Here is a 115,343-nt window from a genome sequence, read left to right as displayed (position 1 = left end):
TTCATACGTGCTAAGTTGTAAGTAGTACGGTTAAGCTCTTGCCCGTAGAAATTACCTACTTCTTGAACTTGCTTTTTAATGCGTAGTAGTAAAGAACCCGAACCGCAAGTAGGATCGTAGGCAGATTTTATTTTTTGCTTGCCAATAGTAACTAACCGGGCTAAAACAGTAGAAACTTCTTGCGGTGTATAAAACTCACCTGCTTTTTTACCTGCACCACTTGCAAACTTACCAATGAGGTATTCGTAAGCATCGCCTAAAACATCTAACTCGGTATTGGCTAATTGAAAATCTATATTATCTAAATGTGCCAATACTTTGGCAATAAGCGTGTTTTTTTCGGTTTCGGTACGCCCTAGTTTGGTACTGGTTAAATCTAAATCCTCAAACAGGTTATCAAAATCATCTTCGCTATCAGTACCCATTGTACTTTGCTCAATGTTTTTTAAAATATTGCCTAAGTCTGCTAAAATGAAATTGCTTTTTTGGGTATTGTCTTCTTTGGTTTCTGTGGCTTCGGCAGCAACGGTATTGCCACGTTTTGCTACTTGGCTAAATAATTCGCTAGGTTTAAGGAAATAGCCTAAAGTGGTTAAGGCTTCTTCTTTAATAGCGGTTAAATATTCTTTGCCTTCGTCGGTTGATTCATTAATTTTTTCGTAAGTAATTGTATCTTCTTGTAAAATAGTATTGGCATAAATGTGCATTTTTTCACTCAAATACTTATAGAAGATAAAGCCTAGTATGTAATCTCTAAACTCGTCTGCATCCATTTTGCCACGAAGTGTGTTGGCAATATTCCAAAGCTGTTGTTCTAGTTGTTTCTTTTGGTCTTCTGACATACAGTTATAAAATCGTTGTAACTTGAATAAAGAATTATTTTCAAATATAATGCTCGCAAATTTTAAAGCGTAACTGATTTTGGTTACACAAAAAAATCATGGTCGCAGGAATGCTTATGAAGGTACTTACTTAAATAAAAATTAGCCCCCCAATTTTTTATATAAGGCATAATGAGTGTACGGTTGTAGAATTTGGTAGACTTGCCGCCAACAACTGTAGCCCAATTGTTTTTTAAGGTTGTTTCTGTTTTTTTATTGATGGGTAGGTTAAGTGATAGTAAGGCATGTGTGTGATAACCATATTTTGTATCAAAAGGCTCTGCCACCCAAAACATTTGTACAGGTGAGTATTGCTTGTTTAAAGCATTGTGTAGGCTTACCATAGACGAACGTGCAAGTATTAAAGACATGGGCTTTACTGCGGTGAAAGTGCAGTAATACTGCCAATTGAAGGTATCTAAATAAACACCCCAAGTATTAATTAATGTTTCCTTTGGTGTAATACTTTGCTTGGGTAAAGGCAATAGTAAGGTACTAGTATGTAAAGGCATACTTATTTGTTATTTAAAAGGCAATAAAAAGCCCTTACGCCAAATGTGAGATTGACGAAAAGCATGACACAATAAATAAATTGGTAGTTAGCTAATAGGCGGCCGCACTATTAACCAAAGGGCAAGTGGTGGCTTTTAGTTTTTAAAAGCTTTGTGGTAGTGCTTGTTTAAAAGGGCTTCAACATCTGCCAGGCGATAATAAATTTTAGCACCTACTTGTGAGAAAGAAATAACGCCTTGGTCACGGTAGCTTTGGGCTGTACGCTTTGAGATTTTAAGCATTTCCATTAACTCGGTATTATCGAGCCAAATTTCTTTTGGTGTTTTTTCTTTTGCATCGAGCCTTTTGTGTACAGATTCGATTTTGTCAACTATCAAGTTGAATGCTTCTGATTGGATGGTTACAACTTCCATTTGTTTTTAAGTTTTGCTTGTTACTAAATAATTCACTAGCGCAAAAATGGGATAGGCGGTGCAAATAAAAAGGTTGTAAGGGGTTGTACAACCCCTGCTGTAATGCAATAATAGCAAGGGTTGTGGCTATGTTATTTTTTATATTTTTCTAGTATCTTCTAGCATTTTTTTTAGCTTTTCTACCCAAAAACTAGCGGTTGCTTTATCTACATTGCTATATAAGTTATTTAATTTGGCAACTGTAGGGCCACTATCTTCTTTTCCTTTCGTGGTAAAATTGGCTTCAATGAATTGGTATATTTCTTTGTTCGAACTTGTATTGAAAATTGCTGGCTTAACATTCATAAGCATCTTAAACAAATAAGCTAACTGAGGTACAGAAAGGTTTGTTTTGAGTTTAGGCTTAGTATCTGATACTTGCTGAAGCTCATGATTTTCTCGAATGTTTGATTCGAAATTATTTGATAGTAAACCTTTTTGATAATCCGCAAATACGTTTATTATGAATTGTTTGTACAAACCGAACGTATTAACATAAGCCGTATAGTAACCTTTGAAGAAATTTACATGAAATTTATCAATAACTTTAAACTCTGAAATACGAGAGTTACGAAAACGCCAAAAACTTTCTTCTAGTTCTTGATACCTATTTATAGGATTATGTGTTTCAATTTGAGAAAATGAAATTCTCATGTATTTGCCAAGTTTTGCATTTGAAAGGTTCTCTATGTTGTCATAAAACATCCTCTGGCAAAGGTGAAATAACTTACCTGAAAAATATAACTCTATTTCTGTAGGCATGTCACTAGCATCAAAATTTTCGTAAGCTTTTGCATTAAAATATCGCAGTTCAGTTACTGCATCTTCAATAAAAAAACTTTCGAGTTCACTGAAAAAGAAACCACCACCGCTCATTGCTTTATTTTTTAAGGCTTAGTTAAATAAATCCATTGCTTTATCAAGTTCTTCATTAACAATTTTAGCGTATATCTGCGTTTCACGTAATTGAGAATGCCCCATCAATTTAGAAACTTTATCAATAGAAATGCCCTTACGTAATGCTCTGGTTGCCCATGTGTGGCGGCTGATATGAAAACTAAGTTGTTTGTTTAATTCAAGTTTATTGGCAATATAAGTAAGATTTTTATTAAGATAAGCTGTTGCATTGCTTATTGCATTATCTAATTCCCTGGCATCATCAATATTTAAAGTAGGGTGTAATATTGGAAAGATGTAATCAGATGGTTTACTATCGGCATTGCGATACTTGTTTAATATTTCTAATGCGAAATTGGGAACTTTAATAGAAACTTGACCACCTGTTTTTCGCATAGTGATATTGAGGTTTGAGCCATCAAAGTTTTGAAATTTTAACTGTAACATATCTGATACACGAATGCCGCCAGCGTAAGAGGCAAACACAAACATATCCTTATGCACATCCATTCTTGAACCTGCTACAGTTTTATAATCAATAATCTTTTGCAGTTCTTCTTCTGTTAAATAAATACGTTGTGTTTTTTCTTCCTTTATTTTAAACTTGTTAAAGGGGTTTAAACTATGTTCTATTAAGTCAAGACTATATGCTTTTTTAAACATTTGACTTATAAACTTGAAGCTATTATTTGCCGTGTTAGTTTTATTTTTCAGCTCTACTTTTAAGTAAGTTTGGTATTTATCAAGAAAATCGGGGGTGAAATCTTGGAAGGTAAGACTGTTTGAACCGATATAATTTTTAAGTTTTTCAATGATAGCTTTATTTTTATCATAAGTACCTACACGGCCTTCTGCCTCATAAATAGCTATTTGCTGCGTTGCAAATGGTATGAAATCAACAGGCTTTTTACCAAACACCTTAGACTTTAGCTGCTTGGCGGTATTGGATTTAGTAAGCGTTTCATGTTCAAATACTTGGTCTTGTAACTCTGTGTACTTATGAGATAGATATGAGTTAAAGCGTTGACTATTAGGATGTTTAGACTTTACTTTGTTCTTATCAAAATCCCAATCTTCGAACTTGACCATAAAGCCAGCCGTTATATAACTAATTTTGCGGTCTTTAATGATACGAAAATGGATTGGGGCTTCATTCTTCTTATTTAACTTATCTTTACGATAAACAATTGATACACTAGGCATTTGTAAATTGCATTGGTTTACACTAAGATACGTAAAAGAATGCAAACTGGGGTAAACATTGGGGTAAACAATATGCACATTTGCTTACTTTTTTGAACATTGCATTGCACTATAGATATGCTGAAAGTATTGATTTTATTGAGTTGTAGCGTATTTTGGCGCAAATAGGGTAGTAATAAGTAGTTCAATCCGGGTCACTTTTTTCAGGGATTGCAAAATTTGCAATCCTTTTTTTGTGCTTCTACGTATAATAATCATCAGTTTATAGGTGTGTTTTATTAAACAAGGAATTTAACGATTCTATTCGCACAAAAATCTATCGAATACCACTTTCAACCTTTAATTTTACACAAATTTATTACTATGAAGCTATTTGTAGCAGGCTTAACTGGCGATTTTGATGAAGCAGATTTAAAAGAAATGTTTGAATTATACGGCGAAGTAAAATCATCTCAAATTATAATAGATAGAGCAACGGGTAAAAGTAAAGGTTTCGGTTTTGTAGATATGCTAAATGAGGCAGAAGCAAAAGAAGCTATGCAATTATTAGATGGTGTAGCCATGATGGGTAAAAAGATTGCTGTAAAACAAGCAGAAGACCAACCGAGAAAAGCACCAAGTTCTTACGGTAACAATGACCGTGGTGGCTATGGTAGTGGTAATCGTAGCGGTGGTGGTTATGGTAATAATGATAGAAGAAATGGTCCTCCACCAAGAAGAAATAATTACTAGTAAATAAAAAAGCCCTATCGTAAAATGATTGGGCTTTTTAGTGTGTTTTTTTTACAAGAAATGTGATAATCTTTTTGGCATTAAAAGTAGGCACGTACAAGATGCGTTTAGCAGCATCGTAACCAATATCTGCTGTGTTTAATTTATCTAAATGTGTGTCTAGCAGCGTTTCATATTTACCATCAGCATACACATAAAATATATAGCCGCTCCACGATGTAGCAATAAAATCACCATTACCTACAGGTTCTAAGCCATCACCTGCTTGTGGTAGTTCTACAATAGTGGTTAGTTGTTTGTTGGCATCTGCTTTTACAAAGTTTTTACCCGACAAAATATACAGCTCATCTTTCACTGCTTTCAAGCCATTTACACCTTTCATATTTTCAAGGTAAAGGCTTGCTTTACCATTTACAATTTTCCAAATCTTCGCAGTTTTTGAGTCAGATACAAATACCTCGCCTTTATCGTTTACGGTAATGTCATTCAAACCTGTAGCACTATCAATAGCTATCTTCTTTTCTATGGCCCCTTTTTTAATGTCTATTACAACCACTTCGCTTATATCTGCTACGTACAAGCTATTGCCTACACGGCCTAAACCTTTTGGTGCATTTAAACCAGTAATCCAGCTACTATTTAGCACTTTGCCAGTTACATCTAAAATGCCTACACCACCTTTACCATCGGCTGCCCACGGTGCACCATCTATTAGCGATACGTACAACAAACCTTTCTTGGTATCAGGCAATACCGATTCTGGTATGGCTATCACCGTATCTGTTTCCCAAATCTTTTCTAGTTTATGCGTTTGTGCTTTACTGCTTGTAATAGTTGCAGTTAGTAAAATACCTAGTAAATAATGCTTCATGTAGTATTGTTTTTAGCATTACAAATGTGCATGAACATTGGTTGTTGTGCGCAAATTATTTTATTAAAAGCCCACCACTCATCCAATACTTTAGCCACAGTAAATACACAATTTCTTTTCCCCTTATCTTCATTGCTCAAACCTAGTTTACGTATGAGTACATCTAAATGGCTGTTGTTATTATCAGCTTCAATTGTTGCAAATGCTTCATTGGCACAGCAAAAGCAGTTTACCACTGCCGATTTATTGGCCAATAAAACCCCGAAAAACTTTTACAATACCTTACCAGTAGTGGTGAAATGGGTAGATGATGAGCATGTGATTTTAAATCAAAAAATCCATCCAGATTCTGCCGCAAAAAATTATGTGTTAGATATTAAAACTGGTGCTTTAACACCATCTGCTGCTACTGCGATGCCTGCTGGTCGTGGCTTTGGTAGAGATGCTGCACCTACAAACGGCAAGTCTGTTTACGTTAAAGACAACGATTTGTATTGGCGCAGCAATGGCGAAGAAAAACGCTTAACCAACGATAAAGCCGAAGAGAAAAATCCAACTTTTTCGCCAGATAGTAACTACATTGGCTATACTAAAAACAACAATTTATACACTTACAATTTAGTAACTAATAGAGAAACCCAGTTGACTACTAATGGTAGCTTTACCTCACTAAACGGCTATGCAAGTTGGGTGTATTATGAAGAAATTTTTGGCCGCCCTACACGCTATCGTGCTTTTTGGTGGAGCCCTGATAGCAAAAAACTAGCCTACATGCACTTTGATGAAAGCATGGTACCGATGTTTCCTATTTACAATAGCGATGGGCAACATGGTAGCTTAGAAGAAACTCGCTACCCTAAAGTGGGCGATAAAAACCCCGAAACAAAAGTGGGTTTTGTAAATCCTGATGGTGGTGCTACGGTGTGGGCAGATTTTAACGACAAAGACGACCAATATTTTGGCTGGCCTATTTGGAAACCCGATAGCAAAAGCCTAATTGTGCAGTGGATTAATCGTGGGCAAGACAACTTAAAACTGTACGATGTAAACCCTGCAACCGGCGCTAAGAAAGAGTTCTATACTGAAACTCAAAAAACTTGGGTTGACTTAGAAGATGGTGCTGGTGGTAGAATTACTTTCTTAGACAATAAAACTGGCTTTATTTTAAACAGCGATAAAACAGGCTGGAACCATTTGTACCTACACAATATGGATGGCACGTTAAAAAATCCTATCACACAAGGCAAGTTTACAGTGCTAGATGTAAAAATGATAGACGAAAAAGCTGGCATCATCTACTTTACTGCACGTAGTAAAGAGAATACAGCTCGTATAGATTTTTACAGTGTAAAAATGAATGGTACCGATTTAAAACGCCTCACTTTTGGCGATTATAACCATGCACAAATCAGCTTATCACCAAATGGTAAATACTTTATTACCACTTACAGCAATGTAACTACACCTACTAAAATGACTTTGGTAGATGCAAAAGGTAAAATAGTAAAAGAACTTGGCGATGCAAAAGGTAGTGAAATGGCTAATTATCCATTGGCTAAAACTGAATTGATTCGCATAAAAAGTGATGATGGTTTGTACGAATTACCAGCCGTAGTTACTTGGCCTACCAATTACGACCCAAGCAAAAAATACCCAATGCTCATTAGCATTTATGGTGGGCCAAATGCAGGTACTGTAATGGATACTTGGAATTGGAGCAACAATCGCCAGTTTTATGCAAGCGAAGGTTTAATTCAAGTGGCTTTTGACCATAGAGCTAGCGGCCATTTTGGTAAAGAGGGCGTAAACTATATGCATCGCAACCTTGGCTATTGGGAAATGACAGACTATAAAACTATGGCTACATGGTTTATAGCCAATGGTGGTGGCGACCCTAAAAAAATATGCATTACAGGCTTTAGCTACGGTGGTTACATGAGCTGCATGGCAGTAACCTATGGTGCCGATGTATTTACACATGCTATGGCAGGTGGTAGCGTTACAGACTGGCGCTTGTACGATAGCCACTACACCGAGAAATTTATGGACACACCAGACGAAAACCCAGATGGCTACAAAAGCAGCAGCGTATTTAGCTACATAGATAAATACAAAGGTGTACTACAAATTGTACATGGCACCATAGACGATAACGTACACCTACAAAACAGCCTTCAGTTAGTAGCGGCTTTAGAAGACAAAGGCAAAGATTTTGAAATGACCTTTTACCCAGGAGGCAGACATGGTTGGGGCAATTTACCAGCCCGCAACGCACACTTTGCCAACCTTAAAACCAAGTTTATTTACAAATACTTGCTAGAAAAACCAGTACCAGCAGGTTTGTTAAGATAATTAATAGCGTTTTATACAAAACAGCCGATACAGTTAACCGCTTCGGCTGTTTTGTTTGGGTAACTAGCTTTTGTACTGCTATGAAACATTGTTGCGTCCACACTTGTACGTTCAGATCGTTGTGGGGCTTTTTACAAGGACTTTCATCACTGAATTATCTCTCAGTTACTTCACCACATTATCGTAATATTGCTACATAACTTTCCCCGCATGACCACCGCTGATTCTTTTTTAATAGCTTTTAGAACTGTGCGAAGCAATAGATTGCGTACAGGTATTACCGTTACCATTATTGCTTTTGGTATTATGGCTTTAATAGGTATTATCACGGCTATCGGCGCTATGAATCAATACCTGAAAGAAAGCTTCTCTTTTATGGGGGCTAATGGGTATAGCTTGCGCTTTAAAGACTCTAAAGTGCGCTTTGGTGGGCCAAGTTCAGCAACACTAGGCAAGGTAGGGCAGAAAGAAAAAAAATCGAATTTAGATAAGCCTATTCGCAAAGAAGAAGCAGAATTGTTTAAGTCACAGTTTACTTATCCTGCTACGATAGCTATTTCTATTCGTGCCACCAATAATAGTTTAGAATGTACTTACGGCGATAAAAAAACAAATCCTACTTGTTCATTACTCGGTGGCGATGAAAACTACCTTAACGTAAGTGGCTACAAGCTAGCATTGGGTAGAAATTTTAGTAGTTTAGATGTGAGTTCTGGCCGTAACGTGTGCTTGATAGGTAGCAATGTAGCTACTAAGTTATTTGGCGATAATCCTGAACGTTGTATAGACAAAGTGATACGTGTGGGTAGCTTACAATACCGTATTATTGGCTTGCTAAAACCAAAAGGTACAAGTTCATTTTTGCGTCAAGATGATGCGATATTAACCACCTATTTGAATGTAAAACGCTTGCCTATTGCATCGCCATCATTTAGCATAGGTGTAATGGTAAATAATATTGCCGAAATGGATGCAGCCATTGGTGAAACCACATCGCTGTTTCGTTCTATCCGCAGGCTAGAACCAATAGAACAAGACAATTTTGTAATAGAAAAAAGCGACAAGTTTGCCGAGATATTTATTGGGTTACTTGGAGGTATTACAGGCAGTGCAGCCGTAATTGGTTTAATTACATTGGCAGGTGCAGCTATTGGCTTAATGAATATTATGCTAGTGGCAGTAAGCGAACGTACTAAAGAAGTGGGCTTAATAAAAGCCATTGGTGGCAAACGTGTAGATGTTCGTAGGCAGTTTTTATTTGAAAGCATTATCATCAGCTTATTAGGAGCTTTCTTTGGCATTATCCTAGGTATTTTGGTAGGCAATTTGTTTAGCTTGGTATTAGGCACAGGTTTTATACTGCCTTGGGGCTGGGTTATTACAGGTATCATTATTTGTACGTTAGTAGGCTTAGGTGCAGGTATTTATCCTGCTATGAAAGCTTCTAAGCTAAATCCTATTGTGGCATTGAGATATGAGTAGTTGTTAGTGAGAAGTGAGTGGTGAATAGTCAATAGTCAATAGTTAATTTTCCGCTACTTACGCTTGCCAATGACCTGCAATTAGTAACTATAAATCTGCCAATCTCAAATCAAAAATCATAAATCCCCAATCTGCCCTACCTTCGTGTTACCTGTTGAAAAACAGCAAACGAAAAGATTATGGCAAAACATGCATTTGACAAGTTCATGAATAATGAACCAAAGGGGGCTAAGAAAAAAGAAATGGTAAGGGTTGAGAAGCGCAAAGCGAAAGCTGAAGCCAAAGCGGTAGGCGAACAAAAGCGCAGAGAAAAATACGAAAAACTACATGGCATTGTAAGCACAGAAAAGCCCGCTGCAAAAGCACCTTTTAAAAAGGCCGCCACAAAGCCGAGAGAAGACAAACCTCAGGCAGACAAAAAATTCTCCAAAAATTACGTTCGCAGTAATAGCGACAAATATTTTAAACCAGAAATAGGCACTAAGCCAAGGGCAAAAACTGGTGAAGCCGCAGACACTGCAACTGAGGATATGCCATTGAATAAGTTTATAGCACACGCAGGTGTTTGTGGTAGGCGTGAAGCTGCTGAATTGGTTAAGCAACGCTTAGTAACCGTAAACGGTGATATTGTATACGAACCAGGTTACAAAGTTTCTGCGAAAGACGAAGTGAAAGTAAAGGGTAAACAGATTTTTGCAAAGAAGAATTTAGTGTACATTTTATTGAATAAACCCAAAGATTATTTAACCACTTCTTCTGATCCAGACGGTAGAAAAACCGTGTTAGATTTACTAAAAGGAGCTACACCAGAACGCATTTACCCTGTGGGTAGATTGGATAGAAACACAACAGGTGTTTTGCTATTAACCAACGATGGTGAATTGGCGCAAAAGCTTACGCATCCTAGCTTTCAAGTGAAAAAAGTATATTCTGTTAAATTAGATAAGCCATTAACCAAACGTGACTTTGAAAGTATTTTAAGCGGTATTAATTTAGAAGATGGTGAAGCACATGCAGATAGCTTGGCTTATTCTGATACTGGCGATAAAAGCAATGTTGGTATTGAAATTCATAACGGTCGTAACCGAATTGTACGCAGAATATTCGAGCATCTTGGCTACGAAGTAAAAGCCTTGGATAGAGTAATGTTTGCCAACCTAACCAAGAAAAATGTTGAGCGTGGTAAATGGCGTTTTTTAAACGAAAATGAAATACGTTCTTTAAAGTTTATGAACCAATCTTTTACTAAAAAAGCACCTAAAGCCGAGCCGCAAAATCTTGCTGATTAGCAGTTTAATGTCTCAATTAATTCCATAATAAACATTGGTGGCAGATAAATTATCAAGCATGAGATAATCAAAGCTATATGCCTATTTGCCTATGTGGTGAAAACTATAACTATGAAGTTGGATGTTTTATTTGAAAATGACTTATTCATTGCGTTGAACAAGCCCTCAGGCATGTTATCTATACCAGATAGAATGCAGAGTGAGCCATCGATGAAAGATTTTTTGATAGCTAAATACGGCCAAATATTTACCGTACATCGTTTAGATAAAGATACAAGTGGCATTATTGTGTTTGCCAAAGATGAAGTGACCCACAAAGCACTATCACAATTGTTTGAAGGCAGAGAAGTTGAGAAGTATTATTTGGGTTTGGTAAATGGTACGCTGATGAATGAAAAAGACACCATCAACATCGGCATTATGGAACATCCTGCTAAAAATGGTACGATGGTTACCAATGCCAAAGGCAAGCCTTCGGTTACAGATTATGAAGTGCTTGAAAATTTTAGAATTTACTCTTGGTTACAATTTCAAATTCATACAGGGCGCACACACCAAATACGTGTGCACATGAAATACATGGGCCATAGTATAGCCTGTGATGCTATTTATGGTGATGGAAAACCTGTACTTATTTCATCTTTGAAAAAGAACTTTAATCTTGCTAAAAAAGAGGAGGAAGAAAGACCAATTTTAGGTAGGCTTGGCTTACACTCTTACAAGCTAAAGTTTGAGTTAAATGGAGAAACCTACCATCTAGAAGCAGAGCCACCAAAGGATTTGAGAGCTTTGCTACAACAATTACGTAAGTGGAAAAAAGGGTAGGATTGGAACGCTGATGACGCTGATTGGGGCGAATTAAAACGAATTTTCAATGATAAAATAGGCTGCCTCGCATTTTCGAGACAGTCTATTTCATTAGTTACAGCTTCCTATTTACTTTTCAGTTTCATAATTTCCTATCTTACCCACTTAAACCTTGCATTATGAGATACCTCTTGCTTAGCTTTTTAATGGCTTTTTCTATCATCGCTTTTGCGCAAAAAACATACATCTATTGTGGTCAATTGGTAGATACAAAAACCGCTACCATGTTGAAAGAAATGACTATTATTGTAGAGAAAAATAAAATTGTTGATGTTCAAAAAGGATATGCTACAGCTACTGCAACCGATAAAATCATAGACCTGAAAGCTTATACTGTAATGCCTGGTTTAATAGACTGTCACGTGCATCTTGAAGAAGAAACTAGCCCTACCAAATATGCAGACGGCTTTACACAAAACCCTGCTGATATTGCTTACAAAAGCACTGTATTTGCTGAGAAAACGTTAATGACTGGCTTTACTACTGTGAGAGATTTAGGTGGTAGTGGTGTAAATATTTCGCTGCGCAATGCTATTAATAAAGGTTTGGTAAAAGGCCCTCGTGTATATACTGCTGGCAAAAGCATTGCAACCACAGGTGGCCATGCTGACCCAACCAATGGTTACCGTAAAGATTTAATGGGTGATCCTGGACCAAAAGAAGGTGTAGTAAACGGTGCAGACGACTGTATGAAAGCGGTAAGGCAGCGCTATAAAGAAGGTAGCGATTTAATAAAAATTACCGCTAGTGGTGGTGTATTAAGCGTAGCAAAAAGTGGCGAAAATCCACAATTTACCGAGGCTGAAATTACCGCTATCATTAGCACAGCAAAAGATTATGGTTTTAAGGTAGCAGCGCATTGTCATGGGGCAGAAGCCATGAAACGTGCGGTATTGGCTGGCGTTAGTTCTATAGAACATGGCACTTACATGACACCAGAAATTATGCAACTCATGAAACAGAAAGGCACTTATTTCGTGCCTACAATTACTGCTGGTAAATCTGTAGCCGACAGCGCCAAAAAGCCCGGTTATTATCCTGATTTAGTTACGCCTAAAGCCTTAGCCATTGGCCCTAAAATTCAAAACACATTTGCCAATGCTTATAAAGCTGGTGTGCCTATTGCGTTTGGTACCGATGCAGGTGTATATGCACACGGCAAAAACTGGATGGAATTTTTCTACATGAACGAGGCTGGTATGCCTGCTTTAGAAACCATACAAACCGCCACTGTAAAAGCCGCTGATTTAATTGGTATTAGCGATTTAGTTGGCACTATTGAAGCCAATAAACTAGCCGATATTGTTGCCATAGATGGCGACCCAACCAAAGACATTAAAGCCATGGGCAAGATGGTATTTGTAATGAAAGATGGTGTGGTGTATAAATCTGTAAAATAGTTTTTTGTAACCAGCTTTTGTGCTGCCTGTGCTGAGTTTACGAAGCATCTAATTGCACACGTAAATACTTTATGCAGCAATTGCTACCATGCACTTTGGTTAATTGTTATTAAATACTAGTTTCTTTACTGTAAATACTGGTATTTGTTTGTTTAATGCTAGTATGATGGCATTAAACCATGGTAGCTTGGTTTTCAACAAAGGTTTCTTAATGTAAAACAATGGTATCTAGGTATTCAATATCGGTATCTCAGCATTAAACATTGGTATCTGCCTATTAAACATCAGTATCTCCATTCTTAACACAGGTATCTTGCCTTTAACGTAATAAGTAAAGCCCTATTACATTGGTATCTGCTGTATCAATGCTAGTATTAGCTTACTAGCAAGGTAGAATAGCTTAGTTTATACAGGTTTATGTAAAATAAATAAGTCGAAACCTTTTTTGAATTGCGTATAAATAGATGTCAATACGGCTTTATATTACCAAAACCTTAAAATGCCCTTAAAATTAAAAAAATAATAATCACGCATAAGATATTTTTTGTACATTCATATTCAGAATAAGCAATCATCTACAGACGACTATATATTTCGCAAGACTAGCAATCATCTTTTTTTTCTCGCTGTTATTACAGAAAAATAACCAATTAACTAATACTAAACTACGCTTAAAAATGACTAGCCGAAACGAAGCCCGATGGGATGCGGGTAAGCGAATTAAAACCTTTAACACCGAAGAAGCCACCAAACTAGCTACCATACCTGGCTATGCTGACGAACAAGCAGAATTTGATGCGTTAATGGCAGATTTAGCAAAAGCTGCAGCCTTGCAACAGCAAGATACCACAGGGCTTACAGCTACTAAAGATGCCTTGCGAGAAACCATGGCTAAAACTATTGTAAAATTTGCCAAGCGAGGCGTAGTAAAAGCCACTAGGGCAGGCAATACAGCCCTCTCACAAGGTATTGACCATCCTGAAAAATACTATACCATTGGCAGTGCCGATATTGCTATTAGCCGTGCCACTGCGGTTAAAGATTTAATAAAAGACAACTTAGCGACGCTTACTAATATTACCCTAGCCGATGTTACCGAGATGACTACTGCTATTACTGCTTTTGCCAATGCAAAAGATACACCTACCACTACCAACCAAACCAAGAAAATACTAGGCACTAACCAAATAATAAAACTGCTTGATAAGCTAGATGTAACCATAGACCATATGAACTACCTAATAGATAGTTATTTTGAGGGTACGACACTAGCTGAAAAATTTGATGCTGCAAGTAAGCTGATACTACTTGGTGTGCGGAGCAATAGTGTATTGCTACATATTGATGATGCCGAAACAGGCAACCCGATAGATAACGCCATAGTGACTACTGGTAAAAAAACTATAGAAACAGACGAAGAAGGCATTGCCACATTTGACAGTGTACGCACTGGCAAGCAAACCTTTACCATTACCGCCACAGGCTATACCACCCAAACCATTTCACTAAAAGTAATTAGAAGTACCACTACTGAAGGTGTGGTGAAGTTGAAGAAGGGGTAGGGGATTGATGAAATGTTTGTTTGTAAAAGCAACACCCACAAAGTCGAAAAAGATCAGGAAAAGTACACTTCTGACCTTAAAAGGTATTTAGGGAAGACAATAAGTAATATGATAGAAAAGAAGTTCTTGTGTTACATTGACTATACTCTGGAATATTTATTGATTAAACATACCCCACTTTATATTTTGAGTTGCGTATAATTATAAAACCAACAGTTATGTTATTGGAAATTCTTAAAATACTGACAGTTGTAATTACTGCTGGTCTAGCTGTTTTTGCTGTAACTACAGATTTTGCTGATAAAGATACTAAGAGGCTAAAACCTTCAGGAAGATGGTATATAGGCATATTTCTATTTTCGGTTGGTTTAACTTATCTTTTTGATAAGTTATCAGATAAGCAAAAAGAACGGGAAACAAACGTAAACTTTACAAATACAATAAAAAGTATTCGTGATAGTACTGAATTGTTACTAAAAAAAACAAAAGATAGTCTTGACAATCAATTTGACAGAATAAATCAATTAAACACACAAATTGGAGAAAATTTAACTCGGACATCTTACTATATTCAAAATCAATTTGAGCAAACTATAAATAATCAAAAAGAGGTTAACGATTTAACACACAGAGTAAAGTCAATTGCTGAAAATACAAAAACACTACAAGAAAAAACAGTAACGAATTTGGGGGGGGCAATAAAATCTATTTCAGGACTACAAGAGAAGCAACAAACAAGTATAACGCAATTGGATAACATATCACAACTATCCTCCAAGAACCTTTCAGCAATTGATACTGTATTTAGACAAGTTAATAGTTTAACAGAGCCTCTTGCACCAATCCAATTCGTTTTTAGAATTAAGTATAAGCTTGATCAACCGATATTCCCAGTAAAAAAAAGGAATTATCAAGAAATTAAAAGTGGTTCCGATTTAGATGACTTACCTCCTGAATGGATTTATGAATATAATTCAAAACCTGTACAATCGTTTTTTCCGTATATGTATGAAATCAAAAACTTTAAAGAGTTCGTGAAACAGTTTTACTATAATTTCAGATTAACTATTTTATTTTTTAAAGATACTACTTACAAAGAGCGTGCTATTAGCCTTTGTGAAAACGGATTTGTTTTAAATCAACCTTGTAAAGGAAGTAAAATTGAAAGTACCATTTATTATGATGAGAGTGATACGTCCTTAATAAGAGTTCATACGTTAACTTTTCCAACTATATATGAAAACAATGGTCAAATTAAAAGCATAACAGATTTGGTTAATAACACGGTAATAAGAGCAAACGCATTTCAGGGAGGAGAAACACAATATCATATTCAATTAAGAGATTTAACATCTAAGTATGACAAAAATTTTCAAATAAGAAGTGTTGAGTTCTTACCTTATCTTACAATCAAATATGGACAAAACTTCAAGTTGAAAAAGGACTTAAGAAACTATCATATTAAAACAACAAAAGAAAAATTCGGAGGCGATTTTAGTTTCAATGACACCTTTTTGACAGTATTCCCGAAATAACTACATTATTGGCGCAGGTCCCAGTAGGTTAGGTCTGTAGCGGTGCAACGTAGCATAGCCGACCTGTAGCTAGCTTGTTACTTGTTTTGTTAAGCTATAGCTTTAAACTAAGTAACGTTGAATCACAAGTCAGGAGACTTGCGCTAGTTGTGGGCATGTTGCTTAAACAGATAAAAGGGATTTCCAAATCTCACAATATCACGGCTCTGTAAAGAGACAATTGTCGCCAAACATCCGAGGTTTTAAAAAACCTCGGATGTTTTATAGGCACAAATAAAAATGGTACGTGATGACACGTACCAAGGCTGAGAAAATAAACACCAATCAATTAAAAAAAATATAATTTATTAAACTATTACACCAATAATGAGATTTTTTTACACCTTAGCAATTATTACAATTTTTTATGTTAGCTCCTCGTTTGCTCAAAGCAAAGAAAAAGTGAGTGACGGCATTAAAAACTTTGATCCTAAAAGATTTTGTTGGGCTATTGGACACCGGCAGCGTGTAAAGCCGCCAAACCCGAATTATGCTTTCGAATATACCAAATTGCTATACGAAGCTACAGGCGTGGATACAGTAAAAGACAGCGAAGAAGAAATAGGCAGAAAAATACGGGTTTTATGGAATTATTTTGATCATAGAATTGCCTGCGTCGATGGTTTTGATGTTCTACATGGAAATGTATTGTCACTTGCAGTAGCAAAAAACTTTACAGATTTTTTAGTGGATGCCATAAGCTGGAAGCTCGATTTAAATGATTACGATAAAACATACAACCAGGGAACAGTTCTTGACTATGTTGTAGAAGAGATAAAAGTTTATGAGGGACAGACTTTAGTAGAAGATTACAAATACTATTTTAAGATTTTAAGAGCGGCTGGTGCGAAATTTCGGTCCGAATTAGAAGCGCCTAAATGACATTAGCTGAATTTGCCCATATTCTCAAACAATTTATAAACGCTTACCCCTTTATGGGATAAGCGTTTATAAATTAACTCTAATAATTCTGCTGGGCGACATGTTCCGAAAGGCATGTTGCCTAAACAGATAAAAGGGATTTCCTAATCCCTCAATATCACGACTCTGAAGCGGCGCAATGTAGAATAGCTCATCCCCCACTGGCGCAGGTTTGTAGCGGTGCAACGCAGTATAGCCGACCTGTACTAGCTCGTTACTTGTTTTTAAGGTTATAGTTTTAAAAATTAAGTAACGTTGAACCTGCTAGGCAACACGTTCTGAAGGGCATTTACCCTAAACAGATAAGAGGCATTTCCAAATCCCTTAATACTTCACTGCCATTCTAATTTGCCGCTAGGCTAAAAACTATGCTGTACTATTGCAAAGTATAAAGGCATACCAACGGTAATATTAAATGGAAAAGTAAGCCCTAAAGCCATAGGTATATACAAGCCCGGGTCTGCCTTTGGGGCAGCTAAACGCATAGCTGCTGGCACAGCAATATAAGAAGCACTTGCAGCTAGTATGGCAAAAATGAAACGGTTGCCAATATCATGTGTAATAAAGCCGCTTAAAAATGCCACTGCGCTACCATTAATAGCAGGAATGATGACAGCAAACATGGTTAAGAACCAGCCGTATTTTTTAAAAGCTGCAAATCTTTTGGCAGTAACCATGCCCATTTCTAACAAGAAAAGCGCTAAAAAACCTTTAAAAATATCGGTGGTAAAAGGTTTAATGCCTTCTGCTTGTTTAGAATCTGCAATAAGACCAATAATTAAACTACCTAAAATAAGCAATACGCTGCCATTAGTAAATGAATGTTGAATAGCGCCTTTTGCATTGCCTTTATTACCACGTTCTTTATCGTATTGGCGCATTAAAATTACGCCTACAATAATGGCTGGTGATTCCATAAAAGCCATTACTGCAACCATGTGCCCGCCAAAGTTTAAGTGTTCTGCTTCTAAAAAAGACACTGCTGACACAAACGTAACTGCACTTACAGAGCCATAAGTTGCAGCCACAGCACCAGCATCGCTAATGCTCATTTTGCGTTTTAAAATAAAGAAAGTGTAAAGCGGAATAAATGAAGCAATGAATAAACCAAACAAAATTGAGTAAATGATTTCTGAAGTAAAATGGCTGTGGGCTAATTCTTGCCCCCCTTTAAAGCCAATGGCGAATAATAAGTACAGCGAAATAAATTTACTAGAAGCTTGTGGTATTTCTAAGTCACTTTTTACAACTGTGGCAATAATGCCAAGTATAAAAAACAGTAGGGTAGGATTGGTTAGGTTGATAATTAATACTTCAAAATCCATGATAAAAGCTGCTTTAGTTGGTTGCTAGATGTTAAATCTGGCGGCTAAAGTAGTATCCTTTTGTTCAACGGTTTTATTGCAATATCTTATCAACAACCTCAGTTTTTTTTATGATAGGCTTAATAACTCTCGCCCTCATTAGGAAAATCTTGGCTTTTTACATCGGTAATATAACCTGTAACAGCATTGGTTATCTGTTCATGTAAGTTGGCATATTGGCGTAAAAAGCGTGGTTTAAATTCAGTGTTTATGCCTAGCATATCATGCATTACCAATACTTGACCATCGCAGTATTTACCCGCACCAATACCGATAGTTGGTATTACTAAGGCTTCAGACACTTCTTTAGCTAAAAGTGCTGGAATTTTTTCTAGCACAATGGCAAAGCAGCCAGCATCTTGTAATAATTGACAATCTTTTTTCAATTTTTCAGCCTCGGCTTCTTCTTTTGCTCTTACAGCATACGTACCAAATTTATAAATACTTTGTGGTGTTAAACCTAAATGGCCCATTACAGGAATACCAGCACTTACAATGCGTTTAATACTATCTATAACTTCTTCACCACCTTCTAATTTTATAGCATGCGCACCAGTTTCTTTCATAATTTTTATGGCAGAGGCAAGCGCCACTTTTGAGTCTGATTGGTAAGTACCAAAAGGCATATCTACCACCACAAAACTTCTATTTACACCACGTGTTACACATTGTGCGTGGTAAATCATTTGCTCAAGTGTAATAGGCAATGTGGTTTCATGACCAGCCATTACATTGCTAGCACTATCGCCTACCAACATCACATCAATACCTGCGGCGTCAAATATTTTAGCAAAAGAAAAATCATAAGCCGTAAGCATAGAAATTTTCTCGCCATTGGCTTTCATCTTTTGTAAAGTATGGGTGGTTATTTTTTTAACTTCTTTATGGATAGACATGCAAGGAATTATTTGTGATTGCTGATTTTTAATTTCAGAGGTAGCTATTTTAATGAAAACATAGGGCCATCAGGGTGCTTAGGATTGTATTCTACGCTTTGCGCAGATGGAATAATTACCAAATCCATTAGTTCCATTGGCACAGCACCTAGTAGTGGTTCTTCGTTATCAGGCAGCACAAAAGCGTCTGTTATACAATCTCTGCTTTTGAATTTAAGTCTTATTAGTCCTGCTACCTGTAAATTTTTCTTTGTACCATCAGCTAGCGTTACATCCATAGAGCTACGAATGCGTAAGCCTAATTGGTGTCTAATATTCTCATTAATAGCTAATCGAATAGCACCTGTATCTGCTAAAGCTTTTATGTTAGTTGAACGTACTTTTTCCCTTGGCAAATAGCCATCTTCACACAACGTCTCATCTGCAAAGTTGATGAGTTCTATTTCTGCATAACTTAAGCCCATTTTCTTTGATTTTTATTAACTGAAATTACACGTTTTTTAGTTAATCTCTACTTCAATTCTTCGTATAAACTTTGCACCAAGCCATCAGCCAAACCAATTTTTGGCACATATATTTCTTCAATATCAGCCCATTTCATCACATTGATATAAATGAGCAAAGCTGGTACAATTACATCTGCACGGTCTTCTCGTAGCTTGTAGATGCGTATTAATTCTTCAACACTGTAGTTACTAAATTCTTTGTGGTAATCTTTTAATAATTGCAGGCTTAGTGGCTTACCTTCTTTCTTTTTGCTCAGCGAAAAAACCTTGTTGATATTGCCACCGCTACCTATGGCACAAATGGGCAAACTAGATTTGGTATTTTGCTTTAGGTGGTCACGCATTTCGTCCCAAACCGTCTCGTGTATTTGTTGTTTTAGTAAGCGTATGGTACCAATATTAAAACTTTCACGGTACTTCATTTTGCCCTCACTAAAAAAAGTGAGTTCAGTGCTACCACCACCAACATCTATGTACAAGTAATTATGATTTTTATCTAGCCCTTCTGCTATATGGCTTTGATTAATCATCGTAGCTTCTTTATCGCCACTGATAATTTCTATTTCTATACCTGTTTCTAGCTTTACTTTTCTAATAATGTCGGCGCTGTTTTTGGCATCACGCATAGCACTAGTAGCACAGGCTCTAAAATGTTCTACTTCATAGGCTTTCATTAGGTGTGCATAGGCTTTCATTGTTTCCATAATCATTTGCCTACGACCCTTACTTATTTCGCCCAATTCAAACACATCAAAACCCAAGCGCAGCGGTACACGTACTAAATTTAGTTTATTGAATTGTGGCTTACCCGTACTATTAACAACTACTTCTGTAATTAATAATCTTGCTGCGTTACTACCAATATCAATTGCTGCTAGCCTCAATTTTTTTCTGTGTTTTTTGGTATAGATAATGGTAGGTTTCTATTTGCGAACGTACCTTTTTTCCGGCGAAAGATACATAGTTATTACTCAGTTCATTATTTAGAGTTCTTGCCTTTACATTGTCTTTCAGTTGAATGTTGATAATGTCTTTAATTTCTTGTTTGATGGCTGTATCTAAAATTGGCAAAGCCGCTTCTACACGATGGTCTAAATTTCTTACCATCCAATCGGCAGAAGAAATAAATACCTTTTCTTTTCCGCCATTATGAAAAATAAGCACCCTAGCATGTTCTAAATATTCATCAACAATACTGATGGCTTTTACAGGATGTTTAAACTTTTTATTTTCCATTACGGCACAAAAAATACTGCGTATTATGAGGTTGATTTTTACCCCTGCTGTAGCCGCTTCGTATAGTTTATTAATCAAAGTCGCATCACTTAAAGAGTTAACTTTTAAAGTTATTTCAGCTTGTTTCTTGGCTTTTGCATTTTTAATTTCTACGTTGATAAAAGCTTCTAGTTGCTTGCGCATATTAGTAGGGCATACCAACAAGGTTTTACAAAGTTTTAGATGGTTAATACCTGTTTGCCAGTTTTCTAAGTAATTGAAAATGCGGTTAATATCTGCCATCACATTTCTGTTGGCCGTAAGTAAGCAATGGTCACCATAAACCCTTGCTGTTTTTTCGTTTAAGTTGCCGGTACTTACGAAGCCATACTGAATAGTTCTTGTACCAAGGCGCTTCTTGATAATACATAACTTGGCATGAATTTTTTGTTTGGGTACACCAAGCAATACTTTTACGCCTTCATCTTCCAGTACATTTTTCCATTCAAGGTTGGCCTCTTCATCAAACCTAGCTTTAAGCTCAAGCATTACTACCACTTGCTTGCCATTACGAGCCGCGTTTACTAATGCATTGATCACTTTAGAGTTAGACGCTAAACGATAAGCTGTAATTTTTATGCTGGTTACATGCGGATCCATTGCTGCTTCTCGTAGTAAATCAATCACACTGTTGTACGATTGGTAAGGAAAATGTAGCATCACATCCTTCTTTAAAATAACATCCGTAACACGCATGGTATTTTGTAAATCAGGATGTGTAAATGGCGTTCTGCGTTCGCTTTGATTGGTAAACACATCAGGGAAATCCATAAAATGCCTGTAGTTGTGAATGCGTCCACCAGGAATAATATTGCTTTTACGAGATAAATTTAAACGGCGAATTAAATACTCTAACAAACCAGCATTCATCTCTTTATCGTACACAAAACGCACTGGCTTGCCCTTACGACGGTTTTTTAAACCCTTTTCTATTTTTTCTACAAAAGTGGTGCTTAAATCTTGGTCAAGATCTATTTCTGCATCTTTAGTAACCTTAAAAACATGCGCTTCAAAATGGTCATATTCAAAATATGAGAAAATGTTTGGCAGGTTAAAACGAATGACATCTTCTAACAAAATAATGTGTTTTTCATCGGCTTTTGAAGGTAAAATTACAAAGCGCCCAACAGCTTTTGCAGGTACTTCTATCAGCGAATATTTTTGTTGATAAGCATCATCTTTTTTTCGCATTACTACACCTAAATAAATGCTTTTGTCTCTGATGTAAGGCATTTGCGCTAAGCCTTCAATCATTAACGGTATTACATTGCTGCGTACTTGTTCGTCAAAATACTTTTTTACAAATACTTGTTGTGGTTTGGTTAAATGCTTTTCATCTACCAGAAAAATCTTTTCTTTTTTCAACTCTTTGGTAATGCCATCCCAAATGCGGTTAAACTCATTTTGCTGGCTTAATACTGTGGTTTGAATTTGATCTAGAATATACTGAGGATCATTTTCCATGTGCATATTAAGTCGCTTCCTTTTCTCGGCAAATTCTACCATGCGTTTTAAAGTACCCACACGCACACGAAAAAACTCATCGCTATTATTTGAGAAAATACCTAAAAATCTAATGCGCTCTTTAAGTGGTACAGTAGGGTCGTTGGCTTCTTGTAGTACCCTTGCGTTAAAACTTAACCAACTAATATCTCTTTGTATAAATGCCTGTTTGTTCATAAATCAATCGCCTTATTGGTTCAAATATAATAAGTGGCTTTTTTACTAAATGTTATGTTTTTTAATCGCTGATGTAATGATTGAAATGATTAAAATGATGTGGGTAAAATAGTTATCAGTCGCATCTATCTAATCTGCGTTATCAGCGTTCCTATCAGTTTTCGGTTTCCATTTTTCCAATAGTTGATGCGCATCTGGTGTTAGTTTAAATGCAAAAACCCCACCAATCATCAACCCAGAAAAAATAATACCACGTACAAAAATTGCTATCCAACCATTTAAATACATGCCAATAAAATAGGCAATGGCAAATGCGGCTATTGATAAGAGAATACTGTACAATGTTTTACTGTTAAAAGGCTGCATTTTAAATACCCTTCTGATAAATTCGAAACGAATAGCATTGTAAATGATAAAGGAAATTAACTGTGCATACGCAGAACCAATGATACCGTATTCTTTAATTAAAAAATAGTTGAGCGGCATAATAAGTGCTAGTAAAACAAGACCACTATAAAAATCAAATTTCCAGCGATTAGATGTTTGTATAACAATATTATTTACTCCTGTACCGGCATCTACAACTCGCATAAGCCCTAATACAATCATGGCTTCTACACCAGCAAGGTAAGTTTTATTAAGGCCAAATAAATGAATGGCACTTTCTGTATTTAAAACAACATTGCCATATACAAAAGCACTCATAATAAACATGTTAATGCAACTTCTTGTGTACACCCGGTTTATTTCTGCTAAATCTTTTTCTTTCCAAGCTTGAGAAATAACGCCAACACTTACATTTAATAAGGTGCGTTGTGGTGCTTGTACCAAGCTAGCTAAGTATTGCGCCAAGGCAAAAATTCCCAAATCGCCAAGACCTTTTAAACCAGCTATTAATATGCCATCAATGGTATCTTTAAATACTAAAATGATAGTGCCAGCATAAAAGAACGCCTGCATAGAAAACATTTTTTTCCAAAGCCGCTTACTTACTTTACTTATTGTAAAACTTAAATGAATTTTATTTTGCTGAACCAGATAAGCAATTAATAATAATGCAATGGTTAAATAAGTACTAGCGAATAGGTAAATGAACGTGTTAAAACTAATTAGCTTGAAATAGTATAGAATGATGATAAAAAGTGTCAATATTCTTATCACTATTTCCTTAAAAAATGTAGGTACAACGGCTCTGTTGAGTGATTGTGCAAAGGCTTCAAAAATGCCAAATAATAGAATGCCAAAGGCAAACAAAAATACCCAATAATAGTAAGTTAAAAATAATGGTGATCTAGCACTGAATTTGCGAATAATGAAGGGTTCGTATACAATACCGCCTATACAAACGGCCAAAAAACCAATTAATGCTACAAAAAGTACCCATGTCAATAGGTCATTTTTTTTATCTGCTAAATGATACTTGTAATAGGGATGAAATTTGTATACAACTGATACTGCACCAAGACTTGCAATAGCAAACATGCTTTGACCAAAATCCATAAAAGCTCTCGTAAGTCCAAAGCCATCAGAAAGATATTTTGTAAAGAAAAACATATTAACCGCACCAACTGCAAAGCCTGTGTACATTAAAAGCCCTGAAATAATCGCCTGTTTTCTAATGGTTGCCATAAGCCCCTAGCCCCTAAAGAGGAATTTTAAGACCGCAAATTAAGGTTTGCTGGTGAGTTCTTGGGTTTTGATATAAAACTGTCTTTCGATATTAATTTTGTTAAACCATGCCAATTCTTCTTTACTGAGTTTAAAGCTTTGTGGTTTGGTAGTTATTGGTAAATGTTTGTTAGTAGGCATAATGGTGATTGGCATATCAAAACCATCAATGCAATTAGTCCAGCTTGCTGTAACAGTAGCTTTAACAGTATCTACTACATAGTTTAGCTGCGGTATTTTTATGTCACGCAAATATTGGTCAAATGTTTTTTGAAAATTAATGCCTGCTTTTTTGCTGATGTAATTTTCTACATGCTCTGTAGTTACTGTTTTGTGGTAAAAATCTTTGTTCAAGCCACGTAATATTTGCCTAAACAAGCTATCGTTATTAATGGCATGACGAATGGTGTGTAGCAAATTAGCACCTTTAGGATACATATCGCCACTGCCTTCTTTGTTTACACCATAAGGACCAATAATGGGTTGGTCATTTTGTATGTTTCTTCTTAGCCCCCAATTATAATCGTTACCTGCCTCTTTACCATAATAGTATTCGGTAAACAAGGTTTCACTGTAATCGGTAAAGCCTTCATGTACCCACATATCTGCAATATCGTTGGTGGTAATATTATTGGCAAACCATTCGTGGCCGCTTTCGTGAATAATTATGTAATCCCATTTTAAACCCCAACCACTGCCACTTAAATCTCTACCCAAATAGCCATTGCCAAACTTATTGCCATAAGCAGTAGCACTTTGGTGTTCCATACCTAAATGTGGCGATTCTACTAGCTTGTAGCTGTCTTCATAAAAAGGATAGGGCCCAAACCAATATTCGAATGCACGCAGCATTAGCTTGGCTTGCTTAAACTGTTCTTTGGCTTTGTCAAGATTATAATCAAGCACCCAATAGCTTAAATCTAGCTTGCCTTTTTCGCCCATTAAGGTATCAGTAAAGTTCACGTACTTACCAATGCTTGGAATAATGAGATAATTGTTTATAGAATTTTTTACTTGCCATGTGTATGAAGTGAATGGTGAATGGTGAGTAGTGAATGAGGTGTCGCTTTTATTAATGATTGACCTTTCACTATTGACTATTGACTTTTCACTTTTCACCAACCTACCATTAGCAACAGCAACTAATGTATCAGGTACAATCATGGTTAATGATGCGCCATTATCAGGTTCATCGCCTTGATAGTCTTTACAAGGATACCAAGCACTTGCGCCTAAACCTTGACAAGCTACACTCATCCAAGGATTACCTTTGGCATCTTTGCGCCAAATCCAACCGCCATCCCATGGTGGACGAATGGCTTCTTTGGGTTTGCCGTGGTAGTAGATGGTTAATGAGTCAACCTTTCCTTTTTTTATTTCAGTTGTTTTTGAAAAAAGTACAAGACAAGTATTGCCTCTGTCTTCTGAAGGCTTAGATGAAAAGTAATCTACCTTATAACCACTTTTTAAAATGCTATCAATTAATAAAGGTGCCTGAAGGTCTAGTTGCATAACATTATTAGCTGGCTCTAATGAATGGTCTGCCTTTATATCCTTTAAATATTTCACAGTTATTGTAACTTTCCCCTCAATCGTCTTCCTCTCAAAATCTGGCTTAATCGTAATATCGTAACGTAAAACATCCCACCAATCTCTGTTTGGGTTAAGGCTGCCTCGTAAGGTATCTGCATGGGTAAAGGTTTCTTTTTTGGCCATCAACTGTGCGGTAGCAAGCTGTGTAAATCCAACTAACGCAAAGCTGCATAGCATTACTGAACGTACAAGTGTGCGACGCAACAGACGTTGAATAGTAGTAATAAAGCTGGCTACATAAAAAAGATTGCTTCGTTCCTTGCAATGACGTTGATTGGTAAACAAATTTTTATTGTTTGTATTCATGCTTTAAAAATAGTAGTTTAGTTGAAATGATACACTAATAACCATGAAATTAGCGTAATAGTGGTGTAAAGGAGGCTTGTAAATAGTTCACTTGATTTGAAAAGATGCTTACAGTGGTACATTTACTTTGGTTGCAACTGCAAATAGTTGGTATAATAGGTAGTTTTGGTGTTATGCAGTGGAAAAATGATCATAATTTTCTAAAAAAATGTAAGTATGAGCAATTTTTTTGTAAAAATGAATCTAAATAATGTCAAATTGAACTTCAATAATGTATAAATAAACATAAAAAATGTCAAAATAAACAATTATAATGTAAAAATGCACGTTGATAATGTAAAAATGAACAATAACAATGAAATAATAAGCAGCTGCTTGTTGTAAATTACAATAATTACAAAATGGTAAGAAAACTAATGAACAATCTTTTGTGGGTCGTTGTGTCGTTATGCCTTTGTGGTGTAATTGTTTCTTGTAATGATAAAACAACAACCAACAAAACCGTATTTACCTACAACGAGAGCACAGGTATAGCTTCGCTAGACCCTGCTTTTGCCAAAAATCAGTCGATTATGTGGGCGGTGCATCAGGTGTATAATACGCTGGTAGAGATAGATACGGCTTTGCATATAGTGCCATCGGTAGCTAAAAGTTGGGAGGTAAGTAGCGATAGGCTGATCTATACGTTTCACCTACGTAACGATGTGTATTTTCATAACAGTGATTGCTTTGTAGGTGGCAAGGGCAGGCGCATGGTGGCTGATGATGTGGTGTATAGCCTTGATAGAATATTAGATAAAAACACCGCTAGCAGTGGTGCGTGGATTTTTAATAATCGGGTAGATAGTGTACAACCTTTTACTGCGCCAAATGATAGTACGGTGGTGGTAAAATTGTTGCGACCGTTTCAGCCGATATTGGGCATTTTAACCACGCAGTATTGCAGCATTGTACCGCATGAGGCGGTGGACAAATATGGCAAAGATTTTCGTAGGCATCCTTGTGGCACAGGGCCTTTTCAATTTGAAAGTTGGGATGAAGGGCAAGCCATGGTGCTGCATAAAAACGAGCAGTATTGGGAAAAAGATAGTAGCGGTAAGCGCTTGCCTTATTTAGATGCGGTGAAAGTGACTTTTTTTGATAACAAAGGCACAGAGTTTTTAAAGTTTCAGCAAGAAGAATTGAGCTTTATTAATGACATAGATCCATCGTTTAAAGATGAGATTTTAACTAAGAAAGGCGAGCTAAGACAATCGTGGGCAGATAAGTTGACGATGCATAAAAATCCCTACTTGAATACAGAGTATTTGGGCTTTTTGGTAGATGAGAATAATCCGCTGGTGAAAGGTTCACCTACTAAAATCAAAGCGATAAGGCAAGCCATCAATTATGCCATTAATAGGCCACAGTTAATGATGTATATGCGTAACAGTATAGGCATTGCAGCCGAAGCTGGTTTTGTACCAAGTGGCTTGCCATCTCGCAATACCGAATTGGTAAAAGGCTATTATTATAATCCTACAAAAGCCAAACAGTTATTGAAAGAAGCTGGCTTTGCCAATGGTGATAATTTTCCAACCATTAAATTATTAACCATAGCCACCTATGCAGATATTGGAAGTTTTATTGCAAAGCAATGTGAAGAAGTAGGTATAAAAGTGCAGGTAGAAACCATACAAAAAAGTTTGCTGCTAGAACAGACTGCCAAAAGTCAGGCACTGTTTTTTAGAGGTAGTTGGATAGCTGATTATCCTGATGCTGAAAATTATATGGCTATGTTTTACAGTAAAAATCCTGCACCGCCTAACTATACCAATTATAAGAACCCCACGTTTGATAAATTGTACGAAGCTGCTTTGCTAGAAACCAATGATAGCTTACGTTATAGCCTTTATAGGCAAATGGATCAGATAGTAATAAACGATGCGCCTGTAGTTCCTATTTGGTACGATATGGTAATACATTTAGTAAATAAAAAAGTACATGGCTTTTACCCCAATGCACTCAATTTATTAGAACTAAGGCATGTAACGATTACACATTAAAGCAATAAAAAACGCACCCCAAAAGGTGCGTTTTTTAAAATTTATTGATACAAACCTCTAAACCAAGGCCGTGCAATATCTTCTGCTCTAAACGGCCAAGGTATACCTGCAATCATAATGATTAATGCGAGGATATATAACCAAGACATGAGTCTGTGCTTTTTTAAAGCATTGCCAGGTTTTTTAGATTTGATGTGCGAAATGGTAATTAATGTGATAGATAAGATCATACAAATCGGATGCTCAATTAGCCAAAAGCGTAAGTCTGCTCTTTTCATAATGTCACCTACTGTAAAGTGTTCCATCATCACTTTAGGCAATCGCTCGCTAAAATATTGGTACAAACCAATTAGCAAATTGATATGCGCTGTGATGAGTAATCGTAAACTCCATTTTCTGTCAGTCGCATCAAAATCTTCATCGGCTTCAACATTTACACGAATAATATTAACGACTAAGAAAATGATAAGTACCCATCTTAGTAAACTGTGCAATCCTAATAATCCTGCGTACATATTTTTTGTTTTTATTTTTTTGATGTGTAAGGCTCGATTTATCAGGGGGGTATACCTATGCTATCGGTTGCGAAAATACTTATTCATTGTTAGCTTTCCAATATATTGGTTTATTTTTTTTCTGTAATCCAATCTGCAATAAAAATATTGGTATCTCTTGTACCGCCATTGTTTCTGTTACTGCAAAATATAATTTTTTTACCGTCAGGGCTAAACATTGGAAATGCATCAAATGCTTTATCGGTACTAATGCGTTTAAGGTTTGTTCCATCAGCATTTATCGTGTACATATTAAATGGAAAGCCACGCTTAGATTGGTGATTTGAGCAAAAAATTATATTACCATCAGGTAAAAAATTAGGTGCCCAATTGGCTTGCCCAAGTGCTGTAATCTGTTTCACATTGCTACCATCAACGTTTGCTGTATAAACTTCCATATTGGTAGGCGCAACAAGATTTTCGGCTAATAATTCTTTATATTCTTTTATCTCAGCATCGGTTTTTGGTCTGCTAGCACGCCAAATAATTTTTTTACCATCAGGGCTAAACCATGCACCACCATCGTAACCTAGTGTTTTGGTAATACGGGTAACTTTCTCTGTATTTAAATCCATAATGCACAAGTCTAAATCACCATCACGCATAGAGGTAAACAACATTTTTTTGCCATCAGGCGAAATGGTAGCTTCTGCATCGTAGCCTTTAGTTTTAGTAAGTTGCTTTACAATTTTGCCATTCAAGTCACTCATGAAAATATCAAAGGTTTCATAGATAGGCCAAATGTATTTGTTGCCGTATTTGCTTCTATCTGGTACTGGTGGGCAAGTATCTGCACCTAAATGTGTAGAACCATATACTATGTGTTTGCCGTCTTTAGTAAAGTAGCCGCAAGTGGTTCTGCCTTTACCACTACTAATCATTTTGTAGGTAAACTTATCACCTAATTTTTCTGGTACTTTACCAATAAATATTTGGTCGCACAGCAAGCCATCTTTAGGGTTTGTACGTTGAAATACAATGTATTTACCATCTGCACTGAAATACGCTTCAGCATTATCGCCACCAAATGTTAGTTGCTGAATATTTTTAAAATTCGTCTCACTAGCATATAAAATTGAATCAACAGGTTTAGTATTCTGCGAAACAGCGACAAATGGCAAGACCATTAATGAGAAAAATAGTTTTTTCATGCTGCAAATAAAACGCTAAATGCTTGTAATGGTTTTAAGAAGTAGAAAAAAACACACACTTTAACCGATAAGAGCAATTATTTTTGTTGCATGCGTACTGTGAATTTTTGTATTTTGATGCTTGTGATGCTTGCAGTTAGTTGTAAGAATAATGACTCTGCTAATAATGGTAAACCTAGTAAAGATGCGGCTTTTATAAAAAAAATGGCTAAGGCTGTAGCCGAAAATAGAGATAGTGCTGGTTTACGGTTTAACTATATAGATGCACTTGATAGTGTAGGTGATTATCCAACAGCCATTGCGCAAATGGATAGTTTAATTTTAAAAGATAAAGGTAATTACGGCCTTTGGTTTAAGCTTGGTAAAATATATGAACATGCTGGCGATACAATTAAAGCTATTGGTAGCTATCAAAACGCCTTAAAAATTTATCGCTCACCTGATGGTTTATTAGCTGTGATTAATCTTTTAGTAGAAACAAAAAATATAGCAGCTTTAGCGCTCTGCGATGAAGTTGATAATTTTAGATTGGGTAGAGAATATGATAGTTATACGAACTTCCTTAGGGGTGTTTATTATTCAAGAACTGGTAAAAGTCAACAAGCCATTGGCTATTTTGATAAAAGCATTGTGAGCAATTATACTTTTATAGATGCCTACATGGAAAAGGGTTTTACTTATTTTGATGATAAGAAATTCGACGAGGCCATAGCTGTATTTTCAAAAGTAGCAGCTGTGAACAGCACTTATGCAGGTGCTTATTATTGGCAAGGCAAATGTTTTGAGGCAAAGGGTAATAAAGCAAAGGCTATAGAATTATATCAGCAGGCATTGGCACTAGATAAAACTTTACAATAAGCCGAAGCGAGTATTAAAAGGCTACAATAGCTTTTTTATACTATTAGAAAAGTAATTATGGTGCTTCGGGCAGCAATCATGGTGCTATGAGCAGTAATAGCAACCAATAACCAGAAACAAATTAAACAATAAAATATGCCCATTATAGCCCCCTCATTATTAGCCAGTAATTTTTTACGATTAGAAGATGAAGCAGCCATGCTTAACGCTAGCGAGGCAGAATGGTTTCATTTAGATGTGATGGATGGACGTTTTGTACCTAATATTAGCTTTGGTCTACCAATTATTCAGCAGTTGCGTAAAACCACTACCAAAATATTTGACGTGCATTTGATGATAGAAGAGCCAGAGAAATATGCAGAAGCATTTAAGCAGGCAGGCGCAAATATTTTAACAGTGCATTACGAAGCTTGTACGCATTTACATAGAAATATTCAGCAAGTAAAAAGCCTTGGTATGAAGGCAGGCGTGGCTTTAAATCCACACACATCGGTAGGGTTTTTAGAAAATGTGTTACAAGATGTAGATATGGTACTCATCATGAGTGTTAACCCAGGATTTGGTGGGCAGCATTTTATACCTCAAACACTTGAAAAAGTTCGTTTGTTAAAGCAAATGATTAATGCAAAAGGATTGAATACCTTAATTGAGATTGATGGTGGTGTAACGCTTGAAAATGCAAGTGCATTAGTGCAAGCTGGTACAGATGTGTTGGTAGCTGGTAGCACTGTATTTAATTCAGCAAATCCTTTAGCAACAATAGCTGCATTAAAGCAATCAGCCCAAGATTAATCTTGAGCTGATTGAAAAAGGATAATGTATTGAACGGTGTTTTTATTTTTTGCTAATCGTGGTAGTATATAAAATTTTACCTTCTGAATTGATAAATTGAATTAGCATGTCTCTAGCAGTTACTGATGCAGTCAGAAAACCAAAATCTTGCGCTACAAATTTTGCGTAAGGTGCAGATGTAACAGGTGTAGCTTCGGCACCGGCACCAGAAATAAATTCTACAAAGTGATAGTCATCTGGCTGGTCAAACTCAAGTTGATGTTCGTGACCACAGAAATAAGCATCTACCTTATATTTCTCAAATAAAGGGGCAAAGCTATTAAGCATATCACCAGTTTTACCTTTACGCTTTCCAGCACTGTACAAAGGGTGATGACCTACCACAAATTTCCAAATAGCTGTGCTTTTTTTTAGTTCAGCTTCTAACCATTTTTTTTGTGCTGTCGTATCAGTTGCTGCTACTTTAGGGCCATATTCTTCATCGCTGTAATAATCTGTTTGAAAAGGACTACTATCTATAAAAAAGAACTCTGCTTTACTGCCATCTGGCAAAGTTTTTATTACACTATAATACCTCGTAGGCATGTGCCACCGTGCACTTACTTTACTGTATTCTACCTCTGCATCAGGATTAGTTTTGTAGTCGTGGTTGCCTAAAACTACATACCAATCTATAAATAAAGGGTGTTGATAGTAAACGTCTTCAAATGAAGTTTTCCAACTTGGGTCAGTAACGCTGGCAACACCTTTAGGATAAAAATTGTCACCTGTTGCAATAATAAAAGAAGCATCAACCCCAACTGTAGCACTTGTCATTTGCGCAGCAACAGCTTTTTGATAAGGTTCACCATGGCGGCCCCAATCACCCATTACCAAAAAGTTTAACGACTTTTTTACCGTTTTTAGCCCAGCAATTTCGGGTACTTTATGCCCTGTTTCTGCCTCTTTTTTATAGTTGCTTTCTTGAGCGATTGCTGATAAGCAAACAACTGATAAGGTTGCGATTGATAGGATTTTTTTTAACATGATTTATTTTTAGTTGATTAAAAACATAGTTACAGTTGTTATAAAGAAGACACATAGCTCTTACTATGTGTCCTTAATTTTTTCTATGTTACTATGTAATAAAATGCTGGCTTTGGGCAATAAAAATATTTAGTAATGTTGATTTCCAGTTCCATCAAATTGATAGCAGCCAATATCTTTTCCAGGCTCTGAGTAAGATGTAATACCATATTTCACATCTACTGGCACCACTTTCATTGGTCTAAAATTAGTATAGCCTTTACCAATACAAGGGGAAGTTGATTTTAGCGTAAATTTAAAATTGCCAATAGCCGTTATGTCTTGTGCAGCATATCCGCCCTGAATAGGCAATGGAAAATTATAAAATTGTGGGTCAAGTGCTTGCACAGCTTTTGTACCATCATAAGCCACGCATGGTGTGTAAGCATAATTGGCAGGTAAATAACTGAACGGATTTGGCAAATCAGTAGCTACAGGTTTTGTAACTGCACCAGGTGTATAAGGAAAAATTTGATTAGCAATGGTCGTATTTTCAGCCCAATAGAAATTATAACCATAGTTGCCTTTGTACATGTAAGCCGTATCTGGTATATCGCTGCTTAGGCGCAAGCCCCATCTACAATTCACTATTAAATTATTAAATGCTTGACCATAAGCTAGTTTTTCAAAGTTGATTGAACCACCACGCCCAGATTTAGTTTGGCGCCAGCCGCCACTAATTAATGTGTTATTGTATATACGCACTTCGCAATTGTTAATGCCTGGGCCACTACCAGAATTTGCAGCCTTTAAAGCATTCGTTGCATTGCCAATGAAAAAGTTATAAGCCATATCGCCAATGCCACCAGCTTTTACATTCAATACATCACCACCACTTTTACCACATTTTTCAAAAGTGCTTCTAAAAATAGCGAAATTACCACCTGAGCCAGCAACACGTATAGCATCGTCTACGGCACCATAAATCCATGAATCTTCAAAAACAAAATAGCCAGCGCTATTAGAAAAGAATACACCATAAGAATTATCTGTAGCTGCTAAACCTAGTAATGGCGCTACAGTATTGCCTAATAATGCGCCTGCATATTCAATATGTGTCCATTTGCAAATTAAATATTTACAAGTTTTATCACCTATTACACCTTTCCATTTACCTGCAAATGCCGAATCTTTACTAGCACTGTAACCAACAACTGGTGCATCTGTTTTTGTTTGGCCAGTTACGGTTAAATAAATTGGTTTTTCTGCTGTGCCTAAAGAAAATAAATTTCCTTGTACAATTAAGCCTGCTTGGTTTTGAAAGTTGACACGTACACCTGGCTCTATTATTAAGCTATCGCCTGGGTTTACAAATACATCGCAACTTACAGTATAAGTTTTGCCAGCAAGCATGGTACCTGAAATACTGCCACACAACGGTGCAGCATCGCTAATTGGTTTTGCAGGTGGTGGTGTGTAAATGTATAAGTTGCCATTATCTACAGCAGCCTGACCTTCACCATCTTTTTTACAACCAGCTAAAAGCCCTAATAAAGAACTACTGATGATTAGTGTTTGAATTATTTTTTTCATTATTTTAGTTTTAAGATGTTATTAAAATTTACAACGAAGACCAAACAAATAAGAAAGTTTATAAGTATCTCTTTGTACAAAAATTTGACTGTCTGGATTATCCTGACCAGGAATCCTGTTAAGTGTATTAGCTAAAATGTATGGTTGCTTAATATAATACCTCGTTTTAGAGTTAGTAAGGTTATTAATCTTGCTATAAAAAGATACTTTTTTGCTAATTTTTACATCAAATGATAAATCTAATTGATTGTAAGGTGCTTGCCATGTATCTAATTCGTAGTAGCTAGATACTAAAGCAATTCTTTCGCCAGTATACACATAAGCCAATTGTACATCTAAGCCAATTTTAGGATTCTTGTAAATAAAAGATACATTACCAATATGATTGGCTTGCCCCTGCATTGGTCTTGTTTGGTCTATTACTTTGGTATTTCCTCTGCTTGGGTTAAGCGTTGTATCGTAGTAAAAATAGTTCTTACTTGTAGTTATTGCTGAATGCGTGTAAGTATAATTTGCATTTACACCAAACTGACCAATAAATTTACTTACCACTAATTCAAAACCATAATTTGTAACATCACCAAAGTTTTGAGGAGTTAAAATAGCAGTACTTGTACCAGAATTGCCACCAGTTATTAATTTGGTAAGAAAAGCAGTTTCAATAGGGTTGTGGATGGTTTTGTAAAATGCACCAGCTAATACTTGGTCGCTACCATTTGGAAAAAGTTCGTATCTAACATCAAAGTTATCGGCTGTTGTATGTTTTAAAGTGGGATTACCTTGTACAGGATATTGATCTTCTGTACCATCTAAATAATATGGTGTTATTTCAAAAAAGCCTGGCCTAACTAAACTGCTAAAATATGAGGCTCTTAAATTTTGTTTATCTGTAAGTAGATATTTAAAATGTAAGCTTGGCAATACATCGGTATAATATAAATGACCATATTTATAATTATATTGATCTGGTGCTGCGGTATTATAATTTTGATTGGTGTATTCAATTCTTGCACCACCCAAAATTTGTAGCTTTTTTGTAGCCATAAATTTAAACTGGCCATAGCCTGCTGTTATTTCTTCGATTATTGTATATGTGTTAGGCGTATTTAAATTAGGTGCACCTGCACCTACTGGGTTAAATTTATAGTCTGCTGCAAAAATGTTTGTGAAGGCTTGTGTGCTACCACTAGCAGATAAATTGTATGAGTTATAGTAATTATCTCTGTCTTTATGTCTAAATAAGCCACCTACACTAATTTCAACTTTTCTACCTGCTATTTCTTTATTGTAAATTAAATTTAGGTAGCCAGCATAATCTTTATCAGAGTTATTAGCCCATATTCTGGTCATGCCTTTAAGCTCGTCTTGCTTATTTTGAAGTACACCATTTATTGCAAAATTGGTTGTATTAAAGCTTGCCTGATCGGGCACGTCTTGTTTGGCAATTGAGTAAACACCGCTCCAAGTAAGTTTTAAATTGCTAGATAAATTATGCTCACCTTGTAGTGTTGAGTTATAAATACTTTGTATTTGCCATCTTGTTCTGGTATTGTAAGTAATTTGTCCAGGATTGGTTGCTACGTTGCTATCTACTGAATAACGCGCCTGAAATTCATCTAAACGAACGTATAAGTTAAACAAAGAAATTTTGTTATTACTATTGATTACGTAGTCAAATTTATTGTTAATGGCAAAGCGTTGATTTTGGGTAGAATATTGACGGATAAATGCATCGCTAAATTTGGCTGAGTTGTTATAATTATTACCAACAATGCCATTTACGTTGTTACGATAAGTCGGTTGCGCATCTTGCTGATTGAATATATTGTCAGACCCTCTATTATTATTTTGAAAACTAAGTGCTACTATAAAGCCTAGTTTTTTATTAAAAAATCTATCGCTAAAAGTTAGGCCAGACTGAAAATTGATTGGATCTACTCTTTTTTGTAAATCAAGATTGTTTCTAGGGAAATCGATGTTTGTAGCTATATAATTTGAACCGTTTATGGCTGCTGGATCTTTTCTGTTGATTACATGGTGGTCAATGGTGTAAAACGGTCTATCGTTAAAAAGTGCATTTTGCCCAGTAGCTGCAAATACATTAAACGTTTTTTTATTTGAGGCACTTTTCATAACCATATTCATTACACCACCAATGGCATCTGCTTCCATATTTGGTGTTAAGGCTTTAACTACTTCTAGGCGCTCAATAATATCACTAGGAAAAAGGTCTAGCGGTACATATCTAAACTTATCGTCTGGGCTAGGAATTTTAACGCCATTTACCAATGTACTATTGTAGCGTTGATCCATACCACGTATAATGGCGTATCTACCTTCGCCACTGCTACTTCTTTGTACAGTAACCCCACTTATACGTTGCAAGGCATTAGCAACAGTTACGTCTGGCGATAATTCAATAGCTTTTTGAGATAATATATTTTGTACAATGTCTGCATTCTTCTCAAGCCTGCGTACAGCGTTATCGCTTTCTTTATTGCTGCTGGTTTTAACGGTTACTTGGTCTAGCTCTGCTTCATCGCTTGTAAGGTTATTATTAAAAGCAATAACGTCGTTTTCTGTTTTTACAGTAATTTCTACTTCGTTACTGCTTTTATAGCCTGCATATTTTATTTTAATAGTATACCTACCTGCTGGTATGTTTTTCAATGTGTATGAACCATCTAAATTAACAGATGTTGTAAATTTTTTTCCGCCTTTTTCAATTTGTACAATGGCACCAATTAATGGCTCACCAGTTTTGGCATCCGTAATTTTACCTTTTATAGTACCTGCAAAACATAATGACCAGCTACAAATAAAAAAAATTAAAGTGACAATTTTTTTGAGTGAAAATAAGGATTGCATAAGCTTTTAGTAATTTTTCACGAATTTATCCTATAAAAGTAAGTTCAGTTTTCTTTCAAAATAACATAACAGAATGGTAATAATTACTTGTACTTGTTTTTTTAATTATACTTTATATTCTGTCTATTACAGACCCAAAAAAAGCCCCGCATAGGTTAATCTATGCAGGGCCTCAATTTTTTTTGTTTATTGACTATTGTTTTACTAATTGTGTAGTAGAAGCAACACCATTATTTACAAAACTTACAACATAGTTACCTTTTATAAATCTTGTTGCATCAATGCTAGTTTGTGTAGCACCAGTTTGCACATTTAGTGTAGATAATATTTTACCATCAATACTTGTAACTTTTATTGCTGCTCCTGCAATTGCTTTAGGGTGAGAAAGGATGATTGTATTGGTTACAGGATTTGGATATAAAGCCAAGCTGATAGTAGGTTTAGCATTTACAGCAACAACGCTACTGTATTTAAAAGTACCGTCGTTATCTACCAATTTCAATCTGTAGAATTGCGTGCTTAAGGTTTTGTTGATATCAGCATATTGGTAAGTGCTACCATTACCTGCTTTATTAGAAGCTACTCTAGCAATTTCTGCAAAATTTTTAGCATCAAAGCTTTTTTCTACACCAAAATAATCAAAATTGGTTTCGTTAGAAGTTGCCCAATTTACTTGTGGTTGGTTATTAATTAAAGATGCTGTAAAAGTTGTAAGATTTACAGGGAGCGCAACAGAAGTAGGTGCAAGGGCAACACCACGAAAAGCTGTATTAGTTGCAGCTGTTGCTATACTTGTAAAACTACCTGTAATAGAGGTGTTATAACCAGAGTTATCAGTGAGTGTTGATAAACTTGTACCATTAGTAAGATACAAGGTAGCTGTACTTCCAGATACAACTCCTGTGATACCTCTTGCGCCACTTAATACAACATTGCCATTTGATACCCAGCTACCATTTACTAATGAATATTTTTGTAAGCCAGTACCACTGCCATCGTCTGCTATATATAGTACATCTGGTCCTGCAACTGTGGCATCTAAATCAGCAAAGAAAAAGTTGTAAGGGCTGCCACCAGAAGTAGGTGTTCCTGGTAGCGCAGTAATTGTTTGTGCTGTTGTTGTAGGTAATCCTGAACCTACAGCGCCAATTCTTATTGCGGTGCCTGAAGCGGTTGAAATATATAATTGTCCATTAGCAATATTTATAGTTCTAATGCTTGTTAATGTACTCGAAACAACGGTTGATGTAGTTGCACCTAAAGCAGCATTAGAAACACCTGTTGCACCGCCAACTACCCAAAATGAATTACCATCAACAGAAGCGGCACCTCTAATATTATTACCACTACTGAAATCTGACAATGCTGTTGAAGAATTTATATTTTTATTGTTGTCAATTGTTGCGATAACCCTTGCTGTTGAAGCAGATGTTGAACCCGCGACTGAAGCGGTACCTGTTGCAGCATCATAACCTGTCGCAATAAGATATAAACCATTAGCAGATCTTGTAAGAGAACCTTCACTTGTTGCAGTTCCACTAGCTACAACACGTTTATTATTGCCTGTAACGCTTGTGGGTAAAGGAACTGATTGTACTAAAGTACCTGCTGGTGTATACTCATCCAAAAAAATAGCAGTACCAGTGCTTGCTAACGCTGCACTGCCATCACCAACTCTGTAAATTACTAAGTTGCCAACTGTAAATTGCGCAAATGAAGTACTTGCAAAAGCCAAAAAAAATAATGTAAATAATTTCTTCATAAATTGTTTTTTTTCTAAAAAAAATGTTGTTTGCGATAGTCTAAGGTAAAGATAATTTTGATACAACATGCTTGTTTGTGCATGAAATTATTACAATCCCTATCTTCAACCCATCAATAATCAAAAATACATGCGTTTTACTTCTGTCATTGTTATATTACTATTAACTATCTCTCAAGCATTTGCACAGCAGAAAACAAAGGTTTCAGGCAAGGTGGTTGATGAAAATGACCAGCCTTTACAAAGTGTTTCGGTACAAATTTTAAATAAGCAGAAAGGTACTATTACCGATAAAAATGGCTCATTTAGTATTGATGTAACACCCAAAAAGCCATTTGCTTTGGTGTTTTCTTTTAATGGTTATCAACCTGTGCAAAAGAACTTTTTGTTAAATATTGGTGAGGTTGAAACCGTTTTGATAAAACTTGAACGTACAACCGCCACGCAGTTACAAGAAGTGACTGTAAAAGACGACAGAGTGAAAAGGGGCGAATCTGGTACTGTATCTATTGATGCTCAAAAAAGCTTGGTCAATCCTTCACCTATCGGTGGTATTGAAAGTTTGATAAAAGTATTTGTTGGCAGTAATAATGAATTAACAAGCCAGTATTCGGTACGTGGTGGTAGCTACGATGAAAATTTGATTTACGTAAACGATTTTGAAGTTTACCGACCGTATTTGGTAAGTAGTGGTCAGCAAGAGGGATTGAGTTTTATTAACCCTGAAATGACTGGTAATGTAAAGTTTTATAATGGTGGTTATCAAGCTAAGTATGGCGACAAGATGAGTAGTGTGCTAGATATTACTTACAAAAAGCCGAAAGCCTTTGGTGGCAGTGCTTATATTGGTTTACTAGAGCAAGGTTTGCATTTAGAAGGCATTGGTGCAAAGGGTAAGGTAACCTACAATTTTGGTGTAAGAAATAGAAGCACACGTAACCTATTAAGTAGCCAGGAAACTAAAGGTAATTATATCCCTTCTTCATCCGATTTGCAAGGGTTAATTACTTACCAAGCAAGTGAGAAGTGGTTACTTGAAGTGTTGGCAAATGTATCGGCCACAAAGTTCACTTTATATCCAGAATCAAGCAAACTCACCTCGTCTGTTTTCTCAAATGTATTTTCGGCAAATCTTGGCTTAGACATCTATTTTGAAGGGCAAGAAAAAGATAAATACGCTACCAATTTTGTTGGTTTATCAGCTACTTATCAACCAAGAAAAAACTTGAAGTTAAAGTGGATGTTGAGCAGATTTAATGATACCGAAGAAGAGAATAAAGATATTACTGCGGCCTATTTATTTGGCGAAAGAGATTTTGATAAAAGTAAGGCATCTTATGGTTTAATAGTCAATCCGTTAGGTGCTGGTGTATTTTTAAATTACAGCAGAAATAGCTTAAACATTGATGTTTGGAACGCTTCGCACAAAGGCAGTTTAGATAAGGGGAAGCATTATTTGCAATGGGGCAATTCAATTGAGCAACAGGTTATTTCAGATAAATTGAATGAATGGCAGTACAACGATAGTGCTGGTTATTCGTTGCCTTACAATCCTTCTAGCCTGCAATTATATAGTGTGTTGAAAGGCAAAAGTGATTTGAACATTATGCGCTTTAGTGGCTATGTTCAAGATAATATTCAGTTTAAAGATTCATCTGACGTGATACTGCAAATTGGTGCTAGATACAACTACAATACTTTAAATAATGAATTACTGATTTCGCCAAGAATGGGTATTTCTTTCAAGCCAAAAAAGTGGCAAAAAGATGTGATTATAAAAGCATCAGCAGGTATTTATAACCAACCACCTTTTTACAGAGAATTGCGTAGATATGATGGTACAGTAAATACCAATTTAAAAGCACAGAAAAGCTGGCAAGTAAGTGCTGGTTTAGACTATAATTTTAAATTGTTTCAGCGCCCTGCAAGAATTACTACAGAGGCTTATTATAAAAGTATGACTGATGTTGTGCCTTACGATGTAGATAATGTGCGTGTGCGCTACTTTGGCGAAAACAGTGCAAAAGCCTATGCTATTGGTTTTGAAACAAGGCTCTATGGCGAGCTAGTAAAAGATGCAGAAAGTTGGGTGAGCTTTGGTTTAATGAATACGAGAGAGAAAATTGATAACTTCTTTTACCAACAGTATAAAAATGCCGCAGGCGAAATAATTACTGCAAATAGTACCGACCAAGTGATTGCTGATAGCATTAGAACCAATGTAGGTTATGTACGTAGACCAACAGACAGAATGATAACGTTTGGCTTGTTTTTTCAAGACTATATGAGTACCAACAAGAACTTAAAGTTTTACATGAATGCCTTGTACGGCAGCAATTTACCATACAATATTCCTAATAGTGTAAAGTACCGTAACGCTTTAACTATAGAGCCTTACATACGTGTAGATATGGGCTTTAGCGCTTTGCTATTAGATGGCGAAAAAGCCGCAAAACGTAGCCATTCGCCTTTTAAAAACTTTCAAAGTATTTGGGCTAGTATTGAAGTATTTAACATTATCGATAGAGCCAACACGATTAGTTATTTGCTGATTAAAGATTTTCAGAACAATACATTTACACTGCCTAATAGACTAACACCAAGGCTAATCAATTTGAAATTAGTAGCGAGATTTTAGCAATGTAAAAAGTTAATTGTGAAAGGTGAAATGTGAGTTGAAAAAATAAAATTCTGAACTGTTAAACCTTAAACTTATAAACCCCAAACCTCAAACTAAAGCTCACCTTTCCAATTAAAATTGAGCCCTATTTGATGAAATAAATTACGTTGATAAAAGCCTGTACCATAATTAATTTGTAGCTTTTTCAGTTTAATGCCTACACCCATACTAAAGCCATTTAGCGAGTTAGTAAGGCCATAAACGCTTAAATCTTTGGCCCTTAAAAAGTTGTAACCTACACCAAGTTCAAGCTTATCGCCTATAAATATTTGCGAAGCAAATACCCAGTGTGATAGAATATTGTCAAGGGTTGTGGCTTGTTGTGTATTGCCTTCACTCGCGTTAAAAGCACTATCGTTGTAACTTATTACTAGTTGCTGTAAATGATGGCCAGTAATTGAGAACTGAATAGGTGCTTTTGCCAATCGTTTAGTGATGCCTAGCTGAATATCAAACGGCAATTCTTCCTTTGTATTTGTGTTAGTGTAATTACGTAATTGTGCACCAATGTTTTTTGCTACCAAACTTATTTGTAAATAATTGCTTGAATCAAAATAGGTTAAGCCAATATCAGTTGCAACCGCACTACTTTTATATTGGCCATAGCTACTGTTAATGTATTTTAAAGTGGCACCAAGCCAAAAGCGCTCTTTGTATTGCTTTGAAAGCATTGCTTGTGCTACATAATCTGTTGGGATAAATGTGCCGTAAATATTACCAATAGCATCAGTTTGTGTAATGCTGCCATAGCTTAAATAATTAACTCCAAAACCCAAAGTTACGTCTGGCTTATGAGCATAAAAAGCGGTGGTTAAACTGTAATTTTTTATGCCTGCTAAAAAGTTATTGAAGCTAGCATTTGTTTGTAGGTGTTGTTCTTTTCGTAGTAATGCAGGATTATTAAAACTATAACTTACATCGTTACTAATATTAGACACATTAACACCACCAATTGCACTTACTTGTGCTGCATTTGGTAAGCCCATAAAACTAAAAGCAGCATTACCACCCACTGTTTGTGCTGTGATAATGCTGCTTGTAAAAAGAAGAAATATTAGTTGTAAAGTATGCTTCATTTGTGCGATGAAGATACTGTTATTGTTAATTATTGTCTTTCAATTGTTGTTCTATCGTCTACAATAAGTTTATAGCTACCTACTTTTGTCTTAGTAGCAACTCTGCGGCTGTAAGTAGCATCGTTGTTTTCGTATAATTGATTCGAAGTATTGTTGTTAAAAGCGCCTACTACTTTTACATCAGTCTGTGCTGTTTTATTGTACACAATATCTTTCCATTCAAAATCTTCTTTGTCACGCATTTGCGCAGCTACTAAAGACCTTTTGTACCAAAACTCTGCTTTGTCAAATTTCTTAAGTCTGTTGTAAACAAACTCGTAAGCAAGGCAGCCAATATAGTTGTCAGTACCATAAATGCATCTTGCTTGTTCTATAGCTTTTGCATCGCAACCGCCTACAAAGTTTGAAGCACTAACATAGTAACGCATTAAAGCCCAACGAATACTAAGAGACTGAGGATCAGATTCTAGTAATTTTTCAAGTCTTTTTCTTGTACTTATGGCTTCATCGTAAGTATAAACATAGTTGCGGCGCAAGTACACTGTTGATGCTGCATCTATTTCAGCAACATCATTAAAGTAATGACCTGATTTTTTTGACTCAATTTTTTTTGATGGGTCAGTCATATAAAATGCAGAGGTGTCTACCGTAATTAATAGCGATAAACAAAAAAAAGTGTTGATAAGTAAAACTCGTTTCATGGTTGAATACTTTTAAGGGTATTTGGAAAACGGTTTTCTTAGGGTTACTGGATGGTTAAAGCAATCAAATTTGGTATAAATGAAACACTTGTGTAGTAAAAGTACTACATATTGTGTTTGTGGAAAAATATTTTTTCATAAAAAAATTCAAACAAATACAATGACGCAAAAAAAAGCAATAACCCGTTTTTGAATTACTGCTTTTGCTGTTATCTGCATTTTTTAAAAGGCTTAATTTATAATTATTGATAAGTGGTTATAATCGCTCAGTACAGCATATAAAAAAGTAAGCGGCTCATGTTGGCTTTTTATGCTTAAAACTGTTTCAATTTTTTGCATGGTTTGATAAGCTAACATTGTATTGCCGCTTTTGTGTACGTTTAAAATTACTTCTTTTACTAACTGTATATCACCGTCTTTAAGATTAATAACTTCAGGGTAAGTAGCTCTATAATTTGTTTCGGCAACAGGTACGTATAACGTATCGTTGATTGTAGTTCCAGGTGTTGTTTTAATAAGTGTTGTACCAGCAACGATATCGCCAAGTCTTTGGCGCTTTTCATTTACAGCTACCATTACTACAGCTAAAATGCTGCCAGTCATCCATAAATCTAGTATTCTAAAAAGCCAGCGCATTAAGTATTGTGAAAATGAAGGTTGATTACCATTGATGCTAATGACTTTTATTTTCATTATACGTTTGCCTAGCGTTTGTCCATTCATAAATACTTCGCTAAGTAACGAGTACAACATGGCAGGTAAACTAGCAACAAAAATGTATAGTTGCATAATATCGCCGCTAAAATTGCCTTGAGTAGCTACAACTAGTAATATAATTGCATATGCAATTATAATTAGCCTGTCTACAATGGTGGCTACAATTCTATCGCCTACACTTGCTAAGTCGTATTCTAATTCAATGTTTTGTGGAGTAAGTATCGAAATTTTGCTCATAAAAATTAACTTGTTACAAATAAATATCAATTTATTCATCCGTTATATATCACCAAGCATTATTTTTAAGGTGTTAATACTTTTTTGATGAGAGAAGCGGTTTTTTTAAAACAAAATGCAGATAAATGGAAGCAATTTGAAGAAGATGTAAAAAGACGTCTTTCTGCTGATGAGTTGGCAAATCAATTTGTAGAAATAACTGATGATTTGAGCTATGCAAAAACTTTTTACCCAAAAAGTAATACCACACGTTATCTAAACGGTTTAGCGGCAAAGTTTCATGTAGAAATTTATAAAAATAAAAAAGAGAAAAAAGGCCGTGTTTGGTGGTTTTGGCAGTTTGAATTACCGTATCTTTTTAAATACTATCACAAGCAGTTTTTGTATGCCTTTTTATTTTTTGTGGTGTTTAGTTTAATGGGTGCGCTAAGTGCTAAATATGATGATAGTTTTATACGGCTTATTCTTGGTGATAGCTATGTGAATATGACGCTAGATAATATTGAAAAAGGCGATCCATTTGGTGTATATAAAGGTGGTAGCCAATTTTCTATGTTTGTACAAATTGCTAGTAACAATATCAAAGTATCTTTAATTACATACGTGTTAGGTATTTGTTTTTCGGTTGGTAGTATTTGGATGTTATTTAGTAATGGTATTATGATGGGGGCTTTTCAATACATGTTTATTGCAAAAGGGCTTGGTACTAAGTTTATTCTCGTTGTATTTATTCATGGTACATTAGAACTGTGGAGCATTATTATTGCTGGTGCTGCTGGTTTAATTATGGGCAATAGTTTTTTATTTCCTGGCACATTTACAAGAACAGAAAGTTTACTACGTGGCGCAAAAGATGGGCTTAAAATAGTAATAGGCTTAGTGCCATTATTTATTGTTGCTGCTTTTTTTGAAGGCTTTGTTACACGTTACAGTAATATGCCTGTATGGACGAGTTTATTGATTCTAGGTACATCATTTACATTCATTATTTGGTATTTTGTAATTTATCCTATACAATTACACAAGAAAATAAATACAACTTCTACTACAGCTTTAGAAACATCAAACGAAAAAAACTTTAACGCATGGATGGCCAAAAAATGGAACTCAGAAAACTGAGAAATTTCAGTGATAACCTCAATGATACTTTTCAATTTATTAAGCAAGAATTTAAGCCACTGCTTGGCTGCTACATTGCTATTTGTGGTATATTTATAGTATTAAGTAGTGTTATAGGTGGTCTTTATCAGCGAGAATCGATGATAGGATTCATGCGCATTTTTAAAGGGCTAGATTATCAGCAAAGAGGTTTAAGTGATGTGTTTAACTTGAATTATTTTCTAATACTGTTTCTAGGTACACTTAGCTATGTGATTATGCACATAGTAATTGCTGTTTACTTTAAATTATATACTCAAAAAGGAAAAGTATCACCAACTATTGAAGAGGTTTGGAAAGAGTCATTGCGTTTTGTAGTGCCAATATTTTTTTATACCATCATCTATACAATTATTACAGGTATTAGCTTTTTATTTTGCGTTGTACCTTTTTTCTATTTCGTTGTGGTATTTGCACCATTTACACTAATCTATGTTGTAGAAGAGGCTTCTTTTACAGATGGTTTTAGCAGGTGCTTTAATTTGATTAGAGACAATTATTGGGAGTCATTGGGTATTTACCTAATAAGCTATCTTATCTATGGTATTTCCGCTGGTATTATTGGTGTTATAGTAAGTGCATTAACTGGTGTTGTTTCGTATTTTACTACAAAAGATTTAGCCGCCGTAGCTGGTATTTTTAGTGGCACGCTCAACATCTTTACCCATATTTTTTATGTGATTTTTGCAGTATCTGTTGCTTTAAATTATTATAATCTTGTTGAGCGCCTAGATGGTAGCGGCTTGCTAGAACGTATAGATAATTTGGGTAGTAAGCAAGAGGATGCTATTGAAGAACAGTATTAATTCATTACAACAATACCAAGTGCTGAAATATTTTTGTTTGTTTATTCTTTTTATGTCGCTAGGGCAATTTGCTATTGCAAATCAGAAACCTTTGGTACTAGATTCAAGTACAGTAACGGTAAGGCCTTTTAACGATTCTAGCTATAAAAAAGACCAAGCTTTTGTGTACGAAGAAATGCCTATGCAAACCGAAACTTGGTGGGATAGAATATGGCGAAAATTTTGGAAATTTATTGACCAATTATTATCTACAAAAGGTGGTAAACAGTTTTTTAAATGGTGGCTACCTGCTATTGCGTTAGGCGTATTGGGCTTTTTTGTGTACAAGTTTACAGGCATGAGTAAGTCGGGCTTTTTTGGAAAAAATGGTGATGCTTCATTAGCTTATCAAGTAGATGAAGAGAATATTCATGAGCTAGATTTTAAAGCTGCAATTGAAAAAGCCATTGCTAATAATAATTATCGTTTAGCGGTGCGTTTATTGTATTTACAAACGCTGAAACAGTTAACAGATAATGGGCTTATCGATTGGCGCATTAATAAAACCAATGCTACTTATGTGCAAGAATTAACAGGCTATCATCAGCAAAATAGTTTTATTCAGCTTACCAATTATTTCGATAGAGTTTGGTATGGCGAAGCCAATATTAGCAACGAGCAATTTGCCGATGCACAACAATCATTTATTCAATTTCAACAACAAATACAGTCGTGAAAAGCTATAAATTCTCATTAATAGTGTCTGTGTTGTTGTTGGTATTGTACATACTCGCACAGATATATAAACCCAAGCCACTTGATTGGACGGTTACACTTAGCCAAAAAGATAAAAATCCTTTTGGTGCTTACATTGTGTATCATCAATTGCAGCACATATTTCCTAATGCTACTGTTTCTATTAGTAGAGATCCATTGTACACTAAACTGAATGATGAATCATTTGAGCAAACGGCTTATTTTGCTATTTCGCCTGAACTTGGTACAGATACTTTAGATGTTGCAGCAGCCTGTAAATTTGTAGAAGATGGCAACTATTTGTTTGTCTCAGCGAATGAATTAACCAAGAAATTAAGAGACACTTTAGGCATTACAATAACTGATTTTTACACTTTTAATATCAAAGATTCTAGTGCCATCAACTTTGTAAGTCCATCTGTAAGAGCACTTAAAAATTATACGTCTAGCAAGGCTATTGTAAATAATTATTTCGATAGCATTAAACGACCAGATAGCACAGTTGTATTGGGTACAAACGATAAAGGCAAAGCCAATTTTATAAAGGTAAATTGTGGCAAAGGCGCTTTTTTTGTGCATGCTACACCATTGGTGTTTAGCAATTATTTTATTGCCAAAGATGGTAACGCAAACTATACAGCTACGGCCTTAAGTTTTGTGCCACCAACGGTAACTACTGTAATTTGGGATGAATATTACAAGCTTGGTAGGGCAGGGGCTGCTACACCATTGCGTGTATTTTTAGAGAATGAATATCTGCGATGGGCTTTACGCCTTGCAATAGCAGCTATGTTGTTGTATGTGTTGTTCAACATCAAACGTAAGCAGCGCATCATACCTATCATCACGCCATTACAAAATGCTACGGTTGACTTTGTTAAAACCATTGCTGGTGTGTATTTTCATCAAAAAGATAACAAGGCTATTGCTTACAAAAAACTACAACATTGGCTAGATTTTGTAAGGCTGCGCTTTCAAATGTCTACCTTGGTACTTAACGATGATTTTGTGCAATTATTAGTAAAGAAAAGTGGTGTAGGGGCAGGGCATATTGAAAGCCTTATTCATTATGTAAGTGTGGTGGAAACACATGCAGTAAGCGATAAAATGCTATTAGAAATAAGCGATAGAATTGATAATTTTTATAAAGAAGCAAAAGCGAGTTAGCAATAATTTTTTTGAATAAACAACCATCATTTAAGTAACAGATATAGCAATCATTATTATGGAAAATATCATAGACACAACACCAATACAGCAAGCAATGGCTGCTGTAAAAGCAGAAATTGCCAAAGTATTAGTAGGTCAAGATGCAATGGTAGAGCTATTGCTCACAGCCATTTTAGCTGAAGGTCATGTATTGATAGAAGGTGTGCCAGGTGTGGCCAAAACATTGGCGGCAAAGCTAGTAGCACGTTGTATTAATGTGCCTTTTAGCCGTATTCAGTTTACGCCAGATTTAATGCCAAGCGATGTATTGGGTACAAACGTATTCAATCCACAATCAGGTAGTTTTAGCTATAAGCAAGGTCCTATTTTTAGCAATATTGTATTGATAGATGAGATCAACCGTTCGCCTGCCAAAACGCAAGCAGCTTTATTTGAGGTAATGGAAGAACGCCAAATAAGTAACGATGGTATTACCTACTTTTTGCAAGAACCATTTATGGTATTGGCTACGCAAAATCCTGTAGAGCAAGAAGGTACGTATCGCTTGCCAGAGGCGCAGTTAGACAGATTTTTATTTAAAATAGAAGTTGGTTATCCAGCATTGGAAGAAGAAATTTTAATTCTACAAAATGCTAATAAAGGTATTACCACACATTTTACAAATGCAGTATTTTCTGTGTTAAATGCATCTGATATTCAGTATTACAGAGGCCTTGTAAGCCAATTGCATATTGAAGAAAAAGTATTACAGTTTATCGCCCAATTAATTCAAGAAACGCGTACTAGTAAGTCGTTGTATTTAGGTGCATCACCACGTGCTAGCGTAGCTGTGTTAAAAGCTGCAAAAGCAATAGCAGCAATGGCTGGTAGAGATTTTGTAACACCAGATGATGTAACCAAAGTATTGTATCCTGTATTGTGCCATCGCATTATTTTAACACCAGAAAAAGAAATGGAAGGCAGTACACCTAAACAAGTAATTGAAGAACTGATGAAGAAGGTAGAAGTACCTAGGTAGATTTGAGATTTGGAATTTATGGTTTGAGATGTTGTGGCGTAAGCGTAGCTCAAAACCAATTAATTAAATTCAATCGGTAAATTTTAATTCTCGGAGCTGAAATTTCAAATCACAATTTTCAAATTAGAAATACTTTCATCATTCAATCATCCCAATCATTCAATCAGTGATTAAAAAATATCTCTCACCACTATACTTGAGTACCCGCTTTTATGTGGCAATACTCTTGTGTATGTTACTATTTCTAACCCGCTTTTTTGTGGCATGGCTAGGTGATATTCCAATGCTTGCTTTTCTTGGCTTCTTGGTGGTTTGTGTAATGGATTATTTGTTGTTGTTTGGTAAAAGGAACGCCATTTGGGCTAAACGTACCATGGCTGAGCGCTTTAGTAATGGTGACGATAACGAAGTGAGAATTGATATTGAAAACCGCTATGACTTTGCCACTAGCCTTGAAGTAATTGACGAAATTCCACACCAGTTTCAAAGAAGAGATGTGTTGTTTAAGTTGAATGTTGATGCCAATTCACAAAAGCACATTACATACCAATTGCGCCCAGTAAAGCGTGGTGCTTATGGCTTTGGTAATATTCGAGTGTTCGCAGCGTCACCCATTCATTTTTTCACACGGTGGTTTACGTTAGATGAACCGATTGAAGTACCTGTTTACCCATCTTATTTGGAATTGCGTAAGTACCAAATTATGGCTATCAGCAATCGCTTAAGTGAAGCTGGTGTAAAAAAGATTCGTCGCTTTGGCCACAGTATGGAATTTGAACAAATAAAAGAGTACGTACAAGGTGATGATTACCGCACACTAAACTGGAAAGCCACAGCCAAAAGTGGGCAGTTAATGGTAAATACTTATAGCGACGAAAAAAGCCAACAGATTTACTGCATCATTGATAAGGGCCGTGTAATGAAAATGCCTTTTGAAGGCTTGAGTTTGTTGGATTATTCTATCAATGCATCATTGGTATTAAGCAATGTAGCATTGATGAAACAAGATAAAGCTGGCTTGGTAACATTTGCCGAAGGCATAGGCGCATTTGTAAAAGCCGATAAGCGTTTACTGCAAATGCAAACCATTTTAGAAACGCTGTACAACCAAAAAACAAGGTATTTAGAAACAGACTTTGAAAGGCTCTACATCACCCTAAAAACCAAAGTAACACAGCGTAGTTTGGTGGTGCTGTTTACCAATTTTGAAAGCTTAAGCGGCATGAAGCGTCAGTTGCCTTTTTTAAGGAAAATTGCTAGTCAACACTTATTGGTAACCGTGTTTTTCGAGAACACAGAACTAGACCGTGTAATTACAAGACCTGCCGAAAATATAGAAGCTGTTTACACCAAAGCTATTGCAGAACAATTTGCGTACGAGAAGCGCCAAATTGTAAAGGAATTAAACAAGCATGGCATCATGAGTATTTTAACTGCGCCTAAGAATTTAACGGTAAATACGCTTAATAAATATTTAGAAATTAAGGCTAGAAATTTGATTTAGTAGCTTCTCGCAGATAGCGCAGCGTTAGTAGAATTTATTGTCTAGTGAATTAATCGTCCTTAAACTTGAGTTGCTGCCTCATATAATTCAGCTTGATGCAATAGCGTTTGTATTTCAATCTCTAGTTTTTTAATGGCTAGCCAACTATTTTTTGCTAATTTCTTCTCTGCATCCATCAACATTATTTCAAGCCAATTGTCTATTTTACTACTTATTTCAGTATGTTTATTTCTGTATGCATCTATAAATGCGAGCATATTGGCTGCTTGTTTTTGTTGCAACTGCATTTTATCTAGCTTTTTTTGCAGTGAATAACACTGTGCTTTGCACCACTCAGCCTCTTTTAGCATAGCTGCTTTATCAGTATCATTTGGCTTAGGTAATTCGGTATCTGGTAATTTAATGGTAATAAGAATCAAATCGTTTATTGCAATGCTTGCAGCAGATGGTAAATCCCTAGTATCGTTATCGTGGCGGCTAAGGGTACTTTGTTTAGCACCAATAATTGCACCTAACGCTTGTTGGCTAATGCCAATTTTCTCGTACAAAAAACTACTTACCCCCATAAAATTCCATTACGTTGTTGACTTGAAATTTAATTTGTCATATTCTAGTTGTCATAAATAAAAATATGACAAACACAATATTACAAGTTTGTCATAAAAGTTTTGTCATAAAATAAAATATGACAAGTTGGATATGACAACTTGCTTTTTATTTTTTTCATAAACAACAAGCAGACTATTTAGAAATGCGCTTACAAAATTTTCTTAAATACTTTTACAAATAAATTTGCTTCAAACAGTTAATAAATCACCATTATGCCCGATAGCAATATTCTTGCATTTTTATTTAGTACAATAGCTACTATTGTGGCCACACTTACAGGGTTAATTGGTGCTTTTGCAACTTTTAAATTACAAAAATTTGAAAGTAAACTTGATTTTTTAAAAGATTATACGCTGCATAAAGAATTGGATGAAGCAAAAACCTTAAACAGCAAAATAAGAGAACGTCATTATGCATCTATCCGAAAAATTTACTTGCACAATATGACAGCTATTGAAGAATTAAAAAGCTGTATTGAAGAATTGGATTATCATAATCATACTGAAGAATATGAGCAAGATTTAGAAAATATTACTAGCTTTCAAAAACAGTACGATGATATACGCGAACACTCTAAAAACGAATTTGCTAAATCTTTAGTTTTTGCAATGCTCTGCTTAGTTGGGCTTTTATTCACCAATGCTATTCTTCAATCATCTTTTATGTGGTTCATTCTGGCGGCTTATTTTTCTGGGTTAATATACATCTTCAATATTTTTATTAAGCAAATAAAGCAACTGATGGCCTAAATTATTTTATTGAGAAGCTGTAAGGTTTTAATGCTGTAGAAGTCTAGAGTTTTAGTAAAAGTGATTTACTAAAAACCAAACTAGATGCAGCCTAAACTAATTTTTGCTTTTTTACTGTTTTCTTTTTCAGTTAATGCCCAAATTCAATCTGTAGAAAAGGTTACCATTACCGTTTCGGATGTTGATAAGGTTAAGTTATTTTATATAGATGCCTTTGGAGCAAAGGAAATAAAAACCAATGTTTTTAAAAATAATGTGCTTGGGCAGTTGTTTAATATTACCGATGCAACTACTGAGGTAAAAACTGTATTACTGCAAATAGGTAGAGAATATGTGGAACTACAATCTTTTAAAGGTAAAAACATCCATTCATCCTTAATTCCTGAGGATTCTAAAAGTAATGACTTGTGGTTTCAGCACATTGCAGTTGTAGTGCCTAATATGCAAAAAGCGTTTGATGCTATTCACCAAAAAATGGCAGTATTTGTTTCTACCGCACCGCAAACATTACCAGTTTATTTGCCAGCTGCAGCAGGTATTAGTGCATTTTACTTTAGAGACCCAGATGGTCATAATTTAGAAGTGATCAATTTTCCAAAAGGTAAAGGCAATCCTAAGTGGCAAGCAGATACTACTGTAACTTTTGCTGGTATTGATCATACTGCCATTGGTATTTCTAACACCGATGTCCAATACAAATTTTACAAAGACATTCTAGGGATGACAATTGGCGGGCATAGTGAAAACTATGGTACTGAGCAAGAACACTTAAATCAAGTATTTGGTGCGAGGCTTTGGATTACTGGTATGCAAGCCCCAAAAGGATTTGGAATTGAATTTTTGCAATACATAGCTCCACCAGGTGGTAGAAAATATCCAATAAAAAGTCGGGTATACGATTTATGGCATTGGCATACAACCATAACAGTTAGTGATATTGAGAATGTTTATAAAAAATGTGTGGCCCAACAATTAAAATTTATCTCAAATGGTATTGTATCTCTCCACAGCAAAGATGTTGGCTATACAAAAGCATTTATGGTGAGAGATGCTGATGGCCATGCAGTTTTGGTTACTAATTAATTGCAGCAGCATCATTTGTTAAAAAGGAAATACACCTAAGTTACTAGAACATTAATTTTTAATTCGGCTGTAAGATTTTACAAGCCTTTCAGTCTTCAATCATAATTACCAAACACTATCAATCTTTAAATTTATGGCTGAAACAAAACTAAAACTACAAGGGCAGGTGGCCATTATTACTGGTGCAGGAAGCGGCATTGGCAAAGGATGTGCTATTGAACTAGCAAAAAACGGTGCTACTGTTGTCATCAATTATCCGTTTGAGGGGGCAAAAGCTGCAGCCGAAGAAGTTGCTGCAACTATTATTGCTTCTGGCGGTAAAGCTTCAACACATCAATGTGATGTAAGTAAAGAAGACGAGGTAATAAAAATGTTTACAGATACGATTGCTGCCTATGGCACAGTAGATATTTTAATAAACAATGCAGGCTTACAAAAAGATGCAAAGTTTACTGAAATGACACTTGACCAATGGAACACCGTGATAGGTATCAATCTAACAGGACAATTTCTTTGTGCCCGTGAAGCCATCAAAGAATTTTTGCGAAGAGGTGTAGATGAAACCAAAAGCAGAGCAGCAGGTAAAATTATTTGTATGAGTAGTGTGCATGAGGTGATTCCTTGGGCAGGCCATGCCAACTATGCTGCAAGTAAAGGCGGTGTGATGTTAATGATGAAAACCATTGCCCAAGAATTTGCACCAAAAAAAATTCGTATTAATTCTATTTGTCCTGGTGCAATTGCTACGCCTATTAACCATGATGCTTGGGATACTCCTTCACATTTAGAAAGTTTATTAAAATTAATTCCTGAAAAAAGAATTGGGCAACCAGAAGATATTGGTAAAGCGGCTGTTTGGCTTTGTAGCGATGATGCCGATTATATAAATGGTACATCCTTATTTGTAGATGGCGGTATGACGCTATATCCAGGCTTCGAGGATAATGGCTAGAGGCTTTATTGGCTTTACAAAAACCATAACTTTTTATTAAATAATTTCAATCAATCTCAATAATAATTAAAAAATTAAAACACAATAATGAAAAAAATAATTTTCGCTTTGCTTGCCTCTGCCACAATAATTTGTGCAAATGCTCAAGTACCCACCAAAAGTTCTGATGGTAAATACACGTTAAATCTTGATGAAAATGGCTGTATGTTACGTGGCTACGATGTAGTAGCTATGCAAACCATGCCTGATAAAACCCTAAAAGGCGATAAAAAATTTGAATCCACTTTTCAAGGGGCAAAATATTGGTTTATATCAGCAGAAAATAAAGTACTATTTGATGCAGACCCAGCTAAATATGCACCACTATACGGTGGCTTTTGCGCCGTTGCAGTTACAGAAGGCAACTTACGCCCAATACAGGTTTGGACACACGAACTTACAAACGGCCATCTTGTAGTAAATCATAATGCAAAAGCAAAAGGCTTATGGGATAACAACCCCAAAAAAAGGCTTAAAAAAGCAGAGAAAAATTGGCCAACTGTTAATTTAAAAGATGCCAAATACGACATCTTACACGGTAACGAAACACAGGCAAGTCTTGCTGCAACATCTTACGAAGAAAAAAACTAACCTCTTAAAATCAAACAAATGAAAACGTTGAAAATAATTGTTGCCTTTTTTCTGTGTATCGCTTTAATTAGTAAACCGAAAGCACAGGTAACAAGCACATACAAACTTACTTTGGCTGCCGCAAAAACTATTGCTACAGAAGCTATAAAGTATGCTAATGCTAATAATGCACCTGGTGGCAGTATTGCAATTGTAGATGCAGGTGGCACTGTAATATATCTTGAAAGATTGGACAATACTTTTCCTAAAGCTTCAGAAGTATCTATTGAAAAAGCAAAAACTGCAGCTGCTTTTAAAATGGAAACCAAAAATTTTGAAGATAAATTAAATGGTGGAAGGTTTGCCTTGGCTACTGTTGGGCCTGTAATGCTGCAAGGTGGTGTTCCTATTATTTATAAAGGTGAAGTAATTGGCGCTATTGGTGTTAGCGGTTCTAAATCTGCAGATCAAGATACCGAAATTGCTAAAGCTGCGATAGCAGTAAAATTTGATTAAAAAAGCAATTAAAATGAAAAAAACGATTATCATAAGTATTGCTTTTTTATCAATATTTTTTATAACAAATGCACAGGAATTAAGAGAATTGTCCTTTGGTAAAACAGATGCTATTATTAATCTTAAAACTGTTGAAGGAACAGGGTTAGTAAATGCACAATGGCAAAGCTTATCTACTACTATTGTACCTGCAACTTTTAAAGCGCCTGGTTCATCAGATAATGATAAACTACTGCTATACCCAACTGGCAAAGCCATAAATACAAACAATATTTTCCCAAAATACGGTACACCAGAATTTATAAGTGCTAAATGGGAAAATGTAGCGGCTAATGATTTAGAAACTAGGTGTGGCAATGGTTTACAAAGTCATGTGTGGTATAAATTAAAAGTTACCATTCCTGAAAAAATTGGCAATATATCTGCCGAAGGCACAAGAATAATTTTTGAAATTGTTGCTGATGATTACAGTGAAGTTTTTGTAAATGGCAAATTAAATAAAACATTTGGTGCTAGAAACAATGGCGTTATAGGCGGTTGGAATGCTAGACAACGTGTATGGCTAACCGATAATGCTAAAGTGGGCGAAAGTTTTGATATCGCCGTTTTAGTAACCAATGGTCCCATTGCTGATATACCCGATAATTATGTGTGGATACGAAGTGCAACACTAGATGTGTACAACCAAAAGCCAATACCTGATAATTGGAAAAATTTAGGGCAGATAATCACTATCGATGGTGATTTAAAAACAGTAATCAATCCTTTAGAAAAAATTGAAAAATTGGCGGATGGTTTTGAATTTACCGAAGGGCCGGTATGGCATCCTGATGGGTACTTATTATTCAGCGATCCTAATCAAAATATAATTTACAAATACGATACTAAGCTTGGCAATATTGGTGTGTACATGACTAAGTCAGGTTATACAGGTACAGATATTGGCGAATATCACCAACCAGGTAGTAATGGATTAGCGATAGATAATGAAGGGCGTTTAATAGTTTGCCAACATGGCAACCACGCCATTATTCGTCATGAGAAAAAAGGGCCTCAAATAGTATTAGCTAACTCATACCAAGGTAAAAGACTGAATAGCCCAAATGATTTGGTAATAAAATCTGATGATGCTATTTATTTTACAGATCCGCCATATGGTCTGCCAAAAGCATTTAACGATACAAGAAAAGAACTTAATTTTTCTGGTGTGTACAGAATTAAAAACGGTATTACTGAATTGCTTTCTACTGATTTAAAAGGCCCTAACGGGATTGCTTTTTCACCAGATGAAAAATATTTGTATGTAAGCAATTGGGATATTACAGACATCCATCACACCAAAACATTGTGGCGTTACGATGTAAAGCATGATGGAACTTTACAAAATGGGAAAATATTTTTTGATATGAACCAAACTGATGATGATGAAGCATTGGATGGGATAAAGATTGATATAAAAGGAAACATTTTTGTTTCTGCACCTGGTGGTGTTTGGATTATTTCTCCCGAAGGAAAATATTTAGGTAAAATTATTGGCCCCGAAAGACCAGCAAATATGGCTTGGGGTGATGATGGTAAAACATTATATCTTACTGCACATACAGGTTTATACAAAATACGAACTTTAAATGGCGGAAAAATTGCCAAATAAATAAATGCTTTTACAAATGGAGAATAAACGAATAGCCGACAATAATACACATAGCCACTGGTACAAATGGGGCCCTTACCTAAGCGAACGCCAATGGGGAACAGTAAGAGAAGATTATAGTGAAAATGGCAGTGCTTGGGATTATTTTCCGCATGACCATGCACGCAGTCGTGTGTATCGCTGGGGTGAAGATGGTATTGCAGGTATTAGTGATAGCAAACAACGTTTATGTTTTGCCGTTACATTATGGAACGGGCAGGATGATATTTTAAAAGAACGCATGTTTGGCCTTGCAGGGCCAGAGGGCAATCATGGCGAAGATGTAAAGGAATTGTATTATTATTTAGATAATACACCCACGCACTCGTATATGAAGCATTTGTACAAATACCCACAATCTAAATTTCCATATGCCGATTTGGTAAATACCAATAAAAAAAGAAGCAAAGACAAGCTAGAATATGAATTATTGAATACTGGCATCTTTAACAATAACGAGTACTTTGATGTGTTTACAGAATATGCTAAAAATAACGAAGAAGATATTCTAATAAACATTACGGTTGAGAATCGTTCTAACACAGAAGCACCTATATGGGTGTTACCAACTTTGTGGTGTAGAAATTTGTGGAGTTTTGGATTAATGGAAACCAAACCTAAAATCTTGCTTTCGCACTTAGATAAACAACAGCCAAACGGTGTTTTAGAAATTTTGCACCCGGAATTAGGTAATTATTTTTTGTATTTTGATATTACTAAAAAAGTATTGTTCACAGAAAATGAAACCAATACTGAACGGTTATACAATGTGCCAAATCAATCGCCTTTTGTAAAAGACTTTTTTCATAAAGCCATTATTAATAGCGATTTTGCTATTATAGAGAATAAAACAGAAGGCACAAAAGCTGCACCATTGTACCAATACAATGTTGGTGCACAAAGCAATATTGTTATAAAATTGCGACTATCAAACACAGAACTATCCAATCCGTTAGGAGAAGATTTTAATGCCATTTTTGAAAACCGCAAAGCTGAGGCAGATACTTTTTACAATAATATTTACAAAGGCCAAAATGCAGACGAAGCTTTAGTACAACGTCAAGCTTTTGCTGGTATGTTGTGGAGTAAACAATATTTTAATATTGATATTCCAACTTGGTTAGATGGTGATATTGGACTGCCAAAGCCACCTGAAAGCCGTAAAAATGGCCGTAATAGTGCTTGGCGTACTTTAAACAATGAAGATATTATTTCAATGCCCGATAAATGGGAATATCCTTGGTATGCCGCATGGGACTTAGCATTTCATTGTATTTCGCTTGCATTGGTAGATGCACATTTTGCCAAATCGCAATTGATACTTTTTCTACGTGAATGGTATATGCACCCCAATGGGCAAATACCTGCCTATGAATGGGCATTTGGCGATGTAAACCCACCTGTGCATGCTTGGGCTTGCTTGCAGGTATATAAGACGGATAAGAAAAATACAGGCATTGGCGATACTAAATTTTTAAAAAGAGTATTTCAAAAGTTAACGCTAAACTTTACTTGGTGGGTAAACCGTAAAGATGCAAAAGGGAACAATGTTTTTGAAGGCGGCTTTTTGGGTTTGGATAATATTGGGGTGTTTGATAGAAGTGCTGGTTTGCCTGGCGGTGCGTTGTTAGAGCAGGCAGATGGCACAAGTTGGATGGCCATGTATTGCCTCAATATGCTAGAAATGAGTTTGCTTATTGCCGAAGAAGACGATGCGTACGAGGATGTTGCTACTAAGTTTTTTGAACATTTTATGTTGATTGCAGAATCATTGAATAAAATAGGTTCTGGCTGGACTGGAAGCTGGGATGAAAAAGAAGGATTTTTTTATGATGTTTTAGCTATGCCAAATGGCGATTATATTCCATTGAAAGTTCGTTCATTGGTTGGGTTAAGTACCACTTTTGCGGTGCTAAAAATTGATAGAGAGATAGTAAAAAAATTACCCGACTTCTATAAAAGATTACTTTGGTTTAAAGCTTATCACGAAAAAAATTCAAACTATAAAGTCTTACACGATTTTGAAGAAAGTAGTGATATTTTGCTTTCGTTAGTGCCAAAAGATAGAATGGAACGATTGTTAAATGCCATGTTAGATGAAAAAGAGTTTTTATCTGTTGGTGGTATTAGGGCATTATCAAAAATTCATGAGAATGGCTACCAAGTAAATGTTCAAGGCGAAGTGTATGGGTTAACGTATGAACCTGCTGAAAGTCATACGGGTTTATTTGGCGGCAACAGTAATTGGCGTGGCCCTATTTGGATGCCAATGAATTATATGCTCATACATTCATTGTATATATATCACTCCTATTATAATGATAGAATACTTACCGATTTTCCTACTGGTTCTAAAAATTATTTCAATTTAAACGAGGTTGCCAATCAACTTTCTAAAAGGTTAATTTCTATCTTTTTAAAAGATGCAGAAGGCAAAAGACCGATACATGGGTTAGATCCTATTTATCAGCAAAGCGAATATTTTAAAGACTTGATTTTGTTCTACGAATATTTTGATGGCGATACAGCACGTGGTGTTGGTGCCACCCATCAGACTGGTTGGACGGGGCTAGTAGCCGAGTTAATTGAAAGAGTTAACGCAGAATAAAATGTTTAATTCTAAATCATAAAGAAATCATAAAAGATCATCTTTTAGTAAGACTCATCATCTTGTAGCGTCAGTAAAGTTGTACTTAATTTATAAAATTCAAAACTAACTTATGCAACTTAATCAAGACATTGTACAGATTAAAAACAAAGAATACGTTATAACGAATGGTATTGGCGGTTATAGCTCTTCATCATTATGTGGTATGAATACAAGGCGTTATCATGGTTTGTTGGTAGCCTCTTTGAATCCACCAGTAGAAAGGTATGTAGTAGTTTCAAAAATTGAAGAAACAATTGTTAATACCAATGGTGAAGTCATCAATATTTCTACCAATCAATATCCAGGTACTTTTTACCCAAATGGGTATATGCATCAGCATAGTTTTAGCAAACAACCTATTCCAACCTTCTTTTATAAGTTGGATAACGGTATACAAATTGAAAAATCGGTTTGCATGGTACAGGGTAGTAATACAGTAATTGTAGAATACTTTAATTGTGGAAACATTGATTTTGAATTAAAACTGAACCCATTTTATGTATTAAGAGACTATCATTCTCTTAATAACGAAACTAATTTGGATGCTTACAGCACTGAAATTAAAAATGATGTTATCGCCATTTCACACAATGGTATGCCTCAAAAAGTTTATTGTAAAATAAGTAATGGAGCTTTTGAAGAAAATAAAGCCATTTATTTCAATGTTGAATATTTTCAGGAACAGAATAGAGGGTTTGACTTTGCAGAAAATATGTTTTCAGCAGGTAGCTTTAATAGTAATCTAAAAGTAGGCGACGCTATACAAATTGTGTTTTCTTTAGATGAAACTATTTTAAACCAAAATCCTAAAATGCTTATTGCGGGCGAAATAGTACGTCTACAAAATATTGCTGTAGATGAAAAAAATAATTTTTTAAAAGACCTTATTATATCAGGTAACCAATTTATTGTTGATAGAAAAAGTACCAATCATAAGTCTATTATTGCAGGCTATCACTGGTTTACCGATTGGGGAAGAGATACCATGATTGCAATGCGTGGGCTAACCATTGCTATAGGTGATAAGGAAATTTCCGAATCAATCCTGACGTCTTTTTTAACTAATCTTAGCGAAGGCATGTTGCCCAATCGCTTTAGCGATAAAGATGAAACACCAGAATACAATACAGCCGATGCCACATTGTGGATGTTTATTGTACTATATGAGTATTATCAAAAATTTAAAGACCTCGATTTTATTCAACAGTATTTTGAGCAACTAAAAGAAATTATTGAAGCTCATATAAATGGCACGCGTTACAATATTAAAGTAAATGAAGACGGTATGTTGTATGCAGGCGAGGAAGGCGTGCAAATAACCTGGATGGATGCAAAAGTTGGCGACTTTGTGGTAACACCAAGAATTGGCTACACAGTAGAATTGAATATGCTTTGGTACAATACCTTAAAGATTTTTGATTTTTTCAGTAAAGCATTACAAGACAGTTCTTTATTGGTAAATGACCATATTAAGAAGATAGAGAAAAATTTTCACAAGTATTTTTGGAATGAATACTCCTTTTTAAATGATGTTATTAGTTCGGATAAACACGCAGACCAAAGTTTTCGCCCCAATCAAGTATATGCCATCAGCTTACCTTTTACGATGTTGAATCAGATGGAAGGCGTAATGGTATTGCATTCTATTAAAGAAAAATTATTAACCAATTATGGCTTAAGAAGCTTAAGTACTGATGGTGAAAAATTTATTGCAGAATATAAAGGTGATAGTTGGCATAGAGATAATGCCTATCATCAAGGTACTGTGTGGAGCTTTTTATTACCTGAATTCTGTTTAGGCTGGTTAAAACAATATCAATATTCTGTAACCGCATTAAAGCAGGTTAGACAATGGATAGCTCCATTAGAAGCGCATTTCTATGACAATAATGGCATTGAAGCTATTTCTGAGATTTTTGATGGACTAAACCCTAGTGATGGTAAGGGTTGCATACAACAAGCATGGAGTGTTGGGATGATGATTAAATTATTAAAAGAATTAAATGTAAATCATGAATAATTACGATATCATTATTATTGGCACGGGTTCAGGCGGTTCAGCAATGGCGTATCAACTGGCACCTACAGGAAAAAAAATCCTAATTCTTGAAAGAGGTGGATTTATACCTAAAGAAAAAGACAATTGGGATGCTAAAAAAGTGGTTGCAGAAGGCATCTATCGCCCTAACGTAATGTGGTATGATAAAGAGGATAAACCTTTTAAGCCATTTATACACTATAACGTAGGTGGTAATTCTAAATTTTATGGTGCTGCCATGTTTCGCTTTAGAGAATCTGATTTTAAAGAAGTACAGCATTATGGTGGCACATCACCTGCGTGGCCATTTGGATATGATACGTTAGAGCAATATTACGATAAGGCTGAGAAATTGTTTAGTGTGCATGGCGAAAGAGGTGCTGATCCTACTGAGCCGCCAACACATACGAGCTATCCATATCAGCCTTTACCATACGAACCTTTAACTAAAGATTTAAGCGAAAAGTTACAGCAAATTGGGTTGCAGCCTTTTCCTTTGCCAATGGCAGTGAAGCTGCCGCAGGATGATAATAAAAATGCTTCGCCAGTAATTTTGGAAAATTTTGACGGTTTTCCTGACCCCACAGATAGTAAGGCTGATGGACAAACCAGTTGCTTAAATATTGCTTTGCAACATCCCAATGTTACAATGCTAATTAATGCCTTTGTAGAAAAAATAGTAACTAGCCAAGATGGCAAAACAGCAGCAGGAATTGAAGTGGTAATTGATGGCGAAATCAAATATTTTACTGCCAATTTAATTTTTACAGCTTGCGGTGCTATTAATTCGGCAGCACTTTTTTTAAGAAGTAAAAATGACAAACACCCAAATGGTCTTGCTAATAGCAGCGGATTGGTGGGTAAAAATTTAATGTTACATCACAATGGTTGTTTGGTTGCATTTACTAAAAAGAATAATGACTGCAAGTTTCAAAAAAGTTTCGGCATAGCCGATTTTTACTATGGTGCAGATGATAGTAAACTTCCATTAGGCGAAATTCAGTTAATGGGTAGAAATGATCCAGATACTATCATGTGGTTGGGAAGTGAAAAATATCCTGGCAAAACATACGATGAATTAAAAGCGATGAGCATTGATTTTTGGTTGACTGCCGAAGATTTGCCCTCAGAAAAAAATAGCGTTAGCCTACGAGAAGATGGCAGTATTAAAGTTAGCTATGAACCAACCAATATTGTCGCCTACCAAAAATTGAAAGAAAAGCTAAAGCAAATTTTTGAAAAACTTGGTGCAATAGATGCAGATTATCAAGATGTTTTTTGGAATGGCTATGATTTAGATGTAACTGGTGTAAGCCATCAAAATGGTACTTTAAAAATGGGTGTAGATGCTGCTAGCAGTGTGGTAGATACACATTGCAAAACACACGATATTGATAATCTGTATGTATGTGATGCCAGTTTCTTCCCTAGTTGTGGTGCTTTTAATCCCGCATTAACATTGGTCGCAAATTCATTGAGAGTAGGTAAACATGTAATTGAACATTATGAATTATAATTTATGCAATCATTAACTATTATTATCACAAGTGTACCTAAAGCACCTTTAGAACCTAAAATTTATTTAGCAAGCAATATTAATAATTGGAAATCTAATGACGAGCGTTTTCAGTTTCAAAAAGAAATTGAAAGCGGCTATTATATATTGAAGCTTAATGACTTACCAGAAGCTATTGCATTCAAATTCACACAAGGTAACTGGCAAACTGAAGAAACTGACAGTAACAATAGAGTTTTTTTAGCTAATAGAGAATGGAATAAGGCAAGCGAACAAGCAGTTTATATCGCTACAATTCAAAATTGGAAGGATGTTCCAGTTATAGAATCTAAACCATTAATCCCACAGGCTACATTATGGTTGAAAGATTTTTATATGCCTCAATTGGAAAGAACTAGAAATGTTTGGTTGTATTTGCCGCCAAACTATCAAGAAAATCGTTCGTTTCCAGTCATATATATGCACGATGCCCAAAATGTATTTAATTGCATTCCTTCACCTTATGGTAAGTGGGAAGTACCTGAAGCACTCAACAATATTTATGAAAAAACTGGCTGGTCATGCATTATCATTGCAATTGAGCATGGTAATGAATTTAGACATGCCGAATATTCACCTTGGCCACATAAAACCCGTGGTGGCGGTGAAGGGAAAAAATATATGGATTTTATAGTGAACACGCTGAAGCCAATGGTTGATCATCAATTTAAAACCTTAGCAGATGCTCAGAATACCTGTATTATGGGTAGCTCAATGGGTGGGTTGATTTCAATGTATGCAGCATTGCAATATGGCAATGTGTTTGGAAAAGTAGGTGTGTTTAGCCCTGCATTTTGGTGGTGCGAAGAAATATATGAGTTTGCTGCCAACCAACCTTTTAATAATGTGCAGAAATTAGTGTTGTTAGCTGGTGGTCAAGAAGGCGAAAGTGTAATACCAGATACCTTGGCAATGTACAATACACTGATAGATAATAACTATTTTGAAGATAAAATTAACTTAGATTTTTTTGAATGGGGGCAACATTCTGAAAGTTTTTGGGCATTGGAATTTGATAAAGCCATTAGATTTTTATTTGAGGAACAAATGAATTTACCTGTTGTAAAAGCAGAACAATGTGTGATGTACAATTCTGAAAAAGCTGAGATGACCATTAACATTGATTACGAAAAGTTTGAATTGCTTAATGCTTATGGAAAAGTAATTTTAAAAAAAGATGCATCAATTGGAAATATCATTGCATTACAACCACACTGGAAAGGCTCTTTTATTTACAAATGTTATTTAAAAAGCGGTAAAATAATTACAAAAAATATCCATTTTAGATAGTAAGTAAGATAATTTAAAATACACTATCTAATATGTGGCATTTAGATATTACATACAATACAGACACCTTTAAAAGAAACTATAAGCTCTATTTAATGGAGGCTTTGGGTTTAGCAGTCTTTATGTGTTCTTGCTGTTTTTTTGCAGGGCAATTATGGCATCAAGGAGCATTTTTAAATACCATTTTACCAACTGGAATGAGTAGGAATTTAGTAATGGGTTTGGCAATGAGTTCAACGGCCTTATTTATTTTTTATTCGCCGTTCACTGCACCTTCGGGTGCGCACATTAACCCAGCAGTAAGTTTGGTGCAATACTATTTAGGAAATCTTAGCAGATTGAATTTTATTTTTTATGTCATTTTTCAATTTATTGGAGGTTTATTGGCTGTTTACGTCATGTCATTTTTAATGAAGCATACCTTAACAGATTCGCCTGTAAATTATGTAGTTACTGTACCTGGTAAAGGTATTTCTGAATGGAAAGCTGCACTTTACGAAGTAGTTATTGGGTTTATTATGATTACAATGGTATTAAATGTATCAAAAAGTGCATTCAAAAAGTTTACAAAAATATTTGCTGCAATGCTTGTATGTATTTATGTAATATTGGCTGGTCCTATTAGCGGCTTTGGTATGAACCCTGCTCGTAGCTTTGCAACTGCATTTCCATCTGGTATATATACCTCTTTTTGGATTTATATGTTCTGTCCTATCGTTGGTATGATGACTGCCGCAATACTTTTTAAGAAATTATCTACATTAAAAATAGAAAAAGCATGATAGTTATTTATTGTTTGTATACCTATATAATTCTTGGCGTTTGCTTTGGAGTTTTTTTTGTTGTTGTTGGTGCGGAAAAAATACATCATAGTACCAAGGGGGGAGGCATTGGCTTAAAACTTTTACTCTTGCCAGCATCTGTAATACTTTGGCCTTATTTGTTAAAAAAAATAATACAACATAAATGATAAAGCCACTACGACAAAAACATTTTGCCATTTGGGTATTCTTGTTAATATCATTATCCATTTTAATAATAATAGCTTACTGTTTACGTGCAACAAATTACTAACTAACTAATTATTATTTATGAGTGCAGGCTTTCAGTCAATATTGTGGAATAATCAAAAAAAATGGTACGATGTTATTTTCCTATCTGCCATTTCATTGTATCTAATTGCTTATTTTACCATCAATTCGTTTTTATTTCCTACCATTACTTTCGAAACCATGCTCATTCGTTCTTTTGGAACATTAGCAATTATTATGCTGCATGTCATATTATCTATTGGGCCATTGTCAAGATTAAATAGTAAGTTCTTGGTATTATTATACAATCGGCGTCATTTGGGGGTAACTATGTTTTTAATGGCAAGCGTACATGCTTTGTTCAGCATCTTTCAGTTTCATAGCAATGGCAATATTCATCCTTTAATATCTCTATTTGCTAGCAATACCCATTACAATTCGTTTATTTATTTTCCATTTCAAACATTAGGCTTTGTTGCATATCTTATACTTATGGTGATGGCTTTTACCAGTCACGATTTTTGGTTGTCAATTTTATCACCATGTATTTGGAAAACACTACACCTATTTGTGTATTTGGCTTATGGCTTATTGATTTTGCACATATTATTAGGCGTTATACAATTAGAAAGTGCACCTATTTATTTTTTAATGCTTTTAATTGGTGTGTTATGGCTTGGTGTAATACATGTGTATGCGGCATACAAAGAATACCAATTTGATAATAGGCCTAAAATTGAAAGTGAAGGTTGGGTAAAAGTTGCTGCTATTGATGAAATAGATGATAATAAAGCAAAAATGATATTTGCTAATGGTGAAAGAATTGCTGTTTTTAAATATGGCAATAAAATAAGTGCGGTACACAATGTATGCAAGCACCAAAATGGACCATTAGGCGAAGGGAAAATAGTTGATGGCTGCATTACTTGTCCTTGGCATGGTTATCAATACGAGCCTTCTAATGGTTGTGCGCCAGCACCTTTTACCGAGAAAATTGCTACTTACCATACTAAGATGATAGGAAATAATATTTGGATAGATCCTAACCCATTACCAGAAGGTACTTTTATTGCGCCAACCATTATACCAGATACAGTATATACTGACCTAACATTTACAAAAAAAGAACACCCATTTTATATTGGGTGGCAACCAGTTGCCCATAAAGTTTATAGCATTTTTGCACAAAAAGCAAGCGTTATTATTATTTGTATAGCCTTATTATGTGTGGTTATAATTTCTTCTAACCAAACACATATAGCCAAATCTTATTTTGCAGATAATGTAGCAAAATACCAAGGCCAACTAATTGTTTATCCCTTCCCTGCGTTGCGTACCATTGCTGGAAAAGATATTTATGGCAATCCAATTATCAAAACTTATCCCTTAGTGAATGCTTGGAAATTTGGTGCCCATGATATTGTTGAAGAATTTACAAGAAGAAATGGAAAAAACCCTTTTGTGCAAATTGAGGGGACTACCATAGAAAGCGAAGGCATCCAACTAATTCAATTAACAAATGGTGCACTCTCTATATCTTGTGGTAATATGCACGGCAAAAATACTAATGACAGTACTTGCTGCCAACCAAAATCTACTGAAGACTCAATGCTTTTCAGCCATCAACTACCACCTATATCGGTACTAATAGGTAGCCAGAATACTATCCCCACAGGCTCAACAAAATACATAGGTGATGTAACACTTACTGGCGAAATTGTAGACCCTAAATGTTATTTTGGTGCCATGAATCCTGGCTTTGGTAAGCCGCATCGTTCTTGCGCTATAAGATGCATTGAAGGCGGCATAATGCCGATGGTTAAATACAAAGACGCCAACGGAAAAAATGCATATGCAGTTATTGTAGATGAAAACGGCGGAACAATAAATAATGCTATTGGCTATGCAGTAGCAGAGCCAATAGCATTAAAAGGAAAATTATTTACAATAGATAATTGGAAAGTGCTAAAATTACATATGCCCAATGGGGTAATAAGATTAACTGTTAAATAATACAAAACTGCGATTTGCCAAATTGCTAATAAGCACACGCCAATAAAGGGCTGCATTTGCATGCCTCCAAGAAATTCATTTGTAATAATTTTTCTGTAATAAAATAAAATATTACAAACACGAGATTACAAACTTGTCATAATCTTTTTGTCATAAAATAAAATATGACAAGTGTGATTATGACAAATTGTTTTGAAGTCAAAACTAATTGAACAATGATGTATAGATTTTTTTGAAATTATTTATTACACTTCTAAGCTGTTAAATGGTAAGAGTACTTTTTTCATTGATTTTATTTTACTTACCCACACTACTTTGTAGGTGCGTTGGATAACGATCACCTTGAATGGTGGTTGAAGCAAACGCTTCATCAATTGCTTTCACATCTTCAACTGATAAATCAACAGATGCGCCTCCAATATTTTCTGTTAATCGGTGTGATTTTGTAGTTCCAGGTATTGGAACAATCCATGGTTTTTGTGCCAATAACCAACCCAATGCTATTTGGGCAGGTGTTGCATTTTTGCCTGCGGCAATAACTTTTAGTAAATTAACTAAAGCCTGATTGGCTTTTCTATTATCTTCTGAAAAACGAGGTAAATTATTGCGAAAATCTTTGCTATCGAATTGAGTATTCTCGCTGATAGCACCACTTAAAAAACCCCTACCTAATGGGCTAAAAGGTACAAAGCCAATGCCTAGTTCTTCTAATGTTGGTATAACTGTTTTTTCAGGTTCTCTCCACCAAATTGAATATTCGCTTTGTAATGCAGTTACAGGCTGCACAGCATGTGCTTTACGAATTGACTCAACACCTGCTTCTGAAAGCCCAAAGTATTTTACTTTACCTTCTGCAATTAAATCTTTTACTGTACCAGCCACATCTTCCATTGGTACATTTGGGTCTACACGATGTTGGTACAACAAATCAATATAATCTGTATCTAAAAATTGTAATGAGGCTTCCACCACTTCACGAATTCTTTCTGGTCGGCTATCTAATCCTTTGGTTGCATCTCCATCTTTAAAGCCAAATTTGGTAGCAATCACCACATCTTTTCTAAAAGATTTTACAGCTTCGCCCAATACTATTTCGTTACCGCCTTGGCTGTATGCTTCTGCGGTATCAAAAAATGTAACGCCTTGTTCGTACGCTTCTCTAATTATTGTTATCGCTTGTTGGTTGTCTATTGTTGGCCCATAAGCAAAGGTTAAACCCATACAACCTAAGCCAAGCGCAGATACTTCTAAACCATTGTTGCCTAATGTTCTCTTTTTCATTATTGTAATTTTATTGTCTAGTGCAAAAATCAGTCTTATTATTGGGACTATTGGTATATACATTACTGCTTTACTTACCATAATTACTGATATAGTTTGTTGCATACAAAAAGCCTAAATAGAAAGTATAAATTTGGTGTTATAAACAATTGGTAGAGATATGGAAGCGATAAAGAAAATAGAAAGCGTGGCAGTTTATAACAATATGCGTGGGGTAGAGACCTCGCATCCATTGGTTACAGTAATTGATTTATCGAAGGCAGAACCCATGCCTGCTCAAATGTTCAACTTTGGGTTGTATGCTATTTATCTAAAAGAATTGAACTGTGGCGAATTGAAATACGGCCGAAATTATTATGACTATCAAGATGGTACATTGGTGTTTATTGCACCCGGTCAAGTAATGGGTGTGCAACCTAAAGTAAAAACATTTGAACCTAAAGGTTGGGCTTTAATGTTTCACCCAGATTTAATAAAAGGCACTCCATTGGGTAAGCATATACAGGATTATTCATTCTTTTCTTATGACGTAAATGAGGCATTGCACCTATCTGAAAAGGAACGCCAATTAGTGTTGGATTGTTTTGGAAAAATTCAACTTGAACTAGAGCAAGCGATTGATAAACATAGCAAAACATTAATTGCATCCAACATTGAATTGTTTTTAAATTATTGTACCCGATTTTATGATCGTCAATTTATTACCAGAGATACAGTTCATAAAGGCATTGTAGCGAAATTTGAAGACCTATTGAATAGCTATTTTTCAAGTAATCAACCACAAAATATTGGGTTACCTTCAGTTGCTTTTTGTGCTGAAACTTTGCATTTGTCACCCAATTATTTTGGTGATTTAATTAAGAAAGAAACAGGCAAATCTGCCCAAGATTACATCCAGCATAAAGTGATTGATGTGGCTAAAGAAAAAATCTTTGATTTGGATAAATCCATTAGCGAAATAGCTTATGATTTGGGTTTTAAATATCCGCAACATTTTACAAGGCTTTTTAAACAGAAGGTTGGTGTATCGCCTAATGAATATAGAAGCCTTAACTAACTTTTATTTCTCAAAATAAGCCAACGTACCACCCACCCAATCTTTATCGGCATTGTAACGCACGCCTATCATTTTGCCTTTGCTCAATCTTGCCAGGTTATTGGTGGCAATTGGTCTTGGTTCGCCATCTTTCCAAAAATAAAAAATACGTATTTCAGCTTTTGCTGGCTCATTTGGTGTAACTATAACATCAGCATATTTTACTTTTTTCTGTAAAATCCAATTATGTGGTTCTGCTACAGCTGCAATATCTGCTGGCGTTACGTCTATCACTACGCCTTGCCCTGCAAATGAAAACAGAGGCTTTAACACATAATTTTCAAGGTCGGTAGGTAAGATTTCTATTTCGTCTAAAAACCTAGTTTCTGGCACATATTGGTGGCGAATAAAAGGCAATGTGTATTTGCTTATTTTATAAAACCAATTTGGGTGAGGCACCCATTCTACATCCAAATCTTCCAATAATAGTTTTCCCTTAGCTTGTATATCTGCCGATTGTTGTTGGAGGTCATCGAAAATAATGCGATTGTAAATGCGCTTAACAGGCGTTTTTAAACCATTTAGTAGGTAAAACAACTGCTTACCTTCTTGTATCAATTCTGTCAGGCACACAGTTTTTATACCTACATAATCTTCTGTGCAGTAAAAGTCAATTTTGGTTTTTTGTTCATGGGGCAATATTTCTAGCAATATCACATGTTCTGCCGCATGGTTACCCAAAATAATATCTTTAAGCAAAGCGATGTACGATACTTGGTCAAAACCATTCAAATACGTTGAATAATTACTCGGAATATCCCAACATTTGGTGGCCACTTCTTCTTGCCACACCTGAAAAGCGAATAGGCTAGGGAAGCCCTGCATTTCTATTAGTTGGGGCTCTAATTCGCCAGCTTCATTTTCACAAATACCAAAGTCAAACGCAATAAAGTTCGAAAACTTAGTACCATTTGGTACTTTAACTTCTGTAGGTACAGAGTTTTTGGTAAGCGCATAAAAGTTAGGTTGCACAATCACATCTACAATGGCTTCGCAGGCTTCTAAAATTTTATTGGTAAATGTTTTATCAATAAATAGTTGTGTTTCGGCCACTCTAAACGATATCGCACCAGAATGTTTTGTATCTAGCTGTGCTAAATAATGATTGTATTTATCTATAGTAAATGCTGTGTTAAACCACTGCCTCATTGCAGGAATCATAGGTCTCTCTTTTTATTACGATGTGCCATATAAAAATTTATGGCAAGAATAAAGATAGGCATTAATTGGCTATTTATTAGTATTACCATTTTGTAATCAATTGTTGGTAAAGTGCAAGATTGCTATTAGTGTATAAATGGTTACTTTCAGCAGCAAACTTTTATAATCACCCACATGACAGCCATTGTAATAGGCGCAACAGGCGCTACAGGTAAGCAATTAGTAACGCAGTTATTAGATGACAATAGCGTAGCCACTGTAAAAATATTTGTAAGAAAAAGTACCGCATGGGTACATCCTAAGTTTGAAACCTTTGTGGTAGATTTTGATGCGCTTGACACATGGCAGCACCTTGTTACAGGCGATGTATTGTTTAGTGCCATGGGTACTACATTAAAGCAAGCTGGTAGTAAAGCTGCACAGTACAAGGTAGATGTTACTTACCAATACCATATAGCCAAAGCAGCCCTAGCCAACGGTGTGCCTACGGCAGTGCTGTTATCGGCTTATGGTGCTAATGCCAAATCTGCTTTCTTTTATCCCAAAATGAAGGGCGAGTTAGAAGCCATGTTTATCAACTTGGACTTTACAAGTTTGCATATTTTTCAGCCGGGTATTTTAGAGCGCTTCGCAAATGATGGCCGTACGATGGAACAATGGTCTGTTAAGCTAATACATTGGCTAAATGGCTTAGGCTTGCTTACATCTCAAACACCAATGCCTGTAGCAGTTTTGGCTGCTAAAATGGTTAAGGTAGCCAAGCAAACTACCATAGCAAGCGTTCATTACGATCGACTAAGAGATATATTCAAGCTCTAACTGTCCAATCTCTTTGTTTGTGGTACGGTATTAGCCTATACGGTATAAACTTGTATGGAAAAACGAATATTGGGTATTATTTTATCGGTTGTAGGTATGATTGGGCTAATTGCTGCTGGCATAATCTTTATGAATAGGAGCGCCACAGCTACAGATTTTAAGCAAATAGCCATGTATGGTATTCTTGGTGCTATTTTCTTTTTTGCTGGTATTGGCTTAATTAGAAACACCAACGACAAAGCGGCTTAAATATATTTTAGCAGCTTTGGTACTATTAAAAAGCCACTCTAAATATTACTTTAGAGTGGCTTTATATTTTAACGAGATTGGTATCTCTTATTCGAATTTAAGATCTAAACCTAAACCTCTTAATTCATGTACCAATACATTGAATGATTCAGGAACACCTGGTCTTGGAATATTTTCGCCCTTAACAATTGCCTCGTAGGTTTTTGCACGGCCAATAATATCATCAGATTTTAAGGTTAACAATTCTTGTAAAATGTTAGCGGCACCGTATGCTTCTAGTGCCCAAACCTCCATCTCACCAAAACGTTGACCACCAAACTGTGCCTTACCACCCAAAGGTTGTTGCGTGATTAAGCTGTATGGCCCAATAGAACGAGCATGCATCTTATCATCAACCATGTGGTGTAGTTTAATCATATAGATAACACCTACAGTTGCTTTTTGGTGGAAACGATCACCCGTTTCACCATCATATAGATAAGTATGTCCGTTTAAAGGAATACCAGCTTTGTTACACAATTCTTCAATTTCGCCAGTGCTAGCACCATCAAAAATTGGGGTTGCGAACTTCATACCTAGTTTCAAACCTGTCCAACCTAGAATGGTTTCGTAAATCTGACCAAGGTTCATACGAGAAGGTACGCCCAATGGGTTTAATACAATATCAACTGGTGTGCCGTCTTCCATAAATGGCATGTCTTCAGCACGAACAATTTTCGCAACAATACCTTTATTTCCGTGGCGACCCGCCATTTTATCACCCACTTTCAACTTACGTTTTACAGCAAGGTATACTTTAGCTAGTTTCAACACACCTGCTGGTAATTCATCACCAATAGAAATATTAAATTTCTCTCTTTTGTATCTACCTAACTCTTCGTTGTATTTGATAGTGTAGTTATGTAAAAGAACGTTGATGTAGTTATCAGTCTGTTCGTCACCTGTCCAACCCAATGGGTTAACAGTTGCGTACTCAATAGACGATAAGTTTTTGTAATTAAACTTAGCACCTTTACCAATTAAGCTTTCGCCAAAATTGTTGGTAACACCTTGTGAAGATTTGTCTTTTAACAATGTTTGCAATTTGCTCAACAATTGTTCTTTAACGTCTTCAACAACAGCTTGGTGTGCTTTTTCTACTTTTTCTAACTGTGCTTTCTCTTTAACTTTTGTGTTCTTATCTTTCTTGGCACGTTGGAATAGTTTCTTATCAATTACAACACCTTCGGTACCATTTGGTGCTTTTAATGATGCATCTTTTGCATCACCGGCTTTATCACCAAAAATCGCACGTAGTAATTTCTCTTCTGGTGTAGGGTCACTTTCACCCTTAGGCGTAATTTTACCGATTAAAATATCACCTTCTTTAATAGTAGCACCAATTCTGATAATACCATGTTCATCCAAATCTTTTGTAGCTTCTTCAGAAACGTTAGGAATATCTGGTGTTAATTCTTCTTCACCCAATTTAGTATCACGTACTTCTAGTTCATATTCATCAATGTGAACAGACGTAAACATATCTTCTCTTGCTACTTTTTCGTTGATAACAATCGCATCCTCGAAGTTGTAACCTTTCCAAGGCATGAACGCAACTACCAAGTTTCTACCTAATGCTAATTCACCATCTTTGGTTGCATAACCTTCGGTTAAGAAATCGCCTTTGGTCACTTTTTGTCCTTTTTTAACAGCAGGACGTAAGTTGATACAAGTGGCTTGGTTGGTTTTAATGAATTTGGTTAATTTATAAATAATCAAATCATCTTCAAAAGATACCAAACGATCTAAATCGTTTCTATCGTAACGAACATGAATTTCATTAGCATCAACAAATTCTACAACACCTGTACCTTCTGCGTGAACCTGAATACGAGCATCACGAGCAGCACGTCCTTCTAAACCAGTACCTACAATTGGCACTTCCATTCTTATTAATGGCACAGCTTGACGTTGCATGTTCGAACCCATCAAGGCACGGTTAGCATCATCATGCTCTAAGAAAGGAATAAGAGACGCACTCAAACCAACAATCTGGTTTGGCGCAACGTCCATATATTGAACTTCAGCTCTATCTAAAATTGGAAAATCACCAGTGTCTCTAGATACAACTTTCTCTTCTAATAAATTACCTTTATCATCAATAGGTGAGTTTGACTGGGCAACTTTTACATTTTCCTCAGCCTCTGCACTTAAATACAATAATTCTTTTACGTTTACTTTGCCATTTTCTACAGTACGGTACGGGGTTTCAATAAAGCCCATATCGTTAATCTTTGCGTGAACGCAAAGTGTAGAAATCAAACCAATGTTTGGTCCTTCTGGTGTTTCAATAGTACATAAACGACCATAGTGGCTATAGTGAACGTCACGTACCTCAAAACCTGCTCTCTCTCTACTTAAACCGCCGGGCCCAAGCGCAGAAATACGACGTTTGTGCGTAATTTCTGACAATGGATTGGTTTGATCTAAGAATTGAGATAATTGAGATGTACCAAAGAATGAGTTGATTACTGAAGATAAAGTTCTTGCATTAATCAAATCCACTGGCGTAAATACCTCATTATCACGAACATTCATACGTTCACGAATAGTACGAGCCATTCGAGCTAAACCAACACCAAATTGTGCATACAATTGCTCACCCACAGTACGTACACGACGGTTGCTTAGGTGATCAATATCGTCAATTTCAGCTTTAGCATTGGTTAAGCGAACCAAGTATTTAACAATTTCAATAATATCTGGCTTAGTTAATACTTTTTTAGTTAAAGGATATTCTAAACCTAGTTTACCATTGATTTTGTAACGACCAACTTCACCTAAATCGTAACGCTTATCACTGAAGAATAATTTATCAATAATACCACGAGCAGTTTCATTATCAGGGGCATCAGCACCACGCAATTGACGGTAAATGTGCTGAACCGCTTCAAGTTCACTATTAGAGGTATCTTTATTTAATGTATTGTAAATAATGGCATAGTCACCACCAACATCTTCTCTTTGTAAGAAAATGCTTTTGATTTCCATTTCGATAATAGTATCAACGCTATCCACGTCTAATACGCTATCACGTTCCATTACAATTTCGTTACGCTCAATAGAAACTACCTCACCAGTATCTTCATCAACGAAATCTTCCACCCATGTTCTTAATACACGTGCAGCTAGTTTTTTACCAATATGTTTTTCTAATTCGCTTTTTTCAGCTTTTACCTCATCGGCCATGCCAAAAAGCTCTAGAATATCTTTATCTGTTTCAAAGCCAATAGAACGTAATAAAGTAGTTACAGGGAACTTCTTCTTACGATCAATGTAAGCATACATTACATTGTTAATGTCAGTTGCAAACTCCATCCAAGCGCCCTTGAAAGGAATCACTCTCGCTGAGTAAATTTTGGTACCATTTGGGTGGGTAGATTGACCAAAGAATACGCCTGGTGAACGGTGTAATTGAGATACAACCACACGCTCAGCACCATTTACTACGAAAGTACCACGTGGTGTCATGTAAGGAATATTACCTAAGAATACATCCTGTACAATGGTTTGGAAATCCACATGCTCCTCATCGTTACAGCTTAAACGTAATTTAGCTTTTAACGGCACAGCGTATGTCAATCCACGCTCCATACACTCATCAATTGAGTAACGTGGTGGATCAATAAAATAATCTAAGAACTCTAATACGAAGATGTTTCTTGTATCAGTAATAGGAAAGTTGTCCTTAAACACACGGAACAAACCCTCAACATTACGCTTATCTGGCGTTGTTTCTAACTGGAAAAACTCTCTGAAGGATTGTAACTGAATGTCTAATAGGTCGGGTGTGTCAGCTAGGTGTTTAGTCTTACCGAAATTTACCCTGTTGTTCAAAGTTGTTGTTGACATAGTATTTTGTACACCGGTTTTGTCTAAAAAATAAACCACTATCCATTAAAGATAATAGCTTGCTTAAGCTTTGAAAATGAACGATTTATAAACAGAAATTGGCCAAAGTTTATAAACAATTGTGCTAATTAGCCTTAAAATAAGGGACAGCAAAGGTAAGGATTGCAATGAAACACCAAAAACAAATTTTAAGCCGTGGTTTCGATTGTGGAAAAGAAAGTATAAGAGCTTGTTTTATTCTCTTTTTATTAACGTTTACCGTTCGTTATTTTTGATTAGAAAAAGCCCAATGCAATTTTGAAGTTGCATTGGGTCTTTTTACAAGAATATGTTTGTAAACGACTATCACTGCGTTTACTTAAGCTAATGCTTTTAAGTAGCTTATTCAATACTAGCTTAAATATATTTCGTATCATCCAAAGAATTCAATAGTGCATCCTATAGTTGGCTTTTACTGAATGTCTATTCAATCTTTTTTTCTTTATTAGTATCTTTTCTTTCTTTCATTTTTTTAGCCCCATAACCTACACCTGCTGCTATCAAAAGTGATAAGCCGCCATCTATGGGTACACTACTATCTGGGTCTCTACCACCAGCTGGCTGAGCTAGTAATAGGGTAGGTAATAAGGCTACTATGGTTATTAATACAATTTGTATTATGGTTATTTTTTTCATTAATAATGCTTTTGTAGTGTGAGAATATTAGTTGTATTACTTTGTGGCATCCGCAAATACCATCAACCAATTTATTGCTTGGTAAATGTTTGTTGCTGTTTACTATTTGCACAAATTATTTCTAGAATATAATTGCCGCTTTGTATGCTTGTCGCATCTATTATAATGGCATTTGCACCAGCTTGTAATTCTTTATTTTGCTGGGTAATGATTTTTCCTTGCATATCCACAACTCTTATTTCTACTTTACTTACTTGGCTTACCATTACTTGTGCCCTAATGATGCTTTGTACAGGATTCGGGTAAATGGTTAGTGCCTTAAATTGTATATTCGGTAACAGTAGGGTTACTATTTTGCTATAGTTACTACTACCATCTTTATCTACTATTTGTAAGCGATAGTAAACGTTGGTTGCAGTAAGGCTTGCAATATTGTCAGTATAGCTATAGCCACTTGCACCCTTAGCGTTTATTTTACTAATGTTGGTAAAGTTGCTACCATCAATACTGCGTTGCAGATTGTAATAACTGGTATTTACCTCGCTTGAACTTGCCCAACTTACAGCTACATCAGTTGCTTGCAATTGTGCACTAAAGTTGGATAAAATGGTTGGTAATACAGTTGTACCCAGTGTAGCTATCTCAAATCTATTATCACCTTTAGTGGCCGAATCTGACGTAATACTGAATGTATAACTATCGCCTACTTTGTTTAATGGCGTTTCGGTAAGCAATAGTTTGTCACGTAATACTAGCTGATTAGTAGCAATATCACCCAATTCGCTCAGTGTAATAGTGTATTGATTTACCTTATTAGTTTGAATACCTAGTGGAATATTATCAATAAGCTGATTGCTTCTATAGTCTATAGCTAAGGTTTTCTTATCGCTTGATAAGGTATAAAAATCTACTAAGCTATTGTTCAATTTGGCAGCATCATGAAAATCGGTAGAAGCACTCGTTGATGCATCATCAAACACAAGTGTTGCTTTATCCATAAAGCCATCTGCTGAGCTTAGTTCTAATACTAATTTTGGTTGTACTTGGTTACCAGTTCCAAATACCGTATAACTTAGTGTACCGCTTGCTACCTTATCGCCTTCATGAAAAGTAATGCTACTTGGCGTAGTTGCAGTAGATTGTACATAGAAACAACCCATACTTGGTATCACGATATTGTTACTGCTTGTTGACTCAAAGCCACCTCTTAAAATGGTAGTAGCACCTGCACTATAAACGGGATTGTACAAATAAATAGTACCAAAACTGCTAATACCTGTAACGCCACTTAAATTAATAGGGCATGGATAAGGATTGGCTACCAATGTATAATTGTCTTTCCCAGAAGCATAGGGCGTTAAGGTTACAGTTACATCACCTTGGTTAATAGTACCATTTGTAACATCTAAAGTTACGGGTGATGGCGCACCGCCAGAACTTGTATAGCTGCCACCTGTACCTTCACTACCATTGCCCCTTACAAATACATATAAGCCTTTACCAACGCCCCAAACCGTACTTGCTGAGTTGATTATACCCGTTAAAACACTGTTACTATTAGCTACCTGTGTGCCATCATACACAAATGCGGATGGGCTACCTGTACTTAAGCCATAAGTACCCAATGCACCACTTGTTAAACCAGTAATTTGGAAATTATCTGTTAGCTGACTGACAGATTGTGCTGTTGTATATATATTGGCTAATGTTCTATAGCCGCGTTGCGCTTGTGTGTACCGTTGCACGTTTATATTGCCTGAAATATAAGTACCACTACCTGCTGCCACACTAGCAGTACCGCTAGCACTGCTTGCAAGCGTTAAATTACCACCTGTAGTTAATGTGCCAGCCGTTGGGGTAAGCACACCAGTAAGCTTTAATGCACCACCTAGGCTTACACCTGCACTGTTATTAATAGTCAAATTTTGGACCGTATTGTTAGCAAATGTACTGGCAGGTATGCTTTGCGCTGTGCTTCCATTTAACTCTATTGTGCCAGATGTAGCTGTTAAAGTACCATTGTTGGCAATAGTACCTGCTATTTTTAATGTGCCTGTTACAGTAAGGTTGCCATTAGAATTAATGGTAAAGTCTTTAACAGAAATGCTACCAGAATTGGTTACACTATGTCCGCTTTGCACTACAAAATTATCGCCTGTGTTAAAAGCAGTCGCAGGGCTTCCCATACCCGTAATACTGCTATTCCAATTGCCTAAGATACTAGCCTCTACGCCATTGCTAATACTATAAAAATTGCTTTTATTATACACTTGTGCAAATAATTGCGAGGAAGCATATGCCACATACAAATTGCCACTACCATCTATTACCATAGATTCGTATGAAGCTGAACCTGCCGAAATACCTGCACTGCCTACTACTGCCCAAGTACTGCCATTCCATTTTTGAACAGTAAGTTTACTACTATTACCAGCATCCTGATACGCTACATACAAATTACCACTACCATCTATTACCATAGAATTATAAGCAGCTGAACCAGCCGAAATACCTGCACTGCCTACTAGCGACCATGCGCTACCATCCCATTTTTGAACAGTTAATTTGCCACTGTTGCCATTATCCTGATACGCTACAAACAAATTACCACTACCATCTATCACCATAGAATTATAAAAGGCTGAATTTGCCGAAATACCTGCACTGCCTACTACCGCCCATGCACTACCATTCCATTTTTGTACGGTTAATTTAAGGCTGTTGCCACCATCCCGGTACGCTACATACAAATTGCCACTACCATCAATTACCATAGATTTATCTGTGGCTGAGCCGGCTGAAACACCAGCAGTACCCACTATAGACCATCCACTGCCATTCCACTTTTGCACGGTTAATTTACTGCTGTTGCCACCATCACCATACGCTACATACAAATTGCCACTACCATCTATTACCATAGAATTATAAGTAGCTGTACCTGCTGAAATACCTGCACTGCCTACTACCGCCCATGCGCTACCATTCCATTTTTGCACGGTTAATTTATTGCTGTTGCCACCATCCTGATAAGCGACATACAAATTGCCACTACCATCTATTACCATAGAATTATAAGCGGCTGTACCTGCCGAAATACCTGCACTGCCTACTACTGCCCAAATGCTACCATTCCATTTTTGCACGGTTAATTTACTGCTGTTGAGAGCATCCTGATACGCCACATACAAATTACCGCTAGCATCCCTTACCATAGAATTATAAGCAGCTATAACAGCCGAAATACCTGCACTGCCTACTACCGCCCATGCACTACCATTCCATTTTTGTACGGTTAGCTTATTACTGTTGCCACTATCATTATACGCTACATACAAATTGCCACTACCATCTATCACCATAGAATTATAAAAGGCTGTACCTGCCGAAATACCTGCACTGCCTACTACCGCCCATGCACTACTATTCCATTTTTGTACGGTTAATTTATTGCTGTTGCCACCATCCTGATACGCTACATATAAATTGCCACTACCATCTATCACCATAGAATTATAAGTAACTTTACCTGCCGAAATACCTGCACTGCCTACTACCGCCCATGCACTACCATTCCATTTTTGCACGGTTAATTTACTGCTGTTGCCTGCATCCTGATACGCTACATACAAATTGCCACTACCATCTATAACCATAGATTGATAAGCGGCTGTACCTGCCGAAATACCTGCACTGCCTACTACCGCCCATGCACTACCATTCCATTTTTGCACGGTTAATTTACTGCTGTTGCCTGCATCCTGATACGCTACATACAAATTGCCACTACCATCTATAACCATAGATTGATAAGCGGCTGTACCTGCCGAAATACCTGCACTGCCTACTACCGCCCATGCACTACCATTCCATTTTTGCACGGTTAATTTATCGCTGTTGCCAGCATCCTGATACGCTACATACAAATTGCCACTACCATCTATTACCATAGAATTATAAGCGACTGTCCCTGCCGAAATACCTGCACTGCCTACTACCGCCCATGCGCTACCATTCCATTTTTGCACTGTTAATTTAGTGCCGTTGCCACCATCATTATACGCTACATACAAATTGCCACTACCATCTATTACCATAGAATTATAACCAGCTGAACCAGCCGAAATACCAACAGTACCCACTGTCGTCCAGCTACTACCATTCCATTTTTGTACGGTTAATTTATTACTGTTGCCACCATCACCATACGCTACATACACATTGCCGCTAGCATCCCTAACTGTAGAATTATAATAAGCACTGCCATAACTTGCTTGACCGAATTCATTAATACCGCCTATACTTTTCCAGCTTTGTGCTTGCATTGTGGTACCCCAAATAGATAGGCTTAAAAAAAGGAGTAATAATTGTTTCATGGTTGCTTGTTTTAAATGGTATAAGTATTTAGGTTATTAGCAGTTGCTTTAGTGCATTGTACTAATACACGCTGCATATTAACATGCCTGTAAGCAGCCGCCAATAAAATGTGACGAATTGCAGCCAAAGTGGGGTGAGTAACGATAAATTAGAAAATAGGGAGCTGAAAGACTGGTTTTTACGCATCGGTAATACGGGTTTAAACAGTATAACCGATACCATACCTACCACACCCTAAGTTGTAACCAACACAGCCAGTCGTAGCTCGGCTAAACCTTGGTTGTAGTCAGCCAAACCTTGGTTTGTGTGGCCTAATCCTCGGTTGTAACCATTGCAACCGAGGTTTGGGTGGTATAAAGTTGGGTTGCAAATAGACATGTCAATCGTGAGGTAGCCAATCCTAGGTTTGGTTGGGGTAAACCTTGGTTGTAGCCATACAAATCTGTCATTTACCTACACAGTATCTGTTTTTTATCAGGTAATATAGGGTGCGTATTACGTTTTCTTTTATTAACAAAAAAATAACCTGCTTTTTACTTATACAGTATAAACCGTATGCTTTGTATTTTTAAATTAGATAAACAAAAAATTTATAATTATGGACTTTATTCCTTCAAACGAACCGGGGTTGGTAATATGGCTTACCAACTACAAAACAAAAATTGCCACTATTGGCGCAAGTATTGGGCTTACTGCTGCCGAAATAGCTGCCGAGCAAGCGCTTTGCCAAGGTATTATTGACGCTATTAATGTATCTGCTGCAAAAGAAAGTGAATTACTAGCTGCTAATACTGCTAAAACCAACGTGAAAAAAGAGAATATTAGCAGCTTGCGTAAAAGTATTGATGGGCACAAAAAAGATGGGAAACTTACCGATGAGCAGATTCAGGAATTGAAAGTAAAAGGTGTAGCTGCCACTTTTGATGCAGATGGTTACAAAACGGTACTTAGTGTAAACATTGTAGCCAAGCAGGTGCGTGTAAGTTTTGAGAAGCAAGGCGTACAGGGCATTAACCTATACCACCGCAAAAAAGGTAGTGCTAGCTGGCTATTTTTAGCGAGAGCTACCAAAAGCCCTTATGTAGATAATATTGTGCTAGCTGCACCTAACCAACCAGAACATTGGGAATACCAAGCCTACGGTGTAATAGACGATAAAGAAATAGGGCAACCTAGCGATATAGTAGAAGTGGTATATGGGGAATAGGTGATAGGAGATAGAAGATGGTTGATACAAAAAATCCATTTACATACAAGAGATGTAAATGGATTTTTACTTTATCGATGTATTGGTAGCTAATTTTTTGATGGCAATAGTGTAAGTTGGCTTTAGGTTTTTAATACTTGTACACTTTCTATTAAATCGGCATAAATACTTCGGCTAAGTGGAATGGAAATATTGTTGGTTAATAGGATTTCTTCGTAACGTATTTGTTGAATGCAATTGAGGTTTACCATAAATGAACGGTGTACCCTATAGAAATAGGTAGGCAATATTTGGTGTATTTCGTTTAAGGGTTGGCGTATTAAATAATCGTCTGTAAGGGTAAAAATTTGTACATAGTTACCTTTCGATTCTATATACAAAATATCGGCCTTCATTACTTTTATAAATGCGTGTTTTTGTTTGATAAAAATGGCCTTATCAAGTATAATATTGCCTTCAGCAGGCTGAGTATTATTGTTTTTGCGTTGGGCGAAATTCATGAGAGCTACTTCTATGGCAGCGTATAAATCTTCTTCCTCAAACGGTTTTATTAAGTAGGCACTCGGTAGTGTTTTTTTTGCTGCATCAATAGTAGCTCTATCGCTTAGTGACGATATAAATACAAAGGGAATGCTTGCATTGTTTCGTAAGTATTCGGCTACATTAATACCGCTTTTCTCTCCATCAATACGAATATCTACCAATACAATATCTGGCATTACTGCATTAATTGACGCTATAAAACTATCGTAACTACTACAGATATCTACAACCTGATAGCCAGAGGCTATCAACGCTGTTTTAATAAAGTTGCCTATTATAAAATCGTCTTCTACAATGGTAATATTGGTGTTAGTAGCCATGTTAATTAGTTGATAGGTACTGAAATAGTGATTTTTTTGGCATCATCTGTATCAATGGCCATGTTACCTTTTAATTGTGTTACCAATTGCTGTATCATACCCATACCAAACGATGTAGTAGTAGCAGAGGTGGTTATTTGCCCTACACCATTATCTTGGTAGGTAATATTTACAAAGCTATTAGCTGTTTTATTAATGCTGATTGCAATCTGCTTATGGCTAGTGGTAGCAAATGCATGTTTTAGAGAATTGGTAACCAATTCGTTAACGATTAAACCAATTAAAATGGCTTTATCTGTTGCTACCAAAATTTCTGAATCGGCTGAATACTTAAATTCTAAGTTGCCATCTATGGTATTATTAATCACTGCATTGCCAATATCTTTTGTATAAGCTGCAATATCAACATTATCAAAAGATGCGGTGCTACTGAGCGTATCGTACACCAAGCCAAATGATTTAATATAGCTACGCAGTTTTTTTATTTCTGCTTTTGTGTCTATATCTACAACATTGTGGTAAATGCTGGTGATAAGGCTATTGAGCATTTGTAAATTGTTTTTTGTGCGGTGGTTTACCTCGTGAATAAGTGTGGTGAGAAACTCATTTTGCTTTTTACGCCTATATATGCGCCATATAAAAAACATGGTAGATACAGCAATTACAAATAGTGCAACAAAAACGATGATATTTCTTTCGTTCTCTTTTTTTATGGCCAAGTTGGTAGCTTTTAGCACTTTTGTATCACGTTCATAACGTTTCTCAATTTCGGCAATAGCTGCTTGGTTTTTAAGGCTAAAAAGGCTGTCTTTTATTTTGTCGGCATTTATTAAATTGGCAAATGCCCCTTCATAATTACCCGTTGCAGCATCTGCTTCTTGTGTGCGTTCGGCCAATTCTTTAATGCGGTTAAGGCTTGTTCGGCTGGCTGGTAATACATTGAGCGCCTTTTGCGTGAGTAACAACGCTTTTTCGTTGTTGCCCTTATCTAATTCTATTGTGGCTATTTCGTTTAATATGGATTGTTGATAGCTTTTAAAATTTCTACGATTTGCAACGTCTAAAGCAATATCTAAATTTTTTTGAGCCAGATCAAATCGCTTTTGCATACGATATAGCCTACCCATGTTAGAAAAATTTTTAGTACTGTCATAAGGCGAAAAGCCTTTACTACTAAATGGTGGGTTCATTATTTTCTCATGATATTGTACCGCACTATCTACTCTAGCTTTATTAAAATAATCTCTATTAGATAAAATATTACTTAGAGTGCTGTATGCATAAATGATTTGCGCTGTATCTTTTAGTATTTCGGCTTTTTTTAACCCATTTAAGGCGTAGCCAAGTGCCCTAGCACTGTTTTTATTTTCTCTATACGCATCTGCAATAGAAAAGTTGGCGCCTATAATCATATTTGCATAATTGGCACTATCAGCCCTTTTTAACGCAGTAAATAAATATTTTAAAGCCTCATCTGCCTTACCCTGTCTGTTTAAAATAAAGCCAATTAATTGAGGGCTCATATAGTAGCAGTTATCGTTAGGGCTGCTAACACTTTCTGCATATTTACTACTCTCTAATGCCTTTATCTGATCATCTTTTGCAAAATATATTCTGCCCAATTCTAAATAAGCCTCACATTCTAAATGCTTATCTGAGTTGGTTTTGGCTATTTCTATTACATAATTGGCATAAGCCAAGGCTGTATCGCTAACATTTCTACGTAGTGTGCGCAGGTTATTTAGTAAGGGCGAATTTTTTACAATGTTGGGGCTGTTTTGGGCTTGTAGATGTAAGTAAATACTACTTAAAAAAAGTAATATTACAGTTTTATGAAAGTATTTTTTTCTTGAAGATGCTATTAGTAGGATATTGAGCGGATGAAAGTAACTAGATATAGGACTTTTAAAACCACAATATATATTAGGCATTGTTTACTTTTTCTTTAAAAGTACCCTTTTGTTAAGTGCTTTAACTACTTTGTTTAATGTTTTTTATCAGCATCCATTTTTAATTGTATAGAGAGTGTTTTTTATAGTAGTATTTGTACAATTGCCTCGTTTTAACATCAATAAAATTGATTTTTAATACTTTAATTATTGAAAAATATTAGGTATATAATGTGAAATACATATTGATAAATGCATTTTGACAACAAACTTTAGTGTTTACTGCGCCATAAAAAAGCCCAATGCAAGTAAATCGCATTGGTCGTTTTTATGAAAATAGTATTTAGAAATTAGCCTCTTACTGCTTTTACAGTAGCTAGTACTTCTTTAGTAGCAGATTCGATAGTAGCATAGTCTTTTGCTTCTAACAATGCTTTGCTTAATAATTTGCTACCCATACCTACCGCACTTACGCCCGATTTAAACCAAGCGCTAATGTTTTCTTTAGTGGTATCTACACCACCTGTAGGCATAAATATCATGGCAGGAAACAATTCTTTAATCGAACTCATAAAATCAGGGCCCAACATATTACCTGGGAATAATTTTACAAATTTTGTACCTAGATTTTCTGCTGCAATAATTTCTGATGGTGTCATTGCGCCAGGTACCCACAAAATATCAGCTTTATCTGCTACTGCGGCTACTTCAGGAATTAAGCCCGGAGAAATAATATAATCTGCACCAGCTTCAATAAATGTTTGTGCTTGTGCACCATTTTTAATAGTACCAATACCTAAGTAAAAGCCCGGCATTTCAGCGTCTACTACTTTGCGCATTTCTTTAAAGTTAGCCAAAGCAGCTTCACCTCTGTTAGTATATTCTACAGTTTTTACGCCTGCACGGTACAAGGCTCTTAATACTTCTAAGCTTACTTCTGTATCCTTATTGAAGAATAATGGTAAAATACCTTGGTCTTTAATGGCTTGTAAAATTTCTACTTTTTTGCTCATATGGATTGTGTTTGATAATGGAAAAATTAACGTTTGAATGTGTGTATTATAGCCCTTTTTTTAAGCTAATTGCTTAACAAAAGAAGCTCAGTTTTTACAATTTTAAAAGACTTTTCTATGCAAACGAATACGTAGATTTTGTTGCTAATATGCGTTTTTGCACAATAATTTTGAAAATCGATTTGCGAAATAATCGTCAATAAAACAATAACTAATCAATCATCTTACCACTCAAAAAATCAACTAACGATTATGTCTAAAAAAGTTGTAACCCTTGGTGAAATTATGTTGCGTTTATCTACGCCAGATTTCAAACGTTTTGTACAAGCTGATACTTTCGATATCACTTATGGTGGTGGCGAAGCAAACGTATCTGCTGCGTTATGTAACTATGGTTTAAATGGAACTTTCGTTTCTAAAGTACCTAATAATCCTATTGGCCAGGCTGCTATCAATCACCTACGTCGTTATGGTGTAGATACGCAATTTGTAGCTCGTGGTGGCGACCGTTTAGGTATCTATTTCCTAGAAACTGGTGCTTCTATGCGTGCTTCTCAGGTTGTGTACGACCGTGCAGGCGCTTCAATTGCTGATGTTGATGCGAGCGAATTTGATTGGGATAAAATATTTGATGGTGCTGAGTGGTTTCACACTACTGGTATCACACCAGCATTAAGCGATAAAGCTGCTGCTTTAACTTTAGCTGCTTTAAAAGCTGCAAAAGCAAAAGGTATCACTACTTCAATCGATTTAAACTTCCGTAAAAAATTATGGACTAAAGAAAAAGCAAGAGTTGTAATGACAGAGCTTTGCGAGTTTGTTGATGTATGTATTGGTAACGAAGAAGATGCTGATTTATGCTTAGGCTTTAAAGCTGCTAATACCGATGTTACTAAAGGTGAATTAAACCTACATGGTTTCAAAGACATCTTTGCACAAATGAAAGCGAAATTCGGTTTCAAATTCATCGCTTCATCTTTACGTGAAAGCTACAGTGCTTCTGATAATGGTTGGAGCGCTTTAGTGTACGATGGTACAGATTTCTACCACACTAAAGAGTACAAAGTTCGTATTGTAGACCGCGTAGGTAGTGGCGATAGTTTTGCAAGTGGTTTAATTTACGGTTTAGTTACAGGTATGCCAATGGCTGACGCTGCTGAATTTGGTGTTGCTGCTTCTGCATTAAAACACACTATTCCTGGTGACCTTAACCATGCAACTTTAAACGAAGTGAAAGAGCTAGTAAAAGGTGATGGTAGCGGCCGTGTTCAGAGATAATTATCAACTGACAATAACTAAAAAATCCCTCAAGCCTTAGCTTGGGCGGATTTTTTTCTTTGGTAGCCAGCTTTAGATTATCCATTAAACATCGTTGCGCACACTGGAGCGCTTAGTTCTTTTATCGCACACTGCAACGGTTAGTTTAATAATCAACTTTCGCCACAATTTGTACCAATTACTTTGGCTAAAGCCAGTCAATATTTTAGCATTAACCCAAGGCTTAAGCCTTGGGTTAAAACAGAAAAGGTCAGCGGCTTTAGCCAAAGAATTTTAATAGTAAAACCAATATTTTTAATCACATCCTTATTCCCCTTTAGGGGCTAGGGGCAAAAAAGTTTTTATGATAGTAGATACACTTGCCAATGCTGATAAATACACCAGCATTCACCCATTATTTGCAACAGCATTTGAGTACATCAAATCTCAAAACCTAGCCGAACTTGAAATTGGTAAATTTGATGTAGCCGATGGTTTAAAAGCCATTGTAGCTGAAAAAGCAGGCATGACAGCCGCAGAATCCATTGCTAAGTTCGAGTGTCACAGCAACAACATCGATATTCAATTATGTATTCGTGGCCACGAAACCATTGGTTGGAAACCTCGTAGCACTTGTACATCTCAAAAAGGTGAATACAATCCTGAGAAAGACGTGGTATTTTACAATGATGCGCCAGATATGTATTTCAATTTAACTGATAGCCAATTTGCTATTTTCTTCCCAGAAGATGTACACGCACCAATGATTGCAGTTAATGACCAACCCGTTAAAAAGTTGGTAATGAAAGTGAAGATTTAGTGAGTGATTAATTTTAGAATCCCCCAACCTTTAGAAAGGTTGGGGGATTTTTGTACTCTCTCAACCATACCTTTAACTAGTTCTTTATTGTTAATCGGTTTAAAAACTATCATCACCAAAAGCAATGATTAACTACTGCGTAAGTACTTTTTCAAATGCTTTTCTTGGTGCGCCACCAAAAAATATCTCGCCACAGTAGGTGTAGTGCAATTTGTTTAAAATTTTCAGCATTGGTAAATTGTCAAAATTGGTATCTACTTTTATGCTGTACACTTTTTTGGCAACGCATAGGGTTTCTATCATGGTGAAAAGCTGTGTGGCAATACCTTTTCCTTTTACCGCATTAGCTGTAGCCACTCTATGAATAGCTGCATAATCACCATTGGTTAGCCATTTGCCATCAATCACATTATAAGCAGGTTCTACACCAAAAATGATGGCCGCATAAGCTATTATTTCAGCATCTTGAACAAGCACATACCCATAACCATTGATAATATCATCGGTTACGGTTTGCGCATTAGGATAGCCATGTTGCCATTGCTCGCTACCATCTTGCTTGCGCTGTGCAATGGCTTGCTGCAAAATAACCCATATAGTTGCTTGGTCTGCATACACTGCTTTTCGTAGTTCTATTTGGAAGGTGCTTTCAAGGTTTTGAAATGTTTGGTCTCTAATCAAATTGTAAGTCCAGAATATTAATGATGCTTATTTGCAAGCATTGTTACAAGATCTGCAATTAGCCCTACCACTACATAGCTAAAGGTAAATAGTAAATAACCCAATATGTAGGCAAAAAAGGCTTTTACATAGCTCATTACCTTGCGTTTATCATAAAATTGGGCTATTACAAAAGTTGGGTATGCAAAGCCAACTATTAGTATAAAAGCTTGAAATACTTTTTCATTCATTACGCCTACAAAAAAAGTTTGCAGCGTAAACAAAACCATGCCTTGCCCACTAATAAAACATAGCAGTATCATGATTTCATAGAAATTGTAGGGATATTTTTTAAACAATAATTTTACTAACAATGCTATAAAAAAGCCCTCCAAAATGCTAGAATAGCCATAATGGCTTTGTATCCATTGCAGAATATCGCCTACATGCGATTTACCAAACTTCATCTTTTCTTTACTATTGTATAGTTCCTCTACATGAAAATAGTGAGATACCCACGTGAACAACAATGAGGTAAGAATGAGAAACGCAATAGGCTTCATATGCTTGCTTCTATCGGTTTCTATGTATGCTTTAATGCTATCTCCAGGTCTTCTAAACAATTCTTTAATAGTATAGAAAAAGCCTTTTTCAAAATGAAATAAATGCAACAGTTCATGCGAGATATAATGCTTGTCAATGCGCTTTAAGGTTACTGCTTGGCCACAGTTAGCGCAATAGTTTTCTGTTACGTTGTGGTTACAATGTGTGCAATTCATGTGTGGGCAGTTTCAGTTTGGTATATAGGTTAGTTTTTGGTAGTTCGTATTACCATTTAAGCTTTAAAATGGTTGGCAATCTGTACAAGAAGTTTTACCCCAACAATATCTCACATTCTTTCAACAACTTCTGTTTATTAATGGCAGCAGTACCCACTTCTTCGCATACCAAGCCGCCAGCAATATTTGCCATTTCGGCTGCAAGATTCATGTTTTTGGTAGTAGCGTACACAAGCGAGGCAACTGCAATTACGGTATCGCCTGCGCCGCTTACATCTGCTATATTGCGTATGTGCGTAGGGATAATATTGGCTTCGGTAGCATCTTTATAAAACACACCTTTTTCCGATAAAGTGATAAAAGATATGTTGTGTTGCAATTGCGCCTGCAACTGTGTGTGTACCTCGTTTAAAGTGGCTGTATTTACCGCTTCTAGGCTAATATTTAGGCCTTCTTTTACTTCTTTTAAGTTGGGCTTAAACATATCTACCCCTTTGTAGGCAAAAAAGTTCTTACGCTTAGGGTCTACCGTGGTTACAATGCCATTTGCCTGGCATAAGGCAATTAATTGGCCTATTAAACCTTCGGTCAGTACGCCTTTGTTATAGTCTTCAAATATTACCACATCGGGTTTATCATTGGCAATGCACAGTTGTACCTGTTGCAGTACTTGGGCTTGCAAGTCAGTAGAAATATCGGTAATTAACTCTTCATCAAGGCGCATCATTTGTTGGTTACGGCTTATGATGCGTATTTTATTGGTGGTAATTCTATCGCTAGCGGCTAATAAATATTGGGTATTAATGTGTTGTTCTTGGTAGAGTTTGGTTAAGGTTTCGCCATCCTTATCAGCACCAATTACAGAAATGATAAAAGTTTGCGCACCCAAAGCCACCGTGTTTAAAGCCACATTACCAGCACCGCCAATGCGGTATTCTTTGGTGTCTACCGCTACCACAGGCACAGGTGCTTCGGGTGAAATACGCTCTACATGACCCCACCAATACGTATCTAGCATTACATCGCCTATAACGGCTACTTTTTTACCCTTAAAAGCCTCGAATAACTGCTCAAAATTCATAACTAAGCTGCTTGCTTTTTATTTGCGACCGCAATGTAATACAAAGGAATACCTATTAACACAATGATTAAGCCCGGCCAAGTGTATTGCGGTTTGTAAATCATTAATAAAGTACAAAATGCAGCCCCCATTAACATATATAAGGCTGGTAAAATAGGGTAGCCAAATGCCTTATAAGGTCGCTCAGCATTTGGTAGTTTTTTACGCAAAATAAAGATACCCAAAATGGTAAGAATGTAAAACAACACCACCACAAACGAAATCATATCTAGCAAGTCGCCATACTTACCACTTAAACATAGTATTGAGGCTACCACACATTGCGCCCACAAAGCCCATTCAGGTACGGCATTTTTGTTTAAAGTGCTTGCTTTTTTAAAGAACAAACCATCATTTGCCATGGTATAATATACCCTTGCACCAGCCAGTATTAAACCATTGTTACAGCCAAAAGTAGATACCATAATTAGCAAGGCAATTAAGGTAGTACCAAACGAAGGAAAGATAGCATTGGCAGCAGTTACAGCCACACGATCATCTTTGGCAAAAGCAATTTCGTTTAGTGGTAAAACATTCAGGTACATCAAGTTGACAGAGATGTAAATGGTGGTTACGATAAGCGTACCAAGGAATAAACTTAAACCAATATTGCGTTGTGGATTCTTCATTTCGCCAGCAATAAACGTGACGTTGTTCCAAGCATCGCTACTAAAAATACTGCCTACCATACTTGCTGCAATAGCGCCTAATAAAGCACTGCCAGAAATACCCATCCAAGATACATTGGTAATACTTAATGCCTCAGAAGCCTTGGTAGCAGCAGCTTGTGTAGATACCAAACCAGTTTGCCAGTTTTCTGCCCAGTAACTATGCTTTACCAAGATAAAACCAAATACAATTAAGCCTAGCAAAGCCAATAGTTTAGCAGACGTAAATAAGGTTTGTATAAACTTACCTTCTTTTACCCCACGAGAGTTAATATAAGTGAGTAAAATAATGATGAATATGGCCACCAACTGACCAGAGTAAATTTTGATAATGCCCAAATCGAATAAGAAATAATTATTGCCCAATTCTGGTACTAAATAAGCCAAAAACTTAGAGAAAGCCACGCCTACCGCAGCAATAGTACCGGTTTGAATTACTGAGAAAAAGCTCCAACCATATAGAAAGCCCACCAAAGGATTGTAAGCTTCTTTTAAATACACATATTGGCCACCCGCTTTAGGAAACATCGCACTTAATTCGCCATAGCTAAGGGCTGCAATTAAGGTCATAAACCCTGTAATAAGCCACACTGCAATTAACCAGCCTGCACTGCCTACATTACGTGTTATATCTGCACTTACAATAAAAATCCCCGATCCAATCATGCTGCCAGCTACAATCATCGTGGCATCTACTAAACCCAAAGTTGGTTTAAAGTTGGTATTACTCATAAGCTTCTAATTAAAAATCCCATCCTGTTAGTTTGGATGGGATTGAAAGATAATAATTTGCTGTGGATGAACTATTTTTTCTTAGGGTATTTTTCGTTCAAGCCTTTAATTAAGTCTTTGGTAATATCGTAGGTACTGTCTTTATAGTACATCAATTCACTAGAACTAGATAAGATAAAAGCGTAAGTTTTATTCTTGTTGTATTCTTTTAAATAGTCTTCAATTTTCTTTTTAACGTCTAGTAATTTTTTAAAACGCTCATCTTGAATTTCTTGACTCTTTTGTTGTTCGTTTGCTTGAATTGCTTTTTGGCGTTCTTCTACATCTTGGTTGGCTTTAGCTGCTTCCATTTGTGTCATGCTTTGGCCTTTTGCTTGGTATTCTTTTACTTTTTCTATGTAGGCATTTCTTTGTGCCAATAACTCGCCTCTTTTTTGTTGCTCAGAAGCAGCTAATTCTTTACTTATTTCTTTGTAGTATTCGAAACCAGATTCTAATGAATCGCTTTCAAAATAAGCTATTTTAAAGCCAGTATTTGTTGCGCCAGTAGTAGGTGCTGCCACCGTTTTTTTATTAGCAAATTGCAAGTAAAATAATACAGCTACCGCAATAACCAAAGCCGCGTTTAAACCAATTGTAAAATTTTTCATGTAACGTTTTTTGGGTTGTAAAAATAATGGCAAAAAAGAATTGGAATTTGTTAATTGTATTGTCTGAACCTGGATTTAGTAGGATTGTATGGATTTTTTGGATGACATTATAGGAATAATAATCCTCGTAATCCCCAAAATCATTCAAAATCCCCGTTCAGACTAATCTAAAAACCCCATTTAATTAAAGTAGCGCCCCAAGTAAAGCCACCACCAAAGGCCGCTAATACAAGGTTATCACCTTTTTGAAGTTTGTCTTGCCAATCCCACAGGCAAAGTGGTATGGTAGCTGCGGTAGTATTGCCATAGCGGCTAATGTTTATCATTACTTTGTCTTTAGATAAACCCAATCTATCAGCAGTAGCATCAATAATTCTTAAATTAGCTTGGTGTGGTACTAACCATGCAATATCATCACCTGTAAGGCCATTTCTTTCAAGCAATTCTGCACTTACATCTGCCATACCTTTTACAGCAAACTTAAATACTTGCGTACCTTCTTGATGAATAAAATGCTCTTTAGCCAAAACCGTTTCTACACTAGCAGGGTGTAGCGATCCACCACCTTTCATGTACAGTAAGTTTCTGCCGCTACCATCACTTTTTAATAAGCTATCTTGTACACCGTAGCCTTCTGTATTTGCTTCAAGTAGTACTGCGCCAGCACCATCACCAAATAAAATACAGGTATTTCTGTCGGTATAATCAACAATGGCACTCATTTTATCAGCACCTACAACCAATACTTTCTTATATCTACCACTTTCTATGTAGCTAGCGCCTGTAGTAAGGGCAAATAAGAAGCCACTACATGCAGCACTTAAATCGTAGCCAAAAGCATTATTAGCGCCAATTTTATCACCAATAATATTTGCCGTAGAAGGAAACATCATATCTGGCGTAACTGTAGCGCAAATGATACAATCAATGTCTTTTGGGTCTAGGTTTTTCTTACGTAAAATTTCTTCTACTGCTGGTACAGCAAGGTCGCTAGTTGCAGCACCAGGCGTGTTTAAAATGCGTCTTTCCGAAATGCCAGTTCTTGTTCTAATCCATTCATCGTTGGTAGCTACCATTTTCTCAAGGTCAAAATTCGTCAACTTCGTCTCAGGTACATATCCACCAATTGCTGTGATGGCAGCTGTAATTTTAGTCATGTTCATTCATCAATTGTTAAACGTCGGGCGAAAGTAAGGTTATTACCCCTCTTTTAAAACTTTGCTAACACTGCTGAGATAAAAATGTTTCAATAAGTTCTGTCGTATATCTCAAATCTCAAACCAAACCAATATTTTTGTTGTTATGGAAGTAACAAATGCTACGATAGAAAAATTGGCACATTTGGCAAGATTACATTTTGCAGATGATGAAAAAGAGGCTTACAAAGCCGATTTGCAAAACATGATTGCTTTTGTAGAAAAATTGCAAGAAGTAGATACTACAGGTGTAGAACCCTTAATGCACATGGGCGACAGCGTAAATGCCCTGCGTGAAGACATTGTACAGGGCAGCGTAAGTAGAGAAGAAGCATTGTTAAATTCACCTGCCAAAGACAACCAATATTTTAAAGTACCAAAGGTTATAAAGAGATAGTCAATTGTCAATAGTCAGTAGTCAATAGTTATGAATCTGTAACCAATGACCAATGACCCATGACCAAAAAAACTCACCATTCACACCTAACCACATGAGCTCAATCATACACTTAGACAATATTCAGAAAGCCTATTTCATGGGCACGCAGGCAATACCAGTGTTAAAAGGTATTAACCTCGATATTTTTAAGAACGAATACGTGGCACTCATGGGGCCAAGTGGTAGTGGTAAAAGTACCTTGATGAATATTTTGGGCTGTTTAGATTCGCCCACAGGCGGTAGATACATATTGAATGGTAAAGACGTAAGTAAAATGCCTGATGATGACTTAGCAGAAGTACGCAATAACGAAATTGGTTTCGTGTTTCAGCAGTTCAATTTATTGCCACGCCTTACCGCAGCCGAAAACGTGGCCTTGCCGCTCATTTATGCAGGCATTAGCAAAAAAGAGCGCCACGAACGTGCTTTAGAAGCTCTAAGTAAAGTAGGCTTGGCCGAAAGAAGCCACCACAAAAGCAACGAGCTAAGCGGTGGTCAAATACAGCGCGTAGCCATTGCAAGAGCTTTGGTAAACAACCCCTCAATCTTATTGGCCGACGAACCTACCGGTAACCTAGACAGTAAAACCTCAGTAGAAGTAATGGGCATTTTCGATAAATTACAGCAAGCCGGCAACACCGTGGTTCTAGTAACCCACGAAGAAGATATTGCTAGCTACGCCCACCGTGTAGTGCGCCTTAAAGATGGCCTTATAGAAAGCGACAAAACCAAAGAAGCTTTTATGGCAAGTTTGCATGGGTAGCTTTTGGGGCATTGCATTGGTCATTGCGTTCTGCTGGTCGGGATTTGTAATCCTGTCCAAATAGCTAAGGATTTCGGTGAGTCATTTTGATATATCATTATTAAGATAAATTTCCTTTAAATCATCTGCAAAAACTGAGTTGTTCGATATTGTGCTTTTCCATATAGGTTGTTTTTACTCCAAAATGTAAAGCTATATCCGTATAGGCTTGAATCTTGACTACTATAAACGCCAATTGGGTATGTCATTCTACCCGATGGTAGTTGTTTAAATGAACTTCTAATAAAGGAGGGCTTTGCAAAACCAATGAAAGAATACTATTGCAGCCAGCTTGCAAAAATATCAAGGCTTAAATTTCGCTGCAACGCAATCATGAAAAGGATTATATGCTTTTACAAAGGTATTTTAAATTGTTTACCCTATGTTCACCCCGAAAACAAAAAAGCGTTGTAATCAATTGATTATCAACGCTTTAAGTGCAATTCCTGTGATTCCGCAGGGGCTCGAACCCTGGACCCGCTGATTAAGAGTCAGCTGCTCTACCAACTGAGCTACGAAATCTTTTTGTTGGGCTGCAAATATAACCCTCTACTTGTCAAAAAGTTCAAACCTTTTTTCAATGCCCATGTCGCTGGCTTTTTATAGCTTGCGGCTTCAAATATTTACATGGAAAAATTTGCCGTTATAGTAGCAGGTGGTAGTGGTTTGCGTATGGGTTCTGCAACACCTAAGCAGTTTTTATTGTTACAAAACAAGCCTTTACTTTGGCATACTATACAAGCTTTTGCTAATGCTTTTGCAGATATAAAAATCATACTTGTGTTGCCACAAGCACATCTAGATTTTGGCAATAACATAGCTGCCATGTTTCCTAAAGTGGCCATTAATGTAACCGCAGGCGGTGATTCTCGTTTTCAGTCTGTAAAAAATGGATTGGCTTTTGTACCAAATGATGCCATTGTTTTTGTGCATGATGGTGTACGTTGCTTAGCTACGCCACAATTAATACAAGCATGTTATCAGCAAGCTTTGATAAAAGGTAGTGCTATACCTGCTGTTGCTGCTACTGATAGTATTCGCATTGCAAATGATGAGGACTCTGTGGTGGCAGATAGAGCCAATGTGCGCATCATACAAACACCACAAACATTTACCAGCAATTTGTTGTTGCCTGCTTTTCAGCAGCCTTACCAAGATGCGTTTACGGATGAAGCAACAGTGCTAGAGGCTTTTGGCGAGAAAGTTTTTTTAATTGATGGTGATTATACCAATCTTAAAATAACAAGACCGATCGATTTACTAATTGCTGAGAAAATTTTAGCGGAAAAAACGAAAAATTGAGTGTTGTAATTGATAATAATAATCTTCTTGCGGACCAAACTGCTGATAAAAAAGCGCCACATTTGGTATATCTGAACCTTCAAAATCAAAAATAAACCCGCTGTTGCAGTGTGTTTTTATTAAATGATTGATTAAAAAATAGGTTGCTCTTTTTTCACGTCCTAAAGTAGTTGGTGCAGCTAGCCAGTAGTATAATCTATTTTTATCTTGTAAAATAATGGCACTTGAAAGAATGGTGTTGCTATTTGTTTCGCATACCTGCCATACTTTAGCCATATTTTTATGTAAAGCTAGTGTAGCAAAATCTGTTGCTTTTTGATACCTGCGTAGCGTGTGTTGCTGCTGCAAGATACCAAAGGCAGCATCGTAAAGTGCTATTGTTGTTGCAATTGTTCCATCTGTATTTATTTTACAACCTCTGTTTACAGCTTTATTAATATTTTTTTTACAATTTTGCGTGTATTTTAGTTGTATTGTGCAGTAATCATCAGTTAATGGTATGTAATAATTACAACGCTTTTTCACTGTCCAACCTGGTATTATCAAATTATCAGAATCTACATTAATGTGCCAGTAATATTTGTGTAAGTAGCTTGTAATTAACTGCATATTTATTTCTATATCTGATTTGGCCATAATAGAAATTTTAGCCATAAAGGGTACATGATATATATATTTTATAAAACCTTTTTTTCGCCAAGGTATTGGTAATACCGCTTCGTAGTCGTTTATAATTAAGCCATCCCAATTATCGCAGAGGGCATTCAAGGCCCAGGTATACATAAATATATTTTGGTGTGCAGAAGCACTTACGCAGGCGTCCCATTTTTTTGTATCAATAACATGTTTTGGCAATATGGTTATTTCTTGCACCATAGTTACAGTGGTATGTATTTACTCAACTTGTGTAAACTTAGTTTTTGTATATCAATGCTGAAAGAAACGGTCTTTAAAAAACTGCCTTCGCCTAGCACCGATTTGTTGTAATCTCTAAATACTTTACTACTTAAAATAGGGAAGTAAACATTTACAACATCCTTTAGTAGCGGTACTTGTAGACCTGCATCGTATAAAAAGCGATTACCACTAGCATTGTCTTGCCAAGCTTCTGCATAAGTACCAATGTCTACAAAAAACTTCAGTGGAATTTTAAAAGGTAGTATTTGTAGTGGGTTAATTTTGTCAGGTATATTACCATCAAAATTTACTGCCATTAACCAATTATCTGTTTTGCCTACTTTGCTACTCAATAAATCTGTGCGCACTTTAAAGAACCCATCACGCTGCATTATTTGCTGACTAGCAAAGCCTTCAAATTCGTTTCTGCCAATAAAATAATCACTATAAGTATAATCTTCATTGCCTTTAGGGCCACTTAGATTTAAATGGTAGCGGTCTGTTTGGTAAGCCGTGATAAAGGTTTTGCTTTGTAGATAAAAGAATTTGCCAGCAAAAAAGCGTGCATTGATACCGCCTTTATTATGCACATAATTAAAGAAATAATTGCCCGTAAAACCTGCCCTTAAAAAGTTACTGCCTTGGTCTATTGTAAGGTTGGCATTAAATGGATACAAAGCCCTTTCATTACTCCAATTAATTTTTAATTGGTTAATGTAAGATTGCTCTGCCTTTGTGTTCGCAACATCAATATTGCCGCCAGGTGTGCTTATTGTTTGAAAACGCAAAGCATCTTCACTTAATAAAAATGTACGTAATTGAGAACTTAGTTTTTCGGTTGAGCGAATATCTTTATTATACAGTGTGTATTTAACTGAAGGCACTATTCTAGTGACCCCTTGAAAAATTTTTGCTTGTTGATTCTCTGGTTGAAAATCATCCATCGTATACTTAGCAATACTTGAGGAAAATTCAAGCCAACTATGTTGCTTAAATACATTGTATGATGCTCTGCCAAATACATTAAAAGCCTTGCTGCCAGTAGCATACATAGGCATTACTAAAAAATTAAACTTTTGTAATGGCACTTGGTAGTTATGTATGTATGCACCTACCATTAGTTTGTCGTACTGATTAATACCAATGGTTGGTGCTATAGAAATTTGCTGCGAGAGATAGTTGGGTTTTAAAGGTGGTAATATTTTAAAGCTAATTGTTTTTTTAGTGTTGGCAAAAGCTTGTGAAGCTGTATTTGCTGTAAATAATTGTTGGTATAAGCTATCAATTTTTTGTGAGCTATTTGCTTCTATCACTTGTTTAAAATCAGCAGGGTAGGGATGTTTAAACTGCCATTGCTGATAATAGTTTTGCATAGCATTTTTAAAAGCAGTAGTATCTAGTTGCTGTTCTAGTTGCTGCATCCATTTGCTAGCTTTTATGTACACATACAAGCCATAGTTTACACTTGTAAAACTGTCACTTGGTTGGTCTATTGGTTGCTCTTTACGAATGTTTTTATAACCTTCTAGCAACACATCTTCAATCTCAAGGTCTAAATTATTGCTGTTCTTTTTAGGTGGATATTGTTGGGCGATGTATTTGTTTTCGTAAAAGGTATTCATGCCTTCATCCATCCAAGCATGATCTCTTTCATTACTAGCCAATGCACCATAAAACCAATTGTGACCTAGTTCATGTGCAATGGTCGCATCTAATTCCTGCCCACCTGCCTGCGTAGTAATCAATGTAATGGTTGGATATTCCATACCGCCACTTACGGTATTATCTGCACCGCTTACTATATTGGCTATGCTGTAAGGATAATCTCCAATTTCATTGCTATAAAAGCGCAAACCTGCTTTGGCATAGCCAATACTTTTCTGCCATTTATTAACGTTCCATGGTGTGTAAAAACTGTATACATCAACCACTTTGGTTTTTAAAATAACCGTATCTCTTTGTACTACAAATTGCTTGCTAGCGAACCATGCAAAGTCGTGTGCATTACTAAATTGGTACTGTAATATTTTTATGTCTTTAGAACTTGCAGGTGCTAGATATTCCAATTGTTTTACTGGCTTTGTCGTTTTCTTTTTAATGGCTTTTTCAAAGAAAATATAGTTGGCTTGCTTGGTAATTGGCTGGCTTGCAAGCTGCTTCAATTTTCTTAATTCTTCTTCATTCTGCAATGCACCAGATGCAGCAACAACATAGTTTTCTGGTACTGTAATTTTTACATCATAATTACCAAATTCACTATAAAATTCACCTTGGTCTAAGTAAGGCATTTCGTGCCAGCCTTTTGCATCGTACACTGCTGGTTTAGGATACCACTGCGCTACTTGATAGCTTTGCCCAACATGACCACCACGGGAAAAATTATAAGGCAACTGTACGTGAAAAGGTGTTGTTATGTTAATGGATTTACCTGGTAATAGTGGTTCTGCCAATAGCACTTTTACAATGTCAATATATAATGGATGCGCTTCTACTTTGGCGGCTGTACCAGCTACTTTAAATGCTAGCTGATTGATATAACCTTTGTTACTGTCAGCAGCAAAATAAAACTCAGTCCTACCTAAGCGTAACATTTGTTCACTAAAGGCAGTTTTATCGTTTTTGTAAGCATTTGGCCATAAATGAAACCAAATAAAACGCAGTGTATCGGGTGAATTATTGATGTATTCTAGTTGTTCAAATGCATCAAGACTATGTTGTTTATCGTTTAATTGTACCTCGATGTTATAATTAACTTGCTGCTGCCAATAGTTATTTTTTTGCGCAGCAGCAAGCAATACGTTACAAATAAGAATAGTTACAACTAAAAAGTATCGCACGCAATGCATTATTGTTTTATTAAACGTTGATTAGCATTAATTTTCTCCAAAATTTGGTGTGCTACTTCCATAGCTAATAGGCCATCAATTTCGCTTACAGTAGTAGGTTTATTGTTTACAATAGCATCTACAAAACTTTCTAATTCTAGTTTTATAGCACTAGCTTGTTGCACCTCAGGGTTAGCAACAGCAATTGTTTTTTTGCCGCTAGGCGTGTCTAGGTCAAACGAGAACACATTCGTGTCGTTAGGCTGTTTTAGCTTAATAATTTCTGTTTTCTTTTCTAAAAAGTCAATACCTATATAGGCATCTTTTTGAAACAAACGCATCTTACGCATCTTCTTCATGCTGATGCGGCTGCTTGTAAGATTAGCCACACAGCCATTGTTAAATTCAATACGTACGTTGGCAATGTCAGGCGTTTCAGTCATTACCGCCACACCGCTAGCTTGTATGTTTTTTACGCCACTTTTCACCATACTTAGTACAATATCGATGTCGTGAATCATCAAGTCAAGAATCACACTTACTTCCGTACCACGTGGGTTAAACTGTGCCAAACGATGCACCTCAATAAACATTGGGTTGATTGGCGTGTTTTTGATGGCTAAATAAGCTGGATTAAAACGCTCCACATGGCCCACTTGCATTTTTACATTGGCCTCACGCACCACATCTACCAATGCTTTTGCTTCTTCCATGGTATTGGCCAATGGTTTTTCTACAAAAACGTGCTTGCCTTTACGTAATGCTCTCATACATACTTCAAAATGCCTATCGGTAGGCACTACCACATCTATAATATCGCAGGCATCAAATAATTTGTCTTCGTCTAAAAAGCGTTTAAGGCCATATTCATCAGCCACTTGCTTGGCAATATCATTATTAGGATCAAAAAAACCAACTAGTTTCACGCCTTTAATTTCCTTCCAATTGTTCAGGTGATACTTTCCTAGGTGACCAACACCAAAAACACCAACATTCAGCATATCAAAAAATTTAGTTTGTAAATATAGCCATTGCAATAAGTGGTGGCTTTGTAATTTGTAAACAGTATGTTGGTAGTGTGTTTTGGAAAATATTTTGCAATTATTTTAAAATAAGTTTGGCTGATGAATTTAGAACCCCTACTTTTGCAATCCAAATAAACCGCGAGATAGAGCAGCGGTAGCTCGTCGGGCTCATAACCCGAAGGTCAGAGGTTCGAACCCTCTTCTCGCAACAGATAACAGAAGCCTCGTTTGAGGCTTTTTTTATTGGTAAGAAATAGAGAGAATAGGAACACGGATGACACGGATTTTAACAAATTGAAGCGGATTTTTTCCTGCACATATATTTTAAAAGCAAACGCTAGTTTTTTCTTTTACTTTTATCTGTGGTAATCCGCCAAAATCAGCGTTATCAGCGTTCCAATCAATTAGCATAACATGAAAGCAGGCTTTGTAAACATATTCGGTAAACCCAATGCAGGCAAAAGCACTTTGCTGAATGCCTTAATGGGCGAGAAAATGGCAATTGTTTCACCGAAGGTGCAAACAACAAGGCATCGTATTAAAGCTTTCTTAAACAAGCCAGACGAATACCAAATTATTTTTTCTGATACACCAGGTATTATTGAAGCGCGTTATAAACTACACGATAAAATGATGGGCGCAGTAAAAAGTGCCCTTGAAGATGCAGATGTTGCCTTATTAATAGTAGATGCTAATGATGATTTTACAGAATGCGATGCAATTTTCTCTGCACTTAAATTAAAAGTACCAAGTATTGTTATTTTAAATAAAATAGATGTTGCAAAAAATGGTAAAATAGCAGAAGCTGAGGCTTTTTTTACAAGCAAAGCTTATTGCAAGCAACTCATTAAAATTTCAGCACTTGAAAAGCACCATTTACAAAAACTGCTAGACGTTATTTTGGCTTTTATGCCTGAAGGTTTTCCTTTTTATAGTGAGGAAGATTTAAGCGATTTGCCTACACGTTTTTTTGTAAGTGAAATCATCAGAGAGAAAATTTACCAACTTTTTGGTGATGAAATTCCCTACCACACTGCTGTATTAATTAATGAATACAAAGAGAAAGATGCGTTAACCAAAATTCAGGCAGATATTGTGGTGAATAGAGATACGCAAAAAAGTATCATTATTGGCGAACGTGGCAAAATGATTCGTGAAATTGGTACATTAGCAAGAGTAGATATAGAAACATTTATACAACAAAAAGTATTTTTAGAACTGTTTGTAAAAGTAAAGCCTAAGTGGCGAGACAATGACATGCGGTTAAAAGAATATGGTTATCATTAAAATGTACGATTTATGAAGTGAGATGCGTAAAAAAATGCATCATACTTGGTACATAATAAAATCTAACATAGAGTTATGAGTTATACAGTAGCAATTGTAGGAAGACCAAACGTAGGTAAAAGTACGTTGTTTAATAGATTTTTAGAACAACGTAAAGCCATAGTAGATGATATTAGTGGCGTTACGAGAGACAGACAATATGGTATTGCCGAATGGAATGGCAAGCCTTTTAACTTGATTGATACAGGTGGTTTTGTGCCTCAGAGCGATGATATTTTTGAGGTAGAAATTCGTAAGCAAGTAAAAATTGCTGTTGAAGAAGCGAATGCCATCATTTTTATGGTAGATGTTGCTACAGGCATTACAGATCTTGACGATGCAATGGCAGATATGCTACGCAGAAGCACCAAACCAGTGTATTTAGTAGTAAATAAAGTAGATAATGGTCAGCGTGAATTAGATGCAACTGAGTTTTATAGCCTTGGTTTTGAAATTATTTATACAGTAAGTAGTATTAGTGGTGCTGGTACGGGTGAGTTGCTAGATGCAGTTGTTGCGCCTATCACACAAGCTGATATTGATGGTATTTTGGCACAGGAAGAATTGCCAAAATTTGCCATTATTGGCCAACCTAATGTGGGTAAATCATCATTATTAAATGCGTTAGTAGGTGCTGAACGTACTATTGTAAGTGATATTGCAGGTACTACACGTGATACCATTCATACGCATTACAACTTGTTTCAGAAGGAATTTATACTAATAGATACGGCTGGCTTACGTAAAAAGACCAAAGAAAAAGAGGATTTAGAGTTCTATTCAGTTATACGTGCTATTCGTGCGGTAGATGAGGCAGATGTTTGTTTGCTAGTAATTGATGCCGTAAATGGTATTACAGCGCAGGATGTAAACATATTTAGCTTAGCAGCCCGCAAGGGTAAAGGTATTGTGGTATTGGTAAATAAATGGGATTTAATGGCCAAAGAAACCAATACTGCACGTGACTACGAAGCCAAGTTGAAACAAAAAATAGCACCGTTTACCGATGTGCCTATTCTATTTATTTCGGCAAAAGAGAAGTTGCGTATTTTAAAAGCTATTGAAATAGGCTTAGAAGTGTATGATAGTAAAAAACGTCGTATACCTACTTCTCAGTTAAACGAGATTATGTTAAAAGCTATCGAATCGTATCATGCACCTGTTGTACGTGGCCATGCGGTGAAAATTAAATTTGTAACGCAAATACCTACACACGTACCTTCATTTGCATTTTTTACCAATTATCCTGACGATATTAAATCACCTTATAGAAACTATTTAGAAAATCAACTACGTAGTAATTTCAACTTTAAAGGTGTGCCAGTAAGAATATTCTTCAGAAAAAAATAAAAAGTTACGTTAAAATTTGGTAGTTTCAAAGTACACCCTATATTTGCAACAAATTTTAAACCAAAATTACAATGAAAAAATTATTCGCAATGTTCGCTGTAGCAGTTGTATTTGCTGCTTGTGGTAGTGGTGCTTCTAAAGATGCTGCTGCTGATTCAACTAAATTAGCTGATTCTATTAAAGCTGCTGATTCTATGAAAGCTGCTGCTGCTATGGATACTGCAAAAGCTGCTATGGATACTGCAAAAGCTGCTATGGATTCTGCTACAAAAAAATAATTTTTTTGTTAGAAAGCATCAACGCAATCTTATTATAAATGCCTCACAATTAATTGTGAGGCATTTGTTTTTTGTACCATTATGTTACACATTTTACACACCATCTCAGGTTGGCTTTTTATCATATCATTGATAATAAAAGTGGTATTGCATTATTGGCTTGATAAAAAGCAACACCAATCGCTACAATTGTTGGCAGTACTACTCGTGCCCAAATACTTCTTTAGTAGTTATAAAAGTGCAGTTGCCGCAAAGTATCAGTCGCATAAAATGGTGTGCAATCTGCTACTATATATATGCTTTATAGCACTGCTTAGCAATATTGTAATAGGTATTCTAGAATATTACTACCAATAACTAGCAACTATCTTACCCAAACACCAGCTACCCATACATCGCCACGTCTTGTTCTGCGCCAGTAACCAGGTATATATCTATAACCAACTCTCGGTTCGGCCCAGTAACCATTTACATACACATATCTACCGCCGCGCCACACCCATTCTGGGGCTATCCAAATAGCTGTAGGTCTTGGTGCTACTGGCCTTACCACCACAGGTGCTATGGGACGAACACTTGCATGAATACGTTGTGTACTACCACAACTACTTATTAGAAAACTGCTCGCTACAATACTTGCTCTAAGAATTATCTTTTTCATAATTGTTGCTTTTAATAGTTACAAAATTGTAATTGCTTGTATGATGCGTTACCATTTATAAGGTTTAAATAGCTAATTGTTAAAAAATTTTGCTATCATCTGTAAGTAAATACTACGTTGTACAATCATTTTTACCTACAACAATAACCAATTCTATATGCGTAAGGTAATTTTACGTTTACTACTAGTAGGCGCAGCTATTAGTGGTATGGCACACTTACAGTCAAACTATTTCTTGACGAGACATACAAATGCTTTTTGTTATTCTGTCTGCCTAGCTTTTGCAAATACCTCTGATGTAATATTTAAAAATAAAATTATTAAAATGATTAAGAATCATACATAAAACCAAGACTTTAATAATCGCATATACAACTGAAAATTGCGATCTGTTGTTACCAGACCTATAAGGTTTCAAAAATCTTATAGGTATCATTACAAATTTATTTACTAGCTAATTGCTTTAAAGTCTCATCCGAACAGGCTATCATGGCTTTGTAAGCTTTATCGTTTTTAATAATGATTACACCTTCAACACAGCCCCAACCTTGGGTTGGTAGAAATTTATTTGCCCAAAATCTTAAAGGCTCAGAACAGTAATTATAAGAAAAAGAGTTGTTGCCATTTACCCAATAAATACTTTCTAGAAAGTTATCGTCGCTAAGCTGCTTACAAATTGCAGCAATGGCAGTTTTACTCAAGTTTACTTTTGGTTCTTTGGTTTTCCAACTTGGGTGCGTGGCATTTTCACGGTTTTCTAGGTAGCTTTTTGCAGCGTTAAATGTTTTGCCAAAGCCTTTGCCAAAGCGGCTTACACCATAGCTATAGCTATCTTTTATGTATTGGGCACTATCAATCATTCTTATTTCTATCAGTACATTTTTATAGTAGGTAAGTGCAAGCGTTGCTGTTTTAGAATGTGGTATTTGCTTAATGGTAAAGCTATTGGTAATAAATACAGCTACATCTGGGCAAAATGTTTTGCCACTATCTGCATAAATGTCTTCTGTTCTTGTTTCGGCGGCATGGGTTTTATTAGCAAGTAATAATTGTTTTGGGTTAAACGCATTGCCAACGTTTACAGAATCGCTTAAACGATATTTAGTTACTGCTTTAAAAGGAAAGCCATAAGCATTGATACGATTAATAGAGTCGCCTAGTTTTAAAGCGTCTATACCTATAATAGGTGTTGGTGTTTGCTGTGCATAGCATGTAAAAGTGGCTATCAAGAAACACAATAGTGCAAGGGGTTTTAGCATGGTGTTGTGTGTTTAAATGATATGAAAATTAGTTGTTTAAATACATTTCTTGACGTGGTGTAACGTTAATTCTAGGTACCAGCTTGGTTTCGTAAACACCATCTACTACTAGCGCTACCACTTTTACATTTACAAATGTGGGTAACAAATTGTCGTTGCTAAAGCAGAAGGCTAAATTGGTTTGTGCTAGTGGTACTCTTACAAAATCATTAGCTAGCTTAGCTTTTTTGAAGTATTGAAATGGCATACCCTGCAAAAACAAAGTAGCGTTTGGTGCATCTGTGAGGCTGTAATTAATTCGGTCGCCACCAGATAGGTATTGCAAATAACTATTTTCACCTAAAACTAAAGCGGCCAAGGGCGTATTGGCTACTGCTCTATTTGCAGTGCGATTGATATTACTGCGTAAAGTATAGGTGGCTTCTTTATACGTTTTACGGCCATCTTCACCAACACCTATATAATAAGCCCAAGCAATAGTACTAGTGGGTAACGCAATATTAACTACCTCTTTGCTAGGTTTACTACTAAGCAATGCGTGAACTTCTACATCCTTATCTAAAATGTCACGTACAGTAGTATCAGATTTTATAAAGAAACGTACTGTTTCTGAGTATTTGGTGGTATCATATCTAGTGCGGTTATACACGGTAGTATTAAATCGTCTTGTGGCTTCGCTAGCAGGTATGCGTTCTATTTTAAACTTACAAACCCTTCCTGCAAATAAATTACTATTTACAAGTCGAAACTTGTAAATGCCTGTTTCTGTAATGTTTAATACTTTATGGTCTATTTTCTGTGTTTTATAATCCATGAAAATAGTTTTAGACGGCATACCTACTATTTCTAGTACGGATAATTCTTTGCCATTTTGTACTTCTAAATCAAATATTAGTTGGTCGCCTTCGGCAAAGCCGTAATAAAAAACTTCTTCTTGGGTTGAAGATACTTTTACCGTATTTTCTGCTACGGTAATAGGTGTTTGTGCGTGTAAATAACTTGTAAATACAGCAAGGGTAATGCTAAGGGTTAGCTGTTTTATCATTTTGGGTTAGGGTTTTGTACAGTATGATTGAATAAAAAGGGCTAATTGTATGTATTTTTCTTGTAAGGTTAATAGTTGCTTTTACTGATAGCTATTCGTGTATTTATTACTTAATTGCTTTAAAGCCTTATCAGAACAAGCGGTCATGGCTTTGTAGGCTTTATCGTTTTTGATAATTATTGCTTCTTCTGCACAAGTATCAGCAGCGTGGTTGTCTTGATGGTGTACATGTTTATCCACCCAATAGTCTGCAGGGTAAGAACAAGTGTTGTAGGAAAAAGAATAATTGCCATTTACCCAATATATGCATTCTATGCGGTGTGTTTCACTCAAATCTTTTGCAATAGAATCAATTGGTACTTTACTCAGGTTTGGTGGCGGGGGCATTTTAGCATTTGGGTTTATTGAATTGCTACGTGCAATTTGATGTTTAGTGTAACCATCCCATTCTTCTGCAAAGCCCTTACCGTATTTTTTTAAGCCATAAATATAGTTGTCTCTAATACGTTTGGCGCTATCAATGATCCTAATCTCTATTAAAACATTTTTGAAGTAGGTAAGTGCGAGGGTTGCTGTTTTAGAATGTTGTATTTGATTGATGTTGAAATTGTTGGTGATAAAAACGGACACTTCTGGGCAAAACGTTCTGCCGCTATCTGTGTATCGAAAAATTTCCGTTTCTCCCGCTTTTAACTTAGTAATAATAGAGTCGCTTAAACGATGTTTTGTTACCGCTATAAAAGAAAAGCCATAATTATTAACTCTGCTAATTGAATCGCCTAATTTAATAGCATCAATACCTGTAATGGGTATTTTGGTTTTTTGTGAAAAGCAAGTAATAGTAACTAATGCAAAACAAAATAGGGTAAGTGTTTTTATCATAGTTTAAGATGTTTATTTCAATAAAAAATGATTGTAAATATCAAGGTTGATGCTAGGAGGAAGATTTTATTCTTTTTTATACGACCATAATTGTTCTAGCCTTTCTGCATCTTGTACAATGCTTTTATTCTCAGATTTTTTTAAAGCCAATACCAATGGGGCTATTTCTTTTAGGTATTTGCTAGTTAATGGCTCTTCCTCGTTTCTAAAACCATTTATTAAATAATTGAGTGCTATTATTTGTCTTTTTGTGTTGTTTGATTGTAGGGCATCTTTCAAGGCACCAATTCTTGTCCAAGTGGCTTTGTTCTTTTGCCACCAAGCAGCTACTGCATCTGCCATTGGTTTTCTCGTTTTAAGTAACGATGCTTTAGTAGGGATATTTATCCATGGTACCTCTTTTTTACCACGGTAAGCGTAAGCGGCTATAATTGCGTATTTTTTCTCATCCATTGATGTTTTATAGCCAAAATCCATAAACGTTAGTTCTTCTATCAACCAGCCAGCCCTTACCGATAGCCAATCTAAATTGTACGGTATTATATAACTATGATTACTTGGAAGTTCAGCTGATGAAGGGTACATTAAATATGGGTTATCATAAATTTTTGTAAATGTATTGCTATACAGTAATGGGATGATTTTGGGAATCGCAGCTTGCTCATACCTTTCTAATGCACGCCTTGCAGGCTGTATTTTATCTCCAAACATAAAGCCTTTGAAATCTTTTATAAGGCTGTCAATTGGGTTTTGTTGGCTAAAAGCACAAGTAGCAAATAGTTGTATTACTATGCAAAGAGATAGTACTCGTTTCATAATTATTAAGGGTTTAAGGGGAAGTAAAAATGGTTTTAATCTTTAGGTATCAAATCATCGCTTGGGCCATATTGCAACAGGTTTGTAATGATGCTTTTGATGTCTTCATCTTTAGTTTGTTCTGAAATGGTTACAATAATGGGTTTTATTTCCGTTTCGTAAACCGTTTTGGTAAGACCATCGCATTTTGTTTTGCCGTAACTAATAAAACTGAGCGCTCTGTAAACATCATTTACATTCGTTGATTGTAGTAATTTTTTTATTGCACCTAACCTCGTCCAAGTGGCTTTATTTTTTTGCCACCAAGCTGCTATTTTATCAGCTTTTATTTTTCTATCTTTTTTTAGTGTTGCAGCAGTTGCAATTTTATCCCAAGTAACTATTCTACTAAAGTTAGGGCCTCTTTTTTCTGTCTTTTTTGATGAATAGCCAAAATCTATAAATGTTAATTCTTCCATTAGCCAGCCAGCTCTTATCGATAGCCAATCTACATTGTAAGGTATAGTAGAACCCTTGCCGTCAATCGATAAATTGGTATTGGCGAAATAGATATAAGGTTCACCAGGATCAAACTTCAGCTTTGTTTCACTATATAACAGTTTGATAATTTTGGGTATTACTAGCTTCTGATAATTGATTAATTCTGTTTTTGCCTCGTTTAATACATTATAATATTGCAATGTTTTAAACGCTATAATTAAGCTATCTATACGTTTATCATCTAGTGATTTTGCAACTTGTTTTTGGCTAAATAATATGGTTGTAGAAAAGCACAACATGAAGCAAAGTGTATATGCACGTTTCATTATAGCAAGGGTTTAGGTATGGGTTAAAAGTGAAGTTATGCGAAGCCTTCAAAAGAAATTATTTAAAATCGTGCCAATTATTCACATAGCCGTAATCTAAACTTTAACTGCCATAAAAAAAGGTATTTTATTAAGGTTGCAAATGCTTTTCCTAGCATCTCTTTTTATGCTAAGCTTTTAGTAGTTCCTTTAAAAAGTTTTACACACTAATTAGATACTAAAGATTGTTTTAGCATATCCAATTACTTTCGCCGCCCTATTATAAAATGCGAGAAAAAATATGAACCAGTTCGATTCAGTGATTGCCTCTAAGCTCAACATAAAACCCATCCAAGTTGCTACCGTTTTGGCTTTATTGGCCGAAGGTTCTACCATACCGTTTATTGCTCGTTATCGTAAAGATGCTACCGGCTCATTAGACGAGGTACAAATTCAGCAAATACAAGACGAAGCGAAAGTGCTGAAAGAATTTGCAGAACGCAAAGCTTTTATTGAAAAAACGATTACCGAGCAAGGTAAAATGACCGAAGAGCTGCAAGCAAAAATTGATAAAGCGCTTACCATTACTGAGCTTGAAGATATTTACTTGCCATACAAACCAAAACGCAGAACTAAGGCGCAAATAGCACGTGAAAATGGGTTAGAACCATTGGCAATATTACTACTTGAGCAAAAAGAGGTTGACATTACTGAAGAAGCGAAAGCCTTTATAAACGATACAGTTGCTAGTGTAGATGATGCATTGCAAGGCGCTAGAGATATTATAGCCGAGCAAGTAAATGAAGATGCAACGGTACGTGCAAAGTTGCGTAAATGCTTTGAAGATACTGCTTTGCTACAAAGCAAAGTGCTTGCAGATAAAGAAACTGAAGCTGCTAAATACAAAGATTATTTTGACTTTAGTGAGCCGATTCATAAAATTCCTTCACACAGAATATTGGCTATTTTACGTGGCTTTTTAGAAGGCTTTTTGCGTATGAGTATTGCACCTGTAGAAGAAGAAGCGATTGAATTGGTAGAAGATATTTACATCACTGGTAGCTTAAATAGTTCAGTTGAGCAAGTGAAAAAAGCCATCAAAGATGCTTACAAGCGCTTGCTACAACCTAGCTTAGAAACTGAGTTTAGAACAGCGTTGAAAACTAAAGCTGATGAAGAAGCAATTACTGTTTTTGCAGAGAATTTAAAGCAGTTGCTGTTGAGCTCACCACTTGGTAGCAAGCGAGTTTTAGCTATTGATCCAGGTTATAGAACAGGTTGTAAAGTGGTATGTTTGGATGAACAAGGCGCTTTACAAACCACAGATTTATTTTACATACACGAAGGCAATAAACAAACCGAAGCAAGCTATACCATTAAGCATTTGGTAAGTAAATACAATATAGAAACCATAGCCATAGGTGATGGTACTGCGGGTAGAGAAACTGAAGGTTTTATTAAGTCGTTGAACTTGGGCTTACCTGTGTTTTTGGTAAATGAAGATGGCGCTTCTATTTATTCTGCTTCTGAAATTGCAAGAGAAGAATTTCCTGATTATGATATTACCGTTCGTGGTTCAGTAAGTATTGGTCGTAGATTGATGGATCCTTTGGCTGAACTGGTAAAGATTGATCCTAAAAGTATTGGTGTGGGTCAGTATCAGCATGACGTAAACCAGTTTCGTTTAAAAGAAAAGCTAGACCAAACGGTGGTAAGTTGTGTAAACCAAGTAGGTGTTAATTTAAATACAGCGAGCAAACATTTGCTAAGTTATGTGAGTGGTATTGGACCAAGCTTGGCAGAAAATATTATTAAGCACCGTAACGAAATTGGTAAGTTTACCGATAGAAGTCAGCTACTAAAAGTGCCACGCTTAGGTGGTAAAGCATTTGAGCAATGTGCAGGTTTCTTGCGCATAAAAAAAGGTGACAACCCATTAGATGAAAGTGCGGTTCACCCAGAAGCTTATGGCATTGTAAAGCAAATAGCCACTGATTTAAGTGTTGATGTAAAAGCATTGGTAGGTAACGAAACCTTACTTAAAACGGTTGAGCCTAAGAAATACGTTACAGAACAAATAGGTGTGGTAACAATTCAAGACGTTTTGAATGAATTGAAGAAGCCAGGCCTTGACCCACGTAGTGAATTAGAGGAATTTGAATTTGCCCAAATATTTAAAATAGAAGACGCCAAAGTTGGTATGGTGGTGCCAGGTGTAGTAACAAATATTACACGTTTTGGTGCTTTTGTAGATATAGGTGTAAAGCAAGATGGTTTGGTGCATGTAAGCGAAATTTCGCATCAATACATTACTGATCCTAATGAGGTTTTAAAGCTGAATGATAAAGTACAAGTGAAAATTTTAGAGGTAGATATTCCTCGTAAGCGAATTGCTTTATCTATTAAACAAACACAAGAAGCGCCAGCTAGAAAAGGTACAGGTAATAAGTTTCAAGGCGCAAATAACAAGCCTGTGGCTAAAACCGAAGATGTAAGCAACATGAACATGAACGATGCTTTGAGTATGTTGAAGAAGCGTTTTGGTAAATAATATCACAAGGCCTATTATAAAATAAAAATGCCGCTAGTTGTTACAACTAGCGGCATTTTTATTGGTACAAAGTTTATTTATCTAAACGAAAAAGCAGCACCTATAGATGCACCATTGTAAGTAGCAAAAGTATAATCTGCATACACTTTAAAAAAGAAAATATTAACTCTAGCGCCCCAAGTATTGGTAATACCGCTACCAGTATAGCCAAGTGCAATAGGGTCAGTAACAGTAACAGTTTGTGGGCCAATAATAGTTTGGTAGGTAGTAGTATAATCACCTTTTAGACTAAGGTTAGATTTACCACTTATGTAGCCAACTGATGTGTATAATTCAAGAAAAGAAAATTTAGCAGATACAATACCCTGAACGGTAAGTGCAGAAATATCAAAGTCTGCTACAGCATTGCCTTTAGGGTTTTGTACCGAGCTGCCAGAATTAAATACAGGCTTGTAAGAAGCTGTTGATTTAGTATAACCTACTAATCCTGAAATATGTAAAAACGGTACTTTTTTAATAAATGGTAAATAGTTAGAAAACTCATGTTGCAAGGCAACGCCAGTTACCCCAACTTCAACATTACTAAAACTGGTTTTAGGAAAATAACGCACTTTTAAATCTGTGTGTTTAAACAAGCCAATACCAATTTGCGCTACAGGTAATGGCGATGCCAGTGGTAAAAAAGATAGGTTCTTCTTTAAATCGTCACCAATACCGCTAGGTGCAGTAAAAGTGGTAGTTGCAGTTTGGCCATTTACAGTAGTAGTTACTCTTAAATCTTCCTTACCAGAACCACCCACAAAAGTCGGTAAAGTAGCAGACGTTTTAGAAACATCATTTAATTTAAGCGAACTGTAGTCAGAGTTTTTAAAAGTAAAGCTTTCTTTACCCGATGGTATTAATGCAAATTGTCCGCTAAAAGATAAATCGAAACCTAACAATTTGTGTGTTCTAGCTGTGCTAAACCAGCCACGAGATTGGTTATAAATTTCACTTTCGCCAAAAGGTTTCATGTATTCTGTTGCATACTTGTTGGCATCAGGTAATGATGCCGCTACTATTGACCCAAAGTCTTGCGCTTTTGCAAGGTAACTAGCACAAATGCTTAGTGCTAAGAAGGTAATTTTTTTCATAAATTGAAAGTTTTTTTGGTTGATGTTATTGCAAATTAACAAATTGTTTTTTGATTTTATCCATCTGTATCACAAGATGGGTTTATATTTTTTTTAACGTTACTATTTTACTAGTAACGAGTAATTTCAGTTTTAAGTTTGCTAACCATCACAATGAAATCAATTATGTTAAAATATCTTCTAACCATTATAATTCTTGTCAATTGTGTATTTGCAAATGCGCAAACAGTTACACAAACTGGTAGTAAAATTTCAGCACAGCAAGCGCAAGAAGTGTTGCAGCATCACAATAAAGTACGTGAGAAAGTTGGCGCTCCTGCATTGGTTTGGAACAAACAACTAGCCGCTTACGCACAGCAATGGGCAGATTATTTAGCCAATAATAATAATTGCAAAATGAAGCATAGAGATAAGCCGGGTGAAGGTGATAAAGCCTATGGAGAGAACATATTTTGGGGCAGTTCAAGTGATTATTATAAACCTATTGATGCGTCATTATCTTGGTACGATGAGATAAAATTCTTCAAGTATCAAAAGCTAAACGACAACAATTGGCACAAAACAGGACATTATACACAAATGGTGTGGAAAGACACCAAAGAAGTGGGTGTTGGTGTGGCAGTTTGCCCCAATGGTGGTCTAATTGTAGTGGCAAATTATTATCCTGGTGGTAATGTGATGACGCAATATCCTTATTAGACAAGTTTGCCCCAGCCCTAAAGGGAGTTATTAAAAACAGAGCAAAGTAGCAAGTAAGATTTCAGTGTTTTGATATTGTGCTATCAGATTTTATGATTTTAAAAGGCGATAAATTACGAATAAAAGAAGTTTTTCTCTGTGTGCTTCTTTGCTTTGTGGTAAAACAAATCCCGATATTTGCCCATTACCAATACGCAGCATTATCAGCCAACTTGCATCTATATTAGCGTCGCCAATTGAGTACCTAAAAGGTGTAGGGCCATTGCGTGGCGATTTACTGAAAAAAGAATTGAGCATTTACACTTTTGGCGATTTGCTTGAACATTTTCCTATCAGGCATATTGATAAAACCAAGATCAGTCGTATAGCAGATATTCATCCTGATACTGAATACATACAAGTGGTTGGTAAACTATTGTTTTTTGAAACGATAGGTGAAAACAGAGCGAAGCGTTTAGTAGCGCAACTGCGTGATGGTAGCGGTAGTCTTGAGTTGGCTTGGTTTCAAGGTATTAGTTGGGTGCAAAAAAACTTAACGCTTGGTGTAGATTATTTGGTGTTTGGTAAAGTGGGCTTTTTTAATGGTAAGCCACAAATTGTTCACCCAGAAATAGAAGCGTTTGTGCCAGCAGTTGCAGGTGCAAAAACGCATTTAGAACCAGTATATCCTAGCACCGAAAAGCTGAAAGCAAGAGGCTTTAGCGGTAGGCAAATTGGTAAGCTAACACAACAATTGGTAGCCCAAATTCAGCCGAAAGACATTCAGGAAAATATACCTATTTATTTGTTAGAACGTTTGCAACTAATGCCACGCTTTTTAGCAGTACGAGCCACGCATTTTCCTACATCTATTCAAGAATACGAGAAAGCCATTTACAGACTAAAATTTGAAGAGTTTTTTATAGCACAAGTACGGTTAAACTTAGTGCGACTGCAAAGGCATAAAAGCAGCCGTGGTGTGGTTTTTGAAAAAGTGGGTGACTTGTTTAATGACTTTTACAACCACCATTTACCTTTTCAGTTAACCGGTGCACAAAAACGTGTATTAAAAGAAATAAGAACCGATACAGCACGTGGCCACCAAATGAACCGCTTGCTGCAAGGTGATGTAGGTAGTGGTAAAACCATTGTGGCATTGCTAAGCATGTTACTAGCGGCTGACAATGGCTACCAAAGTTGCCTAATGGCACCAACAGAAATATTAGCGCAGCAACACTTTGCGGGGTTAAGTTCTTTATTAAAAGATATGCCAATTAAAATTGACATTCTTACAGGCAACACTAAAACAAAAAGGCGCAGAGAAATTTTAGCTGCGTTGGCAGATGGTAGTTTACATTTTATCATTGGTACACATGCGTTAATTGAA

The 115,343-nt window shown here is 36.1% G+C and carries 95 protein-coding genes and 2 tRNA genes (2 of these 97 cut by a window edge); 48 read left to right on the top strand and 49 right to left on the bottom strand.

Going from position 1 to position 115,343, the window contains the following annotated elements:
- From ACT9TX_RS02995 to ACT9TX_RS02975, 5 genes are all read right to left on the bottom strand, one after another.
- On the bottom strand, positions 1-842 hold the 5' portion of the coding sequence (locus tag ACT9TX_RS02995) for a type I restriction-modification system subunit M (protein WP_481336722.1). Its footprint begins 760 nt before the window's first position; 842 of the gene's 1,602 nt are visible here — the first part of the coding sequence; it begins with the start codon at positions 840-842; its stop codon lies off the left edge, out of view.
- A gap of 83 nt (positions 843-925) precedes the next feature.
- Positions 926-1,393: a hypothetical protein gene (locus ACT9TX_RS02990; RefSeq protein ID WP_481336721.1), complete on the bottom strand. Its 468-nt coding sequence runs from the start codon at positions 1,391-1,393 to the stop codon at positions 926-928.
- 135 nt (positions 1,394-1,528) lie between these two features.
- A complete protein-coding gene (locus ACT9TX_RS02985; RefSeq protein ID WP_481336720.1) occupies positions 1,529-1,807 on the bottom strand; it encodes a helix-turn-helix domain-containing protein in 279 nt (92 codons plus the stop codon).
- A 138-nt stretch (positions 1,808-1,945) separates the two neighbouring features.
- Positions 1,946-2,722 (bottom strand): hypothetical protein, encoded by a 777-nt coding sequence (locus tag ACT9TX_RS02980; protein ID WP_481336719.1) that lies wholly within the window; start codon positions 2,720-2,722, stop codon positions 1,946-1,948.
- A gap of 18 nt (positions 2,723-2,740) precedes the next feature.
- Entirely contained in the window at positions 2,741-3,946 is a 1,206-nt protein-coding gene (locus ACT9TX_RS02975; RefSeq protein ID WP_481336718.1) for a tyrosine-type recombinase/integrase, read from the bottom strand.
- Between the two features lie 363 nt (positions 3,947-4,309).
- Here ACT9TX_RS02975 and ACT9TX_RS02970 point away from each other — a divergent pair, with 363 nt between their 5' ends.
- A complete protein-coding gene (locus ACT9TX_RS02970; RefSeq protein ID WP_481336717.1) occupies positions 4,310-4,678 on the top strand; it encodes an RNA recognition motif domain-containing protein in 369 nt (122 codons plus the stop codon).
- 37 nt (positions 4,679-4,715) lie between these two features.
- On the opposite strand, the gene ACT9TX_RS02965 is transcribed toward ACT9TX_RS02970, so the two are convergent.
- Positions 4,716-5,549: an ATP-binding protein gene (locus ACT9TX_RS02965; protein ID WP_481336716.1), complete on the bottom strand. Its 834-nt coding sequence runs from the start codon at positions 5,547-5,549 to the stop codon at positions 4,716-4,718.
- A 153-nt stretch (positions 5,550-5,702) separates the two neighbouring features.
- Between ACT9TX_RS02965 and ACT9TX_RS02960 the strand changes: the two genes are divergently transcribed.
- From ACT9TX_RS02960 to ACT9TX_RS02925, 8 genes are all read left to right on the top strand, one after another.
- Positions 5,703-7,901, top strand: coding sequence for a S9 family peptidase (locus ACT9TX_RS02960; RefSeq protein ID WP_481336715.1), 2,199 nt, complete (start codon positions 5,703-5,705; stop codon positions 7,899-7,901).
- Between the two features lie 210 nt (positions 7,902-8,111).
- A complete protein-coding gene (locus ACT9TX_RS02955; RefSeq protein WP_481336714.1) occupies positions 8,112-9,383 on the top strand; it encodes an ABC transporter permease in 1,272 nt (423 codons plus the stop codon).
- Between the two features lie 179 nt (positions 9,384-9,562).
- On the top strand, positions 9,563-10,672 hold the full coding sequence (locus ACT9TX_RS02950) for a pseudouridine synthase (RefSeq protein WP_481336713.1): 1,110 nt from the start codon (positions 9,563-9,565) through the stop codon (positions 10,670-10,672).
- Between the two features lie 111 nt (positions 10,673-10,783).
- Positions 10,784-11,497 carry an RluA family pseudouridine synthase gene (locus ACT9TX_RS02945; protein WP_481336712.1) on the top strand — a complete coding sequence of 238 codons (714 nt, stop codon included), beginning with the start codon at positions 10,784-10,786 and terminating at the stop codon, positions 11,495-11,497.
- A 161-nt stretch (positions 11,498-11,658) separates the two neighbouring features.
- Positions 11,659-12,939, top strand: coding sequence for a metal-dependent hydrolase family protein (locus ACT9TX_RS02940; protein ID WP_481336711.1), 1,281 nt, complete (start codon positions 11,659-11,661; stop codon positions 12,937-12,939).
- A 677-nt stretch (positions 12,940-13,616) separates the two neighbouring features.
- Entirely contained in the window at positions 13,617-14,501 is an 885-nt protein-coding gene (locus ACT9TX_RS02935) for a peptidase associated/transthyretin-like domain-containing protein (protein ID WP_481336710.1), read from the top strand.
- A gap of 218 nt (positions 14,502-14,719) precedes the next feature.
- Entirely contained in the window at positions 14,720-16,036 is a 1,317-nt protein-coding gene (locus tag ACT9TX_RS02930) for a hypothetical protein (protein ID WP_481336709.1), read from the top strand.
- Positions 16,037-16,402: 366 nt separating this feature from the next.
- Positions 16,403-16,957: a hypothetical protein gene (locus tag ACT9TX_RS02925; protein WP_481336708.1), complete on the top strand. Its 555-nt coding sequence runs from the start codon at positions 16,403-16,405 to the stop codon at positions 16,955-16,957.
- 398 nt (positions 16,958-17,355) lie between these two features.
- Here ACT9TX_RS02925 and ACT9TX_RS02920 read toward each other — a convergent pair whose 3' ends face one another.
- The 7 genes from ACT9TX_RS02920 to ACT9TX_RS02890 form a co-directional block, all read right to left on the bottom strand.
- A complete protein-coding gene (locus ACT9TX_RS02920) occupies positions 17,356-18,321 on the bottom strand; it encodes a sodium-dependent bicarbonate transport family permease (protein WP_481336707.1) in 966 nt (321 codons plus the stop codon).
- Between the two features lie 119 nt (positions 18,322-18,440).
- On the bottom strand, positions 18,441-19,256 hold the full coding sequence (gene panB / locus ACT9TX_RS02915) for a 3-methyl-2-oxobutanoate hydroxymethyltransferase (RefSeq protein WP_481336706.1): 816 nt from the start codon (positions 19,254-19,256) through the stop codon (positions 18,441-18,443).
- Positions 19,257-19,300: 44 nt separating this feature from the next.
- The gene (locus tag ACT9TX_RS02910; RefSeq protein ID WP_481336705.1) at positions 19,301-19,720 is read right to left on the bottom strand and encodes a pepsin/retropepsin-like aspartic protease family protein; all 420 of its coding nucleotides are present in this window, start codon (positions 19,718-19,720) and stop codon (positions 19,301-19,303) included.
- A gap of 47 nt (positions 19,721-19,767) precedes the next feature.
- On the bottom strand, positions 19,768-20,646 hold the full coding sequence (locus ACT9TX_RS02905; protein WP_481336704.1) for a Ppx/GppA phosphatase family protein: 879 nt from the start codon (positions 20,644-20,646) through the stop codon (positions 19,768-19,770).
- Positions 20,627-22,717, bottom strand: a complete 2,091-nt coding sequence (ppk1, locus tag ACT9TX_RS02900) for a polyphosphate kinase 1 (RefSeq protein ID WP_481336703.1) — start codon at positions 22,715-22,717, stop codon at positions 20,627-20,629. Before ppk1 ends, ACT9TX_RS02905 begins: the two co-directional genes overlap by 20 nt.
- Positions 22,718-22,846: 129 nt before the next feature.
- Positions 22,847-24,346 carry a lipopolysaccharide biosynthesis protein gene (locus ACT9TX_RS02895; protein WP_481336702.1) on the bottom strand — a complete coding sequence of 500 codons (1,500 nt, stop codon included), beginning with the start codon at positions 24,344-24,346 and terminating at the stop codon, positions 22,847-22,849.
- Between the two features lie 39 nt (positions 24,347-24,385).
- Complete coding sequence (locus ACT9TX_RS02890) at positions 24,386-26,284, bottom strand: M1 family metallopeptidase (RefSeq protein ID WP_481336701.1); 1,899 nt, start codon at positions 26,282-26,284, stop codon at positions 24,386-24,388.
- Positions 26,285-26,685: 401 nt separating this feature from the next.
- On the opposite strand from ACT9TX_RS02890, the gene ACT9TX_RS02885 reads away from it, so the two are divergent.
- On the top strand, positions 26,686-28,329 hold the full coding sequence (locus ACT9TX_RS02885; RefSeq protein WP_481336700.1) for an ABC transporter substrate-binding protein: 1,644 nt from the start codon (positions 26,686-26,688) through the stop codon (positions 28,327-28,329).
- A 41-nt stretch (positions 28,330-28,370) separates the two neighbouring features.
- On the opposite strand, the gene ACT9TX_RS02880 is transcribed toward ACT9TX_RS02885, so the two are convergent.
- Entirely contained in the window at positions 28,371-28,844 is a 474-nt protein-coding gene (locus ACT9TX_RS02880) for a hypothetical protein (RefSeq protein ID WP_481336699.1), read from the bottom strand.
- A gap of 110 nt (positions 28,845-28,954) precedes the next feature.
- A complete protein-coding gene (locus ACT9TX_RS02875; RefSeq protein ID WP_481336698.1) occupies positions 28,955-30,034 on the bottom strand; it encodes a TolB family protein in 1,080 nt (359 codons plus the stop codon).
- Between the two features lie 90 nt (positions 30,035-30,124).
- On the opposite strand from ACT9TX_RS02875, the gene ACT9TX_RS02870 reads away from it, so the two are divergent.
- Complete coding sequence (locus ACT9TX_RS02870; protein ID WP_481336697.1) at positions 30,125-30,892, top strand: tetratricopeptide repeat protein; 768 nt, start codon at positions 30,125-30,127, stop codon at positions 30,890-30,892.
- 135 nt (positions 30,893-31,027) lie between these two features.
- A complete protein-coding gene (gene rpe, locus ACT9TX_RS02865) occupies positions 31,028-31,684 on the top strand; it encodes a ribulose-phosphate 3-epimerase (RefSeq protein ID WP_481336696.1) in 657 nt (218 codons plus the stop codon).
- Positions 31,685-31,726: 42 nt separating this feature from the next.
- Here rpe and ACT9TX_RS02860 read toward each other — a convergent pair whose 3' ends face one another.
- The 4 genes from ACT9TX_RS02860 to ACT9TX_RS02845 all read right to left on the bottom strand — a co-directional run bounded on the left by ACT9TX_RS02860 (position 31,727) and on the right by ACT9TX_RS02845 (position 38,912).
- Positions 31,727-32,710, bottom strand: coding sequence for a purple acid phosphatase family protein (locus tag ACT9TX_RS02860; RefSeq protein ID WP_481336695.1), 984 nt, complete (start codon positions 32,708-32,710; stop codon positions 31,727-31,729).
- Between the two features lie 129 nt (positions 32,711-32,839).
- Positions 32,840-34,282 carry a hypothetical protein gene (locus ACT9TX_RS02855; RefSeq protein ID WP_481336694.1) on the bottom strand — a complete coding sequence of 481 codons (1,443 nt, stop codon included), beginning with the start codon at positions 34,280-34,282 and terminating at the stop codon, positions 32,840-32,842.
- A 21-nt stretch (positions 34,283-34,303) separates the two neighbouring features.
- On the bottom strand, positions 34,304-37,150 hold the full coding sequence (locus ACT9TX_RS02850) for a TonB-dependent receptor (protein WP_481336693.1): 2,847 nt from the start codon (positions 37,148-37,150) through the stop codon (positions 34,304-34,306).
- A gap of 193 nt (positions 37,151-37,343) precedes the next feature.
- Positions 37,344-38,912 (bottom strand): T9SS type A sorting domain-containing protein, encoded by a 1,569-nt coding sequence (locus tag ACT9TX_RS02845; RefSeq protein ID WP_481336692.1) that lies wholly within the window; start codon positions 38,910-38,912, stop codon positions 37,344-37,346.
- A gap of 130 nt (positions 38,913-39,042) precedes the next feature.
- Here ACT9TX_RS02845 and ACT9TX_RS02840 point away from each other — a divergent pair, with 130 nt between their 5' ends.
- Positions 39,043-41,550: a TonB-dependent receptor gene (locus ACT9TX_RS02840; protein WP_481336691.1), complete on the top strand. Its 2,508-nt coding sequence runs from the start codon at positions 39,043-39,045 to the stop codon at positions 41,548-41,550.
- Between the two features lie 95 nt (positions 41,551-41,645).
- Here the strand turns inward: ACT9TX_RS02840 and porQ are convergent, their stop codons facing one another.
- The 3 genes from porQ to ACT9TX_RS02825 all read right to left on the bottom strand — a co-directional run bounded on the left by porQ (position 41,646) and on the right by ACT9TX_RS02825 (position 44,323).
- The gene (gene porQ / locus ACT9TX_RS02835; protein ID WP_481336690.1) at positions 41,646-42,668 is read right to left on the bottom strand and encodes a type IX secretion system protein PorQ; all 1,023 of its coding nucleotides are present in this window, start codon (positions 42,666-42,668) and stop codon (positions 41,646-41,648) included.
- A 29-nt stretch (positions 42,669-42,697) separates the two neighbouring features.
- Complete coding sequence (locus ACT9TX_RS02830; protein WP_481336689.1) at positions 42,698-43,369, bottom strand: hypothetical protein; 672 nt, start codon at positions 43,367-43,369, stop codon at positions 42,698-42,700.
- A gap of 231 nt (positions 43,370-43,600) precedes the next feature.
- Positions 43,601-44,323, bottom strand: a complete 723-nt coding sequence (locus tag ACT9TX_RS02825; protein WP_481336688.1) for an RDD family protein — start codon at positions 44,321-44,323, stop codon at positions 43,601-43,603.
- Between the two features lie 87 nt (positions 44,324-44,410).
- On the opposite strand from ACT9TX_RS02825, the gene ACT9TX_RS02820 reads away from it, so the two are divergent.
- The 6 genes from ACT9TX_RS02820 to ACT9TX_RS02795 all read left to right on the top strand — a co-directional run bounded on the left by ACT9TX_RS02820 (position 44,411) and on the right by ACT9TX_RS02795 (position 50,714).
- Positions 44,411-45,442, top strand: a complete 1,032-nt coding sequence (locus ACT9TX_RS02820; protein WP_481336687.1) for a stage II sporulation protein M — start codon at positions 44,411-44,413, stop codon at positions 45,440-45,442.
- Complete coding sequence (locus tag ACT9TX_RS02815; RefSeq protein ID WP_481336686.1) at positions 45,409-46,287, top strand: hypothetical protein; 879 nt, start codon at positions 45,409-45,411, stop codon at positions 46,285-46,287. Before ACT9TX_RS02820 ends, ACT9TX_RS02815 begins: the two co-directional genes overlap by 34 nt.
- A 52-nt stretch (positions 46,288-46,339) precedes the next feature.
- Positions 46,340-47,002: a DUF4129 domain-containing protein gene (locus ACT9TX_RS02810; RefSeq protein WP_481336685.1), complete on the top strand. Its 663-nt coding sequence runs from the start codon at positions 46,340-46,342 to the stop codon at positions 47,000-47,002.
- Positions 46,999-48,189 (top strand): DUF4350 domain-containing protein, encoded by a 1,191-nt coding sequence (locus ACT9TX_RS02805; RefSeq protein ID WP_481336684.1) that lies wholly within the window; start codon positions 46,999-47,001, stop codon positions 48,187-48,189. Before ACT9TX_RS02810 ends, ACT9TX_RS02805 begins: the two co-directional genes overlap by 4 nt.
- A gap of 58 nt (positions 48,190-48,247) precedes the next feature.
- On the top strand, positions 48,248-49,210 hold the full coding sequence (locus ACT9TX_RS02800; RefSeq protein WP_481336683.1) for an AAA family ATPase: 963 nt from the start codon (positions 48,248-48,250) through the stop codon (positions 49,208-49,210).
- Positions 49,211-49,442: 232 nt separating this feature from the next.
- On the top strand, positions 49,443-50,714 hold the full coding sequence (locus ACT9TX_RS02795) for a DUF58 domain-containing protein (protein WP_481336682.1): 1,272 nt from the start codon (positions 49,443-49,445) through the stop codon (positions 50,712-50,714).
- A gap of 59 nt (positions 50,715-50,773) precedes the next feature.
- Here ACT9TX_RS02795 and ACT9TX_RS02790 read toward each other — a convergent pair whose 3' ends face one another.
- A complete protein-coding gene (locus ACT9TX_RS02790) occupies positions 50,774-51,280 on the bottom strand; it encodes a hypothetical protein (RefSeq protein WP_481336681.1) in 507 nt (168 codons plus the stop codon).
- A gap of 255 nt (positions 51,281-51,535) precedes the next feature.
- Here ACT9TX_RS02790 and ACT9TX_RS02785 point away from each other — a divergent pair, with 255 nt between their 5' ends.
- The 11 genes from ACT9TX_RS02785 to ACT9TX_RS02735 all read left to right on the top strand — a co-directional run bounded on the left by ACT9TX_RS02785 (position 51,536) and on the right by ACT9TX_RS02735 (position 65,237).
- Positions 51,536-52,072 (top strand): hypothetical protein, encoded by a 537-nt coding sequence (locus ACT9TX_RS02785; RefSeq protein ID WP_481336680.1) that lies wholly within the window; start codon positions 51,536-51,538, stop codon positions 52,070-52,072.
- A gap of 84 nt (positions 52,073-52,156) precedes the next feature.
- Complete coding sequence (locus ACT9TX_RS02780; RefSeq protein ID WP_481336679.1) at positions 52,157-53,155, top strand: VOC family protein; 999 nt, start codon at positions 52,157-52,159, stop codon at positions 53,153-53,155.
- A gap of 133 nt (positions 53,156-53,288) precedes the next feature.
- Positions 53,289-54,107, top strand: a complete 819-nt coding sequence (locus tag ACT9TX_RS02775; protein ID WP_481336678.1) for a glucose 1-dehydrogenase — start codon at positions 53,289-53,291, stop codon at positions 54,105-54,107.
- Positions 54,108-54,194: 87 nt separating this feature from the next.
- Complete coding sequence (locus tag ACT9TX_RS02770; protein WP_481336677.1) at positions 54,195-54,737, top strand: YHS domain-containing (seleno)protein; 543 nt, start codon at positions 54,195-54,197, stop codon at positions 54,735-54,737.
- A gap of 18 nt (positions 54,738-54,755) precedes the next feature.
- Positions 54,756-55,232, top strand: a complete 477-nt coding sequence (locus ACT9TX_RS02765) for a GlcG/HbpS family heme-binding protein (RefSeq protein ID WP_481336676.1) — start codon at positions 54,756-54,758, stop codon at positions 55,230-55,232.
- A gap of 13 nt (positions 55,233-55,245) precedes the next feature.
- Complete coding sequence (locus tag ACT9TX_RS02760; RefSeq protein ID WP_481336675.1) at positions 55,246-56,883, top strand: SMP-30/gluconolactonase/LRE family protein; 1,638 nt, start codon at positions 55,246-55,248, stop codon at positions 56,881-56,883.
- Positions 56,884-56,899: 16 nt separating this feature from the next.
- Positions 56,900-59,530: an MGH1-like glycoside hydrolase domain-containing protein gene (locus tag ACT9TX_RS02755; protein ID WP_481336674.1), complete on the top strand. Its 2,631-nt coding sequence runs from the start codon at positions 56,900-56,902 to the stop codon at positions 59,528-59,530.
- 112 nt (positions 59,531-59,642) lie between these two features.
- On the top strand, positions 59,643-61,592 hold the full coding sequence (locus ACT9TX_RS02750) for an amylo-alpha-1,6-glucosidase (protein ID WP_481336673.1): 1,950 nt from the start codon (positions 59,643-59,645) through the stop codon (positions 61,590-61,592).
- Complete coding sequence (locus tag ACT9TX_RS02745; RefSeq protein ID WP_481336672.1) at positions 61,585-63,126, top strand: GMC oxidoreductase; 1,542 nt, start codon at positions 61,585-61,587, stop codon at positions 63,124-63,126. Before ACT9TX_RS02750 ends, ACT9TX_RS02745 begins: the two co-directional genes overlap by 8 nt.
- 3 nt (positions 63,127-63,129) lie before the next feature.
- Positions 63,130-64,455: an alpha/beta hydrolase gene (locus ACT9TX_RS02740; RefSeq protein WP_481336671.1), complete on the top strand. Its 1,326-nt coding sequence runs from the start codon at positions 63,130-63,132 to the stop codon at positions 64,453-64,455.
- Positions 64,456-64,487: 32 nt separating this feature from the next.
- A complete protein-coding gene (locus ACT9TX_RS02735; RefSeq protein ID WP_481336670.1) occupies positions 64,488-65,237 on the top strand; it encodes an MIP/aquaporin family protein in 750 nt (249 codons plus the stop codon).
- A 3-nt stretch (positions 65,238-65,240) separates the two neighbouring features.
- Here the strand turns inward: ACT9TX_RS02735 and ACT9TX_RS02730 are convergent, their stop codons facing one another.
- On the bottom strand, positions 65,241-65,486 hold the full coding sequence (locus ACT9TX_RS02730) for a hypothetical protein (RefSeq protein ID WP_481336669.1): 246 nt from the start codon (positions 65,484-65,486) through the stop codon (positions 65,241-65,243).
- A gap of 60 nt (positions 65,487-65,546) precedes the next feature.
- Here ACT9TX_RS02730 and ACT9TX_RS02725 point away from each other — a divergent pair, with 60 nt between their 5' ends.
- Positions 65,547-67,499 carry a Rieske 2Fe-2S domain-containing protein gene (locus tag ACT9TX_RS02725; protein WP_481336668.1) on the top strand — a complete coding sequence of 651 codons (1,953 nt, stop codon included), beginning with the start codon at positions 65,547-65,549 and terminating at the stop codon, positions 67,497-67,499.
- 297 nt (positions 67,500-67,796) lie between these two features.
- On the opposite strand, the gene ACT9TX_RS02720 is transcribed toward ACT9TX_RS02725, so the two are convergent.
- Complete coding sequence (locus ACT9TX_RS02720; protein ID WP_481336667.1) at positions 67,797-68,780, bottom strand: aldo/keto reductase; 984 nt, start codon at positions 68,778-68,780, stop codon at positions 67,797-67,799.
- A 160-nt stretch (positions 68,781-68,940) separates the two neighbouring features.
- On the opposite strand from ACT9TX_RS02720, the gene ACT9TX_RS02715 reads away from it, so the two are divergent.
- Positions 68,941-69,837 carry a helix-turn-helix domain-containing protein gene (locus tag ACT9TX_RS02715; protein WP_481336666.1) on the top strand — a complete coding sequence of 299 codons (897 nt, stop codon included), beginning with the start codon at positions 68,941-68,943 and terminating at the stop codon, positions 69,835-69,837.
- 3 nt (positions 69,838-69,840) lie between these two features.
- On the opposite strand, the gene ACT9TX_RS02710 is transcribed toward ACT9TX_RS02715, so the two are convergent.
- Complete coding sequence (locus ACT9TX_RS02710; protein WP_481336665.1) at positions 69,841-71,037, bottom strand: hypothetical protein; 1,197 nt, start codon at positions 71,035-71,037, stop codon at positions 69,841-69,843.
- A 174-nt stretch (positions 71,038-71,211) separates the two neighbouring features.
- Between ACT9TX_RS02710 and ACT9TX_RS02705 the strand changes: the two genes are divergently transcribed.
- Complete coding sequence (locus ACT9TX_RS02705; RefSeq protein WP_481336664.1) at positions 71,212-71,856, top strand: NAD(P)H-binding protein; 645 nt, start codon at positions 71,212-71,214, stop codon at positions 71,854-71,856.
- Positions 71,857-71,910: 54 nt separating this feature from the next.
- Positions 71,911-72,105 (top strand): hypothetical protein, encoded by a 195-nt coding sequence (locus tag ACT9TX_RS02700; protein WP_481336663.1) that lies wholly within the window; start codon positions 71,911-71,913, stop codon positions 72,103-72,105.
- An 87-nt stretch (positions 72,106-72,192) separates the two neighbouring features.
- Here the strand turns inward: ACT9TX_RS02700 and rpoB are convergent, their stop codons facing one another.
- The 3 genes from rpoB to ACT9TX_RS02685 all read right to left on the bottom strand — a co-directional run bounded on the left by rpoB (position 72,193) and on the right by ACT9TX_RS02685 (position 81,047).
- Entirely contained in the window at positions 72,193-75,996 is a 3,804-nt protein-coding gene (gene rpoB, locus ACT9TX_RS02695; RefSeq protein WP_481336662.1) for a DNA-directed RNA polymerase subunit beta, read from the bottom strand.
- Between the two features lie 462 nt (positions 75,997-76,458).
- Positions 76,459-76,671 (bottom strand): PID-CTERM protein-sorting domain-containing protein, encoded by a 213-nt coding sequence (locus ACT9TX_RS02690; protein WP_481336661.1) that lies wholly within the window; start codon positions 76,669-76,671, stop codon positions 76,459-76,461.
- Positions 76,672-76,742: 71 nt separating this feature from the next.
- A complete protein-coding gene (locus ACT9TX_RS02685) occupies positions 76,743-81,047 on the bottom strand; it encodes a T9SS type A sorting domain-containing protein (protein ID WP_481336660.1) in 4,305 nt (1,434 codons plus the stop codon).
- A gap of 599 nt (positions 81,048-81,646) precedes the next feature.
- Between ACT9TX_RS02685 and ACT9TX_RS02680 the strand changes: the two genes are divergently transcribed.
- Entirely contained in the window at positions 81,647-82,255 is a 609-nt protein-coding gene (locus ACT9TX_RS02680) for a hypothetical protein (RefSeq protein WP_481336659.1), read from the top strand.
- Between the two features lie 122 nt (positions 82,256-82,377).
- On the opposite strand, the gene ACT9TX_RS02675 is transcribed toward ACT9TX_RS02680, so the two are convergent.
- From ACT9TX_RS02675 to ACT9TX_RS02665, 3 genes are all read right to left on the bottom strand, one after another.
- Positions 82,378-83,118 carry a LytR/AlgR family response regulator transcription factor gene (locus tag ACT9TX_RS02675; protein WP_481336658.1) on the bottom strand — a complete coding sequence of 247 codons (741 nt, stop codon included), beginning with the start codon at positions 83,116-83,118 and terminating at the stop codon, positions 82,378-82,380.
- Between the two features lie 5 nt (positions 83,119-83,123).
- Positions 83,124-85,049 carry a tetratricopeptide repeat-containing sensor histidine kinase gene (locus ACT9TX_RS02670; RefSeq protein WP_481336657.1) on the bottom strand — a complete coding sequence of 642 codons (1,926 nt, stop codon included), beginning with the start codon at positions 85,047-85,049 and terminating at the stop codon, positions 83,124-83,126.
- Positions 85,050-85,357: 308 nt separating this feature from the next.
- On the bottom strand, positions 85,358-86,020 hold the full coding sequence (locus tag ACT9TX_RS02665; protein WP_481336656.1) for a beta/alpha barrel domain-containing protein: 663 nt from the start codon (positions 86,018-86,020) through the stop codon (positions 85,358-85,360).
- Between the two features lie 252 nt (positions 86,021-86,272).
- Here ACT9TX_RS02665 and ACT9TX_RS02660 point away from each other — a divergent pair, with 252 nt between their 5' ends.
- Positions 86,273-87,298 (top strand): PfkB family carbohydrate kinase, encoded by a 1,026-nt coding sequence (locus tag ACT9TX_RS02660; protein WP_481336655.1) that lies wholly within the window; start codon positions 86,273-86,275, stop codon positions 87,296-87,298.
- Positions 87,299-87,641: 343 nt separating this feature from the next.
- Entirely contained in the window at positions 87,642-88,097 is a 456-nt protein-coding gene (locus ACT9TX_RS02655) for a NanQ anomerase/TabA/YiaL family protein (RefSeq protein ID WP_481336654.1), read from the top strand.
- Positions 88,098-88,229: 132 nt separating this feature from the next.
- On the opposite strand, the gene ACT9TX_RS02650 is transcribed toward ACT9TX_RS02655, so the two are convergent.
- The 6 genes from ACT9TX_RS02650 to ACT9TX_RS02625 form a co-directional block, all read right to left on the bottom strand.
- Complete coding sequence (locus tag ACT9TX_RS02650; protein WP_481336653.1) at positions 88,230-88,778, bottom strand: GNAT family N-acetyltransferase; 549 nt, start codon at positions 88,776-88,778, stop codon at positions 88,230-88,232.
- 17 nt (positions 88,779-88,795) lie between these two features.
- Positions 88,796-89,536, bottom strand: a complete 741-nt coding sequence (locus ACT9TX_RS02645) for a DUF3667 domain-containing protein (protein WP_481336652.1) — start codon at positions 89,534-89,536, stop codon at positions 88,796-88,798.
- Positions 89,537-89,630: 94 nt separating this feature from the next.
- Positions 89,631-90,617 carry a bifunctional heptose 7-phosphate kinase/heptose 1-phosphate adenyltransferase gene (locus ACT9TX_RS02640; RefSeq protein WP_481336651.1) on the bottom strand — a complete coding sequence of 329 codons (987 nt, stop codon included), beginning with the start codon at positions 90,615-90,617 and terminating at the stop codon, positions 89,631-89,633.
- A gap of 2 nt (positions 90,618-90,619) precedes the next feature.
- Positions 90,620-92,056 carry an APC family permease gene (locus tag ACT9TX_RS02635; RefSeq protein ID WP_481336650.1) on the bottom strand — a complete coding sequence of 479 codons (1,437 nt, stop codon included), beginning with the start codon at positions 92,054-92,056 and terminating at the stop codon, positions 90,620-90,622.
- 71 nt (positions 92,057-92,127) lie between these two features.
- Positions 92,128-92,706 (bottom strand): OmpH/Skp family outer membrane protein, encoded by a 579-nt coding sequence (locus tag ACT9TX_RS02630; RefSeq protein WP_481336649.1) that lies wholly within the window; start codon positions 92,704-92,706, stop codon positions 92,128-92,130.
- Positions 92,707-92,873: 167 nt separating this feature from the next.
- Complete coding sequence (locus ACT9TX_RS02625; RefSeq protein ID WP_481336648.1) at positions 92,874-93,863, bottom strand: beta-ketoacyl-ACP synthase III; 990 nt, start codon at positions 93,861-93,863, stop codon at positions 92,874-92,876.
- A 145-nt stretch (positions 93,864-94,008) separates the two neighbouring features.
- On the opposite strand from ACT9TX_RS02625, the gene gatC reads away from it, so the two are divergent.
- Both gatC and ACT9TX_RS02615 read left to right on the top strand, forming a co-directional pair.
- The gene (gene gatC, locus ACT9TX_RS02620; protein ID WP_481336647.1) at positions 94,009-94,299 is read left to right on the top strand and encodes an Asp-tRNA(Asn)/Glu-tRNA(Gln) amidotransferase subunit GatC; all 291 of its coding nucleotides are present in this window, start codon (positions 94,009-94,011) and stop codon (positions 94,297-94,299) included.
- 94 nt (positions 94,300-94,393) lie between these two features.
- Complete coding sequence (locus tag ACT9TX_RS02615) at positions 94,394-95,104, top strand: ABC transporter ATP-binding protein (RefSeq protein ID WP_481336646.1); 711 nt, start codon at positions 94,394-94,396, stop codon at positions 95,102-95,104.
- A 488-nt stretch (positions 95,105-95,592) separates the two neighbouring features.
- Here ACT9TX_RS02615 and ACT9TX_RS02610 read toward each other — a convergent pair.
- Positions 95,593-95,665, bottom strand: a tRNA-Lys gene (locus ACT9TX_RS02610).
- 105 nt (positions 95,666-95,770) lie between these two features.
- Here ACT9TX_RS02610 and ACT9TX_RS02605 point away from each other — a divergent pair.
- Positions 95,771-96,445: a 2-C-methyl-D-erythritol 4-phosphate cytidylyltransferase gene (locus ACT9TX_RS02605; RefSeq protein WP_481336645.1), complete on the top strand. Its 675-nt coding sequence runs from the start codon at positions 95,771-95,773 to the stop codon at positions 96,443-96,445.
- Here the strand turns inward: ACT9TX_RS02605 and ACT9TX_RS02600 are convergent.
- Genes ACT9TX_RS02600 through ACT9TX_RS02590 form a run of 3 tightly spaced genes read right to left on the bottom strand, consistent with a single transcriptional unit; the run spans position 96,422 to position 101,168 of the window.
- Positions 96,422-97,321 (bottom strand): hypothetical protein, encoded by a 900-nt coding sequence (locus ACT9TX_RS02600; protein ID WP_481336644.1) that lies wholly within the window; start codon positions 97,319-97,321, stop codon positions 96,422-96,424. The genes ACT9TX_RS02605 and ACT9TX_RS02600 overlap by 24 nt on opposite strands.
- A 2-nt stretch (positions 97,322-97,323) precedes the next feature.
- Positions 97,324-100,179, bottom strand: coding sequence for a M1 family metallopeptidase (locus tag ACT9TX_RS02595; RefSeq protein WP_481336643.1), 2,856 nt, complete (start codon positions 100,177-100,179; stop codon positions 97,324-97,326).
- A gap of 8 nt (positions 100,180-100,187) precedes the next feature.
- The gene (locus ACT9TX_RS02590) at positions 100,188-101,168 is read right to left on the bottom strand and encodes a Gfo/Idh/MocA family protein (protein ID WP_481336642.1); all 981 of its coding nucleotides are present in this window, start codon (positions 101,166-101,168) and stop codon (positions 100,188-100,190) included.
- A 161-nt stretch (positions 101,169-101,329) separates the two neighbouring features.
- Between ACT9TX_RS02590 and ACT9TX_RS02585 the strand changes: the two genes are divergently transcribed.
- From ACT9TX_RS02585 to ACT9TX_RS02570, 4 genes are all read left to right on the top strand, one after another.
- Positions 101,330-101,401: transfer RNA gene (locus ACT9TX_RS02585), tRNA-Met, on the top strand.
- 205 nt (positions 101,402-101,606) lie between these two features.
- Positions 101,607-102,479, top strand: a complete 873-nt coding sequence (gene era, locus ACT9TX_RS02580; protein ID WP_481336641.1) for a GTPase Era — start codon at positions 101,607-101,609, stop codon at positions 102,477-102,479.
- A gap of 75 nt (positions 102,480-102,554) precedes the next feature.
- A complete protein-coding gene (gene der, locus ACT9TX_RS02575) occupies positions 102,555-103,868 on the top strand; it encodes a ribosome biogenesis GTPase Der (protein ID WP_481336640.1) in 1,314 nt (437 codons plus the stop codon).
- Positions 103,869-103,939: 71 nt separating this feature from the next.
- The gene (locus ACT9TX_RS02570) at positions 103,940-104,146 is read left to right on the top strand and encodes a hypothetical protein (RefSeq protein WP_481336639.1); all 207 of its coding nucleotides are present in this window, start codon (positions 103,940-103,942) and stop codon (positions 104,144-104,146) included.
- A gap of 364 nt (positions 104,147-104,510) precedes the next feature.
- Here ACT9TX_RS02570 and ACT9TX_RS02565 read toward each other — a convergent pair whose 3' ends face one another.
- A complete protein-coding gene (locus tag ACT9TX_RS02565) occupies positions 104,511-104,807 on the bottom strand; it encodes a hypothetical protein (RefSeq protein WP_481336638.1) in 297 nt (98 codons plus the stop codon).
- Positions 104,808-104,964: 157 nt separating this feature from the next.
- On the opposite strand from ACT9TX_RS02565, the gene ACT9TX_RS02560 reads away from it, so the two are divergent.
- The gene (locus tag ACT9TX_RS02560) at positions 104,965-105,153 is read left to right on the top strand and encodes a hypothetical protein (protein ID WP_481336637.1); all 189 of its coding nucleotides are present in this window, start codon (positions 104,965-104,967) and stop codon (positions 105,151-105,153) included.
- A 97-nt stretch (positions 105,154-105,250) separates the two neighbouring features.
- Here ACT9TX_RS02560 and ACT9TX_RS02555 read toward each other — a convergent pair whose 3' ends face one another.
- The 5 genes from ACT9TX_RS02555 to ACT9TX_RS02535 form a co-directional block, all read right to left on the bottom strand.
- Positions 105,251-106,066, bottom strand: coding sequence for a hypothetical protein (locus ACT9TX_RS02555; RefSeq protein WP_481336636.1), 816 nt, complete (start codon positions 106,064-106,066; stop codon positions 105,251-105,253).
- Positions 106,067-106,094: 28 nt separating this feature from the next.
- The gene (locus tag ACT9TX_RS02550; RefSeq protein ID WP_481336635.1) at positions 106,095-107,111 is read right to left on the bottom strand and encodes a hypothetical protein; all 1,017 of its coding nucleotides are present in this window, start codon (positions 107,109-107,111) and stop codon (positions 106,095-106,097) included.
- Between the two features lie 81 nt (positions 107,112-107,192).
- The gene (locus tag ACT9TX_RS02545) at positions 107,193-107,993 is read right to left on the bottom strand and encodes a hypothetical protein (protein ID WP_481336634.1); all 801 of its coding nucleotides are present in this window, start codon (positions 107,991-107,993) and stop codon (positions 107,193-107,195) included.
- 66 nt (positions 107,994-108,059) lie between these two features.
- Positions 108,060-108,809, bottom strand: coding sequence for a hypothetical protein (locus ACT9TX_RS02540; RefSeq protein ID WP_481336633.1), 750 nt, complete (start codon positions 108,807-108,809; stop codon positions 108,060-108,062).
- 35 nt (positions 108,810-108,844) lie between these two features.
- Complete coding sequence (locus ACT9TX_RS02535; protein ID WP_481336632.1) at positions 108,845-109,615, bottom strand: hypothetical protein; 771 nt, start codon at positions 109,613-109,615, stop codon at positions 108,845-108,847.
- Between the two features lie 280 nt (positions 109,616-109,895).
- On the opposite strand from ACT9TX_RS02535, the gene ACT9TX_RS02530 reads away from it, so the two are divergent.
- Complete coding sequence (locus tag ACT9TX_RS02530) at positions 109,896-112,145, top strand: Tex family protein (RefSeq protein WP_481336631.1); 2,250 nt, start codon at positions 109,896-109,898, stop codon at positions 112,143-112,145.
- Between the two features lie 77 nt (positions 112,146-112,222).
- On the opposite strand, the gene ACT9TX_RS02525 is transcribed toward ACT9TX_RS02530, so the two are convergent.
- The gene (locus ACT9TX_RS02525; protein ID WP_481336630.1) at positions 112,223-113,278 is read right to left on the bottom strand and encodes a DUF6588 family protein; all 1,056 of its coding nucleotides are present in this window, start codon (positions 113,276-113,278) and stop codon (positions 112,223-112,225) included.
- 153 nt (positions 113,279-113,431) lie between these two features.
- On the opposite strand from ACT9TX_RS02525, the gene ACT9TX_RS02520 reads away from it, so the two are divergent.
- Both ACT9TX_RS02520 and recG read left to right on the top strand, forming a co-directional pair.
- Complete coding sequence (locus tag ACT9TX_RS02520) at positions 113,432-113,977, top strand: CAP family protein (protein ID WP_481336629.1); 546 nt, start codon at positions 113,432-113,434, stop codon at positions 113,975-113,977.
- A 148-nt stretch (positions 113,978-114,125) separates the two neighbouring features.
- Positions 114,126-115,343, top strand: partial view of an ATP-dependent DNA helicase RecG gene (gene recG / locus ACT9TX_RS02515; protein ID WP_481336628.1) — the 5' portion only. It continues 948 nt past the right edge of the window; the window shows 1,218 of its 2,166 coding nt (coding positions 1-1,218); the start codon lies at positions 114,126-114,128; its stop codon lies off the right edge, out of view.

Source organism: Parasediminibacterium sp. HNIBRBA5674 (assembly GCF_056745525.1).
This window is presented reverse-complemented; position numbering and strand designations above follow the sequence as displayed.

Bases quoted from the DNA above. Each gene is read 5' to 3' on its own strand.
- ACT9TX_RS02990 (WP_481336721.1), bottom strand. From the start codon at position 1,393: ATGCCTTTACATACTAGTACCTTACTATTGCCTTTACCCAAGCAAAGT.
- ACT9TX_RS02985 (WP_481336720.1), bottom strand. From the start codon at position 1,807: ATGGAAGTTGTAACCATCCAATCAGAAGCATTCAACTTGATAGTTGAC.
- ACT9TX_RS02980 (WP_481336719.1), bottom strand. From the start codon at position 2,722: ATGAGCGGTGGTGGTTTCTTTTTCAGTGAACTCGAAAGTTTTTTTATT.
- ACT9TX_RS02975 (WP_481336718.1), bottom strand. From the start codon at position 3,946: ATGCCTAGTGTATCAATTGTTTATCGTAAAGATAAGTTAAATAAGAAG.
- ACT9TX_RS02970 (WP_481336717.1), top strand. From the start codon at position 4,310: ATGAAGCTATTTGTAGCAGGCTTAACTGGCGATTTTGATGAAGCAGAT.
- ACT9TX_RS02965 (WP_481336716.1), bottom strand. From the start codon at position 5,549: ATGAAGCATTATTTACTAGGTATTTTACTAACTGCAACTATTACAAGC.
- ACT9TX_RS02960 (WP_481336715.1), top strand. From the start codon at position 5,703: ATGAGTACATCTAAATGGCTGTTGTTATTATCAGCTTCAATTGTTGCA.
- ACT9TX_RS02955 (WP_481336714.1), top strand. From the start codon at position 8,112: ATGACCACCGCTGATTCTTTTTTAATAGCTTTTAGAACTGTGCGAAGC.
- ACT9TX_RS02950 (WP_481336713.1), top strand. From the start codon at position 9,563: ATGGCAAAACATGCATTTGACAAGTTCATGAATAATGAACCAAAGGGG.
- ACT9TX_RS02945 (WP_481336712.1), top strand. From the start codon at position 10,784: ATGAAGTTGGATGTTTTATTTGAAAATGACTTATTCATTGCGTTGAAC.
- ACT9TX_RS02940 (WP_481336711.1), top strand. From the start codon at position 11,659: ATGAGATACCTCTTGCTTAGCTTTTTAATGGCTTTTTCTATCATCGCT.
- ACT9TX_RS02935 (WP_481336710.1), top strand. From the start codon at position 13,617: ATGACTAGCCGAAACGAAGCCCGATGGGATGCGGGTAAGCGAATTAAA.
- ACT9TX_RS02930 (WP_481336709.1), top strand. From the start codon at position 14,720: ATGTTATTGGAAATTCTTAAAATACTGACAGTTGTAATTACTGCTGGT.
- ACT9TX_RS02925 (WP_481336708.1), top strand. From the start codon at position 16,403: ATGAGATTTTTTTACACCTTAGCAATTATTACAATTTTTTATGTTAGC.
- ACT9TX_RS02920 (WP_481336707.1), bottom strand. From the start codon at position 18,321: ATGGATTTTGAAGTATTAATTATCAACCTAACCAATCCTACCCTACTG.
- panB (WP_481336706.1), bottom strand. From the start codon at position 19,256: ATGTCTATCCATAAAGAAGTTAAAAAAATAACCACCCATACTTTACAA.
- ACT9TX_RS02910 (WP_481336705.1), bottom strand. From the start codon at position 19,720: ATGGGCTTAAGTTATGCAGAAATAGAACTCATCAACTTTGCAGATGAG.
- ppk1 (WP_481336703.1), bottom strand. From the start codon at position 22,717: ATGAACAAACAGGCATTTATACAAAGAGATATTAGTTGGTTAAGTTTT.
- ACT9TX_RS02895 (WP_481336702.1), bottom strand. From the start codon at position 24,346: ATGGCAACCATTAGAAAACAGGCGATTATTTCAGGGCTTTTAATGTAC.
- ACT9TX_RS02890 (WP_481336701.1), bottom strand. From the start codon at position 26,284: ATGAATACAAACAATAAAAATTTGTTTACCAATCAACGTCATTGCAAG.
- ACT9TX_RS02885 (WP_481336700.1), top strand. From the start codon at position 26,686: ATGGTAAGAAAACTAATGAACAATCTTTTGTGGGTCGTTGTGTCGTTA.
- ACT9TX_RS02880 (WP_481336699.1), bottom strand. From the start codon at position 28,844: ATGTACGCAGGATTATTAGGATTGCACAGTTTACTAAGATGGGTACTT.
- ACT9TX_RS02875 (WP_481336698.1), bottom strand. From the start codon at position 30,034: ATGAAAAAACTATTTTTCTCATTAATGGTCTTGCCATTTGTCGCTGTT.
- ACT9TX_RS02870 (WP_481336697.1), top strand. From the start codon at position 30,125: ATGCGTACTGTGAATTTTTGTATTTTGATGCTTGTGATGCTTGCAGTT.
- rpe (WP_481336696.1), top strand. From the start codon at position 31,028: ATGCCCATTATAGCCCCCTCATTATTAGCCAGTAATTTTTTACGATTA.
- ACT9TX_RS02860 (WP_481336695.1), bottom strand. From the start codon at position 32,710: ATGTTAAAAAAAATCCTATCAATCGCAACCTTATCAGTTGTTTGCTTA.
- ACT9TX_RS02855 (WP_481336694.1), bottom strand. From the start codon at position 34,282: ATGAAAAAAATAATTCAAACACTAATCATCAGTAGTTCTTTATTAGGG.
- ACT9TX_RS02850 (WP_481336693.1), bottom strand. From the start codon at position 37,150: ATGCAATCCTTATTTTCACTCAAAAAAATTGTCACTTTAATTTTTTTT.
- ACT9TX_RS02845 (WP_481336692.1), bottom strand. From the start codon at position 38,912: ATGAAGAAATTATTTACATTATTTTTTTTGGCTTTTGCAAGTACTTCA.
- ACT9TX_RS02840 (WP_481336691.1), top strand. From the start codon at position 39,043: ATGCGTTTTACTTCTGTCATTGTTATATTACTATTAACTATCTCTCAA.
- porQ (WP_481336690.1), bottom strand. From the start codon at position 42,668: ATGAAGCATACTTTACAACTAATATTTCTTCTTTTTACAAGCAGCATT.
- ACT9TX_RS02830 (WP_481336689.1), bottom strand. From the start codon at position 43,369: ATGAAACGAGTTTTACTTATCAACACTTTTTTTTGTTTATCGCTATTA.
- ACT9TX_RS02825 (WP_481336688.1), bottom strand. From the start codon at position 44,323: ATGAGCAAAATTTCGATACTTACTCCACAAAACATTGAATTAGAATAC.
- ACT9TX_RS02820 (WP_481336687.1), top strand. From the start codon at position 44,411: ATGAGAGAAGCGGTTTTTTTAAAACAAAATGCAGATAAATGGAAGCAA.
- ACT9TX_RS02815 (WP_481336686.1), top strand. From the start codon at position 45,409: ATGGATGGCCAAAAAATGGAACTCAGAAAACTGAGAAATTTCAGTGAT.
- ACT9TX_RS02810 (WP_481336685.1), top strand. From the start codon at position 46,340: ATGTCGCTAGGGCAATTTGCTATTGCAAATCAGAAACCTTTGGTACTA.
- ACT9TX_RS02800 (WP_481336683.1), top strand. From the start codon at position 48,248: ATGGAAAATATCATAGACACAACACCAATACAGCAAGCAATGGCTGCT.
- ACT9TX_RS02795 (WP_481336682.1), top strand. From the start codon at position 49,443: ATGTTACTATTTCTAACCCGCTTTTTTGTGGCATGGCTAGGTGATATT.
- ACT9TX_RS02790 (WP_481336681.1), bottom strand. From the start codon at position 51,280: ATGGGGGTAAGTAGTTTTTTGTACGAGAAAATTGGCATTAGCCAACAA.
- ACT9TX_RS02785 (WP_481336680.1), top strand. From the start codon at position 51,536: ATGCCCGATAGCAATATTCTTGCATTTTTATTTAGTACAATAGCTACT.
- ACT9TX_RS02780 (WP_481336679.1), top strand. From the start codon at position 52,157: ATGCAGCCTAAACTAATTTTTGCTTTTTTACTGTTTTCTTTTTCAGTT.
- ACT9TX_RS02775 (WP_481336678.1), top strand. From the start codon at position 53,289: ATGGCTGAAACAAAACTAAAACTACAAGGGCAGGTGGCCATTATTACT.
- ACT9TX_RS02770 (WP_481336677.1), top strand. From the start codon at position 54,195: ATGAAAAAAATAATTTTCGCTTTGCTTGCCTCTGCCACAATAATTTGT.
- ACT9TX_RS02765 (WP_481336676.1), top strand. From the start codon at position 54,756: ATGAAAACGTTGAAAATAATTGTTGCCTTTTTTCTGTGTATCGCTTTA.
- ACT9TX_RS02760 (WP_481336675.1), top strand. From the start codon at position 55,246: ATGAAAAAAACGATTATCATAAGTATTGCTTTTTTATCAATATTTTTT.
- ACT9TX_RS02755 (WP_481336674.1), top strand. From the start codon at position 56,900: ATGGAGAATAAACGAATAGCCGACAATAATACACATAGCCACTGGTAC.
- ACT9TX_RS02750 (WP_481336673.1), top strand. From the start codon at position 59,643: ATGCAACTTAATCAAGACATTGTACAGATTAAAAACAAAGAATACGTT.
- ACT9TX_RS02745 (WP_481336672.1), top strand. From the start codon at position 61,585: ATGAATAATTACGATATCATTATTATTGGCACGGGTTCAGGCGGTTCA.
- ACT9TX_RS02740 (WP_481336671.1), top strand. From the start codon at position 63,130: ATGCAATCATTAACTATTATTATCACAAGTGTACCTAAAGCACCTTTA.
- ACT9TX_RS02735 (WP_481336670.1), top strand. From the start codon at position 64,488: ATGTGGCATTTAGATATTACATACAATACAGACACCTTTAAAAGAAAC.
- ACT9TX_RS02730 (WP_481336669.1), bottom strand. From the start codon at position 65,486: ATGGATAATGATATTAACAAGAATACCCAAATGGCAAAATGTTTTTGT.
- ACT9TX_RS02725 (WP_481336668.1), top strand. From the start codon at position 65,547: ATGAGTGCAGGCTTTCAGTCAATATTGTGGAATAATCAAAAAAAATGG.
- ACT9TX_RS02720 (WP_481336667.1), bottom strand. From the start codon at position 68,780: ATGAAAAAGAGAACATTAGGCAACAATGGTTTAGAAGTATCTGCGCTT.
- ACT9TX_RS02715 (WP_481336666.1), top strand. From the start codon at position 68,941: ATGGAAGCGATAAAGAAAATAGAAAGCGTGGCAGTTTATAACAATATG.
- ACT9TX_RS02710 (WP_481336665.1), bottom strand. From the start codon at position 71,037: ATGATTCCTGCAATGAGGCAGTGGTTTAACACAGCATTTACTATAGAT.
- ACT9TX_RS02705 (WP_481336664.1), top strand. From the start codon at position 71,212: ATGACAGCCATTGTAATAGGCGCAACAGGCGCTACAGGTAAGCAATTA.
- ACT9TX_RS02700 (WP_481336663.1), top strand. From the start codon at position 71,911: ATGGAAAAACGAATATTGGGTATTATTTTATCGGTTGTAGGTATGATT.
- rpoB (WP_481336662.1), bottom strand. From the start codon at position 75,996: ATGTCAACAACAACTTTGAACAACAGGGTAAATTTCGGTAAGACTAAA.
- ACT9TX_RS02690 (WP_481336661.1), bottom strand. From the start codon at position 76,671: ATGAAAAAAATAACCATAATACAAATTGTATTAATAACCATAGTAGCC.
- ACT9TX_RS02685 (WP_481336660.1), bottom strand. From the start codon at position 81,047: ATGAAACAATTATTACTCCTTTTTTTAAGCCTATCTATTTGGGGTACC.
- ACT9TX_RS02680 (WP_481336659.1), top strand. From the start codon at position 81,647: ATGGACTTTATTCCTTCAAACGAACCGGGGTTGGTAATATGGCTTACC.
- ACT9TX_RS02675 (WP_481336658.1), bottom strand. From the start codon at position 83,118: ATGGCTACTAACACCAATATTACCATTGTAGAAGACGATTTTATAATA.
- ACT9TX_RS02670 (WP_481336657.1), bottom strand. From the start codon at position 85,049: ATGCCTAATATATATTGTGGTTTTAAAAGTCCTATATCTAGTTACTTT.
- ACT9TX_RS02665 (WP_481336656.1), bottom strand. From the start codon at position 86,020: ATGAGCAAAAAAGTAGAAATTTTACAAGCCATTAAAGACCAAGGTATT.
- ACT9TX_RS02660 (WP_481336655.1), top strand. From the start codon at position 86,273: ATGTCTAAAAAAGTTGTAACCCTTGGTGAAATTATGTTGCGTTTATCT.
- ACT9TX_RS02655 (WP_481336654.1), top strand. From the start codon at position 87,642: ATGATAGTAGATACACTTGCCAATGCTGATAAATACACCAGCATTCAC.
- ACT9TX_RS02645 (WP_481336652.1), bottom strand. From the start codon at position 89,536: ATGAATTGCACACATTGTAACCACAACGTAACAGAAAACTATTGCGCT.
- ACT9TX_RS02640 (WP_481336651.1), bottom strand. From the start codon at position 90,617: ATGAATTTTGAGCAGTTATTCGAGGCTTTTAAGGGTAAAAAAGTAGCC.
- ACT9TX_RS02635 (WP_481336650.1), bottom strand. From the start codon at position 92,056: ATGAGTAATACCAACTTTAAACCAACTTTGGGTTTAGTAGATGCCACG.
- ACT9TX_RS02630 (WP_481336649.1), bottom strand. From the start codon at position 92,706: ATGAAAAATTTTACAATTGGTTTAAACGCGGCTTTGGTTATTGCGGTA.
- ACT9TX_RS02625 (WP_481336648.1), bottom strand. From the start codon at position 93,863: ATGACTAAAATTACAGCTGCCATCACAGCAATTGGTGGATATGTACCT.
- gatC (WP_481336647.1), top strand. From the start codon at position 94,009: ATGGAAGTAACAAATGCTACGATAGAAAAATTGGCACATTTGGCAAGA.
- ACT9TX_RS02615 (WP_481336646.1), top strand. From the start codon at position 94,394: ATGAGCTCAATCATACACTTAGACAATATTCAGAAAGCCTATTTCATG.
- ACT9TX_RS02605 (WP_481336645.1), top strand. From the start codon at position 95,771: ATGGAAAAATTTGCCGTTATAGTAGCAGGTGGTAGTGGTTTGCGTATG.
- ACT9TX_RS02600 (WP_481336644.1), bottom strand. From the start codon at position 97,321: ATGGTGCAAGAAATAACCATATTGCCAAAACATGTTATTGATACAAAA.
- ACT9TX_RS02590 (WP_481336642.1), bottom strand. From the start codon at position 101,168: ATGCTGAATGTTGGTGTTTTTGGTGTTGGTCACCTAGGAAAGTATCAC.
- era (WP_481336641.1), top strand. From the start codon at position 101,607: ATGAAAGCAGGCTTTGTAAACATATTCGGTAAACCCAATGCAGGCAAA.
- der (WP_481336640.1), top strand. From the start codon at position 102,555: ATGAGTTATACAGTAGCAATTGTAGGAAGACCAAACGTAGGTAAAAGT.
- ACT9TX_RS02570 (WP_481336639.1), top strand. From the start codon at position 103,940: ATGAAAAAATTATTCGCAATGTTCGCTGTAGCAGTTGTATTTGCTGCT.
- ACT9TX_RS02565 (WP_481336638.1), bottom strand. From the start codon at position 104,807: ATGAAAAAGATAATTCTTAGAGCAAGTATTGTAGCGAGCAGTTTTCTA.
- ACT9TX_RS02560 (WP_481336637.1), top strand. From the start codon at position 104,965: ATGCGTAAGGTAATTTTACGTTTACTACTAGTAGGCGCAGCTATTAGT.
- ACT9TX_RS02555 (WP_481336636.1), bottom strand. From the start codon at position 106,066: ATGCTAAAACCCCTTGCACTATTGTGTTTCTTGATAGCCACTTTTACA.
- ACT9TX_RS02550 (WP_481336635.1), bottom strand. From the start codon at position 107,111: ATGATAAAACAGCTAACCCTTAGCATTACCCTTGCTGTATTTACAAGT.
- ACT9TX_RS02545 (WP_481336634.1), bottom strand. From the start codon at position 107,993: ATGATAAAAACACTTACCCTATTTTGTTTTGCATTAGTTACTATTACT.
- ACT9TX_RS02540 (WP_481336633.1), bottom strand. From the start codon at position 108,809: ATGAAACGAGTACTATCTCTTTGCATAGTAATACAACTATTTGCTACT.
- ACT9TX_RS02535 (WP_481336632.1), bottom strand. From the start codon at position 109,615: ATGAAACGTGCATATACACTTTGCTTCATGTTGTGCTTTTCTACAACC.
- ACT9TX_RS02530 (WP_481336631.1), top strand. From the start codon at position 109,896: ATGAACCAGTTCGATTCAGTGATTGCCTCTAAGCTCAACATAAAACCC.
- ACT9TX_RS02525 (WP_481336630.1), bottom strand. From the start codon at position 113,278: ATGAAAAAAATTACCTTCTTAGCACTAAGCATTTGTGCTAGTTACCTT.
- ACT9TX_RS02520 (WP_481336629.1), top strand. From the start codon at position 113,432: ATGAAATCAATTATGTTAAAATATCTTCTAACCATTATAATTCTTGTC.